This window comes from Arthrobacter sp. JZ12, from assembly GCF_035189165.1.
Taxonomy (GTDB): domain Bacteria; phylum Actinomycetota; class Actinomycetes; order Actinomycetales; family Micrococcaceae; genus Arthrobacter_D.
In genome coordinates this window covers 282,361-396,656 of record NZ_CP045246.1, presented here as the reverse complement: position 1 = coordinate 396,656, position 114,296 = coordinate 282,361, and the positions used below count along the sequence as shown (strand labels likewise).

Here is a 114,296-nt window from a genome sequence, read left to right as displayed (position 1 = left end):
GATGGACCCGCCGGTGGCAGCCGCCGATGAGTTCATCGCGAAGTAGATGCCCCGGTCAATCGAAAGGGCGGCGACCAGCGCCATGATGGCCACGAATGACTCCATCAGCATTCCGCCGTAACCGATGAAACGGGTCTGGCGTTCCTTCTCGATCATCTTCGGGGTAGTTCCCGAGGAGATCAGGGCGTGGAAACCGGAGAGCGCACCGCAGGCGATGGTGACGAACAGGAACGGGAAGAGTGTTCCCGGAACCACCGGACCGTCGGCACGTCCAGCGAACTCGCTGAAGGCGGGCACGTTGATCTCAGGGCGGACGATGATGATCGCGACCGCCAGCATGACGATGGTGCCGATCTTCATGAAGGTCGAGAGGTAGTCACGAGGGGCAAGGAGCAGCCACACGGGCAGAACCGCGGCGATGAAGCCGTAGACGATGATGCCCCAGGCGATGGTCACGCGATCGAGGGTGAAGAGTGCGACGCCCCACTCGGTCTCCGCGATCCAGCCGCCGGCAATGATGGCGAGCATGAGGAGTGCGAACCCGATCAGGGACACCTCGGTGACCTTGCCGGGGCGGAGAAAGCGCAGGTACACGCCCATGAAGAGCGCGATGGGAATGGTCATCGAGACGGAGAAGACGCCCCATGGGCTTTCTCCGAGGGCGTTGACCACCACGAGAGCGAGGATGGCCACGATGATGATCATGATCGTCAGGGTGGCGATGAGCGCTGCGGTTCCACCGATGACACCCAGTTCCTCGCGCGCCATCTGGCCGAGGGAGCGGCCGCCACGGCGCATGGAGAAGAACATGACGAGGTAATCCTGCACGGCCCCGGCCAGGATGACGCCGATGATGATCCAGATGGTTCCGGGCAGGTAGCCCATCTGCGCGGCGAGGACGGGCCCGACCAGAGGCCCGGCGCCGGCGATGGCAGCAAAATGGTGGCCGTAGAGGACCCTGCGGTCGGTTGCCGCGTAGTCCTTGCCGTCGGCCTTGTACTCGGCAGGGGTTGCCCGCCGGTCATTCGGCTGAAGGAGCTTGCGCTCGATGTACTTGGAGTAGAAGCGGTAGGCGATGAAGTACGTGCAGACAGCTGCGAAGACGAACCACATCGCGTTCACGGTCTCGCCGCGCACAATGGCGAGCATTGTCCAGCTGACGCCTCCGAGCAGCGCAATGCCTACCCAGACGGCAATCTTCAACGGCGTCCAGCCGCGGCTTTCCTGCTCGGGGTCAACCGCGGTGGGCGGCAGGTTTGGATCCTGGACGAGGACGTCGGCGTCCCCATCACCTCGGGCACGACCGGCGTCCGCACGCCCCCGCCCCTCGTATTTCTCACTCATGATGCTCCTTGGAATTGAGTGGATTAACTCATCGAAGGTAGCAATCAAATGAGTGCCAGGTCACACGAAATCGCGGCCCTCGAAGTCGGGAAGCGCCCAGCGGCTCCTCCCCTGAGATGAGTGGCGCCGTGCGGGGTACGGTGCCGCCGCGTCAGTGGGTCGGATCGTCCCGGCCGTCGCGGGAATTGGACCCTTCGCTGACACTGGAGTGCGACTCGGTTCGCGGGTCCGCACCCTCATCGGCAGTGTCCCGGTCGCTGCTGCGGACGCCGTCGTTCACCTGGTCAGCGACGTTCTCAGCCCAGCTTTCAGCCGCGCGCTCCAGCCCGGACTTGTCGTCTCCTTGCTGGGACTTTGCGTCAGGTTCGCCTTCAGCCCTGTGCTTTGCCATGATTCCTCCTTGCACTTGCAGTGGAATTCAGCTTGACACACCTGCAGGGATATACAAAGCAGCCTTATTGTCCCGTTACAAAGGAAGCGGCCTCAGCTTCCCATTCGCAGAAGCACCTTCCCTTTGTGCTGCCCGGAATCGAAGTACTCGTGCGCCTGCGCCACCTCATCCAGCGGGAAAACCCGGTCCACCGGCATCGAAAGCGAACCGTCCGCGACGAGCGGCCAGACGTGTTCCCGTACTGCGGCCATGATGGCCGACTTCTCTTCCACAGGCCGCGAGCGCAGGGTGGTTCCTGTGACGGAGGCGCGCTTGGTAAGGAGCTTGCCGAGATCCAGTTCCGCTTTCGCCCCGCCCTGCAGCCCGATGACCACAAGGCGGCCACCGACGGCCAACGCATCAACGTTCTGTCCAAGGTACTTGGCGCCGACGACGTCGAGAATCACGTCCGCGCCGCGCCCCCCGGTCGCTTCACGGACCTCGCGGACGAAGTCCTGCTCCCGGTAATTGATGCCCGCCTCGGCTCCGAGGGAACGCGCGTAGTCGAGTTTCGCGTCCGATCCCGCTGTGACAACCGTCCGCGCGCCGAGGGCGCGCGCGAACTGTATTGCCATTGTCCCGATGCCACCGGAAGCGCCGTGGATCAGCACGGTCTCCCCGCTGCGGAGACCGGCGGTCATGGCCAGGTTCGAATAAACGGTGGCCGCCACCTCCGGTAACGCCGCTGCCGCAAGGAGGTCCACGCCGTCGGGAGCGGGCAGCACCTGCCCCGCCGGGACAGCCACCTGCTCGGCGTAGCCGCCACCCGCAAGCAGTGCGTCGACGGCGTCTCCCACCTTGAATGCCGATTCGCCTGCGTCGGCGACACGGCCGGACACTTCAAGTCCCGGATATTCGGGGGCTCCGGGAGGCGGCGGGTACACACCACGTCGCTGTTGCACGTCGGCCCGGTTGAGCCCGGCAGCGACCACGTCGATCAGGACCTCCCCCTCGCCGGGACGGGGCGGTTCGACATCGGCGACCTGAAGCACGTCCGGTCCGCCGGGCTCTTTCAGCACTACGGCTTTCATGGCGTCCTTTCCGCGGATGAATCGGGATTGGAGGGTTCCACAGGGAGTTTTGTGCAGCCTGCTCCGCATGAAACACTATTCCCTTGAGGAAGGTTGTCCGAGCGGCCGAAGGAGCTGGTCTTGAAAACCAGTGGACGGTAACCCCGTCTCAAGGGTTCGAATCCCTTACCTTCCGCACCTGAGCAGAGCTCACGAAGGCACCCCGTTCCGTCAGGGCGGGGTGCCTTGTCGTTAAGTCGGCACCGGAGGGAGAGCGCATCCGATAGGCTCCGAAAATGCCCTCAACAAGAACAAGGCTGTTCCTGTCTGCTGCAGCGGTGGCCCTGGCCGCCATGGTGAGCGGCTGCAGTACGGGGAACGACGACGACACACCCCGCCCTGCCTCAGCCTCCGAAAGCGCTTCGGCCGGAAGCGCAACGGAAGGGTTGTCGGCCGGCGACCTGGAGACGGGTACCTGCATCACCGATTCCGGCACGGCTGCCGACCCCGCCGTCGAGGTTCTCCCCTGCGCGGAGGCACATGGTTTCGAAGTCTTCGCCACCACGGAACTTCCTGCCGGAGAGTATCCGGGGACGGGCGAAGCAGACGCCCAGGCACAGGAGTTCTGCCGCGAGGAATTCACTGCCTTCGTAGGGGTGGATTACGACCAGTCCGAACTGGACCTGCAGTACTTCTACCCCGTCGAGAAGAACTGGAACAACGACGGCGGCCGCTCCGTCGCCTGCCTTGCAGGACTTGCGGGAGGGGAGCTGTCCACCGGAACCCTGCGCGGCTCAGAACGCTAACCCGACAGCCTCCATTCCTCCGTTTTCCACGACGTCACCGCCTGTTCATCCGGACCTGTTTGGCTGTCTCCGACCAATTTGTCACCGGCAGTAGCTAGCGTCACTCCCGTGACCTGTTCCGCCGAAGCTCGATGCCAGAGCTAACATCACTCGCGGCCGCAATCCGGCCAAAGCCAAGGAGATACAGGACGAATGAGGAATTCGTGGAGGGGTGCGCTGTGCTCAGCGCTGTCGGTGGGGCTGCTTGCCTCGCCGATCGCGTCGCTGCCCGCCGGCGCAGAGGAAACAGTCGAAACAGCGGCGGGTACCGGCGTCATAATCAATGAGGCCTATGTCAACGGGGGCAGTGCCAGCGCTCCCTTCAACCGCAAGTTCGTGGAACTGCACAACACCACGGATGCACCGATCAGTTTGGACGGCTGGTCCGTGCAGTACCGGGCCGCGGGTACAACAACCAAGCCCACCGGTATTGCCACGCTCAGCGGCACTATTCCGGCCGACGGCTACTTCCTCATCGAGGGTTCCGGCAACGGTGGCGCCGGCGCCGTTGGCGCCGCGCTGCCCACACCGGACGTGCGCAGCGGGCTGAACTTCAGCGGCTCCGCGGGAACCATCGTCCTGTCCAATCAGGCAACGGCGCTTGACCCGCTCGCGACCGGCTCAGTAATTGGCGCTCCGGGAGTTGTCGATCTCCTCGGGTACGGCTCGTCCAACACCTTTGAGACCATCACCGAGGAAGGCCCTGGAGGAACGGCCAACCAGCGGTCCATGAACCGCGCCGACGGCGCGGACACGGACAACAACCGGAATGACTTCTCACTGCCCGCAACAGTAACGCCCACCAACTCCGCGGGCGAGCAGGGTGCCGGCGACCCGGAGCCCGAGCCGGAGCCGGTACCCGAAGCCCCCGCTCCGGGTACCGTCCTTCCGATCGACCAGATCCAGGGAACCGGCGAGGCCACCCCCTACAACGGACAGACCGTCACCACCCGCGGCGTAGTCACCGCTGCCTACCCCACCGGCGGCTTTAACGGCTACTACATCCAGACTCCGGGAACCGGCGGCGACCTCGCAGCCGACCACGTGGCATCGGACGGAATCTTCATCTACTCCCGAGCTACTGTTGCCGAGGTCGCAGTAGGCGATTTCGTCGAGGTAACCGGAACCGCCGGAGAGTACTACGGGCTTTCCCAGATCACCGTGGAAGCCGGCGGCATGACCAAGCTGTCCGAGCCGGCAGAGGCCGTCAAGGCTGCGACCACCGCTTACCCGGCGGACAACGCCGGCCGCGAAGCACTGGAGGGCATGCTGCTGCATCCCACCGGTGAGTTCACTGTCACCGACAACTACCAGCTCAACCAGTACGGCGAGATCGCGCTGGCTGTTGGCGACAAGCCGCTGGTCCAACCCACGGAGATCGCGCCTCCCGGAACCCCCAAGAACGCTGCCGTGGCTGCCGAGAACGCGGCCCGCGCTGTCAAGCTCGACGACGGCGCCACCACCAACTTCATGACTGACGCCAACAAGGACCAGCCACTGCCCTACATCACCCCGGAGCAGCCGGTACGCGTGACCTCCTCGGCCACGTTCCTTGACCCGGTGATCCTCGACTTCCGCAACAGCTCCTGGAAGTTCCAGCCGCTGACGGCGCTCACCGCCGCCAACGCCGGTGAAGTGCAGCCGGTTGCCTTCGAGGGCAACCGTCCGGAGTCACCGGAGGAAGTGGGCGGCAACGTCAAGATCGCGTCCTTCAACGTGCTCAACTACTTCATCACCACCGGCGACCAGCTCACCGGTTGCACCTACTACACCGACCGCGACGGCAACCCGATCACCGTGCGTAGCGGCTGTGATGCACGTGGTGCTGCCAACGCCGAGAACCTGGAACGCCAGGAAGCCAAGATCGTCGAGGCGATCAACGGACTGGACGCGGACGTTGTGTCGCTGGAGGAAATCGAGAACTCGGCCAAGTTCGGCAAGGATCGCGACGAGGCCCTTGCAACGCTGACCGCGGCCCTGAACGAGACTGCCCCCGGCGTCTGGGACTACGTCCGCTCCCCTGCCGTGCTTCCGGCACTCGAGAACGAGGACGTCATCCGCACCGCCTTCATCTACAAGAGGGCCGTCGTGGAAACGGTAGGCGAGTCTGTCATCCTCGATGACAACATCGCTTTCTCCAATGCCCGGAAGCCGCTCGCCCAGACCTTCAACGTTCTCGGCGGAGACGACACCACCAAATTCCTCGTGATCGCCAACCACTTCAAGTCCAAAGGCTCAGGATCGGGTGAAAATGCAGATCAGGGCGACGGCCAGGGTGCTTCCAACCCCGATCGTGTGGAGCAGGCCACCGCGTTGGTCGCATTTGCAGACCGGCTGAAGGTCGAAGAAGGCACCGATAAGGTCTTCCTCGCCGGCGACTTCAACTCGTACTCGGCTGAAGATCCCATGCAGGTCTTCTACGAAGCCGGCTACATCAACCAGGGCACCAAGACCGACGGTTACTCCTACGTCTTCTCCGGCCTGGTCGGGTCACTCGATCACATCCTCGCTTCCCCGGCCGCCGACGCCACCGTCTCCGGCGTCGACATCTGGAACATCAACGCCGTGGAGTCCGTGGCGCTTGAGTACAGCCGTTACAACTACAACGCAACCAACCTGTACTCACCCGACCAGTTCCGTGCCAGCGACCATGACCCGGTCATCGTCGGCCTGAACCTCACCCCGGCAGCTGAGGGTGCCGACTGCGTTGCGCCCACCAAGCCGAAGCGCGGCCCCGGACAGGATCATCCGAACAGCTACGGGCAGCAGATGTCCGAGTACCGCAAGTGCCTCGCCGAGGCAGGCCAGGGCTAACCAGTGCTAACCAGGGCTACCGCCCAGTAGAAACACACAGAGAAGCGCTCCTTCACCATCCGGCGGAGGAGCGCTTCTCCCGTTGGGGGTCGCTTGCGTCGTCTCGTCTCGTCTCGTCTCGTCTCGTCTCAGGCGAGGATCGCGAGCGCGATATCGTCGGCGTCACGAAGGGTCCGACCCCCCGCGTCCAGCGAGGCGCCTGCCTCCGCGGCAATCGCCGTGCCCCACTGCACCGACGTCAACTGCAGCCCCAGGACGTAGATGTCATCCTGCACCAGGCCGTTGGTGCCGATCGCCCGATACGGTGGGCGGGTCACATCCAGCCCGGCAGACACCTCGGGGACGCCATCCTTCGACATGGTGGTTTTCGCCCGGACCAGCCCGTCCTCGATGAGTCTCCGCAGCAGGACCGAGCGGTTCTCAGCCACACGGTTCGCCGGCATCATCGCCTCCACGAGCACGCCGGCGTCGTACTTTCCGCCTGTCACCCAAGGCGAGGAGAGCGTGAAGCGGCCCTGCTCGAAATCCAGCTCGAAGCGGGGCGCCGGGCCGGCGAACTGCACGACACCGGCCCGCGCCAAGGCAGCCAGCTGTTCGATGCGCAGAGCGGGCGGACCGCTGGCAAGCCCCTCGACCAGCGGCTCAAACCACCCACGAAGTTCGGAGGCCCACGACTCCTGGGTCAGACCTCCATCAGCCACGATCTGCTTCAACACGGACCGTCCGGCGTTCATAGCTCCGATCGCCATCTTGAGGGGATCATCCTCCCCGCGGTCGGAACCGGCGGCGTCGTCCTCCAGGTAGGCCTGAACCGCCTGGTTGTACTCCTCCGGAGAGGCAAACCGGTGACGCCCGAACGGACGGGCCAGTGCCTCCAGGTCAAGGCGCTGGTCCGCCGGCACGGTGCGATCGAGCAGTTTCTCAAGCTCGGCCTGCCAGACCGGGTTCTCGGCGTCAAGGGCGAGCTGAAGTGCCTCGAGGAAGGACTTCGGAAGGCCGTCGGTTCGCGCCAGGGTGCTGTAGTAGGCCCAGACTGCGTCGCGGTGCAGCAGGGGCCACAGGTCGTGATCGAACCCCGGCAGGATGCCGCGGGCTGCAAAACTCCCCGCGCGCTCGGGAGTGCAGTAACGCAGGCGGATGCCGCGCGGAACGTAAGTGTCGAGCTTCGCCTTCGCCCGGTAGGGGGTGCCACGACGTGAGGCGGCGATTATGCGCGGCTCCTGCCCCGAGGGCCGGTAGGTCAAAGCACGGCCGGCATGTTCACCGCTCGGCAGGAATTTGCCGCCTCTGCCTTCGGTGAGGTGGGTGACGACGTCGAAGAAGTTCAGTCCCAGCCCGCGCACCAGAACTGGTTTCCGCGCAGGGAGGCTGTTCCAGTCGACGTCGGCCGGCACATTCGGCGGCCAGTACTGAAGCCCGAGGCGCGCGGCGCCGTCGCGCAGGAGTTCCTGCTCGCGGTTGAGCTGGGCGGGAAGATGGCCCAGTGCGAGCACGACGGCGTCACTGGCCACCGGCGTCCCCTCGCTGAGCTCAATCCGGTAGCCGGGAAACCGCGCCTCGATGTGCTGGGCTTCGGCGGCGTGCACGACGACGTCGAAACCGTCGTCCAGTTGCTCCATGATGACGCCGAAGATCCACTGGAGGTAACGGCCGTACAGCGCCCTGCTGGGAAAGTCAGTCCTGCTCAGACCCGCGAGTTCCCGCGCGTCCTGCCCACTGAGCCGGGCATCGGGCCCTTTCCGCATTCGGAGGCGCCAGTCCTCGAAGGAGACGGGCACGATCGAAGGCGCACGGGCGCCGGAAGCCTCGCCCACCGGTACAACGGTGGGGAACAGCGCCGGCGTATTCATGAGGAAGGAACGGGACTGATCGGTCCGCCAGACATGCCCCGGGCCGGGTTCATAGGGGTCAATGAGATCGACCCGAACCCGTGGCCGTTCCGAAGCCGGCAGCGACCGCCAGTTGGAGACCAGCCGTTCCAGGACGGACGTTCCGCGCGGGCCGGCGCCGATGATGGCTACCCGCACGTCCCGTTCTACGTTCATCCGTCTAGGTTATCGGTCCCGACGTGCCCGCCCGTCCGCCCGTCAGGCGCCCACGTACGCCGCCAGGTGCTGGCCGGTCAGTGTGCCCAGCTCGGCCACGAGTTGTGCTGGAGTTCCCTCGAACACCACCCTGCCGCCGTCGTGACCGGCACCGGGACCAAGGTCGATGATCCAGTCAGCGTGGGCCATGACGGCCTGGTGGTGCTCGATCACAAGGACAGACTTGCCGGAGTCCACCAGGCGGTCGAGCAGCCCCAGTAGCTGCTCCACATCAGCGAGGTGGAGGCCTGTGGTCGGCTCGTCGAGTACGTAGATGTCGCCCTTCTCACCCATCTGGGTGGCCAGCTTGAGGCGTTGCCGCTCGCCGCCGGAGAGGGTGGTGAGCGGCTGCCCCAGGCTGAGGTAGCCAAGTCCGACGTCGGTCATCCTCGCCAGGATTTTGTGGGCCGCGGGAGTGCGGGCTTCCGCGCTGTCGAAGAACTCCATCGCTTCAGCGACCGGCATCGCGAGCACCTCCGCGATGTTGCGCCCACCCAGCGTGTACTCGAGGACCGACGCCTGGAACCGCTTGCCCTCGCAGTCCTCGCACGTCGTTTCCATGGTGGCCATGACCCCGAGGTCGGTATAGATCACGCCGGCGCCGTTGCAGGTGGGGCAGGCGCCCTCGGAGTTGGAACTGAAGAGCGCCGGCTTGACGTTGTTGGCCTTGGCGAAGGATTTGCGGATGGGCTCCAGGAGCCCCGTATAGGTAGCAGGGTTGCTGCGGCGGGAGCCCCGGATGGCACCCTGGTCGATGACCACCACCTCATCACGCTTGGCAACCGAACCATGGGTCAGCGAACTCTTGCCCGATCCCGCTACGCCGGTAATCACGCAGAGCACGCCGAGCGGGATATCCACATCCACGTTCCTGAGGTTGTGTGTCGACGCGCCGCGGACTTCGAGCGCACCCCCGGAAGAGCGGAGGGTGTCCTTGAGCTTCGCCCGGTCGTCGAGGTGGCGGCCGGTGATGGTGTCGCTGTTGCGCAAGCCCTCAACCGTGCCCTCATAACAAACAGTTCCACCTGCGGTGCCGGCTCCCGGTCCCAGGTCGACAACGTGGTCGGCGATCGCGATGGTTTCAGGCTTGTGCTCGACAACCAGGACGGTGTTGCCCTTGTCCCGAAGCTTCAGCAGCAGGGTGTTCATACGTTCGATGTCATGCGGATGAAGGCCGATGGTTGGCTCATCGAAGACATAGGTGACGTCGGTCAGCGAGGACCCAAGGTGCCGGATCATCTTGGTGCGCTGCGCCTCGCCGCCGGAAAGCGTGCCCGCCGGCCGGTCGAGCGACAGGTACCCCAGTCCGATGCCGGCGAAGGAGTCCAGCAGGTGCTGCAGACCCTTGAGGAGCGGCGCGACGGAGGGCTCGTCGAGTGCCCGCACCCATTCGGCGAGGTCAGTGATCTGCATCCGGCAGAGCTCAGCGATGTTCTTGCCGTTGATCTTCGAGGACAGGGCTTCTTTCGTCAGGCGCGTTCCGTCACAGTCGGGGCAGGTCTGGAAGGTCACCGCGCGTTCCACGAACCTGCGCACGTGCGGCTGCATCGCGTCCGGGTCCCTGGACAGCATGGACTTCTGGATCTTGGGGATAATTCCCTCGAAGGTCAGGTTGACGCCCTCGACCTTGATCTTGGTCGGTTCGGCGAAAAGCATCGTGTCGAGCTGCTTGGCGGTGAACTTCGCGATGGGCTTGTCCATCGGCAGCCCCATCCCCTCGAAAAGCCTGCCGTACCAGCCGTCCATGGAGTAGCCGGGTACGGTCAGCGCGCCGTCGGCAAGGCTCTTGGTGTCGTCGTAAAGGGCGGTGCGGTCGATGTCGCTGACGTGGCCCATGCCCTCGCAGCGCGGGCACATTCCACCGAGATAGGTGACCTGGCTGACAACGTTTTTCTCGACCCGTCCGCCCTTGTCCGTAGACATCACGCCGCTGGCTTTTCGGGTGGGCACGTTGAAGGAGTACGCCGTGGGCGGGCCGACGTAGGGCGAACCGAGCCGGCTGAAGAGGATGCGCAGCATTGCGTTTGCGTCGGTCGCCGTCCCGACGGTGGACCGGGGGTTGGCGCCCATCCGCTCCTGGTCCACAATGATCGCCGTCGTCAGCCCTTCGAGTAGGTCGACGTCCGGCCGGGCGAGGCTGGGCATGAAGCCCTGGACGAAGGCGCTGTAGGTTTCATTAATCATCCGCTGCGACTCGGCCGCGATCGTCGCGAACACCAGGGAGCTTTTGCCGGAACCGGAGACTCCAGTGAAGACCGTGAGGCGCCGCTTGGGCAGCTCCACGCTGACGTCCTTCAGGTTGTTCTCCCGCGCCCCCTGCACACGGATGACGTCGTGGCTGTCGGCCCGGTGCTCCTCTTCGGACTCCAGGTCTGCCCTCGTGGCGGTGCTCATGATGCCTCCGGCTGGGTGAAGAGATCGCCGGATAGGGCCGGCGCGGACGGCACTATTCAACCAGTTGCGGACGCACCGACGGCAGACCCAAAAGGATGATTCGGCAGGGGCGATTGCGTGAGCTTTCCGGGCCGGTTGCCTAAGATAACGGCATGACTTCAACCTCCCAGTCCGATCCAGCGCTCGACGACGAATTCCTCTGGCTTGAGGACATCTACGGCGACAAACCGCTTGAGTGGGTGCGCAGCGAAAATGCAGTGACCGAGGATGCACTGATCAACGACGCTTTCCTCGCCTCGGAGCAGCGCTTGCTGGAGGTTCTGGACGCCACCGACCGCATCCCCATGGTGGGCAAGCGCGGCGAGTACTACTACAACTTCTGGCGAGACGGGGAACACCCGAAGGGTCTCTGGCGCCGCACCACCTGGGACAGCTACCTGACTGACTCACCGGACTGGGACATCCTGCTCGACGTCGATGAACTCGCTGAGGCGGAAGGCCAGGACTGGGTCTGGGGCGGCGCGCAGTTCCTTCGCCCCGCGGAGGGTGAACCGTACCGGCGGGCGCTGATCGCGCTTTCTCCTGACGGCGGCGACGCGCAGCGCTACCGTGAGTACGACGTCGTTGACCGCGCCTTTGTTGAGGGCGGATTCGACATTCCGGTCGCCAAGAGCCGCATCAGCTGGGCGGGTCCCGACGCCCTGCACGTCGCAACGGATTTCGGGCCCGGAAGCATGACCACCAGTTCCTATCCGCGGACGGTCCGCACGCTCCGGCGCGGACAGCCGTTGGAATCCGCGGAACTGTCCTTCGAGATTCCGGAAAACTCGATGATGGCCGTGGTGGTCCGTGACCAGACGCCGGGGTTTGAACGCGACATCGCCGCTCACATCGTCGACTTCTACTCGAGCAGGACGTACCTGCGCCGTAACGGGAAGTGGGTCCACATCGACGTTCCCGATGACGTCAATGTGTCCCTGCACCGTGAGTGGCTGGTGTTGCGCCCCCGGACCGACTACGAGCTCGACGGCGAAACGTACCGCGCCGGCTCCCTGCAGGCGGTCCTTCTCGAGGACTTCCTCTCCGGCAACCGCAAGCTGACCACCGTCTTTGAGCCGGATGCCCAGAGCGCACTGCAGTCCTGGAGCTGGACGCGGGACTTCCTCCTCCTGAACCTGCTGCGGGACGTGTCCTCCGAGATCCGGGTCCTCCGCCCGGCTAAAGGCTGGTCTTCCGAAATCCTCGATGCCTGCCCTCCGCTGCACGCAGTGGATGCCTACGCCGTGGACGACGAAGACGACGACGCCGGCAACGACTACTGGCTCGTTGCCACCGGCTTCCTTACCCCCACCACCGTGGTGCGCGGCACCATAGGCGGGCAGCACCGGGAAGTGAAGGCCTCGCCGTCGTACTTCGACGAGGCTGCCTTCGCAGTCGAGCAGCACTTCGTGGAGTCCAAGGACGGCACCTGCGTGCCCTATTTCCAGGTGGCGTCGAAGGACCTGGTGCTCGACGGCGGCAATCCCACCCTGCTCTCGGGCTATGGCGGCTTTGAGCACGCGATGACTCCGGCCTACAGCGGTGTGATCGGACGCGGGTGGCTGGAACGCCGGACTGAAGACGGACGCCATGGCGTGTACGTGCTGGCGAATATCCGTGGGGGCGGAGAGTACGGCCCGGCCTGGCACCAGGCGGCGCTGCATGCCAACCGGCATCGCGCCTACGAGGATTTCGCAGCCATCGCACAGGACCTGGTTGACCGGGGCGTGACGCGGCCGGAACTGCTTGGCTGTACCGGCCGCAGCAATGGGGGCCTGCTCGTGGGCAACATGCTCACCCACTACCCACACTTGTTCGGGGCGATCTCCTGCGGTGTCCCGCTGCTGGACATGAAGCGCTACACAAAGCTTTCGGCGGGTTACTCCTGGATTGCGGAGTACGGCGACCCCGACAAGCCTGAGCAGTGGGAGTACGTGCAAACCTTTTCGCCGTACCACCGTCTTCGCGAGGATGTCGAGTACCCCAAGACACTGATCTGGACGGCTACGAGCGACGACCGGGTTGGCCCCGTGCAGGCACGCAAGATGGCAGCCCGGATGAAATCGCTCGGCATTCGCGATGTTTGGTTTCATGAAGCCCTGGAGGGCGGGCACGCCGGTGCGTCGGACAACCGCCAGGCGGCACGGATGCACGCAATGTCCTACGAGTTCGTGTGGAAGGTTCTCACCGGGCAGCTCTAGTCCGTCCGGTTGCTCCTAACCGACAGGAGCCCGGGAGCGGATCGGCATTTTGCTCTTGCCCGTGGGTCTGGGTAGTCTTGGGTGGCTAGTAATAGCTGATGGAGACGTGCCAGAGCGGCCGAATGGGCTTCACTGCTAATGAAGTGTGGGTCTAAAGCCCACCGGGGGTTCAAATCCCCCCGTCTCCGCGTTTACGCCAAGGACGCCCCGGATTGAGTACTCGATGCCGGGGCGTCCTTGTTTGTTTCAGGGTGGTTCAGCGGGTCACCTGCAGCAAGCCTTCAGTGGGTCAGGCCTTGAGCGCCAGGACGAACGGAAGTACCTGCTGGGCTCCAGCCTGACGGAGGGAACGCCCGGCAACTGTCAGGCTCCAGCGACTATCTGCCAGATCGTCCACAAGCAGCACCGGCCCTGGGTTGGCCTGGAACCACGACTTACCCTCGCCGGGCACCTCGAACCTGTCCCAGACCGCGGCGAGCCGGAAGGCGCTGTTGCCGCCCGAACCTCCAGCGGGCCACCCGTGCGGAAGCTGGAGGGCTCCGAGGTACGGAATACGCCCGATGCCGGCAAGCCCCTCCGCGAGGGACCTGATCAGTTGCGGCCGACGACGTGACGGCATACTGACCACAGCAACCGGCCGCTGTTCCCAGGACCATTCGGCAAGTACCCGTACGCAAGCCTGTGCCGTCAGGGCGTCGATCGGACCGTCCGGAGACTGCTCTGCGAGCAACTCCCGCACCTTGTTCCCCCACCCGAGGTCAGTCATGCGTGCAAGGGCACGGCCGGGTGAGAGCTGTTGGTCTGCCGGGATGCGGCCCTTGACGGGCACTCCCAGGGTGTCCATGCCGGAGGGCCACTGCCCCCGCGGCTCCACCTCGACGCCCACCCGTCCCAGCGCCGTGCCTGCACTTTCCGATGCGTCATGGGAGAGGTCATCCGAGTACCAGGGACCGGCGCAGTTATCGCAACGGCCGCAGGGAGCAGCGGCAGGGTCGTCGAGCGCGGCTGCGAGAAACTCCATCCGGCAGGATCGCGTGTTCTCATAGTCCAGCATCGCGTTCTGTTCGTGCACCCGCGCCTGGGAGATGCGGCTGTAACGCTCATGGTCGTACCGCCAGGGCTTGCCGGTAGCCTGCCAGCCCCCGGTCACCTTCCGCACTGCGCCGTCCACGTCCAGCACTTTCAGCAGAAGTTCAAGCGGCGAGCGCCTCACGTCCACGCGCGTTTCCAGGGCCGGTGTGGACAGGACGGATCCTCCCTCCAGCTCCTGCAGGATGCGCTGCGCCTTGTCTTCGGCCGGCATGGACGCGGTGGCGAAGTACTCCCAGATGTCGCGGTCCTCACTGCCGGGCAGAAGCAGCACGTCTGCGTTGGGAGTCCCTCTGCCTGCACGCCCCACCTGCTGGTAGTAGGCGACGGGCGACGACGGCGCCCCCAAGTGCACAACAAACCCGAGGTCCGGCTTGTCGAAGCCCATGCCCAGTGCGCTGGTTGCCACCAGCGCCTTCACCTCGTTGTTCTTGAGAGCTAGCTCCGCCGCCTCGCGGTCAGCGGGATCGGTGCGTCCGGTGTAGGAAAGTACGGTGTGGCCGTTTTCGCGCAGGAGCCGCGCTGTGTCTTCGGCTGCGGAGACGGTGAGGGTGTAGATGATTCCGCTGCCCGGAAGCTCGTTCAGGTGCGTGAGCAGCCACGCCAGGCGCGAGCGGGGGCTGGGAAGACGCAGGACGCCGAGCCTGAGGGACTTGCGGGCGAGTTCACCGCGCAGCGTGTAGACGGAGGTTCCATCCGAACCAAGCTGGTCTTCCACATCCTTGACCACGCGGGCGTTGGCGGTTGCCGTAGTTGCCAACACCGGCACGCCGGCCGGGAGCGTGGTGATGAGGTCCCGGAGCCGGCGATAATCAGGCCGGAAGTCGTGCCCCCAATCGGAGATGCAGTGGGCTTCGTCAATCACCAGCAACCCGGTTCGGGCAATGAGGTCCGGCAGCTGGTTCTCGCGGAAGGCAGGATTGTTGAGACGTTCAGGAGACACCAGCAGCACGTCCACTTGGTTGGCATCGAGGCGGGAAACGATGTCCTGCCACTCGGTCTGGTTCGCCGAGTTGATGGCGGCCGCACTGACGCCGGCCCGTTCAGCAGCTGCGACCTGGTCCCGCATGAGTGCGAGCAACGGGGAGACAATAAGAGTGGGTCCGGATCCGGCCGAGCGCAGCAGCAGGCTGGCTACGAAGTACACCGCCGACTTCCCCCAGCCGGTTCGCTGCACCACCAGTGCACGGCGACCTCCCTGAACCAGCGCCTCGATCGCCTCGAACTGGCCCTCGTGGAACATTGCGTCATCGCGTCCCACCAGTGCCCGGAGGACGGCAAGCGCCTGGTCATGGAGGGTGGTTGTGTCTGCCATGCGCCCCAGTATTGCAGTCGGCACGGACAGCGTCGGCGGGTGCTGACGCTATGTGGACAACCGCCGTCGTTCATTACTCCCCGCTCCGCTGGGCACTGTATCCAAACGGATAGACTTTCGAGCGTGAACTCAACCATCGACCTGTCTGCATCGTTCAAGGCTTATGACGTTAGGGGAATCGTCGGAGAAACCATCACCTTTGAGACTGTGCGGGCGGTCGGTGCCGCATTTGTAGATGTCCTGGAGCTGGGCGGACAGACCGTCCTGGTTGGCGGCGACATGCGCCCGTCCTCGCCGGAGTTCAGCGAGGCGTTCGCGCAGGGAGCTACTGCCAGGGGCGCGGACGTCGTATTCCTCGGGTCAATTTCCACGGACGAGCTGTACTACGCGAGCGGCCACCTGAATGCCGCCGGCGTCACCTTCACGGCCAGCCACAATCCGGCGCAGTACAACGGCATGAAGATGTCCCGTCCGGGCGCCGTTCCTGTTTCCTCCGAGTCGGGGCTCGCCGAGATTCGGGAGCGTGCGGAGAAGTACCTTGCGGAAGGCGATATTCCTGCGGTCGCCGCTTTGGGCAGCACCTCGTCCCGTGACGTCCTGAGGGACTATGCGGCGTACCTCCGGGAGCTCGTTGACCTTTCCGACATCCGGCCCCTCAAGGTAGTGGTCGACGCCGGCAACGGCATGGCGGGCCTGACCACGCCCGCTGTTCTGGGCGATCAGTACCTCGCCGCCCTGCCTCTGGAGATCGTGCCGCTCTACTTCGAACTCGACGGTACGTTCCCCAACCACCCGGCGAACCCGCTTGAGCCGGAGAACCTTCGCGACCTTCAGCGCGCCGTCGTGAGCAACGGCGCGGATATCGGCCTGGCCTTCGACGGGGATGCCGACCGCTGCTTCGTTATCGATGAGAAGGGCGAGCCGGTATCGCCCAGCGCAATCACCGCGATGGTTGCCCGCCGTGAGATCCGCCGCGCCAAGGCTGCCGGTGAGAGCGAGCCTGTGATCATCCACAACCTGATCACCTCCCGGGCTGTGCCCGAACTGGTCCGCGCCGAAGGCGGACGCCCGGTACGCACCCGGGTGGGCCATTCCTTCATTAAGGCCGTCATGGCCGAAGAGGGCGCTGTCTTCGGCGGCGAGCACTCTGCCCACTACTACTTCCGGGAATTCTGGAATGCCGACACGGGCATGCTCGCGGCAATGCACGTCCTCGCCGCGCTCGGCGAGCAGGACGCGCCGCTCTCGGAACTCGGCCGTGAGTATGAGCCCTACTTCTCTTCCGGCGAGCTCAACACCCGGCTTGAGGACGTCACGGCGGCCACCGCTCGTGTCAGGAAGGAATTCGAGAACGACGGCGTCACGGTAGACGAGGTCGACGGCCTCACCTTCACCGCTGAAGACGGTTCCTGGTGGTTCAACCTTCGCGCGTCCAACACCGAACCATTCCTTCGCCTCAATGCGGAGGCAGTGAACCCGGACACCCTGGAAAACCTCACCACCGCAGTGCTTGGGCAGATCCGCCAATAACAATCGCCCAGTAAAGAAGTGTGGCCGGCCTCCTAGGAGACCGGCCACACTTCTTGGTGCTGTACTAGCTCTCGGTGTTACTGGGCAGACACAGCAAACCGCTTCTTCAGGCTCTGCAGCTCATCCGAGAGTTCCTTGGGCAGGGACTCGCCGAACTGGCTGTACCACTCTTCGATGCCTTCGAGCTCGGCAGCCCATTCTGCGGAGTCAACACAAACCGCCTGCTCCACATCCGCAGGAGTGAGGTCGAGTCCGGTCAGGTCCAGCGAGTCCGAAGCCGGCACATACCCAATCGGAGTTTCCACCGCCTCAGCCTTGCCCTCGATGCGCTCAATGATCCACTTCAGGACGCGCGAGTTGTCACCGAAGCCGGGCCAGGCGAAGCCGCCGTCAGCCGTGCGGCGGAACCAGTTGACCAGGAAGATCTTGGGCAGCCTGGCCTGGTTGGCCTTGCCGCTCAGCTTCAGCCAGTGCTGGAGGTAGTCGCCGGCGTCGTAGCCGATGAAGGGAAGCATCGCCATCGGATCCCGGCGCACGCGTCCCACGGCACCGGCAGCGGCAGCGGTGGTCTCCGACGAGAGCGTCGACCCCATGAAAATGCCGTTCGTCCAGTCACGGGACTGGGCAACGAGCGGAACCGTGGTCTTGCGGCGTCCGCCGAAGAGGATCGCGGAGAGTTCCACGCCTTCGGGGTCGTTGAACTCGTCGGCGAGCATGTCAATCTGGTCGATCGGGGTGCAGAACCGCGCGTTGGGATGTGCGGCCGTCGTGCCCGACGCAGGAGTCCAGTCCTTGCCCTGCCAGTCGATCAGGTGGGCCGGCGTTTCCTCGGTCATGCCCTCCCACCAGACCCCGCCGTCGTCGGTCAGCGCAACGTTGGTGAAGATCGAATTGCCCTTTGCGATGGCGCGCATGGCGTTCGGGTTGGTCTGCCAGCCCGTGCCCGGGGCGACCCCGAAGAGTCCGGCTTCCGGGTTCACCGCGCGCAGTTCGCCCTCCTCGCCGAAACGCATCCAGGTGATGTCGTCACCGAGAGTTTCGACCTTCCAGCCGTCGATGGTGGGATCCAGCAGCGCCAGGTTGGTCTTTCCGCAGGCAGAGGGGAAAGCAGCCGAGACGTAGTAGGTCTGGTTCTCAGGGGAGGTCAGCTTGAGGATCAGCATGTGTTCAGCCAGCCAGCCCTCGTCGCGAGCCATGACCGACGCGATTCGCAGCGCGTAGCACTTCTTGCCCAGCAGGGCGTTTCCGCCGTAGCCGGAACCGAAGGACCAGATGGAACGCTCCTCGGGGAAGTGCACGATCCACTTCTGGTCGTTGCACGGCCAGGCTACGTCCTGCTGTCCGGGCTCCAGGGGCGCTCCCACGGAGTGCAGCGCCGGCACGAACTCGGCGTTCAGTTCGGTGAGGCGGTCCAGGACGGCGGTACCGATAGTGGCCATGATGCGCATCGAGGTGACAACGTAGGCGCTGTCGGTGATTTCGACACCGAACTTGGGGCTCTTCGCGTCGAGGTGTCCCATCACGAACGGGATGACGTACATGGTGCGGCCACGCATGGAGCCGTCGAACAGCCCGCGCAGCTTGTCCTTCATCACGTCCGGATCCATCCAGTTGTTGGTGAATCCTGCGTCGCGTTCGTCACGGGAGCAGATGAAGGTCTGTTCCTCGACCCGGGCGACGTCGGCCGGATCGGAGAAGGCAGCGAACGAATTGGGGAAGAGCTCAGGGTTGAGCCGCGTGAAGGTGCCCGCCTGAACCAGCTCGTCACTGAGCCGAACGTTCTCCTCTTCCGACCCATCGACCCAATACACCCGGTCCGGCTTCGTCAGCGCGGCAGTTTCCTCAACCCACGCCAGCAGTGCCTGGTGGGTTGTGGGTGCAGCAGTTCCTGCACTGTTGTCAGTCGCTCGTTCAGCAAGCAGCGGCTGTCGCGCGGAATCGCCCATTTCTCGTCCCTTCGTTGGGTGGCAGGTGTGTATCGATGCTAGGGGCGATGACGGGACCAATCCCGGCAGAGTAAGCTGCAACCTGAACGTCGCGCTCAGCACATTCCGCGCATTTCCGCGGTTTTTACGGACGAATGTGATGTCTCGGTGTGACAAAGGTCACATAGACCGGTCTATACTACTTTCCAGTAGAAATCAGCATAAAAGGCCCGATTAGCATTCGGTTACGAATGGCTGTACAGTTATCTACGGCCAAACGGCCAAAGAAAATGCGTGCGTAGCTCAACGGATAGAGCATCTGACTACGGATCAGAAGGTTGGGGGTTCGAATCCCTTCGCGCGCACCACGTCGAAACGCCCCGGGAAACCGGGGCGTTTCTGTTTTTCCCGATGCGTTCCAGACGTAGGGCGCACCCGCCGGACATTGCTTGCCCACTGCCCGGCAGAATGAAAGGCTCAGCAGCATGAGCCCCGAGCAGAGCCCTGACGTCATTGTGATTGGTGCAGGAGCGGTAGGAGAGAATGCCGCCGCCCGAGTAGTACGTGGCGGACTATCGGCCGTCGTCGTGGAATCGGAACTGGTGGGCGGCGAGTGCTCCTACTGGGCCTGCATGCCGTCCAAGGCCCTGCTCAGACCGGGAATCGCCCTGAATGGAGCGCGATCGGTGGCAGGAGCGCGCGAGGCCGTGACAGGCGGGCTCGATCCGCAGCAGGTTCTGGCACGGCGGGACAGCTTTACCTCCAACTGGGATGACTCGTCGCAGGTTGAGTGGGTGGACAGCACCGGCATTACCCTGCTTCGCGGCCGTGCCCGCCTCACCGGCGAGCGTCAGGTGGAGGTCCGGAACGACGACGGCGCCACCCCCCTGACGGCGCGCCACGCCGTCATACTGGCCACCGGCTCCACGCCGAGCGTGCCGCCCATTGACGGGCTGCGGGACACACCCTTCTGGGGCACGCGGGAAGCCACCTCGGCCAAGGAAGTTCCCGGCAGCCTCACCGTCCTCGGCGGCGGCGTGGCAGGCGTCGAGCTGGCACAGGCGTACGCCCGCCTCGGTTCAGAAGTCACGCTGGTGGCCCGCAGCGGACTGCTCGGCAACTACCCACAGCAGGCAGCGCAACTGGTCCAGCGCGGCCTGGAGCGCGACGGCGTCACCCTGCACCTGGACACCGGTACGGAAGCAGTCCAGTACGACGGCGGCCACTTCCGGGTCTCTCTTGCCGGCGGTTCCGTGGTGGAATCCGAACGGCTGCTGGTCTCCACCGGGCGGCATCCGGCCCTGGCAGGCCTGGGACTTGAGGACCTGGGCCTGGATCCGCGCGGGCTTGAGTCGGACGAGTCAGGGCAGGTGGGCGGACATCCATGGCTCTACGCGGTCGGAGACGCCGCCGGCAAGGTTCTGCTGACCCATCAGGGCAAGTATGAGGCGCGCATGACCGGCGACGCGGTCGTCGCCCGCGCCAACGGCACCCTGAACGGCAATCCGGACAGGTGGAGCGCCTTCGCTTCCACGGCTGATACATACGCCGTGCCGCAGGTGGTCTTCACTGATCCGGAGATCGCCATGGCCGGGCGCACCGTCGAAACGGCGCGCAAGGACGGGCTCAATGTCAGTGAGACGTCCCTGGAGCTGGCAGTAGCCGGATCTTCGCTGCACGCGGACAACTATGAGGGCTGGGCCCAGATGGTGGTGGACGAGGATCGGAAGGTCCTGGTCGGCGTAACCTTCGCCGGGCCCGATGTAGCCGAACTGCTGCACGCAGCGACCATCGCCATCGCCGGCGAAGTTCCGCTGGAACGCCTTTGGCATGCCGTACCGGCCTACCCGACGATCAGCGAGGTTTGGCTGCGCCTGCTCGAGAAGTACGGGCTCTAGGCGCGCCGAACCACGAAGTGGGTCACGGCAGCGTCGCGCCCGTCCAGCTCCGCCCACGGCGAGGCGTGCTCAAATACCGTCAGCCCCGACGTCGGATAGTGGGTCGCAAGGTCCACGACGGCGTCCTCGTCCGAGTCGACGGATGCCAGGCGCATGGCGAGGTTCTGGATCCCCGGCAGGTGGGAAATGACGAGGACACTGCGTGCCGTTTCCGGCACGTGGTTGAGTACGGTGAGCATCTCTGTGGCCGTGGCGGCGTAGAGTCTGCCTTCCAGCCGCGGAGTAGGCGCCTTCTCCCCCAGTTCCTTGCAGACCCAGGTGCAGGTCTGCCGCGCGCGCAGGGCGGTTGACGTGAGAATGAGGTCGGGAACGGCGTCGTGCTCCACCATCCAAGTGCCGATCAGCGGCGCGTCCCGGTGACCGCGGGCGCTCAGCGGGCGCTCGTGGTCGGGCACATCGCCATGCCAGTCGGACTTGGCATGCCGCATGAGCATGAGTCGCTTCAGATGGTGGGTGGACATTGTCCTACCCTACTTCGTGCTGCGACGGGCGCCGGGAGTCCCTAGATGGAGTACTCAGGCGCAGCCCAGACAACAACCTCGGGGTGCTCATAAAAGCGGTAACCCTGGCCGCGGACGGTGCGAACCGTGTTGGCCAGACGTCCCAGCTTGGAGCGCAGCCTGCGGATGTGGACGTCGATGGTCCGCTCGTTCGGGACCTCGTCCGCATTGCGCCAGAGGCCGCTCAGCAGCTCCTCGCGGCAGACCGTGCGCGAAGCATTCTCCACCAGGTAGTTCAGCAGCTCGAACTCCTTGAAAGTGAGGTTGAGGATATCGCCGTCGAGATGAACTTCCCGGCGGGAGAGATCGATCAGGACACCCGTGGGGCGCGGAGCCGGCGGCGGCGTTGGCTGCTGCTCGGCACGGGGGCGGCGGTTGACCGTGGGATCACCGAGCGCCTGGCGCACAACGTCAATGTCGGTTCCGACTGCATCTGCCGGCGCAAGCGCGACGGCGGCATGGCTTTGGGCACCCGGAACCAGTGTGCGCACATAGGAACGGACGTCCTGCGCCAGGCGGGACAGCGTGGTTCCGTGGCTTGCAGCCGTGTCCTCATCCAGCGCTACGTAGAGTACAAACCCGCGGGCTGTGGTGTCGCCGGTGACCGGCTGCGGTCCCGGTACATCGTTGGCAGCAACCACGGGGACTGGAGCTGTGATCGGGGCTGCGGCCTCCGGTGAGGGTACCGGCTTCAACTGCCCGTATGCGGGCGGGAAGGCGGCAGCAGGCTGGCCGTAGGGAGGGATCCCCGGCCGCTGGGCGTATGCCTGGCGCTGAACACTGGCACGGTTCTGCGCGTTGCGGAGGGAGATGTGGACGTATCCGGAAGAAACGGTCATGGTAAACAACCTCGTGGTGAATCGCCGTCATCACGGCTCGAATGCAGGGGTGTGCCCGGTCGAGATGAGCTTTGTGGAGCCCGCCTTTGGGCTAGGAGATGCGTAAGGGTTAGGGGTATGCCGTTACGCGCACATTCGACAGCAGCGGGATCCCGGCATGGACTCGAAGTCCAGCGAATAGGCTGCGGCTGCAGATGCTGCTGAGTTGGTGTTCACAATTCGAAAAATTACACGTAACAATCTGCTACGCACAAGTAACAATGGTAGGGCGTCCACATTCTGGACATCACGGTCGAAAGACAAAGGAACGACGACGGCTGTCAGTACCCGTTACCTCCGAGACTTTCTGCCCGTTCTGCGCCGCTTCATGGACATTTCGTCGGGTAACACGACCGATTGGAAAATCAAGACCGGGCTAACTGACCAAATATTGGACAGGGACGTCCCTAGCCGACAACCCCGTACAACCGGTCTCCGGCGTCGCCCAGGCCAGGCACGATGTACGCGTTCTCATTCAGCTTCTCGTCAATCGAAGCCAGAACGATGGTCACGTTCGTTCCCTCCAGCTCCTGCTTCAGGACCTCAAGACCTTCCGGCGCGGCAAGCAGACAGATGCAGGTGACATCTGCTGCGCCACGGCGGAACAGGAACTTGATCGCTTCACGCAGCGTGCCGCCGGTGGCAAGCATCGGGTCGAGGACAAAGACCTGTCGTCCGGTCAGGTCGTCCGGCAGTCGCTCCGCGTACGTGATGGCCTCGAGAGTCTCCTCGTTGCGGGCCATGCCAAGGAAGCCGACCTCAGCAGTGGGAACCAGCCGGGTCATGCCCTCCAGCATGCCCAGACCTGCCCGCAGGATGGGAACAACCAGCGGGGTGGGCTTCACCAGACCCGTCCCCACAGTGGAGGTCACGGGAGTTTCAATCTGCACCGGTTCTACGCGCACCTCCCGCGTGGCCTCATAGGCCAGCAGCGTCACGAGCTCCTCCGTCAGAAGCCGGAAGACCGGCGACGGCGTGTTCCTGTCTCGAAGGACCGTGAGCTTGTGGGAAACCAGGGGATGGTCGACAACCAGAACGCGCATTGCTCAAAAGTATCATTGGCCCATGTCCGCCTCCCCCGCCACAGAGCGCGACCACGCCGCCTGGATGCAGCTAGCCCTGCAGGGGGCCGAGCGCGCACTTGAGACGGGCGATGTTCCGATCGGCGCCGTCGTCGTCGGTGCTGACGGGACCGTACTGGGTACCGGGTGGAACGAACGCGAGGCTACGGGCGATCCCACGGCGCACGCTGAGATCCTGGCCATCCGCCGGGCGGCAGCCGTGCGCGGCCAATGGCGACTGGAAGGGTGCACACTCGTGGTCACCCTGGAACCCTGCGCCATGTGCGCCGGCGCCAGTGTGCTGGCGCGGATCCCTCGCGTGGTGTTCGGCGCCTGGGATGAAAAGGCCGGAGCCGCCGGGTCGGTATTCGACGTCCTCCGGGAGCGCAGGTTGAATCACTGGACCGAGGTGTTTCCGGGCGTGCGGGAAGATGAGAGTGCAGCACTGCTAAGGGAGTTCTTCGCTATCCGCCGCTCCTGACGTAGGGTGAATGGTAAGCGTGCTTATCAACTCCGGCTCGACAGCCAGCTCGACAATCAGGGAGAGCTCAGTCCAGTGAAGCGACCGATTCAGTACAAGCGACCGAATGGCACCGAGGGCGACGTCGTCGTTATCACGGGCGCAAGCAGCGGCATCGGGCGGGACACTGCGCTGGCTTTCGCCCGCCAAGGGGCGCGGCTCGCCCTGGCCTCACGAAGTGCCGAGAACCTGCAACCGGTACTGGAGGAATGCATCCGGTTAGGCGCCCAAGCCATTGCCCGCGCGACCGATGTCCGGGACGAACAGCAAGTGGCGGCCCTCATGGCAGCGGCGGCCGGGACATTTGGTCACATCGACATCTGCGTCATCAACGCCTCCGTCTACAGCTATGGAACCTTCGAGGCCACCCCCTCGGAGGTGTTCCGGTCGATCATCGAGACGAATCTCCTGGGCGCTGCCAATACGGCGCGCCAAGCCCTTCCCCATTTGAGGCGCCAGGGGTCAGGAACGCTCATCTTCATAGGATCCGTGTACTCCAGGATTACCTCGCCGTACGTATCGCCGTACGTCGCGAGCAAATTCGGCCTTTACGGGATGGTGCGTGTGCTCCGGCAGGAACTGCGGCGGGACCGCGGCATCCGGATCTGCCTGGTACTGCCGGCCACCATCGATACCCCTATCTACCAGCACGCGGCGAACTACACCGGCCGGAACGTTCATCCGCTTCCCCCCGTGGTGCACCCGGACCGCGTGGTGGACGCGATCATTGCCAACGCCCGGAATCCCCGCGCGACAACGGTCGTCGGGGTGGTGCAGCGCACCTTCATCCCGTTTCATGCCCTGCTGCCGGGTCTCTACGACCGCCTCGTCGGCCCCCTGATGAGGATCGCGGCAATCCGCCGCGGCAGGGCGGCCCCGACCACCGGCACCGTGCTCAGTCCTGCGCCTCACGCAGGCCCGGTCACCGGCGGTTGGGGGAAACTCGGACGTCCCGACCAGAGTCCTCCCCCGGATCTGGACGACCAACCGAACCCCGGCCCGGGAAACCAACAGGATCAGGAATCAACCGGATAAGGAGCAATACGTGGAATCGAAGCAGGACGGAATGAAGGAACTGATCAAGATCGTGAAGGACGCAGACATAGCGATCCTCACCACGGTCAACACCCAGGGTCAGCTGGTGAGCCGACCGTTGGCCGTCCAGAAAGCGGAGTTCGACGGCGACCTGTGGTTCTTCACCGAGGATCCTTCCCCCAAGGCTGACGAGATTCGGGCGAACCCGCAGGTCAACGTCTCCATCAGCAGCGACAAGGGTTACCTGTCCATCGCCGGAACTGCCACCCTCACCAAGGACCGGGCAAAGATCGACGAGCTGTGGAGTCCGTCCGTGAAGCCCTGGTTCGACGGCAAGGACGACCCATCCATCGCGCTCATCAAGGTCGACGCCGACACCGCCGAGTACTGGTCGCTCGACAAGCCGCGCATCGTCAAGGGCTTCGAGATCGCCAAGGGCATGGTCACCGGCGAGCGCCCTGACATGGGGAAAAACGAGGTAATCGACCTCTAGCCGAGCCCATTTTTGGGTGGAGAGCACCTCAGCCGGTAAAGTATCAGCGTTGGTGACGTGTCCGAGCGGCCGAAGGTGCAACACTCGAAATGTTGTTTGGTGTAACAGCCAACGTGGGTTCAAATCCCACCGTCACCGCCAACGGAAGGCCCCTGCATCCCCGAATCTTCGTGGGGCGGGGGCCTTCGTCTTGCCGCGATGCGGCTTGCGTCGATGAATCAGTAAGAGCGTTGTAGATATGGCATTGCGTGCACTGGCCGTCGGCCGGAAACATGAGTCGTGGGTGGCCGAGGGCATCGCCCGGTATGAGAAGCGGCTCAAGAAGCCGTTCGACCTTTCCTGGCAGCTCATTCCGCATTCCTCCCGAGAAGGCGACGCCGCGCGAGACGAGGAGTCCGCACGGCTGCTTGAACGGCTCGGAGGCAAGAACGCACACGACTACGTCATCCTCCTTGATGAGCGGGGTAAGGCCATTGACTCCCCCTCGCTTGCGGCCCGTCTCCAGCAGCCTCTCAACAACTCCCGGAACGTGACGTTGATCATCGGTGGTGCCTACGGGGTGAACCGGGACGTCCACCAGCGTGCCGACTTCGTGTGGTCGCTCTCGCCGCTGGTGTTTCCTCACCAGCTTGTCCGCCTGATCCTCGCTGAACAGCTGTATCGGTCTCAGGAAATCACAGGGCGGCGTTCCTATCATCACGAGTAAAACGAGCAGCGAGCCAAGCGGCCGTCTGCAGCGAATACAGTAGGAACGCGGCAAATTTTCTACGAGAAGTAGAAACATAAGCGGAAGGAGACGGACAGTGCCCGGCACCCACGCACGTATGCTGCGCTCCACCGCTACTGCCGCCGTCGTCTTCTTCCTCGCAGCCGGAGCGCACCTGGCCGGGGGCGCAGCCCTTCCCGGACTCCACATCCTTGCCGCGCTGGCAGTTTCCACCCTGCTGGCCGTCACCGTGCTCGCACGGAAGAAGCTCTCGCTGGCCGCTGTGCTGGGCATCCTCGGACTGGGCCAACTGGTGCTTCACGAGGCCTTTACAACTCTGACGACGACGGCGGCAGCATGCGTTCCGACCTCACGCGGCCACTTCGGCCCGCAACAGGTGCACTGCCAACCGGTCGGTCTGATGGAGCACGCACACGCTTTCTCACTCTTCGACAGTCCGATGATGCTGGCAGCGCACGCGGCCGCCGTCGTCGTTACCGCACTGATGCTCCACTACGGCGAGACGGCGATCGAACTGGCGCTGCAGTGGTTCCGCCCGCTCGCCGCGCTGCCCCGGATCCTGCCGACGATTCCTGTGGCCGACCTGCCACCGGTGCCGGAGGTGCCGACCCGGCGCTACAGCGCTCCCCTTCTGGCTGTCAGTCCGCTGCGCGGGCCACCCCTCCTCTCCTCTCACTGATACCCGGCCCTGTGCCACGCGTTCCGACGCATCTTCCCTATTTCGCTTGTCATCGCTGGTTAGCGCTAGCTATCCGATGAAAGCACCTTTGAGAGGTAACACAATGAAGACTTCAATCCGCCGTACCCTGACCGCTGCCGCCGCAACCGCAGGCCTGATGGGCCTCGGACTCAGCGGCGCCGCAGCCCACGTGACCGTCAAGTCCGATACGACTGCCGCGGGCGCCTTTGCCCTGCTGACGGTGTCGTTCTCGCACGCCTGTGAAGGTTCACCCACAGACCAGATTGTGATCTCGCTGCCGGAGCAGATCGTCGATGCCAAGCCCGAGGTCGTCCCCGGCTGGAAGGTGGAGAAGGTCGTCGAGACGCTCGACGAGCCGCTCACCCTGGATAACGGCTCAAGCGTGACCGAGCGCATCGGCCAGATTGTCTACACGCCGGAGACTCCGTTGGAAGACGGCTACCTCCAGCAGTTCAACCTGTCCGTCCAGTTGCCTAACGCAGAGGGAGAGACGATTGCCTTCCCGACGCTGCAGAGCTGTGTGGAAGGCGAAACCGATTGGGCGCAGATTCCCGAGGAGGGCCAGGACCCGCACAGCCTGGAAGCACCGGCTCCGACTGTCACCCTGACCGGCGCTGAGGAGCACGGCGGAGAAGGCCATGCCGAGGAAGAAGGAGCTGAGGGCGAGGGCGTGTCCGCTGAGACGGCAAGCCTGGAAACGGCCTCCGCCAGCAACGAGTCCTCCGCCTCCGCCACGGCCGGGTACGTGGGACTCGGTGCCGGCCTGCTGGGCCTTCTCGCCGGCGTCAGCGCCCTGGTGCGGACCCGGAAGGTGAAGGCGTAGGTCCTCACCCGTAAGAAACCGGAAAAAGCCGGAAAAAAACTACGTAAGGAACGGTATTCCCTGCGTCAATCAGGTCACGCTCAGTGAGCCTGATTGACGCAGGGGTACTTGCCTATCAGGGTGGGAATCATGACCACCCGTGTTACCCGCTCCCGCGTGCTCTGCGCCGCCGTCGTCCTTGGAACGCTCACCCTGACAGGGTGCTTCGCCAACGAACCGGCGGAGGATCAGCCCTCACCCGCCGCGTCGGCTACTTCCGCCCCGGCCACCGCCGAAGCGGAGCCCACCGAGGACGCATCGGAATCGCCGTCGACGGAACCTACTGAATCCGCAGAGTCCGGCGAACCCTCACCGTCGCCGTCGCCCTCGGCTCCAGCCGGATCAGACGAGGCCACCACCGAACCCGCCGCGGAGAGCGGGATCTGCACCGCCGACATGCTCAGTGCCGTGCTTGAAACCGAGATGGGCGGAGGCGCAGCCGGCAGCGTTTACCGGCAACTCATCTTCACCAACACCTCGGGCTCCGAGTGTGAGATCACCGGCTACCCGGGCGTTTCCTACGTCGATGCCGCAGGAAACCAGGTCGGCGCGCCGGCCGACCGCGAGCCGGGAGATTCCGCTCCGGTGGTGCTGGGCGCCGGCGAGTCTGCGATTGCCCCGGTCAAGCAGACCAATGCCGAGAACTACGGTGCCGACTGCCAGCTCACGGATACCGTGGGACTGCGCGTGTATCCGCCGAACGACACCGGTTCCCTGGTAGTCGACCAGACCGGCACCGCCTGTGCTTCGGAGAGCATCGTCCTCATGACGGTGGCTCCCACCAGGCCGCTCGCGCCATAGCTCACGCCGTAGCTCGCGCCATGCGCCGCCTGCGGCGTCCGCGCGCTATTCCCCAACCTTGGCTCCATCGCGGCTGACGGAATGTCGGAGTCGTAGGAGATGATTGAGCGATGACATCGGTGCTGGAGAAGTTCACGCCCGCCACCCGCCAGTGGTTTGAGGGCGCCTTCTCCGCACCCACGTCAGCTCAGGAAGGTGCGTGGAACGCAGTCTCTGCCGGGTCGCACGCCCTGGTGGTCGCCCCCACCGGGTCAGGCAAAACCCTCGCTGCATTCCTCTGGGCACTGGACAGCTTCATCGCGCGGCCTGTGGAGGGGAAGCGGTCCACCCGCGTCCTGTACATATCGCCGCTGAAGGCCCTCGGCGTGGACGTGGAGCGCAACCTGCGGGCGCCGCTGATCGGCATCACCCAGACCGCCAAGCGGCTGGACCTGCCGGCGCCGTCGATCACCGTGGGCGTGCGATCCGGTGATACTCCCCAGGCCGAGCGCCGCGCGCTGCTCACCCGCCCACCGGACATCCTGATCACCACCCCCGAGTCGCTGTTCCTCATGCTCACTTCCCGTGCGCGGGAGACGCTGCTGGACGTGGACACAGTGATTGTGGATGAGGTTCACGCCGTTGCCGGCACCAAGCGCGGTGCGCACCTTGCGGTCTCCCTTGCCCGTCTGGATGCGCTGCTGGGAAAACCGGCCCAGCGGATCGGTCTCTCGGCAACGGTTGAGCCCCGGGAAACCGTGGCTCGCTTCCTTGCCGGCGACGCCCCCGTGGACATCGTCGCCCCGCCGTCGAAGAAGTCCTGGGACCTCACCGTCACCGTTCCTGTGGAGGACATGACGGAGCTCGGCGGCGCTCCTTCCACCGACGACGACGGCCCCTCCGTGCAGCCGAGCATCTGGCCGCACGTCGAGGAGAAAATTGTCGACCTCATCGAGACCAAGCGGTCCACCATCGTCTTTGCCAACTCCCGGCGTTTGGCCGAGCGCCTTACCGCGCGGCTGAACGAGATTCACGCCGAGCGGCAGGAGGCCGCGGACTTCTGGGGCTCCCCTGACGGACAGCCTGCTCCGCCGTCCAGCGAGCCGAAACGCACCCCAGCCGAGGTCATGGCGCAGGCAGGACAGACCGAGGGAGCCGAGCCGCTGCTGGCGCGGGCCCACCACGGTTCGGTTTCCAAGGACCAGCGAGCCCTGATCGAGGACGATCTGAAGTCCGGGCGCCTCAAGTGCGTTGTCGCGACGTCGTCACTGGAACTGGGCATCGACATGGGAGCCGTGGATTTGGTGATCCAGGTCGAGTCTCCACAGTCGGTGGCCAGCGGCCTGCAGCGAGTGGGCCGTGCGGGGCATCAAGTGGGCGAAGTTTCCGAAGGTGTCCTGTTCCCCAAGCACCGCGGCGACCTCGTGAACACTGCCGTAACGGTCGAGCGCATGCTTGCCGGGCAGATCGAGCCGCTCTACATACCCACCAACCCGCTGGACATCCTTGCCCAGCAGACCGTCGCAGCCGCCGCCCTCGGAACCATCGATGTGGAGGAGTGGTTCGACGTCGTCCGCAAGTCCGCACCGTTCGCCACCCTCCCCCGCTCCGCCTACGAGGCCACGCTGGACCTGCTCGCGGGGCGCTACCCGTCCGATGAATTCGCCGAATTGCGTCCGCGCATCATCTGGGACCGCGTGGAAGGGACCATCACCGGCAGGCCCGGCGCCCAGCGGCTCGCGGTCACCTCGGGCGGCACCATCCCGGATCGCGGGCTGTTCGGGGTCTACCTGGTGGGCTCTGAGGATGCAGGATCCCGCGGCGGCCGCCGGGTCGGTGAGCTCGACGAGGAGATGGTCTACGAGTCCCGCGTGGGCGACGTCTTCGCCCTGGGCGCCACCAGCTGGCGTATCGAGGACATCACCCACGACCGCGTGCTGGTCTCTCCGGCTTTCGGGCAGCCCGGCAAGCTCCCGTTCTGGAAGGGCGATTCCCTCGGCCGTCCCGTGGAGCTTGGCCGCGCGCTTGGCCGCTTCGTGCGTGAGCTCTCCAACGCAACAGACGACGACGCCGCTTCCCGTTGCCGCGCCAGCGGACTGGACGAGTGGGCAGCTGGAAACCTGCTCGCGTATCTCCGCGAGCAGCAGCAGGCCACCGAGGTGGTTCCCAGCGACCGCGTGCTGGTGGTTGAGCGGTTCCATGACGAGCTGGGCGACTGGCGGGTGGTCCTGCACAGCCCCTTCGGCATGCCGGTCCACGCGCCATGGGCACTGGCTGTCGGAGCCCGGCTGGAGCAGCGCTACGGCATGGACGGCTCTGCGATGGCCTCTGACGACGGCATTGTTCTGCGCGTGCCGCTGATGGAGGACGAGCCGCCCGGAGCCGAGCTGTTCCTGTTCGATCCGGAGGAACTGGACGGGATTGTCACGGCGCAGGTTGGCGGCTCGGCGCTCTTCGCCTCCCGCTTCCGTGAATGCGCGGCCCGGGCGCTGCTGCTGCCCCGGCAGAATCCTTCCAAACGGAGTCCCCTGTGGCAGCAGCGGCAGCGCTCCGCTCAACTGTTGGACGTCGCGCGGAAGTTCCCCACGTTCCCGATCATCCTGGAGACCGTCCGCGAGTGCCTCCAGGACGTCTACGACCTGCCCGCGCTCAAGGACATCGCCGGGCGGATCGACCGCCGGGAACTGCGCATCGTGGAAACCACCACTCCACAGCCGTCGCCGTTCGCCCGCACCATGCTCTTCGGCTACGTCGCGTCCTTCCTCTACGAGGGCGACTCGCCGTTGGCCGAGCGCCGCGCCGCCGCCCTGTCCCTCGATCCCACCCTCCTCAACGAGCTCCTAGGCCGGGCCGAACTGCGGGAACTGCTCGACGCCGGCGTCATTGCCGACACGGAGCGGGAACTCCAGCGGCTCGCCCCGGATCGCAAGGCACGCGGGTTTGAAGGTGTCGCTGACCTGCTGAGGCTCCTCGGTCCACTCACGCCTGCCGAGATCGCTGAACGGTCCGAGGAGCCGGACAGCACTCCCGAGTTCGTGGACGCGCTCGTGAAGGCGAACCGTGCCCTGCGCGTCAACGTGGCCGGCGAGGAACGCATCGCCGCGGTTGAGGACGCCGCACGGCTGCGGGACGCCTTGGGCGTGCCCCTGCCGATGGGCGTTCCCCTGGCCTTCATCGAACCTGTCCCTGACCCGTTGGGCGATCTGGTCGGCCGCTACGCCCGCACCCACGGCCCCTTCACTGCCGCGGAAGCCGCGGCGAGGCTGGGACTGGGCGTCGCCGTCGTCGGTACCGCGCTTGAGCGGCTTGCAGTGGACGGCCGTGTGGTGGAAGGCGAGTTCCGGCCGGCCGAGGGCGCGCCCGCGGGTCCGCCCGGGTTGAGTGAGTGGTGCGACGCCGAGGTGCTGCGGAGGCTCCGGCGTCGTTCGCTGGCAGCGCTGCGGCACGAGGTTGAGCCTGTGGACCCTGCCGCATACGGCCGGTTCCTTCCCTCGTGGCAGCATGTCGGGTCCGGACTCCGCGGGCTCGACGGCGTTGCCACGGTTATTGACCAACTGTCCGGAGTACCGATCCCGGCTTCGGCGTGGGAGCCGCTGATCCTTCGCTCGCGCGTCGCCAACTACTCACCGGCCATGCTCGATGAGCTCGCAGCCACCGGCGAGGTGGTGTGGTCCGGAGCGGGAGCACTGCCCGGCAACGACGGCTGGATCGCGCTGCATCTTGCCGAGAACGCTCCGCTTACCCTCCGCCCGGATCCGGAATTCGAGCCGAGCACCCTTCAGCAGGAGCTCCTGGAACTCCTGGCTGGCGGGGGTGCCTTTTTCTTCCGTCAGCTTGTGCAGGGCCTGACCAACAATGAGCAGCCTGCCGATGCGGCTGTGACCGCGGCGTTGTGGGAACTGGTGTGGGCAGGCCGGATCGGCAATGACACGTTCACTCCCGTACGGGCGTTGCTGTCCGGCGGCAAGACCGCGCACAAGCAGCGCACTCCCACCCCACGTGCACGAACAGCCCGCCTGGGCAGGCTCGGCCGGACGCCCTCGCTGACCGGCAGTAGCCTGCGCAGCGCCGGCCTGGGTGCAGCGAACGACGGCGGCGCATCCGGCTACCAGCGAAGCACACCTCCGCAGGTTGCCGGCCGGTGGTCGCTGCTTCCCACCGTCGAACCCGACACCACCGTCCAGGCCCACGCCACCGCTGAACTGCTGATGGACCGCTATGGGGTGCTCACCCGCGGATCGGTGGGAAGCGAAGGCATCCCCGGCGGATTCGGCCTCATGTATAAGGTGCTGTCGCGGCTGGAGGAAATGGGCAGGTGCCGTCGGGGGTACTTCATCGAGCACCTGGGCGCCGCCCAGTTCGCGGTTCCCGCCACCGTGGACCGGTTGCGCTCCTTCAGCAGCGAGGCGCGGACGGAACCTGCCGCAGGGAAGAAGCCCACCGCCGTCGCGCTTGCCGCCACCGATCCCGCCAACCCCTTCGGCGCCGCCCTGAGCTGGCCCCAGCACGACGGCGGCCACCGCCCCGGGCGCAAGGCCGGCGCACTCGTGGTGCTCGTCGACGGGGTGCTCGCGCTCTATGTAGAGCGCGGTGGGAAGACCATGCTGACCTACTCGGAGGATCCGGAAGTGCTCACCGCGGCGGCCGAAGCGCTGGTGGCAGCGATCCGCCAAGGCGCGGCCGACAAGATGGCGGTAGAGAAGGTCAACGGAGAGTCGGCCCTCGACTCCCCCGCGGGCCAGGCCCTGGCGGCCGCCGGGTTCTACAGCACGCCGCGGGGGCTGAGGATCCGTGCCTAAGGGAGATAGAATCCGTGCCTGAGGGAGATACAGTCTGGCGCGCAGCCCGCGACCTCGATAAGGCCCTGAACGGCAAACGCCTCACCCGCTGCGACATCCGCGTGCCGCGCTTCGCCACCGTGGACTTCACGGGTCGCACCATCCGTAACGTGGCGGCCCGCGGCAAGCACCTCCTGATCCGGGTCGAGGACGAATGGACCATCCACTCGCACCTCAAGATGGAGGGGCTCTGGCACGTCTACGCGCGCGGGGCCAAGTGGCGGCGCCCGGCGTTCAAGGCCCGCTGCATCCTGGAAACGGACACGCACACCGTGGTCGGATTCGAACTCGGTTTCCTCCGCGTCATCCTGCAGAACCAGGAGGAAGACGCCGTCGGCTACCTCGGCCCGGACCTGCTGGGGCCGGACTGGGACGCCGAGGAGGCCCTGCGGCGGCTCCGCTCCGACCCCGCCCGGCCGATCGGGCTCGCGCTCCTTGACCAGCGGAACCTCGCGGGAATCGGTAACGTATACCGTTGCGAACTGTGCTTCCTCGCCGGCGAGCATCCGCTCACTCCGGTGGGTGAGGTGAAAAACCTGCCGCGCATGGTGGAACTGGCGCACCGGCTGCTCGAGGTCAACAAGGACCGCTCGACGCGGGTGACCACAGGTTCCCTGCTCCGTGACCCGCTCTGGGTGTACGGGCGGACCGACCGCGGCTGCCTGCGCTGCGGCACCCGGGTTGTACGCAGCGAGCTCGGTGACAACGAGCTCGAACAGCGGGTGCTGTATCACTGTCCGCACTGCCAGCCTGCTGCGACCGCCAGTTCGCGGCCACTGAACGATGACCGCTAACCGATGACCACTAACCCGTGACCACCAACGATGACCGCTAACCAAGGGAGACAATGACCTGGCTCAGCACGCTTCCCGGCTTTGCTGTGTCGGCGTTGGTACTTCTGGGACCGGGCATGCTTTGGGGCGCACTCCTCGGGCTGCGGCGGCTGACCCTCCTTGCCCTGGCCGGACCCTTGAGCGTGACCGCCGCCGTCGTCGCCGCGGAGCTTGCATCGCTCGCGGGGGTGCGCTGGTCCCTCATTCCACTCGTCAGCGTCACGCTGGCTGTCGGGCTTGTGCTGTGGTTGATGAGACGCAGCTACGCAGGGAGCCTCCCTGAGAGGATCCGCACGGATCCGGGCCGGCCGCTGGGCCGCAGCCTGACCGCGTGGGCCGTTGCCGCCGTGCCGGTCGGCCTGATCACCCTGTGGATCTTCGGCCACCCGGAGAATATCGCCCAATCCCACGACAATATTTTCCACCTCAACGCCGTCCGCTACATCGCTGAGACGGGCAACGCATCCTCGCTCGACCTTGGCTACCTGGGAACGCGTGCACCGGTCTTCTATCCCGCCGGCTGGCATGCTCTCGTTTCGTTGGTTCTGGTGACGTCCGGCCTGTCGGTTCCGGCCGCTATCAACGTGGTGAACCTGTCGATCGTTCTGGGGATCTGGAGTGTCGGCTGCCTCTTCCTCGTCACCCGCGTAACCGGCGAGCGCCGTTCAGCCCTGCTCGGCGCCGCCGTCCTGTCGGGCGCGTACAGCAGCTTTCCATACCTCCTGTACGAGTTCGGGGTGGTCTTCCCGTTCCTGCTCTCGATCGCCCTCCTTCCCGCTGTGCTCGGGTTGGTAGTGCAGCTGCTGCGGGTCGGCGCGCCCCTGCGAACGATGACGGCGGCCAACCTCCTGCTGCTCGCCGGCGTTGCCCCCGGGTTGGCCTTTGCCCATCCCGCGTCCCTGGTGGGTGCCCTTGGCCTGAGCCTGCCGATGGTTCTTGCCGCCGCCTACCGTCGACTGCGCCGCGGCAGCATGCCCGCATGGCGCACCCTTGTTCCCACCGCAGCCTTCCTTTTGGTCCTCGGCTCAGCGTGGATGCTGCTTCGACCCTCACGGGGTGGCTCCGACAATTGGGACGAGCTCGGCAACGTGCAGCTCGCGCTCCATGAGGTGCTGACACAGGCTCCGCTGTATCGACCGCCGGCGTACCTGGCCGCCGCGCTCACGCTGATTGGAGCGGTGGCGCTGATTTATCGGCGTCGACACCTGTGGGCACTGTTCCTGTACTGCCTCGGGGCGATGCTCTTCGTGATCGGCAACTGGAAGGAGGCTCCCGACCTCCGGTGGATCGTTGCAGGCGTCTGGTACAACGACTTCTTCCGCATCAGCGCCATGCTGCCCGTCTCCGGCGTAATCCTCGCATCCGTCGGTGCGGTAGCCCTCGTCGACGTACTCCGTCCCGCCGTGCGGCGTTACCTTGCGAGCGGGAGCGGAATCGCAAGCGGGCGCGGTAGACGAATGTCCGCGGCCGCCGTCGTCGTAGTCCTGGCCGGCCTGGCTCTGGCGCCGCTGGGCGCCGTGCAGCGGGGAGTGGCGGAAGCTGCTGCAAAGTACCAGTTCACCGAGGATTCGCAGTTGCTGACCGCGGATGAACTCGCACTGATCCGGCGCCTGCCGGAGACGGTGGAGCCCGGCGCGGCAATAGTGGGCGTACCCCTAACCGGCGCTTCCCTTTCCTACAGCTATGCAGGCATACCCGGCGTGATCCTGTACGGGGAGGTTCCCCCGACGGACGCAGGCAAGGTTCTCTTCAACTCGCTCGATGAGCTGACCAGCAACCCCGAGGTATGCCCGGCGGTTGAGCAGACGGGCGCACGGTACGTGCTGGATTTCGGTACCCGCTCGGTGCATCCCGGCGAGCGGGTGGTGGAACCCGGCCTCCAGGACCTTACGCCTGAGAACGGCTTCGAGCTGGTGGACAGCGAGGGGGCAGCGGAGCTGTACCGAATCACGGGCTGCTAGCATCCCGCTACCCTTGATGGGTGATGCAATCCCCGCTCCCGGTCCGTAACGGCGTCAACGCCACGCGCCTGAGGCTTCCCGAAGAGGGCCCGTGGAGCACGGCGCTGGAGTACATCCTGGACCGGTGGAACCACGTGGATCCCGAGGGAATTGCCGAGCGCTTCGACCGGGGCGAAGTGGTGGCCCTTGGTGGTAAGAGGCTCACCCGGCACACCCCGCTCGGAGAGCACACCTTCGTCTGGTACTACCGGGAACTTCCGGTGGAGAAGCGCATTCCCGTCGAGCTCAGCATCCTGCACCAGGACGAGAACCTGCTGGTGGTGGACAAGCCCCACTTCCTGCCCACAACCCCCGGCGGAATGTACGTGGCCGAGTCTGCACTGGTGCGCCTGCGGGTACAGCTGGAGCTTCCGGATCTCATCCCCATGCACCGGCTGGACCGCATGACAGCCGGAATCCTCATGTTTTCAACCAACCCTGCAACCCGCGGCGCCTACCAGCTCCTGTTCGAGAACCGTCGCATCCGCAAGGAATACGAGGCCGCCGCGCCGGTGGATCCTTCGCTCCAGCTGGACGTTCACCCGCGCACGGTTACCAGCCGCATCATCAAGTCCCGCGACTACCTCCTGGCACAGGAGGTCCCCGGTGAGCCGAACGCGGAGACCCGCGTGCAGCTCGTCGGAGAGCACGACGGCGTAGGGCGCTACCGTCTGCACCCCCACACCGGAAAGACGCACCAACTGCGCCTGCACATGGCCGGACTGGGCCTCGGCATCCTCAACGATCTGTTCTACCCGGTTCTCCAACCGCAGCAGGAGGATGACTACTCCAAGCCGTTGCAGCTGTTGGCCCGGCACATCGAGTTCGAGGACCCGCTCAGCGGTCGCCCAACCTCGTTCACCAGCAAGCTGGAGCTTTCCGCCCTGACCCGGGGCCTTGGAGAAACCTCCTGACGCCAACTCACAGGACTGCCTTCGCCTGTAGATTTGGATAGGTGGACCTGTCAACCCTCGCCGAGTGGTCTGTGATGATCCATCCGGTCACGTTGCTGGTGGTCATCGCCGACGTTTTCGCTCCGGTCATGCCTTCGGAGTTCCTCGTCATCGCGTCGGGTTCGCTCGCGTCCGACGGTTCAGTGCTTCTTCCAATCGCCCTGCTGACCGCTACGACCGGCAGCCTGCTCGGCGACCTTGCGCTGTACCTGCTCTTCCGCAAGAAACTCACGCACTGGCTCGACCGCTTCCGCTGGGGTCGGGCGGTTCATCGCGGTATCCGCAGCGCGGTGGAGAAAGCCGGGAAATCTCCCACTTATGCAGGCCTGGTAGCGCTTCGCTTCCTCCCCGGCGGCCGGACTGCGGGAATCGCTGCTGCGGGGATTGCCGAACTGCCGTTTCGTCCGTTCCTTGGCTTGGCCGCGGTGGGTGGGCTGCTCTGGTCGTGCTGGCTTGTGGGGCTAGGTTACGTTTCGGATGCAACTACCGGTTTCCCCATGTGGGCCAGCGCACTTCTGGGAATGGCTGTGGGTACTCTGGTGGGACTGATTATCGCTGCATTCGTCGCGCTCAAGCAGCGCCGGGAGGTACGGAAGACCTATGAGCATGCCGAGCCCGTCCAACCCTCGACTGCCGCAGACACCGCAGCGACCTCCACGATCCGCGAGTCCGGCGCCTCGAACATCGCCCGCTCCGACACCGAACTCCCCGACGTCGACCAACCAGAACAGCGTCCTTGAACGCCTGAAAGCCGCGCGGGCAAAAGAGGCGGCTCCGAAGGGGCCGGCGCCGGAAGAGCCGACGACGGTGGCATCCGTGCAACCGGAGGCCGCATCCGCACATCCTCCGGCGGTACCGGCGGGCGAGCCGGACCGGGAGCCTGAGACCGGCCTACCCGCCAGCCCCTCACCCGATCCGGACCAGCGTGCTGAGAAGCTAATCCACCAGCGGGCGAAGAAGCTGCGGGCAACGGCCGCCAGCGCCTCAAGCACCGCAGCAGCGTGGGCCGTGAAATCAGGCAAACAGACTGCGGGCTGGACGGCCTCCGCGGGCAAAAGCGCAGCGAGGAACGTCCGGACCTGGCCGATCGACCACGTCCGGCGAGCGCTCGTCACAGTGGTGGTGCTCGGTACGCTCGCGGCAATCGTGTGGTTGACGGGCCTCTTCGGAGGACCGGAGATCTGGAACGCCGAGGTGCTTGCGCCGGACGCAAGCGTAGTGGCTCCGAACCGGCTTTCGCTGTTGCTGTGGGCTGTCATCGGGCTGGGCCTGCTGGCCTATGTGGTACACCAGTGGTTACCGCATCAGGGTGACAGCCCGCGTCATCGCCGTGTCGGTTGGGCGGTGATCACTGCGGCGGTCCTGACCCTTGCTCTCGCGCTTGCAACCAGGGCCGGACTGGATGTCCTGCATCTGGCTCTGCTCTGCATCCTGCTTGTGGTGCTGCTGGTAACCATCTTCTGGCTGAACCGCTGGCCGGCCGCCACTCGACTGGATGCCGCGATGGTGGATGTCCCGCTTGGGCTGTTCCTGGGATGGACCGGTTACACCGCGTTCTCCTCAGCCGCCGCCGTGCTGACCCGAAACGGTTTCACCTGGGTGCTGGATGACGCGGTGATCTGGGCCCTGATCGGGCTCGGCATCCTTGTCCTGGCGGGCAGCATTGTGTGCTCCACTGACCGAGGGCGGGTTTCAGTGGCCCTTGCCCTCTCGTGGGGGTTGGGCTGGACCATCGTTGAGCGCATTACCGGACAACCGGCCTCGGTGCTCGTCGCGGCGGCCGCCGCGCTGGCTGCCTTCCTGATCCTCATCACGGCAGGTTCGCGGCGGCATCATGTGGACCACTCCTACCGGCGGGCGCTCCGCCGGCGGCAGACTGCCAATCTGCCGCCGATCGAGCTCACCGACGATGACGACGACTATTACGACGAGGACGAGGACGGGCGCAACCTCCGCTGAGCGCCCAGGTTTAGACGGTCACGGCAATCTTGCCGCGCGTGTGACCCTCCATGTTCGCTTTGAAGGCCTCCGCTGCGCGTTCGAGCGGATAGGTTTCGGCCAGCACGGGCTTGACCTTGCCCGCCTCGATCAGGTCGGCGAGCGTGGACAGATCGTCCGGGTTGGGACGCACGAAAACGTACCGGCCTCCGTGGTCCTTGGCTGCCTGATCGGCAATGGACACAACCCGTCCGGGAGTGGTCAGAAGGGGAAGGCTGGCTGACCAGTCGTCGCCTCCGACGAAGTCGACGACGGCGTCCACGCCTTCGGGCGCCAGCTCGCGAACGCGGTCGGCAACTCCCTCGCCGTAAGCCACCGGTTCGGCGCCTAGTTCAAGGAGAAACCCGTGGTTTCCTGTCGATGCCGTTGCGATGACGCGCGCGCCCCGGGAGCGGGCGATCTGTATGCCGAAGGTACCAACGCCGCCTGCGCCGTTGTGAATCAGCACAGTGTCGCCGTTACCGACGTCGAGCGCGTCCAGGGACTGCAGCGCGGTGAGGCCGGTCAGCGGAACGGTTGCCGCTTCCGCCCAGGAGAGGTTTGCGGGCTTGCGCGCCAGGGCACGGACCGGCGCGGACACCTTCTCAGCGAAAGTTCCCTGCCCGACGGTGTCCATGCGGACGTAACCCATCACTTCGTCGCCCGCGAAGAACTCGGTGACCGCAGGCCCGGGCTGGATGACGACGCCGGCCACGTCCCATCCGGGAACCACGGGGAAGTGCGCGGTCAACGCACCGTCCAGGTATCCGGCCATGACCTTCCAGTCAACCGGGTTGACGGACGCTGCCTTGACCTCGATCAGAACGGTGTCGGGACCGACCTTCGGGTCAGGCTGCTCGCCGTACTCAAGAACGCCCGGCTCACCGTATTGGGAGTAGAACACTGCCTTCACTGCTGTTTCCTTTCATTGACTGCGGCTTCCTCCGAAAGGCAACTAAGGCATACCCGTCGACATTCCTTGCTGCGGGAGATTGGGCCGAGGGCGAATGGATCAGTGGGCAGATTGGAGCCATTGATCGAAGGTCTGGCTGCCGTGCTCGGCGCCGGGGCGGGCGAGAAGTGTGCCGTCCCGCATTGCCTGCCCGAATTCGCCGGGGATGGCTGCCTCTACAACGATGCCCTTTTTGCCCGTCGCCTTCGCCCACCGCCGGGACAGGTCCGCCATCCGCTCCTCCTGGGGGCCGGCGAGATCGGGGACGCGGCCTGCAGGTCCTGCTTCCGCCAAGTCCACAAGCCGCGAGGCAACTTCGCGGGCTGCAATCGGCTGGGACCGCATCGCCGGAACCAGTGACAACGGTCCGACTTTCATCCGCTGGTGAATCTGGCCGGCGAACTCGTGGAACTGGGTAGCCCGCAGGATTGTCCAGGGCATGCTTCCTTCAGAAACCAACCGCTCCTGCTCCAGCTTGCCCGCGTAGTAGCCGAAAGGTGCCCCATCGATACCGGCGATAGAGAGCAGCACGTAGTGGCCCACACCGGCCGCTTGGCCGGCGGCGAGGAGGTTACGGGCAGTTGCTGTGAAGAATGCCTTCGCTTTCGACGCGATTGTGGTCGAGACGGATGTGACATCGACGATGGCCTCCACTCCGGTCAGGTCGACCGTGCCTGCCGCGGTGAGGTCAACCCCTTTCGATCGGCTGAGGACATCCACCTCGTGCCCCCGGGCCCGCGCGAGTTCAACGACATGACGGCCAACAACCCCGGTGCCTCCGGCGACAGCTATTCTCATGCTGCCCAGCCTAGGTCAGTTACTCGACTGGACAGTGAAACGCAGGGAGAAGTGGTTCAGGGTCCCGGGAAGATGTCCGCCACGGTCCAACCGCTCAGAGGATTCGAGTTGCAGGGACAGCCCCTCGAGGAGATGGGAGAGAAACGCGCTGGTGAGCATCAGCACCAGATGCCTGCCCGGACAGGCCGCGGGCCCTTCGCTGAAGGGTATGAGCGCCCAGTCGCCGTCGTCGTCGTTCAGCCAGCGGTCCGGGAAGTAGGCATGCGGGTGGGGCACGCGCTGTTCATCGCGGTGGAAATAGGGCTCATAGATCAGAACGCCGCACCGGTCCGGCAGGGTTCCCGCTGCGAACCTCACGGAACCTGTGGTCTGGCGCAGCACCAGGGGCGTGGTGGGCCACAGCCGTAGTGACTCCAGCACGCACGCTCGCAACAGCGGCAGGTAGGAGCGCTCCGACGATTTCTCCGTGATCTCCTGCCGGGCCCGGGAGAGCACGTTCGGGTGCCCCGTCACGGCCGCAAGGGTCCGGAACGTGGCCATGCCCGCCGGATCGAAGGCGAACAGCCACTGCGGAATCTGCTCCACCGGAGCCGAGGTGTCCGGGGAGGGAACACCGGACATTTGAGCGGCGAGGCTGCCAGTCGGCGCCTTGCGCAGGCGGTGCTCGACGGCGCCCAGGAACTGCGCCCTCAACCGGCGTTTACGGGGTTTCAGGAAAGCCCAGTTCGCGTTGGAACGGAGCTGTTGCAACATCTCGATCAGGGCGATGTCGTCAGCTGCGGGATCCCCGAAGACGATCCGCCGCACCAGCCGGTTCCAGGCCCGGTCGAAGGACTCCCAGTCCAGGGTCCCGGACCTGAGGACGGTCCTCTTCAGGTTCTCCGCTTCCTGTTGGACGGCGGGCAGGAAGGATTCGGCGAGGCGGTGAACCGGGCTCGCACTGTCCAGCACCTGGTCCTGCAGGGCTCGGCGAACCTCCCGTTCTCGGCCGCTGGAGATCAGTGAATTCCGCGGCTGGAAGTGCGACAGTGCGGCCTTCTTCTCACTGCTGGCCGGGCTGAAGGGGTTCGGAGTTTCCGCGAGCACGCGGTGCACGTGGGCAGGATCGAGCACCACTGCCTGCGGACGAAAAGGCTGTCGAAGGAGGACCGGTCCTGTGGGGTAACGTTCCGCGAGCTGGCGCAGGGTGGCAACAGCGCGCTCGTCCAGGCGGAGCTTCTCCGCCAGGGCCACAACCCGGGGGCGTCGAATGATCGGGCCTTTGGCAATTGTCGGGAACAGGACGCGAGCCACAACGGCGGCGGTGTCCCGGATGGACAGCTGGGGCAGGGAACTCATACATCCACTGTTGTCTGACACGGGGTGTTGCGGCAACAGCCCGCCTGCCGGATGCGAGGATCTGAGAGTGCCTAGAGGATCGCTGAGATGCCCGTGACCGCCCTGCCCACGATGAGTGTATTGATCTCAAAGGATCCCTCATATGTGTAAATGGCTTCGGCGTCGGCGAAGATTTTTGCCATCCGGTAGTCGGTAATGATGCCGTTGCCGCCGAAGATTGACCTGCCCAGGGCGACTGTTTCCCTCATCAGGGACGATGTGTAGGACTTGGCCAGGGCAGCCTGGGCCATGTCGGCCCTCCCGCCTGTCTGCTGCAGCTGGGCAACCCGGGCCATCAATCCCAGGCTCGCCGTGGTGTTGCCGAGCATACGGGTGAGCTGTTCCTGCACGAGCTGAAAGCTCGCCAGCGGTCGACCGAACTGGTGACGTTCCACAGCGTAGGAGCGGGCGGCGTCGAACGCGGCAAGCTGCTGCCCCACCGCCTGCCAGCCCACCAGGATCCGGGAACCGCGCAGCAGGTGCTTGGTGTCGTCGAAGCTGTTGATGCCGGCGAAGCGGTCCGCCTCGGGCACCCGGACATCTTCCAGGAGGACATCAGCGTTCTGGACGGTGCGCAGCGCGATCTTGTTCTCGATGGGCGTGCGGGTGACCCCGGGCAGCCGTGCGTCGAGGATGAATCCGCGCACTGCGCCGTCGGACGTGTCGCGCGCCCACAGGAGCATGTAGTCGCAGAACGTTCCGTTGCCGATCCAGCGCTTGGCGCCGTTGAGGATCCAGGTGTCGCCCTCGCGGGTGGCGGTCGTGGCCATGCCGCCTGCCACGTCGGAACCGTGCAGGGGTTCGGTCAGGGCGAAGGCGCCGGTAATTTTCAGCTCCATTGCGTCCTTCAGCAGCCGCGCCTTCTGGTCGTCGGTGCCGAACTCGTGGAGCGCTTCGACGAAGAGGTCGTGATGCACCATGAAGAACGTGGCGAGCGAGGTGTCCGCGCGGGTGAGTTCGGCAATGACCATTCCGCTGAACAGGTGGCTGTAGCCCTGCTGCACCGGCGTGCTGAGGTTCAGCGCCGCGAGTTTGGGAAGCACCTCGAGGGGAAACTCCGCGCGGTTCCACCAGTCGACGGCATGCGGGTGGACTTCCTTGGCCAGGAAATCGCGGACGTCCTGCAGTTTGGCCTGTTCGGCGGCGCTGAGCAGTGCCTCGAAGCCGTAGAAGTCTGCAGGCGGAAGGGCGCTCTCCATTGAGCCGTCCTTTCAGGAGATGTCGTGAGGTGTTGGAAGTCCTATTTCGGAGCCATACGGATGGCGCCGTCCAGCCGGATCGTCTCGCCGTTCAGCATCTGGTTCTCAACGATGTGCGCCACCAGCGCTGCGTACTCGGACGCTTTGCCCAGACGTGACGGATGCGGGACCTGCTTGCCGAGCGAGTCCTGGGCTTCCTGCGGCAGGCCCGCCATCATGGGTGTTTCGAAGATGCCAGGGGCGATGGTCACCACCCGGATGAATGATCGAGCAAGCTCACGGGCGATGGGCAGGGTCATTGCTGCGACGGCGCCCTTCGAAGCGGAGTAGGCGGGCTGGCCGATCTGCCCATCGAACGCGGCCACGGACGCGGTGTTGATGATGACTCCACGCTCCGACGTTCCGGTTTCCGTCTGCACCGGCTCCGTGCCCGCCATCGCCTCAGCCGCCAAGCGCAATACGTTGAACGTGCCTACAAGGTTGATGTTCACGACGCGCGTGAACTGTTCGAGCGGCAGTACGCCGTCGCGGCCGAGTACCTTTCCGGGGGTCGCGATTCCTGCACAGTTCACAACGATGCGCAGTGACCCCATTCCGGATGCAGCGTCCACCGCGGCCTGGACCTGCTCCTCGTTGGTGACGTCCGCCGGGCAGAACAGGGCACGTTCACCGAGCGCGGCTGCAGCTGACTCCCCGTCCGACTGGGGCAGATCCAGGATCACCACAGACGCGCCGTCGTCGTACAGCCGCTGCGCGGTCGCGCGGCCAAGCCCGGACGCTCCCCCGGTCACCAGTGCCACCGTTCCTGCGGTTTCCAATGTTGTCTCCTTCGTGCCGTCGGTCAGCAGAGCATTATCGCCACCTGTGAGCCTACTGTGATGCGGGCCACCTGGGCATTCCGGAACGCGGCGCCTGCGCAGAATGCTCAAATCCCGAGCAGGCCGGGCCGGTTAGGGTGGCGGTATGCACGCAGGCAACCTCACCCCGGCAGGAAAGCGGGCCGCTGCCGCAGCGGAATCGGTGACAGCGGCGTTCGGTCGCAGACTCCTCGGCCTGCCCGGAACCCACCTCGGCGCTGTCCGTCTGCCGCACCCTACCCGCGGGCCCTGGCACTACTGGTGGCAGGCGCATTACCTGGACTGCCTGCTGGACGCAGCGGAGCGGGAAAGCGCTAATCACGACGGCGCCACACACCGCCTGCGCGCGCGCCGCCTCCTGCGCACCATCCGACTCCGCAACGGCGGACGCTGGACGAACAACTACTACGACGACATGACCTGGCTTGCTCTGGCATCCCTGCGCTCGGCCGACATCGCAGGAACGCACCCGCTGACCAGGCTGGCTCCCGTGCTGGCCTCGGCCCACACTTCGGACCTGGGCGGCGGCCTGTTCTGGAACACCGAACGGAACTTCAAGAACACGCCCGCCACAGCACCGGCAGCGCTCTACTTCGCCCGCATTGGACGCCGGGATGAAGCCGCACACCTTGTGGAATGGCTGTTCTCCCGGCTTATTGACGAGCCAACCGGTCTTCTACTTGACGGCATCCGCCTCCCCGGCGAGCGCCTGGTTCCCGACATCTACACCTACAACCAGGGCCCCGTACTCGGTGCGCTGCTGGCACTCGGCGACCGGCGGAGCCTGCTGCGCGCTGCCGGACTGGTGTTCGACATCTCCCAGCACCTGCTGCTGCCCTCCGGCGCGCTTCGCACGCATGGAACCGGCGACGGCGGCCTCTTCACCGGCATCCTCGCCCGCTACCTTGCGCTCGCTGCCGAATCGCCCACACTTCCCGAGCCAACCCGGATCCTTGCCGGGGACATGATTACGACGACGGCGGACGCCCTCTGGGAGGGGCGCCGGGAGCGGGAGGCGGTGCGCCGTCGTCGTACTGTGCTGGTGTTTCCGGACGCACCCGGCGAGCGGGCAACGGACGGTGCCGTGGATCTGTCCACCCAGCTGCAGGCTTGGATGGTTCTCGAAGCGGCGTATCGGGTGGAGGATCGGGTCAGCTCAGGACCGGCACCCGTTGCCGGGTGAAGGACGCGAGCAGCAGGCCGGCGGCGGCTGAGCCAAGTGTTGCAACGGCGAGGTCGCCCATGGTGTCGGGGTAGGTGACATAGATATCGCTGTCTACCCAGGCGTTGCCGGCGAACTCGCCGAACTCCCACAGGACGCTGAGGGCCACTCCGAGCAGTACCACCTGAAGCACCACGCTGACACGCGGATGGCGGGTCAGCTGGGGTTCGGGAAGCAGTCCGATGTGGGCGGCGAGGACGTAGGCCATGCCCGCAATCGGTCCCGTGCAGACGCAATGCACCAGCAGGTCCCACCAAGAGATGACGTCGTACAGGTTCAGGACGCTGCTCCAGCAGGCAAAGAGCAGGGCGAGGCCGTAAGCGGCGTCGAAAATCGGATGGGCGCGGGCGTAGCGCGACAGCGTGAGACCGCCGAGGGCGAGGAAGAACACCGCCACGTCCACGGGCCCCCACCAAAGGGTCATGGCCAGGGTGCTCAGTACGGCAACAGCGCGAACGGTGTCTGCTGCATACTCCGCGGGGGTCACCGGCCGGCGGATGAGGTCGGCGATCATGGAACCAGCCTATTCACGGGTTGGAATCTGTTCCTCTAACTTGGTAGCCCAAAGAAACCAACTGCTGGCGCATTAGACACGCCTCCTTCAACTTTCGTTCATCCCGCCGGGAAAGAGTCGACTCTGCCCCTCCTCTCAGGGGAATCAGTCAACAGAAAGTTCAATGTCGTGCGTTCCTTCCCGCCCTCACAACGAACCCGAATAACCCGGCCGCTAGGCCTGACTGCCGGCGCCCTTGCCCTTGCAGCCACCGCGTCCATGGTTGGTCCCGCGGCCACAGCCGCTCCCCGCCCAACCCTGCAGCCCGACCCAACGCTCACCACCGCGCCGCTGCAGATCACCGAGATCACGCCCGACACCTCGAACATGGGCGGCGCCGATGCCTACGAGTTCATCGAGGTGTACAACGCGTCTTCCGAGCCGGTTGATTTCAGCGACTACACCCTGCGCTACCTCTACCCCCGCCCGGACCTGACGAACTCGAATGCCGTGGACTGGCCGTCCAAGCAGCGCGACGTCTCCATCGCTCCCGGCGGCACGCTGGTCTTCTGGATCAAGAACGGGCGTAACGACGTACTGACCGATGCTGACTTCAACGCCAAGTTCGGTTCCTCCCTCGTGATGGGCGAGAACCTCGTCGAAGTTTTCGTCGGAGGTATGGCTAACGGCTCACCGCGCGGGCTGGAGATCACCACGAACACAGGCATCAGCCTGAACCGCGCCTACTACAACCTTGACGGGGCGGACAACACATCCCCCGACCAGGGCATTCAGTACGCGGTCAACCCTGACGACGTGACACGGCAGACTCTGACCGGAACTGCCGCAGCTACTCCCGGCAAGGTCGCCACTGACCAGGTTCCCGCAGGGCTCATGGTGCTCCCTGTTGACTCGGTTGCACCTTCGGTTATCGACGCAACCGGGCAGACTGTTAACCCCGCTGCCGACTTCTCCTTTGTAGCGGAAGCCACCGACGACCAGCAGGTTCGCACCGTAACGCTGCACCTCCGCAGCAACCTTGACACCGAGTTCACAACCCACAACGTCAAGGCCGGGCAGGACGACCGCTACGAGCACCTGCTCGATGTCTTCGATCCGATGGACAAGCTCTGGTACGAGTACTATTTCTCGGTCTCCGACGGAACCAACACAGTCGAAACCGAGGTTCGCCGCATCAACGTCGAAGGTGCTGATACCGTACCGGATGAGGACAGCTGGGCCGCGTCAGCCTACCGCGGCACAGTCGAGGTCGTCCAAGCCGCTGAAGCTGACCAACAGAGCCTCGACGGCACGGTCTTCCATGACAAGAACAGGAACTCCACCCAGGACGCTGGCGAGCCCGGCCTGCCGGGAGTGACTGTTTCGAACGGCCGTGAGGTGGTCAGCACCGACGGCCAAGGCCGCTACGAACTGCCCGCATTCGACAACATGACCGTCTTCGTTACCCAGCCCCGCGGTTACCAGGTGCCGGTCGACGAGGACAACGTTGCACAGTTCTTCTACAACCACCTGACCGAAGGCTCTCCAAAGCTGAAGTACGGCGGCATCGCCCCGACCGGCCCACTGCCGGATAAGGTGAACTTCCCCCTGGAAAAGAGCGACCTCACCCAGTCCCCTGAGCAGCACTGCGTACTGGGTGCCGACGTGCAGACTTACAACCAGCAGGAAGTTAGATTCGCACGCAACGGTGTCTTCGCCGACCTCGCCGCTCGTACCGACTACGCCGGCTGCGGCGCCCTGTTCCTCGGCGATGTAGTGGGCAACAATCTGTCCCTCTTCTCGCAGACGCGGAATCTCACGTCGATGCTCAACGGCCCGGCCCGCTTCCTGCCGGGCAACCACGACCTCGACTTCGACTCCCGCGACGGCGAGCACGAATTCGACAGCTTCCGTGCCCAGTTCGGCCCGGAATACTACTCCTACGACGCCGGCAAGACCCACGTGGTCGCGCTGAGTAACATCGTGTACCCCGGCCCGTCAGGCAACAACTATGACTCCGGCCTCCACGAACGCCAGCTGGAGTGGCTGCGGCAGGACATCGCCTCCGTGCCCAAGAACCACGTTATTGTCCTTGCCTCCCACAGCCCCCTGCTCGAGTTCTACTACAGCGACACCCACGAAACGAACCCGCTGAAAGAGATCTACAAGATCCTCGAAGGCCGTGAAGTGGTCTCCGTCGCCGGCCACACCCACATGTCTGAGAACCTGCGCAAGGGCGACCTCATGGCCGGCTGGCTCGACGACGTCGGAGAGAAAGGCCTGCCCTTCACCCACCTGACTGTTCCTGCCGTTTCCGGCCAGTGGTACAACGGCCGCGTGCTCGAGGAGGGATACCCCACCGCCGTGCAGCGCGATGGCACTCCTCCTGGCGTCCTGACTTTGGACATCAAGAACACGGAAGTTCGTGAGCGTTTCACCGCCACCGGCGATGACGGTTCCGATCAAATGGCCCTAGGCATCAACTCACCCACCTACCGTGCCTGGTTCGATGAGTACAAGGAGCTGGCGGGCAGGGCGCCGGCCCCCGAGAACCCGAATGCTGTGAAGCAGGGCGAGCTCGCTGAAACCTGGCTGACCACCAACTTCTGGATGGGTGCAACCGGCTCCACTGTGGAAGTGTCCATCGACGGCGGTCCGGCCGCGGCAGCTACCCGTACACAATCAATGACGGCCGGCGACGTACCCCTGATCGGCGCCCAGTACACCGATCCAGTAGCCACGCTGGAACAGTTGGTACACGGCGGCGGCGTCCACGACCGCACCTCCCACCTGTGGCGCCTGGAACTGGCCACGGGCCTGGCCATCGGCGAGCACACCGCCGAAGTGACCGCAACCGACGTTCACGGCCAGGCATTTACCGAGACGATCACCTTCGAGGTCACCGAATAACCCTCAATAAAGGGACATTGGGTGGTTGCGCCGTCGCGTAACCACCCAATGTCGTATCAAGATCAATCGCTAGCAGCCCTGCCGGACGACGGATGCCTCCGTCTCGGTGATGTGCACAAGGGCCGAGGTCACGTTATTGTCGTCATTTTTCTCGGTAAGGACGCGGTTGGGATCGGCCTCTGCCTCAAGGCAGAAGTTCCCTGGCAGTTCCAGACCCTCGAGCTCGATGTATTGACCCTCGAGGTACCAGTTGTAGGAGTCCACCCATCCTTCGGTCATACCCTGGGTGAGCTCGGTGATGTCGAATTCCTCGTCTTCGCCACAGTAGTAGTCCTCGTCGCTGTATCTGGAGGATGTGTCTCGCAGGCTGCCGTCATCACGCAAGCACCATCCTTCCTTGCGCGAACCCCGCCACTCGTCACTATCTTCGGGCCGCATCCGGTAGCGCTGAAACTCCTGCAGGTGGAAGTGGTCGTGCCTGTCGACGGTTTCGTATCGCATGATGGCGTCGGTTTCCACCGACCTGAAATCGCCATTTGCTTGCAGGATGTCTTGAGAGACCAACAAATCCCGCTCCTCCGTACTGGACCGGGTACCGGTTACCTGCATCGGTCCGTCGCCGTCGTTCAGGACATCGGCAGTGAAGCGAAGCACTTTCTCGCCGCGGTCATAACCGATGTGAATCGACTGCAACGGCAGCATCACCAGGTCAGGCAGGAGGTCACCTTCAGCAGCCGAAGCTGTCGACGACGTTTCGACGGCGGTCGGCGGGCTGGTTTGCGCTGGGTTCGATGGAGCATCGCCCTGCGCAGAACAGGAGGAAACTGTGACCGCAAGGACCGCCGCGGCGCAGAAACGCCAGTGACAGGTTGACGAAGCTATTGCGCGCCGCAGCGAGGCCCTTCGGAAGCCGGAGAAAGGTAGTTCAGTTCCGGTGAGCTTTGGTTGCATTGCTCTGCGTACCATCGACGTTGTCCTGTTCTACTACGTGCGCGCTGCGTGCGCGGGTTTGCGGTGCGCCTCGTAAGTGGGGATTCGGTGCGCACCGTGGGAGGGCCGCCAACTTGTTGGGAGCCGCCTCTCTACTGCCCGGTGCCGCGGGCCGGGCGGAATCGCTGCAGTCCTTGTTGCCTTTTTACTTTCGTGGGCGGGGTTGCCGACGTAGATCGAGTGGTCCGGCACGTCCTCGCCCTTCATCAGGAAGGCATCCGCCTCGAGGACAACATCGTTGCCCATGTTGACCCCGTAGTTGACGAAGGACTCAACGCTCAGGGAGCAGCGGTCGCCCAGCACGATGTAGTCCGACTTGAAAGTTCCGTCTTCGAGGGAGTGGCCTTGGATGGCAGTCCCTTCGTTGAAGGCGCAGTCGTCCCCGATGGTCACAAGAGTTTTCTCCGGGATGTTGACTCCGGCATCGTAGAGCCTCTTTCCTACTGTCACGCCGAGCATCCTCCAGATGGGCGCTTTGAACGGCGTCCCGTTGAAGGGCGGCGTTGCCAGCAGCTTCCACAGTCGCTCGTGGCGCCAGAAGTATGGGTCGTAGATGGAGCAGTACTGCGGCGTAAGGTGTCGGAACGCCATGACTGACCTTTCCACCAGCACGGAAAGCAGGACGCGGAACACCAGGAATGCCAACATCATCAGGGCGATCGCGAGGGCGCCAAGAACTCCGTGGAGCGAGACAGCGACCGAAGCCAGCAGGGTGCCGACGAACAAGAGGAACCAGCGTACGGACAGGAAGAGGATCATGCTGACGATGTTGTGCCGGTTTTTCGCGGGCAGAAGCCTGTTCTTCGCTTCCTCGATTTTCAGCTCGTCGAACTGGGCATCGCGCAGGACCCCCCGGGGGATCTCGAAGGGCGGTGAGCCCAACAGCCCTACCCCCGTGCGGACGGGCCCATCGATGGGGATCATCACTTTCGTGGCCAAGAGGCAGTTCTCACCCACGTGCGCCCCGATTGGGAAGGTGAGGTCGTTGCCGAGGAAGTTCCGCGGAGCGATTCTGACCCGTGTCAGCCGGAAAGAGGTGCTGGAGAAATCGGCGTTCATGAGGTTCAGGCCGTCGGACACCATGGTCCCCGTTCCCACCGAGGACAGGAAGGGCGATTCATGGGCCACCTCAGGGCCGAAGTTTGAACCGGTTTGCTCCACTCTGCCCAGGTCGTAGCCGAGGGCCGAGAGATAGTGCACGATGTAGGAACTGTCACCGAAGACGTCCTTATACAACTTCACATTCGAGAACCTTGCCAGCGTGCGCTGGAACGAGTAATGCACGCCGTACAGCGGATAGACGGTGTCCGGTTTCAGGATGATGTTCAACAGCCGTGGAACGGTCAGGACGATAATCAGACCGGTGATGAACCCGCCGATGAATAGTGCGAGGGTCACCAACATGGTGTCCAGGAAGAATCCGAGGTTGTCCAGCCTCAGATGGCCCACTTTCAGGTATTCCGGCAGCAGGGCAGCCAAACCGAGCAGCATGACCGGGAAAACCAGCAGAAGGCGGTTCACCAGTTGCAGGATGCTGTAGATAACCCTTCTGCGGGTACTGCAATTGGTCGGATCCACCCGGCGGTAATTCGTGCTGGTAGGGGCCGCCGGAGAGCCGTGCCAAATCTGCCCGTTCGGCACCGACTGTGAAGTCTGCAGCGAAGAGGCATGCCCTAACTGGGCGTCGTCGCCCATGGAAGTCCCGATGTCCAGTGTCGTCTTCTCGGAGATCAGCACATTCCGGCCCAGGGTTACGGGTCCCATTTCGATGATTCCGGAGCGGGCGCGGCAGCAGAGGAAAAAGGAGTTCTTATGGATGACGGTACCGTCTCCCACGGTGAACAGGTCGGTGCACACCGGGACCATGCGCGAGAAGATCACTGCGCCCTTGCCGATCTTCGCCCCGAGCATCCGCAAGTACAGCACGTAGAGAGGGGAGCCGGCGAACATCACCATAGGGTTGGCCTGGACAAGGATCTTGACTGCCCAGAACCGGACGTAGGCCAGACTCCAAATCTGGATCTGCCCGGATTTCCACCGTCCGATCAGGATCCACTTCAACAGGACCGGCACCAGCGAGAAAACAACGAATGAGAGGGCTCCGAAGCCGATGGCACGGACCCACATCTGAACCAGGTCGCTGCCCCCCGAGACCCACTGGTAGCCCAGAACCAGCAGCAGCGAGCCCCACGTGATGTACCCCAGAAAGATCAGCAACTGAAGCGCCCCGCAGGTGACGTACTGTGCCGTGCTGGCAGGCCTCCCTGCCGGGACGGCCGCCGTGGCCGGGCCTCCTTCGTCATCGGCCTCCGGCTGGCTCGCGCCCAGCAGGAGTGCTAGTTGCTGAACCGACGGATTAAGGTAGATGTCCTTCATTGCGGGCGGAACGAGTTCCTTGTGCGCCCGCACCCGGGCGCAAAAATGCGCCATCAGCAGTGAGTTTGCGCCGAGGTCATTGAAGAAGTGCGCGTCGGTGGAAACACGCTCCAGGCGAAGGACCGCGGCAAGTTCCGCTGCCAGCAGTTCCTCCACCGGTGTCGCCGGAGCCGTGTAGCTACCGGTACCGGCCAGACTGAGCCTGTTCGCCGGCCGCGGTAGACGCTTCCGGTCGGCCTTGTCGCTGGCCATCATCGGAATGGCGGTGAGCTGTTCGAAGTAGGCCGGGACCATGTAACCGGGCAGCCGGACCCTCAGCATTTTGTAGATATCATGCGGATCGAGATCCGCGGTGTCCTGGCGCAGCGTGTAGTAGGCGGCCAGCTCCACAAATCCCGGCTCGGGTTCATAGGTCGACACGACGGCCTGAGCGATGCCCGGAACCTGCAGAAGAACGGATTCAATTTCCGTCAGCTCAATCCGGTAGCCGCGGATCTTCACCTGGGTGTCAATGCGGCCGAAATATTCGATCTCTCCGTCGTTATTGATTCTCCCCAAGTCACCGGTGCGGTAGATCCGGCCGGACGGATTGTTGGCGAGCTGCAGGAAATCCGGGATGAACGCCCGTTCAGTCAGGTCCTGCCGGTTGATGTACCCTCGGGCCAGGCCGACCCCGGCCAACCCGATCTCACCGGTCTCCCCGATCGGTAAGGCCCGGTTCTCATCAGGGTCCAGAATTACGGCCGAATAAGTGGGCAGGGGTACCCCAAGCGTTACCGGCCGGTCCGGGTCGGCGACAGCCACGGTCGCGGTGACGGTCGCTTCCGTGGGTCCGTAAACATTCAGGAACCGCCGGCCCGGCCGGTGCCAGCGGGTGATTAGATCGCGGGGGCAGGCCTCTCCGGAAACCAGCAGGAACCGCAGGCTGGGCAGGTCCTCATCGATGGTGGCCAGCAGAGTCGGCACACAGCACAGTGCGGTAATGCGCCGTTCCTGCAGATAGTCGGCCAGTTCGGCACCCAGAAGACTGGAGCCGCCGGGCTTGGGAACCAAGGTAGCCCCCACCATCCAAGGCACCCATATCTCCTCTACGGAGAAATCGAAGGCGATGGTCATACCCTGATAAACGCGGTCCTTTGGTGTGTAGCCGTAAACCTCAGCGGCAACGCGGACAAAGTTGCAGATACTGGCATGATCAATCCCGACCCCCTTGGGCCGCCCGGTTGAGCCGGAGGTGTAGATGATGTACGCCAGCTCGTCTTCTACACCGCCCTCAGGCAGGGCAGCAAGGCGCGACGAATCCTCGGCCGCGATGTGTGTGCGCACATGGTCCAGGCACACTACGGGGGCAGCAACTTCAGGCAGCAGATCCTTCAGGTGCGTGAGGGACAAAACCAGGGCAGCGTCAGCGTCCTCGACTATGTACTTCAGCCGGTCCGCCGGAAAACCGGGATCAAGGGGGACGTATGCTGCATGGATCTTCAGCACGGCCAGCATTCCAATATAGGCCTGCCATGGCTGATCGAACAGGAGTGCGATCCGGTCCCCGGGCCGGGCGCCGCACACCAGCAGGTGCCGGGCGAGCTGGTTCGCCCGCCCGTCGAGCTCGTCATAACTGAGGGCGGTGTCCCCCGCATCAACAGCCAGCTGGCCTCTCCGGCCTTGGCTCCGCAGGCTGTCACAGCGGGCCTCGAACAGGTGATGGAGCCGCTCACCCACCCGCCAGCGAACAGCGTGGTCCATGCCCTCGGCCGTAAGGACGGGCCCGGCCCCGGCCGCTCCGAAGGACCCGGCACCATGCAGCAGGACTGGACCGTTCATTTCGGAATCAGTTGTAGACCTACTGTTCATGTCTGCCCTCTTCCTTGCGAGCCCGACCAGAAGGGAGGTGACGGTTTGCATCGACCTCTCTGATAACCCCTTAGTGTCCTCCTTGGACCTTGCGTTTTTCTACACCTCCCGCGGTCCGGCCGCCGCATCAAGGCCTAGAATCGTCCCTATCCGCACCCGAACTGCGTGCACCTAGGAGTCATCGTGAAGGATTTTGCCGGTCTGGCCGCCAAGCTAACTGCCGAAGAAGCCGAGGAGATCCGGTCCGCCGGTCCTGACGCGATCCTGTCGGAAGAGTCATTGAGGGCACTGGATCGGGCCGCTGAAGGCCCCGCGATGGGACACGGCTACTACGTCTCCTCCGGAACGGCAGACGAAAATGGAAGCCCGCAGTTCGTGCTGCACCCAGACGCTGCGCGGGCGATCTTCGCCTAGTACCTTAGGAGCCTGGGGGGACCATCCACCGTTAGGATCGGGGCATGCCGTCCGTCTCAGTGGTGATCCCCTGCAAGGACGACGCCGGCCCCCTCGCCCGCTGCCTCGAAACCCTCGCTGCGCAGACGCTTGCCCCGCTTGAGATCATCGTGGTGGACAACAACTCCTCCGATAACAGCGCGGAGGTCGCCGCCCGCTTCGGCGCCCGCGTAATCCCCGAACCGACACCCGGCATCGCCGCCGCGGCCTCAACGGGATATGACGCGGCGCTCGGCGACCTCATCGCGCGCTGTGACGCGGACACCCTCGCACCGGCCGACTGGCTCGAGAGAATCGTTGATCGTTTCGCCGCTGAACCGGAACTCGCAGTCCTGACGGGCCCGGGCGCCTTTTACGACACCACACCGTTGCGTGCACGCCTCGCCGCCGTGGCCTACATGATGGGCTATTTTCTCTTGATGGGCCTGGCGATGGGGCACTGGCCGCCCTTCGGCTCCAATTGCGCCTTCCGGCGCACGGACTGGCTGTCGGCCCGGGAGCGCGTGCACCGACTGGATCCGGACGTGCACGACGACGTCGACCTCGGTTTCGCGCTTAGGCCCACCCAGCGGACGGTGCTCGACTGGTCACTGGAGGTGGGGATTTCGGCGCGCGCTCTCGCGGGCGGGCGGAAGGGGTGGCTCCGCTTCACGCGCGCAGTACACACCCTGGCGCTGCACTGGCGCGGCACACCGCCGTGGGAGCGCTGGCGCTGGACGCTCAGCGAGATCCGCGAGGGCCGCCGTCGTCGTAGTTGTTAAGTCTCGCTGCGCAGCGCGGAAGATTCATCATTGGGTGAATACATCGAAAGATGTACTATCGACTTCATGGGAACCACCATCGACACAGTGCCTGCGACTTCCTCGGAGGTCCTGTCGCGGTTCGGCTATGCGTTGTCCGACCCGACCCGCGCACGAATTCTGCTGGCTTTGACCGAAGCACCCGCTTATCCGAGCGATCTAGCGGAGAAGATCGGCGTCAGCAGGCAGAGCCTGTCGAATCATCTGGCGTGTCTTCGGGGCTGCGGTCTGGTGGTGTCTGTGCCGGAAGGACGGCGAGCCCGCTATGAGCTCGCCGATGCCCAGTTGGGGCATGCGCTGAGTGATTTGCTCAGCGTTGTTTTGGCGGTCGATCCGGCCTGCTGCCGTGCCAGTTCCGGGGACGGATGCTGCTGATGGCAACCTCAAGCGTGAACCTGTCCGCCCCGCTTCCTGCTACCCGACGCGCCGTTCTGTCTCGCAGGATCCGATTCTTCGTGGCTGCGACGATCACCTACAACATCATCGAAGCGGTGGTCGCCCTCTCGGCCGGCACACTTGCCTCTTCAAGCGCCCTGATCGGATTTGGGCTCGATTCGCTTATCGAAGTCTCCTCTGCTGTCTCCGTCGCCTGGCAGTTCGCGGGTCAAGATCCGGAGGCCAGGGAGAAGACGGCGCTTCGGTTCATCGCCTTCTCGTTCTTCGCGCTGGCCGCGTTCGTTGCAGTTGACGCGGTGCGGGCGCTGCTCGGTGGTAGCGAAGCGCAAACATCTATAGTCGGGATTGTGCTGGCCGCGGTCAGTCTGCTCGTCATGCCTTTCCTGTCCTGGGCGCAGCGGCGGGCCGGCCGCGAGCTCGGTTCCCGTTCGGCGGTGGCCGATTCCAAGCAAACCCTGTTGTGCACCTATCTCTCCGGCGTGCTTCTCATCGGGCTGCTCCTGAATGCGACCCTGGGCTGGGCCTGGGCGGACCCGATCGCGGCCCTTGTGATTGCCGCCGTTGCAGTCAAGGAAGGATTTGACGCCTGGCGCGGCGACAGCTGCTGCGCACCGAACATCCATGCCGGCGACGGTGTGTCCCGTGCCGACGACGCAGTCCGCGCGGCGGCGGACAGCAGCTGCTCCTGCTGCAAAGAGCAGTTCCCTAAAAGCGGCTAGCCCGGGAACCGTGCCGGGTACAGGAGCGGCAGCTGGAGCGTCAGCCACGGACTGAACGCCCAGGGCGTGGCGGCGACAGCCGCGGTGAGCTGCTCCGGATCGGCCCACTGCCACTCCATGACCTCGTCATCCCGCGGTACCACCGGCGATGCGGCGACGGCGGTGTAGACGGGGCAGATTTCGTTCTCGACGACGCCGGAGGCGTCCACCGCGCGGTACCTGAAATCCGGCAGCCGGAGTTCAATCCCCGTCAGCTGAAGTCCCAGCTCACGCTCGGCCCGGCGCACCACGGCGTCCTCGGTTGCCTCGCCCGGTCCGGGATGCCCACAGAAGGAGTTCGTCCACACGCCCGGCCAGGTGAGTTTGGTCAGCGCCCGACGGGTGACCAGGATCCGCCCGTCGCCGTCGAACACGTGTGTGGAAAAGGCCAGGTGAAGCGGCGTGGAGGTGGTGTGAACCGTTGCCTTGTCCTGCGTTCCGATGGGAGTGCCATCCGGATCGGCGAGCACAACGAACTCCCCAGTGCGGTTCATTTCCCTCCAAAGGATTGCGCATGTTTACTTTAGATATGGACAAGGAGACCACACTGGTTGGCTCAATCGACAGCCGGCCCGTGGACCTTGTCCTGACATCCTTCTTTGCCCGCTCCAAGTCGCGCGCGGAAGCGATGCACCCCGACTACCTTGCCATGTGGGAACACCTTGAGGCGTGCACGGTGGGCGGGAAGCGCTTCCGGCCGCGGCTGGTAATGACCATCTACGGCCTCCTGGGCGGGACGGATACGACGACGGCGGCCACCGTGGCTGCCGCGTTCGAACTCCTGCACACCGCACTGATCGTGCACGACGACGTGGTGGACCGCGACTTCACCCGTCGCGGAGTGCCCAATGTGTCCGGCGCATACCGGAAGCTGGCCGCCGACAAAGGCGCCGCGGATCGGGCGGAACACACCGGCCTGTCCGTGGGCGTCATCGCCGGCGACCTGGCCCTCTCCCACTCGTACCGGCTGATGGGCGAGATCGACGTCGACCTTTCCACCCGGCAGAAGCTCGGTGACCTGCTGGATGAAGCGGTCTTCGCCTCCGCAGGCGGCGAGCTGCTCGACGTACTGGCACCCCTTGATCCCACACCGCAATCGGTTGACGAAGTGCTGGACATGGCCCGCCTCAAGACCGCCGTGTACTCCTTTGAGGCGCCGCTCCAGGCCGGCGCCGTCCTCGCCGGGGCGGACACCAGGCTGGTCGACGCGCTGGGAGCCTTCGGGCGCTGCATCGGCATCGCCTACCAGATCGCCGATGACCTTATCGGAGTCTTCGGCGACGAAACCCGGACGGGCAAGATCGGCTGGGGGGACCTGCGGGAAGGAAAGCGGACCGCACTCATTTCCCACGCGGCCACGCAGCCGCAATGGACGCGCATCGCCGAACTCCTGGCCAATCCCGACCTCAACGCGGCGGGTGCAGCCGAAGCGCGCACGCTTCTCATCGAGTCCGGCGCCCGCGACCGCGCCATGCAGCTGGCCGCGGAGTTCACTGAGCAGGCACTGCAGCAGCTGACGAGCGCTTTCGTTCCGCAGGAGCTGCGTGACGGACTGACTCCTCTGTCCGACGTCGTGACCGAACGGGTCCGCGTATGAACCGCGACCGGGACGCTCTGGCCGACTACACCGACGCCGCCATGAAGTCCTCAGCCGTGGTGCTGCATGCGTACTCCACGTCGTTCGGGCTCGCGTCCCGACTGTTCGAGGCCAGCGTGCGCCGGCAGGTTGAGTCGGTGTACGCCCTGGTGCGGGTCGCCGACGAGATCGTAGACGGTGTTTCCTCCGCTGCGGGACTGGACGCCGAAGAAACGCGCCGGCAGCTCGATGAGTTCGAACGTGAGACCGAGCGTGCACTTGCAATCGGCTACAGCGCCAACCTGGTTGTTCACGCCTTCGCTGACACTGCACGGCGGACCGGGATCGGCACCGAACTGACCCAACCCTTCTTCGCGTCGATGCGCGCCGACCTGGACCGCGTGGAACACACGCCGGAGTCTTTCGAGGAATACGTCTACGGCTCGGCCGAAGTGGTGGGACTCATGTGTCTCAAGTGCTTCTTGCACGGTCGGGACGTGACTCCGGACGAGCGCGCCCGGCTGGAACGCGGCGCCCGCCACCTCGGTGCCGCTTTCCAGAAGGTCAACTTCCTGCGCGATCTTGCCGAAGACTTCGAATCCCTTGGCCGAAGCTACTTTCCGGACGTCTCTCCCGCCAATTTCGACGAGGAGCACAAGCTGCTGTTGCTGAAGGACATCGATCATGACCTGGACGAGTCGCGCCGCGTGCTGCGCGGGTTGCCGCCGTCCAGCCGCCGCGCCGTTGCCCTCGCGCAGGAGCTGTTCGCGGAACTGGCTGACCGTATTAGAGATACTCCCGCCGCGGAGTTGATGACCACCCGGATCAGCGTCCCCAACACGGTGAAGATGCGCATTGCCCTCGCGGTCCTGGCGGGCAAGCGCGGTATGTCCGCGGCCGAGGACCGTGAAACCGGAGCGGAGGCACGGTGAGGGTTCCCACGCCACCCGGCCGCGCCGTCGTCGTCATTGGCGGCGGCATCAGCGGTCTCGCCACGGCGGCGCTGCTGGCAGCCGAGGGCCACCAGGTCACCGTGCTGGAGAAGCAGGACACGGTGGGCGGGCGCGCCCACTCGTGGAGCGCTGACGGATTCCGGTTCGACGCCGGCCCCTCCTGGTACCTGATGCCCGAGGTGATCGACCACTTCTTTCGGCTGCTCGGAACCTCAGCCGATGAACAACTGGACCTGGTGAAGCTGGACCCGGGCTACCGCGTCCTGTCCGAGGGCTTCCCGGAACCTGTGGACGTGCCGGCGGAGCGGCGCAAGGTCGTGGAACTCTTCGAGCGCATTGAACCGGGCGCGGGCGCAAAGCTGGAGTGTTACCTCGACTCCGCCGCCGAGACCTACACCATGGCCACCCGGCGGTTCCTGTACTCCACGTTCGAATCCTTCGGGCCGCTGCTGCGCCCGGATATCCTGAGCCGCCTCCCCCGCCTGGCCCGACTGTTGCTCGAACCCCTGCACAGTTACGCCCGCCGGTACGTCTCCGACCCTCGGCTGCAGCAGGTCCTGGAGTATCCGGCGGTGTTCCTCGGGACCTCCCCGTTCACCGCACCGAGCATGTACCACCTCATGAGCCACCTGGACCTCGACGACGGCGTGCTCTACCCGATGGGCGGATTCACCCGCCTGGTCGAGGCAATCGAAACCCTGGCCCGGAACGCGGGCGTCACCGTCACCACCGGCGCTGAAGTTCTCGAGATCAAAACGGCCCGTACTGTGTCGCGGTGGCGCCCGGCTGCCGTACGCGGCGTGCGCTACCGCGACGCCGACGGAACCGAGCAGGACATCGCAGCCGACGTCGTTGTTTCCGCCGCCGATCTCCACCACACGGAAACCCGACTGCTGCCGCGCCACCTCCAGACCTACCCGCAGCGGTACTGGTCGCGGAGTACTGCCGGACCCAGCGCGCTGCTGCTCTATTTGGGCGTCCGCGGCTCCCTGCCGGAGCTGAGGCACCACACGCTCCTTTTCACTCGGGAGTGGGAGGAGAACTTCAAGGCGATCTTCGGGCCGAGCACTTCCGTCCCCGATCCCGCGTCGCTGTACATCTGCAAGCCGAGCGCCACCGACCCCTCCGTGGCGCCGGCCGGCCACGAGAACGTGTTCGTCCTGGTCCCCATCCCTGCAGACCCCGGCCTGGGCGGCAGCGGAGGTGAGCGGCTGGAGCAGCTGGCCGACGCCGTCGTACGCCAGATCAGCGAGTGGACGGGCGTTGATGACCTGGCCGACCGCATCGTCTTCCGCCGCAGCTACGGCCCGGCCGACTTCGAGCGCGACTACCACTCCTGGAACGGCACCTCGCTGGGCCCGGCACATACGCTGCGCCAGAGCGCATTCTTCCGCGCCGGCAATGCCAGCCGCAAGGTGCAGGGCCTCTACTACGCGGGCGGTTCCACCATCCCTGGAATCGGGATCCCGATGTGCCTGATCAGCGCCGAACTGATCGTTAAGCGGCTGCGACGCGACGTCAGCACGGGCCCCCTGCCGGTGCCGCTGCACCCCGGCAGGATCTCCGAGAGCCTTGAATCCTGATGGGTGCGGCCTACCTGATCTTCCTGCTGGCTTCCCTTGGCTGCATGGTGCTGCTGGATGCGCGGCTGCGGCTGTTTTTCTGGCACGACGCCGGCCGGGCGGCTGCCGTGCTGGTCACCGGTGTGCTGTTCTTCCTTGCCTGGGACCTGGCGGGCATTGGGCTCGGCGTCTTTTACCGCGGCCAGACGGACCTGATGCTTGGAATTACGCTCGCGCCGGAACTCCCGCTCGAGGAAGTGGTGTTCCTGACCTTCCTTTGCTACCTCGTGATGAACCTGTTCCTGATGGCCCGGCGGGTTGTTGAGGACGTACAGCGGCGGCGCTCCGCGACGGAACACAACCAGCACCACTCCGACGCGACGGAAAACAACCTGGAGGGGCGGTCATGACGTACTGGGCCCTGAACGCGGTGTTCCTGCTGCCGGCGCTCGCCGTCGGCGGAGCCGCGGCCTTTGCATTGAAGGAACGACGGCGCGCGGTAGCGCTGGCCGCTGCGGGGGCCGCCGCCGTCGTCGTGCTGGTACTGACCGCGGTGTTCGACAACCTGATGATTGCAGCGGGCCTCTTCACGTATGCGCCCGAGCTGATCTCGGGTCTGTCGGTGGGGCTCGCTCCACTGGAGGACTTCGCGTATCCGGTGGCGGCGGTCCTGCTGCTTCCCGCCCTCTGGATCCTGCTCGGCGAGCGCACGCGAAAGCGCCGGCCATGAGGGTGCTGAGGACGCTCCTCATCTCGAGCCGCCCGCTGTCCTGGGTGAACACCGCTTTTCCTTTCGCCGCCTCGTATCTGCTGGCGTCGGGCGGGATCGATCTGGCCTGGGTGATTGGCACGGTGTACTTCCTGATCCCCTACAACCTGGCGATGTACGGGATCAACGATGTCTTCGACTACGAATCCGACCTGCACAACCCGCGCAAGGGTGGCGTCGAGGGCGCTGTGCTCGACCGCACGATGCACCGCACCACCCTTCGTGCGGCTGTTGCCACGAACGTCCCCTTTCTGGCCGCGCTGATCCTGCTGGGCGGGCCGCTGTCCTGGTTTGTGCTCGCGATCAGCGTCTTCGCGGTGGTGGCCTACAGCGCTCCGGGGCTTCGCTTCAAGGAACGGCCGTTCCTGGATTCCGTCACCTCCAGCACGCACTTCGTGAGTCCGGCGGTGTACGGGCTGGTGCTGGCGCAGGCGGAATTCACGCCCGGGCTCTGGGCGCTACTGGGTTCGTTCTTCCTCTGGGGTGTAGCGAGCCAGGCATTCGGTGCCGTGCAGGACGTCGGAGCGGACCGGGCCGGAGGCATTGCGTCGGTAGCCACGGTCACCGGTGCCCGCAGCACGGTGCGGTTTGCGATTGCCGCCTATCTTTTCGGCGGCGGGCTGATGCTTCTCACCCCCTGGCCGGGTCCGCTGGCTTCCCTGCTGGCCCTGCCGTACGTGGTGAATATCCTTCCGTTCGCTTCCGTTACCGACGACGACGCCGAACTCGCCCACCGCGGTTGGGAACGCTTCCTGTGGCTGAACTACGTGACCGGATTCTTCGTCACGATGTTGCTCATCTGGTACGCCACCGTCCGCTGACGGGGGATGTAGCAATTAGGAAACGCTTCTCTGACGTAATGTTTGTCAACGCACTAAGGATCGCCTTACCTTAGTCGAGTGACTCTTACAGCCCCCACGACCGGAACCGCGTCGGATGGCCTTGATGTTTCAGGGATGAGCATCTCCTACGGCCGGCAGCGCACCGTGCATGACGTGTCATTCGCTCTCCGTCCGGGCACGGTCACCGCCCTGATCGGGCCCAATGGAAGTGGGAAGTCCACGCTTCTGCGCACCATCGCACGGCTGCACCAAGCCGATGCGGGGAGCGTCACGACGAGCGACGGTGAAGATCTCACCGCCCTCTCGCCGAAGCAGTTCGCCCGCAGGATTACGCTCCTGGCCCAGAGCCGCCCGGTACCGGCGGGCATCACGGTCCGCGAGGTCGTCGAGTTCGGACGCCACCCCCACCGAAGCCGGTGGAGCGGCAACGACGCACGTGGAGCCGCCATCGTGGCCCACGCCATGGAACTGACCCGCACTGCCGAGCTGTCCGACCGCCCGGTGTCAGCGCTTTCGGGCGGGCAACTGCAGCGGGTATGGCTGGCGAGCTGCCTTGCACAGGACACCGGAATCCTGTTGCTCGACGAGCCCACCACCTATCTGGACCTGCGCTACCAGGTGGAGATCCTCGACGTTGTGCGGGACCTGGCAGCCCACCACGGGGTGACAGTCGGCGTCGTCCTCCACGATCTGGACCAGGCGGCGGCGATAGCCGACCACGTGGTGCTCCTCGAAAGCGGTGCCATCCGCGCCCAGGGCACGCCCGTCGACGTGATGACCGCAGAGAACCTGTCGTCCGCATACGGCGTCCGTGTGGATGTCACCGTCACCGGAGGAACAGTCCACACCCGCGCCATCGGGCGGCACAACGCCGTCGGCCATGCATCCGAGCCGGTACTGCAGGCTTCCTGACCTTCGTTCCCCGCCCTTCGCTTTCCCGTCCTTCGCTTTCCCGTCCCTTTGTTCGTTCCCCTCCGGCGCCGTCCGCGCCGCACCACAGAAAAGAAACCCATGAAACAGTCCAAGATTCTTGCTGCCCTGGCGGCGGTCTCCATGCTCGCGTTGTCCGCCTGCGGAACCACCGAAGAAGCCATCGGCAGCAGCGAGGAAACCACCGCCGCGTCCGGTGAGTCCATCACCGTCACCGATGGACGGGGCAAGGAAGTGGTGCTCGACGGGCCGGCGGAGCGCGTTGCCGGCACCGAGTGGAACGTCGTCGAGAACGTGGTGTCGCTGGGCGTCATGCCCGTAGGTGCAGCAGACATCGAGGGGTACAACACCTGGGTCAGCTCGGCACCGCTCGATGAGACGGTCACCGACATCGGTGTCCGCGGTGAACCGAGCATCGACACGCTGGTCTCCCTCGAACCGGACGTTGTACTGGTAACCGACCAGCTCGTCGAAGGCGCAATCGAGCAGATCGAGAAGACGGTCCCCGTGATCGTGGTTCCGGGCGGGGACTCCTCCGACAACATCGGGCAAATGTTCGAGAACCTCGACCTGATCGCCAAGGTCACCGGCACCGAGGACAAGGCCGCCGAGCTCAGGGAGAACTTCGAGTCCAAGCTCGAAGAGGGACGCGCCGCGATCGAGGAGGCCGGTCTCGCCGGGACCCCGGTAGCCTTCTCCGACGCCTACGTGGACGCCGGCAGCGTGTCCGTCCGCCCCTTCGCCGAGGGTTCGCTGGTCTCGGACGTACTCACCGGGCTGGGATTCGAGAACGCTTGGGAGCTTGAGGGTGATCCGGTGTACGGCCTTGCCCAGACCGACGTCGAAGGCCTCACCGCCCTGCCCGAGGACACCCTCTTCTGGTACCTCACCAACGACTCCTTCGGAGACGCCTACCAGGACGAGCTGAAGGACAACGACATCTGGAAGTCGCTGCCCTTCGTCGAGGCCGGCAATGTGCACCGCTTCCCGGACTCCATCTGGATGTTCGGTGGACCGACCTCCATGGAGCAGATTGTGGATGCGGCTGTTGAAGCCGCTACCGCTGCTGAACCCACGAAGTAGACCGATGACGACGCCGGACACCCTGCCTCGCGCCCGCTCCGCCGCAAACCAGGCAGCTGACGCGAGGCCGGGTGTCCGGCTTGCGGTCTTTGACCTACTGCTGGCCGCCGCAACCGCAATCCTTGCCCTAGTGCACGTCACGCAGGGCACCTCCACGGTCAACGCCACGGACATTCTTGGCCTGCTGTTGGGCAACGACGACGCCGAGACCGCCGCCATTGTCGGCGCGAGCCGGGTGCCGCGCCTGGTAGCCGGCGTGCTGGTCGGCGTCGCGCTCGGCGTGGCCGGTGCCATGATGCAGTCCGTCTCGAGGAACGCGCTGGCCTCCCCGGACACCCTTGCCGTCAACGCCGGCGCGCACCTGGCCATTGTGGCCGTCGCAGCGGTCGGACTGCAGGTTCCACTGCTCGGCGCGGTGGGGGTCTCCTTCCTCGGGGCATCGCGGCCGCGGCCATTGTGCTTGCCCTGTCAGGTACCGGACAGTCGGGAAGCGTCCGCCTGGTGCTGGCCGGATCGGCGATCGCGCTCGCCTTCAACGCGCTTACCCAGACCCTTCTCATTCTTTTCTCGCAGGAAACGCGCGGCCTCTTCGCCTGGGGCGCCGGGTCGCTCGGCCAGAGCGGCATGGACAAGATCGTGCTGCTGGCCCCGCTGATCGGTCTAGTCCTGGCCGTACTGCTGGTGAAGTCCCGCTCGCTCGACCTGCTGACCCTGGGTGACGACCAGGCTCGCATGCTCGGCATCAACGTTCGCCAGACCCAGTTGTTGGCACTGGTGCTTGCCGTGCTGCTCTCCGCTGCTGCCGTCACCATCTCCGGACCGATCGGTTTTGTGGGGCTCGCAGCCCCGGCCATCGTGCGGCTCGCGGCCGCGAAGATCCCGGGCCTGCACCGGCACGTTGCCCTCATTCTCACTTCAGCCCTGATGGGCATTTTCCTGGTCCTCGGCGCCGACGTACTGCTGCGAGCCATGGTTGGTGCGCAGTCAGCCGTCGAGGTTCCCACCGGCGTGGTCACCACAATCTTCGGCGCGATCTTCCTGGTGATTTTGGCCCACCGCATGCGCACCTCCGGTCCCACCCGCGAGGCACGGTCCGCCTCGCTGCGCGCAGTGCGGGCGGGCACCGGCGTCGTTGTTGTCGGCGTGCTGGCCGTGCTGCTGGTCGGTGCGGCCATCGCAGGAATCCTCCTTGGCGACACCAAGCTGCTCCTCGGCGACGTGGCGAACTGGCTCTCCGGGCAGGCAGGCCCCGTGGTCTCCAGCGTCCTGGACGCCCGATTCCCGCGGGTGGGTGCGGCCCTGCTGGCAGGGGCGTCGCTGGCGCTGGCCGGAACCGCGATCCAGGCCGTGAGCCGCAACCCGCTCGCCGAACCATCGATCATCGGGGTGTCCGGAGGTGCGGGAATCGGCGCGATTGTTGTCATCACCTTCGTCCCGCTGGCCGGGTTCTGGATGACCGCAGGAGCGGCGGGAATCGGCGCGGCGGTTACTGCCGCCGTCGTTTTCGGCCTGGCTCTTCGGGGCGGTCTGCAGACTGACCGGTTTGTCCTGGTGGGAATCGGCGTCTCCGCCGCGGCCATGGCGGCAATCACCCTGCTCATCGTCCTGACCGACCCGTGGAACGAGGTGAAGGCGCTGACCTGGCTGTCGGGGTCCACCTACGGTCGCTCCATGGAGCACCTAATCCCCATGACGGTGGCGCTGCTGCTGACCGTGCCGGTGATCTGGTCGTTTCACCGAACTCAGGATCTGCTCTCGCTCGACGAAGACACCCCGCGCCTGCTCGGCATAGCGGTACCGCGGTCCCGGCTGATCCTGCTGGTGTGCGCGGTCCTGTTGACGGGTTCGGCCGTGGCCGGGATCGGTGTGGTCGGGTTCGTTGGCCTGGTGGCGCCGCATGCCGCACGGGCGCTCGTCGGCTCGCGGCACCGGTTGGCCATCCCAGCATCCATTCTGCTCGGGGCCCTGCTGGTCTGCGCCGGTGACCTCATCGGACGGACCGCGATCGCTCCGGCCCAGCTGCCGGCCGGTCTGCTGACTGCGCTGCTCGGGGCCCCGTACTTCGTGTGGCTGCTGTTCCGTAGTCGGCTCAGCCGCTGATCCTCATGCCCCTTGGCAGGGCTACCCCCTGCCTTTAGCCGGGCGGATCCTGCCCGGGCGGATCCTGGCCCACCAGGCCGTCGATCGACTCGCGGATGAGATCGGCGTGGCCGTTGTGGCGTGCGTACTCCTCAATCATGTTCAGCAGGATGTAGCGCAGGCTCGGCAATTCGACCTCCGGCCCGGGAGCCGTGCCCTGCCGGTCCAGTCCGCCCTCCAGCAGCGCCTCGGCGAACCGCCCGCGGGCACGCACAACAGCGTGCTGCCACTGGTGGTACAGCTGATCCGGCTGATCCTCATCCGCAGTGCGCCAGTCCCAATCCCGGTCCGCGTCCCAGTCCACCTCGTTCCAGGGCGGCAGTTGCGCCTGGCCGTCCAGCCACTCGGTGGACATGTCGTCCTCGAAGCGCGCGAGGTGCTTCAACATGCCGCCGATGCTCATAGACGACGGCGCCAGCCGCGCCCGCAGGCCTGCCTCGTCCAGTCCTGCTGTCTTCCACGCGAAGGTCGCCCGCTGCCGCTCAAGGAAGCCGAGCAGCATCGCCGGTTCCGGCCCGGCGAGGGGCGGCTCGGTGTCGATGGGCTGGACATTGATGGGCTGAACTGAGTTGGGCTGGATTGATTCGGGCATTAGCGCCTCCTCGCATACGGACCCCACCCACTATTCTCCGGTGCTCCTTCCGCGGCAACCCCTTCCACATCAGGTTTACCTAGGCTCTTTGATGTGTCTATCGTGGAGATATCCAAGGGGAGGAGCACTTATGAATGCAGACCGCATCCGACAGTCCGGGGTGACCCTGTCCTTTCTGCTCTGCATCATCGGCTCGGCAATCGGATCCGGCGCTGCCGGCGGCACACCCATAACCGAAGCAGCTGGTGGGGCACTCAGTTCTGACGCCACCCTGTTGGCGCCGGCCGGTCCTGCCTTCGGCATCTGGAGCATCATCTACGCGGGCCTGGGCGCGTACACCGTCTTCCAATGGCTCCCCTCCCAGAAATCATCACACCGGCAGCGACGTCTCGGCTGGTGGGTGGCCGCGTCGATGCTTCTCAACGCGGCCTGGATCCTGTCCATTCAGGCGGATCTACTCGTCTGGAGCGTCCCGGTGATCGCGGTGTTGCTGGCAGTGCTGGCCGTGCTTTTCCTCCGATACACGTCGCTGAAGTCCTCCTCCCGAATCGACGCCGTGATCACGGACGGCAAGCTCGGCCTCTACCTCGGCTGGGTATGCGTGGCAGTCTGCGCAAACATCACCGCGGCCCTCGTTGCCGCCGGGTTCACCGGTTTCGGCCTGCCTGCCGGGTTCTGGGCCGTGGCCGTCCTCGCAGTGGTCGCCGTAGTCGGCAGCCTGCTCGCGCTACACGGAAACGGCAGGCTGGCGGTCGCGGCTGCTATCGCCTGGGGCCTGGCATGGATTGTTGTTGGCCGCACCGCGGGCGCGCCGGAATCGACGACGGCGGCTGTCGCAGCAGGCGCTGCAGCCGCCGTCGTAGTTCTGACGACGGCGGCGGTGAGAGTGCGACGCTTGTCCCGCCCGGCGGTGACGCATCAGTCAGCGACGCCGTAAACACCGTTAGATCCGCCACAAACCGGCTCGTTATTTTGAATCACTCAGAATAAGAAATTAGGGTTGAGGCATAGCACCGGGGCTCCCCAAACTGCTTCATACAGTCCGATGACTCCGGCTTCGCCATCCTGTCAGCGAGCGCGACCTTCGATGATCTCTGCGTGCAGTCCCGAAGGGCTCTCAACGCCTCCTCCGGCAGTGTCGCCGCACCTCCGGCAGTGTCGCCGTAACAACGCATCCCGAGGCCACCTCTGCGCGGGCTTGCGCTGTCCAAAACCCATCTGAGAACGCATGAACAAGGAGATAAATATGACGCTTCTCGCATCACGTCCCAACGGATCCAGTCTGCACCCAACCCCTTCCCCTGCTGATGTTGCCGGCGGCACCTATGTCACCACCCGCTCACAGCGCCCCTCGACCGCCGGCAGCTACGTCAGGACCGAACAGAGCGGGACCGTCACTGCCCAGGCCGTCCGCGGCCGGTACGTCTCGCTCGGCCGGGTGCCGCAGAACCAGCGCGAAGGCCGCTACACGGACCGCGGCTGACCCCGTGACCGCTATGAGGGGCTTTGGCATGCGCGCGAGCTCCTCATAGCTGGTGTCCTACCGGCCCCTCTGATCGTCGAGATTGAGCAGCCGCAAGGTTGGCTCTCCGAGCCGGCAGCCTCGGCCTGAGAATCAGGGCTTCCGCTTTTGCGGGTAGGGAGTTTCGTGCCGGGCCAGCATATCGACGAAGGACTCGATCCGTTTTTTCCGGCCCACCTCCGTCTTGAGCTGGCTCAGCCGGAAGAGCAGCGCGTACCGGTTCTGGGAGGTCAGGACATCGAACATCGCCTGGGCGTCCGGATTCGCCGCAATCGCTGCGGCCAGATCATCCGGCACGACGGCGGTGGCCGGCCCGGCATAGGCACGCTCCCACCGCCCGTCAGCCTTCGCCAGCTCGACGGCGGCCCGTCCGGCGTCGTGCATCTTCCCCTCCTCCTCCAAACGCGCAATGTGCCCGACGTTGCGCAATGACCAGATGCTGCGCGGTCCACGGGGCGTGAAACGCTGGAAGCTGCTCTCGGCGTCGCGCTTGCGGGTCTGACCGTCGATCCAGCCGAAGCACAGCGCTTCATCGAGGGCCTGGGCGTAGGTCAGTGTGGTGACCGTGCCGCCCTTTTTGTGGAGGACAAGCCAGACTCCCGGAGAACCGGAGTGGTTCTCCTCAAGCCACGTCCGCCATTGCGATGCACCGGGCAGCAGGAGTTCGGGCAGGTCAGCAGCCATGGCTTGAGGATACTGCTGCCCTCTCCCGTTCCGGCCTGCGAGGTGGAGCGAGCCGCTTCTCACGAGTTCGGCCAATGGCTGAAGCACCGCGAGTCAGGTCCGAACCTCGCCCGTTCTGCTATAAAACAGAAGGTATGAACGTGCGCACACCAGACCCGAACCCCGGCTGGCTCAACGAGGACGATTTGTACGAGGCCCGGCGACGGCTCCCGATGGTGTACGTGGAGGCGATTCCGGTCCGCTGCGATTCGCTGGGCTACGTCACCGAGGTGGGGTTGCTGCTGCAGGGCAACGAGCAGGGGGAGATGGTCCGCTCGTTCGTCTCCGGCCGGGTGATGTACCGGGAAACAATCCGTGCCGCGCTCCTGCGCCACCTCGAAAAGGATCTCGGGCCGTTCGCGCTTCCGCAGCTGCCGCCATGCCCGGTCCCCTTCACTGTGGCCGAGTACTTCCCTTCCCCCTCCGAAACCGGCCTCACTGACGACCGGCAGCACGCCGTCGCACTGGCCTACCTCATTCCCGTCACCGGAGAATGCAACCCTCGCCAAGACGCGCTCGAGCTCACCTGGTTGACCCCGGAAGAGGCCCTCAGCCCGACGGTGAGCTCCGAGTTCTCCGGCGGACGCGACAGTCTGCTCCGCCAGGCCCTCGCCTACGCGGGCTGGGGCCGCTGAAGCGATACCGTTGCTTATGGGCCGGAACTTGGCCGCAGTGAGGTAGGAATTCTTCGATGATCGACAGCGACGTAGACGCTCGCGTACAACCGCTCGCCGCCGAGGCGCTCAGCGCGGGTCGCCGGCTGCTCCTTCCGGGTGGCGAGCGCACCGCCGAAGTGGTGGACACCGCCGTCGAACACGATGATTTCGGCGTTCCCGCGGTGGTTGTCGTGACGCTGGAGTCGGGTGAAACGCTCAGGATAGCCACTGGATCCACCGTGCAGGTTGAGCCGGCCGAGGAGATGCCGCTCATCACCGCCGATGAAGGATCGCCGGAAGCACTGGTCGCGCACGTCGCTGCCATCCATCCGGAGAGTCCACGCGTTCAGGAACTGGCCGAGCGGCTGACGCGGGGCGTCAATTTCAAATCGGGCAGCAACCTGCAGGACATACGCGACCTCGCGCTTACCCTGTACGTCGATCTCTCTGACCCGGCCAGCGCACTGCGGGTCTGCGACCTGCTGACCGACCAGCCCTTCGACGGGAACTTTGGGCGCTGGAACCTGATCGAGGCGTGCCTTGCACTGGCGGCCCACTTGACCAGCGAGAGCGATCCTTCCCGCGCGGCGGCCTATTCAGCTGCGCTGCGAACAGCCGACGACGCCGAGACGGACCCGCTGAAGGCCAAGCTCGCCGCCGCTGTCCGGCAACGCCAGCTCAATGAACCGAACCTGTACGACCGGGAGATCGCCCGCGCATCTGATGATCCCGCCGTCGAGAAGGACTGGCGCGGACTGCGGTTGAGCGTCCTGCTGTACCTGCGCGCACACGGCGGTTCTGAGACCCTCAGCCCGGAGGCCCTGGACCGGCGGATCGGGCACGAACTCCTCGCCATCCGGGCCCTCGGCGTCCGCCTTTCCACCTCTGGTTAGGCCGGTTCCGCGGGAGTAAAGTGTCGCGCATGAGCGACTCGGCAGATTCCCTCACGCAGTCCAGCAGTCTCACACAGTCCAGCACCCTCAAGCACCCCGCCCAGTCTCCGCCCCCCGATCCAGCGAATGCGGCCGATCCGTTGAGTGTCCACGTCAACGCGGACGCCCGGCAGGTCTGGACCATGCTTCGTGAACCACGGCTGGTTGCCCAGTGGCACGGTTGGGAGGCCGAGGGCCTGGGCGACGAGATCCACTCCATCTACTTCGCCGCCTCAGTAAAGGAAGGTGCCGATCACACCTCCCTGACGGTCGACGGCGGTGACACCTTCCGGATCCAGCCGGTAACGGATGGAACGGTGGTCACCATTGAACGCGCCGATTCCGACACCGACGTGACGGAGGGCTGGGTCACGTTCCTCCAGCAGCTGCGCTTCGCCCTTGAGCGGCACCCCTCCGGCACGCGGCGCACCGCCTTCTTCTCAGCGCCCAATGCGGGCGAGACCATCATCGAAAAGCTGAACGCGGAACAGCTGCAGCAGCCGGGCGATTCCTATTCCCTCAGCCTGCCGAACGGACACGAGCTGACCGGATCGGTGTGGTTCCGGAGCGAGAAGCAGTTGGGCCTGACGGTCTCGCAGTATGCCGACCACGGCGAAGGGCTGGTCATCCTCGCCGACCAGCCGTCGTCGAGCATGGCCATTGTCTCCACCTACGGACTGGGAGCGAATGCCCGCCGCGAAGCCTTCTCCGCGTGGGACGCGTTCCGGCAGCAGCACTATCCTTCGTCCGATCCGTTGGTGGCCTTGGACGCCGACGCGGGCTAGGCCCGCGACCTGCGCGGGTCCCCAACCAGAAGCGACACCGCCACGCCCACGACGACGCCGATCAGGGTTTCCACGAGCCGGTCGAGAAGGAGCATCCCGGTGTCAGCGGCCGGCGCGGCGAGTTCGCTCATGAGCAGCGCGAGTGGAGTGATGAACAGCATCGCGAGCGCGTAGTGCCGGATCACGAACATCTCCGTCGCGAACTGCAGGACGATCAGCACCAGGACCAGCTGCCAGGGGGCCAGGTCGGGGACAAGCAGGACGGCGGTGATTCCGACGCCGCCGATCGTCCCCAGGAGCCGGTGCCCGGCCCGGTGCAGCCGGCCCATCCGGGTAGCGGCCGCAAGCGGAACGATTGCCGACAGGATGGCCCAGTAGTTGTGGCCGAGGTTCAACGAGGTGGCGATAGCGCCACTTGCGCCGGCGGCGATCGCGTACCGGCCCGCGTTGCCGGCCATGACCTGCCCCGACGGCGGAACCAGGCGGCGCCGTCCCGGCCAGGGCGAGCGCCAGCGCGGGTTCAGCCAGCCGGCGGCACCGATCGCGATCGACAGCAACACGCTCACCAGGGCCGCAAGGAGCGCCTCAGCCACCGGTGCGGTACTCGGAATGGACGCCGTTCCGGCGAACGCGAAGACGTGGAAGAAGGCACCCGGCGGCCGCAGCATCAGCCGGTCCGCGGCATACGAAGTCAGCGCCCCCATGACAACTGAACCGGCCACCACACCCCACGGGCCGGCGTCGTACCGGTTGACCAGCAACCCGGCAGCGATCGCCGCGAGAAGGACGCAGCCCGCCGCAACCTGGTGCTGGAGGCGTATGCCGTGCGAGTCGCCGCGACCATGGATGCCGGTGAATGCCCCGAAGACAGCGAAAACGGCCAGATCGATCCGGTCAATGAGCAGGAGCGTCACCAGCGGAACGGCCACTCCGAGGGCCATGCGTAGGGCTGGAAGGTGGTCGTTCTGCGCGGGCCCGACACGGAAGAATCCTGTCAGAGCGTTCACGCGTCCACCTTTCCCGTATCCGCCGTGGCCGTAATGCCGCATTCCACAGTAGCGTCCGGGGATCTCACCGAATGCTGAGAAGATGGGTTGGTGCCACAATCAGATTTTTCGTTCTCCGTCGGGAAGCGCCTCAGCGAGACCACAGCCGCAGGCGCCGGGCTGCATGGCCGGACGGGAACCATCACCACTCCGCACGGGAGAATCCAGACGCCGGCGTTTATCGCCGTCGGAACCAAGGCCACCGTCAAGGCGGTGCTTCCGGAGTCGATGAAGGAGGCAGGCGCACAGGCGCTCCTGGCGAACGCCTACCACCTTTACCTGCAGCCCGGCGCGGACGTGCTCGACGAAGCCGGCGGGCTCGGGAAGTTCATGAACTGGAACGGACCCACGTTCACGGACTCAGGTGGCTTCCAGGTGATGAGCCTCGGCTCCGGCTTCAAGAAGGTCATCACCATGGACTCCGCGGCAGCCGCCGAGCACGCCGGCGATGACGACCGGGTGGCCGTCGGCAAGGAGCGCCTGGCGCACATTGACGACGACGGCGTGTGGTTCGTCTCGCACCTCAACGGTGACCGGCATCGGTTCACCCCAGAGATCTCGATGCAGGTGCAGCATCAGCTCGGCGCCGACATCATGTTTGCGTTTGACGAGCTCACCACGCTGATGAACTCGCGCGGGTACCAGGAGGAGTCGCTGGAGCGCACCCGGCTGTGGGCGGAACGGTGCATCGTGGAGCACGAGCGGTTGACCATCGAGCGGGCTGACAAGCCGTACCAGGCGCTGTTCGGGGTCATCCAGGGCGCGCAGTACGAGGACCTGCGGCGGAAGGCATCGCGCGATCTCGGGTTGATGAACTTCGACGGCTTCGGCGTTGGAGGTGCGCTGGAGAAGGAGAACCTGGGGACCATCCTCGGCTGGTGCGCCGAAGAACTTCCCGAGGACAAGCCGCGCCACCTGCTCGGCATCTCGGAGCCGGACGATCTGTTCACGGGCATCGAGAACGGGGCTGACACCTTTGACTGCGTCTCCCCCACCCGCGTTGCCCGGAACTCGGCGTTCTACACGCCCGACGGTCGGTGGAACCTCTCGAACGCCCGCTTCAAGCGCGACTTCACGCCGCTGATGGAGGGCTGCGACTGCTACACCTGCACGCACTACACCCGGGCGTACATCCACCATCTGTTCAAGGCTAAGGAGATGGTGTCGGCGACGCTCATCTCGATCCACAACGAGCGGTTCGTGATCCGGATGGTCGACGACGCCCGCGCCGCCATCGAGGACGGGACGTACTTCGACCTCAAGGCCGAGGTCCTGGGGCGTTACTACGCGGCGTCGCGGTAGCTCTCGGGGCGCCGCCGAGCGCGCGGCGTCACACCCCACTCTCCTCGGCCCTAGCGCCAAACCCGCGGATCCGTTGCAAACTGCAGACGAGGCGGCATCGACGCAGCTTCAGCGGCGGCTCTCCAACGGATTCGCTGGTTCGCAGCGCCACACGCGTCCTCGGCATCCCGGTCGGTGCTCGAGGCGCCGCACCCTCAAAAGCGCCGTTTTGGGGCAGGGTCGTGGGGACATCCCCACGACCCTGCAGATGACCGGCGTTTTTGCCCCGCACGGGACACGTAGCGGCACTTCTCCACATAGCGAGGACGGCTGTCCCGGAAACGTGCCTATCCATCCAAGGTTGATGGCATGACAAACACGTACCTGTGGCTAAATTCGTCGGAGCGCTGCTGGCGCACCTCCGAGTTGGAGGAGATGGGGCTTAGCCGCCGGGCTGTCTCAGAACTCATCAGACGAAAAGTTCTTGTCCGTCTCCAAGTCAATGGCTATGTAGCGGCGAAGTACTGGCATTCTCTGAACGATGCGGACAAGGCACGGTGCAAACTCCTAGCGCACGCCCATGCCAGCCGATCCCAGGCTGCAAGTGCGTATAGCCACACTTCGGCCGCTAGAGTTCACGGCCTGAGTCTGTGGAATGTCGATGCCAAAATACACATCACGCAATCTGCCTCAGGGTCATCACGCGAACATAGCCAGGACGTGGCCCGACATAAGGCGCCCTTGCTCCCTTCAGATCTAGACATGGTTGACGGGCTCCGCGTCACATCCCTAGCCCGCACGGTCGTGGACTGCGCCCGTTTGTTGACCTACCGGCAAGGGCTGATTGTGGCCGACCATGCACTCCGGCTCGGCGCCCAACCGACCGAGCTACAGGAAATACTGGCGCGCCAAAGGGGCTACAAGGGCGTTCATATTGCACGCTCGGCTATAGACCATGCCAGCCCTCTGTCCGAATCCCCTGGCGAAACCCTCACTGCTCACATCCTCTCCGAAATGCCAATCCCCCAGCCTCAACAGCAACTAGTTGTGCAGACCAGGTTGGGCGAGCACAGGATCGACTTCGCGTGGAAGGAGCAGAAGCTTGCCCTCGAATTCGACGGGAAGACCAAGTACTTCGATTATGTTCCGACATCCGACGCCCTCTTCCAGGAACGCCGGCGTGAAAAGGCCCTTATGGAAGAGGGCTGGGTTTTCATCAGGCTGGAGTGGGCCGACCTCTTCAAGGATTCAACCCGCGGACGCATCCTGAGAGCGTGGTGGGACCGTACCAGAAGCGCCGCTTAGTAGCAGGAACGTGGGGGTTTCCCCACGATCCTGCTCAGCAACGGCGCTTTTAGAGGAGTGGCCGCGCGGGTCAGGCGGCGTAGCTCGGCTCGCGGCGCTTCACCCAGCGGATCGCCGCCGTCGTCACCGGCAGGAGGAGCACTTCCACCAGGGTCTTGTACACGAAGCCGAAGAAGAGGTAGTTGAGGAACGTCGGGAAGTCCGAGATGCCGATGACGGACGCGGCAATGGCGCAGAAGATCAACGTGTCGGCGAACTCGCCCACGCCGGTCGATGCGAGAAGCCTCGCCACGACGCTACGCTCCCCGAAACGCTCCTTCATACGCACCAGAACCCATGAGTTCAGAGTCTGCCCCACCAGGAACCCCAGCAGCGAAGCGAGGACAATCAGCGGAACCGGCCCCAGCGCCAACTCCAGCGCTTCCTGCTTGGCCAGGCCAAAGTCGTCATTGAAACCGGGCAGCGCGATGATCACGGCATAAGCCAGCGACGCGAACGCCGACAGCAGGAAGGTCACAAGAATTCCCAGACGCGCGGCACGGAATCCGTACACCTCGCTGATCACATCGCCCAGAATGTACGCCAAGGGGAAGAGGAAGAACCCGCCGTCGGTGATGATGCTGAAATCTCCGATGACCGGTCCGATCACCACGCCCTTGGACGCACCGATGTTGGACAGGATTACGACGACGGCCAGCACCGCCAGCATGATCGAGAAGTGGGCACTCCCCGTACTCGCGTAACGGGCCTGGGCATGGTTCTGCAACTGGGTCATTGGTTCTCATTCATTGAAGTGGTTCGCGCAGCTCAATGGAGCCCGCTGTATTAGCACTGTTGTCCGGCTGCCCCCAGACCCAATGATTGTTCCATGAGCTTGGCGGGGCCCCTTTTGAACGTGTTCACATTCGCACTGTATGCTTTCTTGAACATGTTCAGGAAAGGGCCCCATTGACCGTCCACACCGCGAAGAGCGAGGCAACCCGGGCCTTGCTCGTCGAAACCGCCCTTCGGCTTTTCCGCGAGCAGGGATACGACAAAACAACCATGCGCGCCATTGCGTCAGCGGCTGGAGTCTCAACGGGCAACGCGTACTACTACTTCAGTTCAAAGGACGATCTGGTCCAGGAACTCTACCTCTCCCTGCAGGACGAACACCGAAGCGCTTCCCTGCCGCTGCTACGGGAGGGCCAGAATCTCGGGGAACACCTGCGGGCCATCCTGCACTGCGGCATTGACGTTATGGCTCCGTACCATGAGTTCGGTTCCAACTTCATCAGCGTGGCCATCCAGCCCGCCTCCGATGCGAACCCCTTCAGCAGGGACTCGGCAGTGGCGCGCGCGAAGTCCATCGCGCTCTTCAACCACGCCGTAACTACCGCTCGGCCCCAGCCTCCCATGGCTATCCGGGCGGACCTTCCGGAACTCCTCTGGCTGGTCTACATGGGTGTCACCCTCTTCTGGGTTTACGACAAGTCGCCCGGCCAACAGCGCACGCGGCGCCTCATCGACAATGCGGCACCGCTCATCGCCAAACTCGTGATCCTCTCGCGCCTGCCCGTGGTCCGGAAAATCGTCGATGACGTGGTCCAGCTCATCAAGAACGCCAAGCGCTGACCGTTCTTGCCTTTGCAGGAGTGGCGGAGTTGGATTTCATGTGACTGACGCCCGGTAGCTAACCTGCGTTGGCGGAAGCCGCGCGGCGTCGGGCACACTTGACCAATGGCTACGAACGCACCAGCAATCACCCTGACCATCGCCGGCTCCGAAGCGACCGGTGGCGCCGGGGCACAGGTGGACCTGAAGACCTTCCAGGAGCTGGACACCTACGGCATCGCAGCGCTCACGTGCATCGTCTCGTTCGACCCGAAGGACAGCTGGAACCACCGCTTTGTCCCCGTTGATGCGCAGGTCATCGCAGACCAGCTTGAGGCAATCCAGTCCTGCTACGAGATCGGCACCGTCAAGATCGGCATGCTCGGCACACCGCAGACCATCGACACTGTCGCGGGTGCGCTGAAGTCCCAGGAGTGGAACAACGTGGTGCTCGATCCGGTTTTGATCTGCAAGGGCCAGGAGCCGGGCGCCGCGCTGGACACAGACCAGGCCCTCAAGGCGAACATCCTCCCGCTTGCCACTTTCGTTACCCCTAACCACTTCGAGGCGGAGTCCCTCTCGGGGATCGAGATCCAGTCTGTGGAGGACCTGAAGGAAGCGGCACGACGCATTCATGAGGTGAGCGGCGCCGTCGTACTTGCAAAGGGTGGAGTGCGGCTGGAAGGCGACGACGCGGTGGACGTGTTCTACGACGGCGAGACTCTCGAGGTTCTGAGCGAGCCCAAGGTGGGCGACGTTGCAGTCAGCGGCGCGGGATGCACGCTCGCCGCGGCCGTTGCGGCCGAGCTCGCCAAGGGAGCCACTCCCCTGGAAGCTGCCCGCACCGCCAAGGCGTTCGTGACCGAGGGCATCCGAAACAGGGTGTCCTCAAATGCCCCGTTCGACGCCGTCTGGCAGGGCGGCGCGTTGGGCGCCGCCTCCGCGGGCTAACTTCCGCGGGCTAACTACCGCGGGCTGGCTACAGCAGGCTAGACAGCGCGGGCACGATTGCCGCGGGCTGGGCACAGAGGGTTATTCGTTCCGCGGCTCCGTCCGGTCGGCAAGCCGTGCACGGTAGGCGGCGACGGCGGCACGGTTGCCGCAACCCGACTCGCAGAAACGCCTGGACCGGTTCTTGGACAGGTCGATGAGGACGTTTTGGCAGTCTTCCGCTGCGCATCTCCCCAGGCGGCCCAGTTCTTTGCTGCGAACAAGGTCCACGAAAGCCATCGCGGCCTCGACCGCCATGCGCGCCGACAGGGGCGCTTCTCGGGGGATCGCGTGGATGTGGTAGTCCCAGTGGTCGTGGCGCACCAACTGCGGGAGCGCGTGGAACTCGCGCAGCAGGGCGTTCACCACCTCAACGACGTCATCCTCGTTGCGGTCCCAAAGCGCCCGCAGCCGAGGGCGAAGGGCGCGAACGGCCTCCAGTTCGGCTTCATCGAGCTGAACGTTTCCGGTCCAGTTCCATTCCCGGACAAAAGCGTCAAGCGCCTCGATGTCAGGAAGCTGCTCGTCAATTTCGGTGTTCACCAGCGCGACGACTCCCCGGAGCGCCTCCTCCGTGTCATTGGCAAAAAGCATGAGGACTCCTGTCGGTCTCGCTCCACCCTAGCGCGGGTGCGCACCTACCGTGCACTAGATCACGACGGCGGCCGCCGGCTCACGGGAATAGCCCGTAGCGGCAGCGGAGTTGCAAAAAGCATGCATATCGAGATCTGGTCCGACGTGAAATGCCCGTGGTGCTTTGTGGGCAAGCGCCGCTTCGAAAAGGCACTGGCTGCCTTCCCCCACCGTGACAGCGTGGAGGTCACCTGGAAGAGCTTCCAGCTGGACCCAGGTCTTCCCGAGCACTACGAGGGCACCGAGCAGCAGTACCTCTCGGAGCGGAAGGGAATTGCGCCCGAGCAGGTCCGCCAGATGTGGAACCAGCTCACCAGCTCCGCAGCGGACACCGGCATCGAGTTCGACTTCGATTCCGTGGTGGTCGGCAACAGCTTCCCAGCACACCGGTTCCTCCACCTCGCCAAGTCCCTCGGCCTGGGGAACGAGGCGAAGGAAACCATCCTGTCCGCCCACTTTGAGCAGGGACTTGACACGTCCGACGTCGAAATCCTGGTGTCGCTGGGCGCGAAGCTCGGCATTGACGAAGAAGCCGTGCGCGAGACGATGGCCGGCGACCGTTTCGCCGATGACGTCCGGCGGGACATCAGCGAGGCGCAGACGCTCGGGGTCAGCGGCGTACCGTTCTTCGTGATTGACCGGAAGTACGGCATTTCGGGGGCGCAGCCCGTCGAGCTTTTCCGTCAGGCCCTGGATCAGGCATGGCAGGAATCCCACCCGCTCATTCCCGTGTCCACCACCGCCGACGGCGAAACCTGCGGCCCGGACGGCTGCTGACGCTGGCGTGAGAGCTGGCAGCTAACCGGTGGACCAAGTTAAGCGGTGGGCGTGGCCGTCGGGCTTGCCGTGGGCGTCGCGGTGGAGGGAAGTTCGCAGACCAGCGGCCCCGGTTCGGCGTTGACCTTGTCGGCTGCGACCAGGGATTCAAACTCCGAACCGAGGACTACGTCCACCGTGGCGTCCGGACGTTCGTCCTCCAGATATACCGAGTTCGGGATCAGCCGCTGCAGCGTGAACGCCTGGGCGTAACCGTCAGGACCGGATACGACGACGGCGGTCATGTTGGTGCTGCCGATCGTCCGGTTGCCGATCAACTCAACCGCAAACCCCCGCTCTTCGAGAGCGGTGGCGGCGTTGTCAGCCAGCCCGGCGATGCTGGTGCTGTTTAGCACGTTGACGGTGACTGACTTCGGGTCCACCGGCTCGAAGGGGCCGGCTGGACACGCATCCGGAACGATAGGCGCCGGCAACTCTCCCGCCTCCAGCTTGATGTCACCGCGGGCCAGCGCAAGCGCGAAATAGACCGCAGCCGCCAGCACAGCGACCAGAAGCACGAGCACGATGCCGTGCCGGAGCCTTCTCATGTAGGCGTGCGGGCGCTCTACGTTGCCGTCGTCGGCGAAGACCTGCTCAAGATCGTTCTCGGTAACTATGCGGTGTCCGTGCCATTCGATCGGGTTCTTCTTGGAACGAATGGGTTTGTGGCCGGATCTCTTAGCCATCGATCACCAGCACCCGCGCGTGCAGAATGGTGCGCTGGTGCAGCGCTGTGCGCACCGCCCGGTGGAGGCCGTCCTCGAGGTACAGGGTGTCCTTCCACTGCACTACGTGCGGGAAGAGGTCGCCGAAGAAGGTGGAGTCTTCTGCCAGCAGCGCCTCGAGGTCGAGGGTGGTCTTGGTGGTGACGAGTTCGTCGAGCCGCACCTGGCGCGGAGGTACATTTGCCCAGTCTTTGGGGGTCACGTACCCATGGTCGGGATATGGCCGTCCGTCACTCACTGCTTTGAAGATCACCAATACAGCCTAGGCAAGATGAGCCGGCAATGGAATGTGACCCAATGCCGGCTCATCTTGTCGTCGCTAAACAGTTACTATGTGACGCTGCCCGGATCGTCTGCTCAGGCGGCGTCGATCGGGATGGTCCGGGTTGCCAGCACAGCCCCGGTGATCCAGTCCTCCCACTGCACCTTCATGAAGTAGCGGCCCGGCTTCTCCGGCAGGAGCAGCATGTCGAACCGTTCGGCAGCGCCGTAGGCAAGGCGGCTGGTGGTCAACGGATAACCGGCATCCCGGCAGCTCGGCGAGGGCATCCCCGGCTCAGAGGTGTCGCGGAACGGGCGGCCGTCGTGGGAGATGAGTTCCATGATCGGCATCTCCGCGCCGCCCGCGTCAGTGAAGAACACCTGGGTGGGCAGGTAGTTGGCGTTCACCGTCCTGAGCAGCGTGGGCTTCTTCGCTCCCCCCACCACGTTGGCCCGAAGCCGGGACAGGGACCAGACGCGCTCACGTCCCGTCGGGCGCCGGGCGATCTCACCGCCCAGGACGTAGAAGTGGCGCGGCTCGAAGCGGTTCATCCCCACGTCCTCGCCTGACAGCCCGTCCGCATGGTTCATCTCGTGCCAGCGGGGATCCAGCGAGTACGGCGCGAACAGCGCCTCGGTTTCGATGTCGTACTCGGGGCCGTCCACAAAGGCCCGTCGCGCACCCGGGCTCACTGGATAGTCGGGATGCACTACCGGATCCACCACGAGGGGCCCGAACATGCCCATCTGCACATGCAGTGGAGTATTAACATGGCAGTGATAGAAGTACGTCCCGGCTGAACCGTAGTTCGGGTCCCCGGGACGGCCCGCCTCCGGTTGCATCTGGTAGGTGTACTGTCCGTCGACTTCGAAGGAAGTGTGCCCCACGCCGTCGTTCCGTGGGTCCGGCTCCATCCCATGCCAGTGGATGGTGTGCGGTCCCCTGCTGGGATGGACCGTGGCGTGGAAGATCTTCCCTTCCTGGACGCGGAGGGTCGGTCCCGGGAAGCCACGCTCGAAGCGGTCATCCTCGAAGCTCCACATCTCAAATTCGGCACCGTCCGGCATGCGGAGGTCCTCGTGGTGGAAGTCGAAATCCACGGAGACCGCGGCAGGCTGCAGGAACTCGGTGACCGGGTTCGCCGCCTCGAGCTGGTCCGAGCTGAAGTCCACCTGGCTCTCGAAGCGGTGGTGCAGATGGGGCTCGCTTCCCTCGCCGGCAGCTGGTGAAGGGGCGGGCGAGGGCACAGCCGTGGCCGTGGCCGTAGCTGTCGCTGTTGTGCCGGTGTTGGATGTCGCCGTTCCGTTTGCGGGCGGCGCGGTCGTGGTGGGCGGCGCGGTCGTGGAGGGGGGCGCGGTCGTGGTGGGCGCCGTCGTCGGAGTTGCCGATCGGGTGGCTCGACGCGCCCGCCTTGACTGCCTCCGCTCGGTGCGTCTGCGGCTGAAGATACTCACTGTGTGGCTCCTGGGTTAGGACCCTTGAGGGTCCAGTGTGCAACGAGTCCGCCGGGGTAAAGCCCGCCGGCAGCGGTTTGGGACGGTTCCGCATGGCAGTGCATCGGATAGACCCAGTCGGTGGTGCGGGCAAACCAGACGGGATCGATCGCATCCGGCGGTCGCTTGATCGGGATGATGCAGTCCTTGCGCTGCATGGCTTCAAGCTCCACCACGTCCTCCCATTGCTGGACAACCACGTGGCCCTTGGCGTCTACGAATCCGTCGTGGCGTGGCCAGTCGACGTTGTCGCGCCGCACTGTCCAGATGTGGTTCCCGTGGAAATGCATCTGATGCCAGACGATGCCTGGATTGACCAGCCGCACCAGTTGTCCGCCGCGCAGGGTCCCTGCCTCCGTCCCCTCGCCGAACTGGCGCACGTCCACCTGGCGCGGATAGCCGGAAATGAGGGTTTCCTCCTCGGAAGCGAGGTTGAGGTCCTCGTTGAAGGTGATCGCGAGGGATTCAAACCCGCTTCGCCCGTTGAGGGTGAAGTATCGCGGAACAGCCCGTGTCTGCGTCGGATTGACCGTCTGCCCTGACGCTTCCATCGAGGCCCAGCGCGGTTCGATCGCGTGGCAGATCCATACCCACTGGCGCTCAAACGTGGCGCCGTCCTCGGCGATGTCCCATTGATGCTCCGGGTCCATCACCACCAGCACGCCGAACAGGCCCAGGACGCGTTCAACCGGCGCGTTGGTGGGGTCCGCGAAGATGTAGGTGCCAGGTGGCGGGCACGGGAATTCAAGGGTCGCCACAGAGTCCGGGGCTATCGCGCCCGTGGTGAGGTCGGCGCCGTCGGGCCCGGCTTCAAACACGGTAAGCGTGTGCGGCTTGTTCAGCCGGTTCTGGACGCGAAGGCAAACCGTGCTGCCCAGCTCGGCAATAACTGTCCGCTGCGGGAAGTAGCTTGCCCAGTAGTTCCGGCGAATCAGGTACTGGCCCGGGTTAGCCGGGTCCGGGCCCACCGGCGTCGGCGTTCCGCGCGGCGGCAGGGGTGCCCCGATCGGGTAGCTGCGGCTGGGCACCACCTCGTTGTCTTTCGTTATGACGGTGGGTTCCATGCAGAGGCTGGGGTTCTCGTCGTCAATGTCGGTGGGTCGACTGCCGAAGCCGCGGTGGTACACAAGGGTGTCGTCCACCATCTTGAGGTAGCCCTCGTTGATGTAGACGTCCAGCACACCCGGCAGCGGCGCCAGCGCCAGCGGAACCGGCGTGCGCGCCACCCGCGCCCGGGGCACGGCCGGCTGCACCAGGGGCAGCGCGGCGAATCCCAGGCCGGCTGCTGCTCCCAGCTTGAGCAGGTCACCTCTGGCAAGTATTTCCGGGGGCAGTTGCTCAGCCATGATGTCCCTCCAGGGAACCAGGTCGAAGGGAGATACGGGGAAGGGCGAGCACCAGCGGCGCAGACTCGCCCCAGGGATCGGTGAACCGAGCGGAAATAGTGGTGGCCCCGATAGGCATCAGGTAGCTGATCCAGACGCTGCGGGTGGAATCCGGCGTCAGCAGGATCTTGGACACCTCGGCGCTCCGGTTGGTCACCGTTGTCTCACCCAGTGACAGCCGCAGCTGCCCCGGCGCGAACAGGACGTTGCGCGATGAGGTGTTTCGGACGGCCAACTGCACGGCCAGGTGTTCGCCCCAGGTGTGGTTGAAAGGTTGTGCCCCCGCCCCCGGCGGGGCTGCCCCATGGGTGGAGTGTGCGCTTGGTGTGCCTGCCAGCCGGGCCTGCCGCTCTGCCGCGGCGATACGGACGGAACCGAACGACGTCGGAACCTCCTCCGTGCCCCCTGCGGCGGAGACGATGCTCCAGCCTGCTGCGGTCCCAAGTGCACCGGTGCCGATAAGAATGCCAAATACTCTTCGCGTCAGTCCGGTGGGACGGTCGGCTGCCTCCCCAGGCAACAGGTCAGCCGCATCCTGCTCGGCTATCGCGATTTCAGAAATCGCCATTGCGTGCCTCAATGAATCGTGCGTGGATGCTGCAGGACACCAGTCTTATTTCAAGACCTTGGAGAAACCCTGCGGGTGTCATCGATTTCTTCGGCGCCTTCTGCGAAGCCGATACTGAAACCATGACTCCTCCCGTGCGCATGGGCCTGCTTCTCGACGTCGATGGTCCTGTTGCCAGTCCCGTCACCCGAACGGTCCGGCCCGACATCATCGCTGCATTGCTTGCGCTCGCCGCCGCCGGCTGGCCGGTCATCTTCAACACCGGACGCTCAGACGCCTTCATCCGGGAGGAGGTCATGGAGCCAATGCTCGCTGCGGGCATCCCGGAGGGCGTCGCTTTCCACGCTGTCTGCGAGAAGGGCGCCACCTGGTTCAGTTTCACGGCGTCCGGACCGACCGAACTGCAGGTTGATGGGACGCTGGCCCTGCCGGTGGAGTTCGGCAATGAGATCCGCCGTCTTGTGGAGGAGGAGTACGCCGACCACATGTTCTTCGACGAGACCAAGCGGGCAATGGTGTCGATTGAGCAGCGCGTCGACGTCGACAATGCCGACTACCTGGACCGTCAGGGCCCGTTCGACCGGGCAGCCATGGAGATCATGCAGCGCTTCGACATGGGCGTATGCAGGCTTTCCCACCACCTCCCGGACAGCGACGACAGCGTCGACTACCGGGTGGACCCCACAATCATCTCCACCGACATCGAGTCGGTCCGTGTGGGCAAGGATCTCGGTGCCGAGCGTGCACTGCAGCTCATTGCCGGGGACATTCCGGACACCTGGCGGACCGTCGGCGACTCGCGTACCGACTACGCGATGGCCGATTACCTCCACGAGCACGGCTACAGCGTGGCCCACCTCGATGTCCGCCCCGCCGACGGCGTGCCGGAGAAGCCCTACCCGGTACTAACCGAGGGCGACCTGATCCACGACGACGCGGGCGCCGCCTTCCTGCTACGCTGCGCCGACACCCTGGCGGCCGCATACTGACTCCGCCGGCCGCATACTGAAGGGATGCAGTCCCTGCTGTCCCGCCTCCGCATCGAGCTCAAGAACACCTTCACCGGCACGGGCGGAACGCCCCCAGCCTGGACGGAGGAACTGGCGGAGGGGAACGACGTCGGCTACTTCGCGCCGGGATCCGCCGTCTGGTCCGTGCACAGTTCCATGACGCCCACGGTGGGAGGCATCCGCGCCCTGCTGCTGCAGGCCCTCCACCCGGGCGCGATGGCCGGTGTCTACGCGCACTCGAACTTCCGGGAAGATCCGCTGGGCAGGCTGGCCAACACCATCCGCTGGATCTTCACGGTCACCTATGGGTCGACCGACGCCGCCAGGGGCGCGTCGGATTGGGTGCGGAAGCTGCACCAGAAGGTGACCGGCACGTATACGGGAGCCGACGGCGTCGAGCATCCCTACAGCGCCAACGACCCACTCCTGCTCCGCTGGGTGCATCTGGCCTTCACCGACTCATTCCTCGCCGCGCACCAGCGCTACGGTCTCCGGTTCCCGGGCGGGCCGGACGAGTACGTGCGGCAGTGGGCGGTCGCCGGCGGGCTGATGGGCGTGGAGGACCCCCCGCGCAGTGTCGCGGAACTGCGTGCCCAGTTGGCCGCGTACGACGACGAACTCACCTCAAACGAACAGGTTCAGGACGCGCTTGCGTACATTCGCCGGCCTCCCCTGCCGCGGTCCCAGCGGCTTGGGTACAGGGTGCTGTTCGCCGGAGCGGTGGCTACGCTCACGCCGCGGCAACGCGAGCTGCTCGGCCTGTCGGTGCCACGGATCGGGAAACTGGACCTGCCCGTGAAGCCCGCCGTGCTGCTGGTTCTGGGCGTCATCAAGCTCGGACTCGGGCGGCAGGGACCCAGCGAAGCAGCCGCGCTTCGCCGGATCCGCCGCGTGCAGAGTCAGCAGTAGCTAATTTGCTAGCCCGCTTGGATTAGGCCGGCTGGGTTAGCCCGCCTGGGGTTTCCGGTCCGGAAGCGCCAGCCTGAAGACCTTCGCCCAGGCCGATCCAACCTGCTTCAGCAGCGGACCGGTGGTGTACGGAAGCCCGTACCGGGCACAGATCTCGCGGACCTTCGGGGCGATCTCGTGGTACCGGTTGGACGGCAGGTCGGGAAACAGGTGGTGTTCGATCTGGTGCGAGAGGTTGCCCGACATCAGGTGCATGAACTTCGAACCGGAAATGTTGGCCGAGCCGATCATCTGCCGTACGTACCAGTCACCGCGGGTCTCGCCGTCGACCATTTCCTCCGTGAAGGTTTCCGTGCCGTTGGGGAAGTGTCCGCAGAAGATGACGGCGTGCGCCCACACGTTGCGGACCGCGTTGGCGGTCAGCGTTCCGGTGAGCGCGCGTCGGCCCGAACCGGTCACCATGGCCACGACGGGCGTTGCGACATAGTCCTTGCCGAACTGCTTCAGCGCCTTGCGACCAAGCGCCTGGAGATCCTTCCGGAGTGCATCCTTGGACTTCAGGCCCTCCTTGTACTCGGGGAGCTCGAGGTCATAAAGCGCGATCCCCCATTCGAAGACCGGCGCAAGCAGGGCGTTGTACAGCGGGTTGCCGAGGTTGAACGGCTTCCACGGCTGGTCCTCGTCCATGCGGAGCAGGTTGTATCCGACGTCCCGGTCCTTGCCCACAACGTTGGTCCACCGGTGGTGCAGGTCATTGTGGGTGTGCTGCCACGAACGCGCGGGCGTCACGAAATCCCACTCCCAGGTTGTGGAGTGGATGTCCGGATCGCGCATCCAATCCCACTGTCCATGCAGGATGTTGTGGCCCAACTCCATGTTCTCGAGGATCTTCGCGATGCTCAGCATGCCCGTTCCCGCGACCCAGGCTGCCCTGTTCCTGCCGAACAGAAGTGCGGCACGTCCGCCGAACTCGAGCACCCGCTGTGCCTTGATGACCCGGCGGATGTACGCAGCGTCCTGCTTACCACGGCGCGCCAGGACCTCATCCCGGATGGCGTCCAGTTCGCGCCCCAGCTCCGCCACCTGCTCGTCGGACAGGTGCGAGGCTGCCGGCGGACGCACCAGCGGGTGACCGCTCTCGGCGAGCGCTCCCGGCCGTCGTCGAACCGGCGCCTTTTCAATAGCAGTACCTGGATCTGCCAGGGCGGTGCCCTGGTCTGCGAGGTTCGTCATGCGCTTCCTCCTGAACTTCTCTGACTCTGAATTTTTGGTTTCTTAGAATTCGAGGTTTACGGGTCCGGCCGCGGCCGAGACACAGGTCTGGATCAGTTGCCCGGGCTCCCCATGTACTTCGTTGGTGCGCAGGTCACGGACTTGCCCGGCACGCAGCGGAATGAGGCAGCTGTGGCAGATGCCCATCCGGCATCCGCTCGGCATCAGCAACCCCTCATCTTCCCCGACCTCAAGGAGCGGGGTGTTCCCGTCCGCCTCGACCTCGCGGTCCGAAACTTCAAAGGTGACCAGGCCGCCGTCGTTCCCGTTGTCCGTGGCCAGCTTGGTGCTGAAGCGCTCGATGGTCAGCGTGCCGGGAGAAGATTTCGCCTGGCGGGTCCACAGCGATTCGGCGTCCTCCAGGAATTTCTCGGGGCCACAGGCGTAGGCCGCCCGCAGGCGCCAGTCCGGGCACAGCCGGTCCAGCGCGGAGGTGACGGAGAAGTCCAGGCGGCCGTGCTCGGCAGTGAACCAGAGCTTCATCCGGAACGAGCGGAACTGGTCGGCGAGCTCGCGGAGCTCCTCGACGAAGAGGCTGGTCTTGGCGCTGCGGGCCGAGTGGATGAGGACAACGTCCGCGTCGGGGCGGCGGGGAACCAGCGTGCGGATCATGGACATCACCGGCGTGATGCCGCTGCCGGCCGTGAGCATCAGGAGGGGACGCGGGCGCTCGGGGAGCACGAAAGTGCCTTCCGGCGGTGCCAGGAACAGGACATCGCCGGGCTTGGTCTCCCGGACGAGCACCCGGGACACCGCCCCCATGTCGGTCACGGTGATTGCCGGATCCTGCCCGGCCGCAGTGCTGAGGGAGTAGGAGCGCCAGTGGCGCACACCATCCAGTTCGACGCCGATCCGCGCCCATTGCCCCGCGAGGTGCGCCTTCCAGCCCCGCCCGGGGCGGAAGTGGATGGTGACTGAGTCAGCTGTTTCCGACACAACCTTGGTGACGATTCCACGCAGCTGCCGGGAGGAGAACACCGGATTGAACAACGAGAGGAAGTCCTCAGGCGCCAACGGTGTTGTCAGGGCTGACAGCGCGCGTGTCAGCTTTGGTCGTCGCAGGGTCATCCCTGATGGTCCAATCTCAACTCCTTGCCCCGGAAGAACCGGGCACGAGCTGTGGGGGTTAGAACGGCTTGCCGCGCAAGGGGTGGAACTTCCGACGGGTGAACTTTTGAGCTCACGCTACCTGACACAGAATCCATACAAGCAATATTTTACTCAGTATGCTTATGTTTCCACCAGCGCGGGCAGCAACAGCCCTGATATAGCGAAGCACCCCGGACGGTGAGACCGGGGTGCTTCGCGAAAAGAGCGGAGGATGGGGGATTTGAACCCCCGAGGGCTGTTAACCCAACACGCGTTCCAGGCGTGCGCCATAGGCCGCTAGGCGAATCCTCCTTGCGTGGAGCAGATACCAGAATACCCGGACAAGCCGGATGTGCCGAATCGGCCGCGAAACGGCCCCGCCTCGCTGTTGAACCAGCCCTGCCTCGCGGTTCCTGTAGACTATTACGCGGCCCCTCATGTGGTGTCATCCTGTTGAACTCCCCCAGGACCGGAAGGTAGCAAGGGTAGGCGGGCTCTGGCAGGTGCATGAGGGGTCTTTACGTTTCGCTGAACATGCTGGTTTGCAGCAGGATCCGTGCAGCAGGAGGAAACCAGTGAGCGCCGGCCGCTTCGCACCGAGCCCAACGGGCGAACTGCACATGGGGAATCTCCGAACCGCCATCCTCGCCTGGCTGTTCGCTCGCTCCACCGGTCGGCGGTTCCTGTTGCGCGTCGAGGATCTCGACCGGGTCCGCGCCGGCGCTGAAGCCGCCCAGCTCGAGGAGCTTGCCGCCGTCGGGCTTTCCTGGGACGGGGAGGTCACCCGGCAAAGCGAACGCCGTGCCCTCTACGACGACGCCGTGTCCCGGCTGCGGGCCGATGGCCGCCTCTTTGAGTGCTTCTGCACGCGCCGCGACATCGCCGAAGCAGCATCAGCCCCGCATGTCCTTCCCGGCCACTATCCCGGCACGTGCCGCAACCTGTCCCCTGCCGAGCGGGAGGCCGCGCGCCTGTCGCGGCCGGCGGCGCTGCGCCTGCGTGCCGACGTCGACCGTTATGAGATCCGTGATGTCCTGCACGGTCCCTACACCGGCGCGGTGGACGACTTCGTGGTGGTCCGCAATGACGGGGTGCCGGCCTACAACCTGGCCGTGGTGGTCGATGATGCGGCGCAGCGTGTCGACCAGGTGGTGCGAGGGGATGACCTGCTGAGCTCGGCGCCACGGCAGGCCTGGCTCGCATCCCTGCTCGGACTGCCGCCGGTCGAGTACGCGCACGTGCCGCTGGCGCTGAATCCGGAGGGAAAGCGGCTGGCCAAACGGGACGGCGCAGTCACCCTCGAGCAGCTCACCGCGTTGGGGTGGAAACCGGCGGAAATCCGGGCAATAATCCTGCGTTCGCTGCGGCTGCCGGAGGCCTCGCTGGAGGCTGCGCTGGACGCATTTGATCCGGGCGCCCTGCCGCGTGAACCATGGGTTGTGGATGCCTCCCACCTCTCCTCCACCGATGCCGTGACCGTCCGACCCAACCGATAGAGTTCTTCTGTGAGCACAGCCCTTTACCGCCGGTACCGTCCGGAGACCTTCTCCGACGTCATCGGCCAGGAGCACGTCACCGAACCCCTGATGACGGCCATCTCCAAGAACCGGGTGAATCACGCCTATCTTTTCTCCGGCCCTCGCGGCTGCGGCAAGACCACCTCCGCCCGTATCCTGGCCCGCTGCCTGAACTGTGCCCAGGGCCCCACCCCAATTCCCTGCGGTGTCTGCGACAGCTGCGTTGAGCTGGCCCGCAACGGTTCGGGAAGCCTTGATGTCATCGAGATCGACGCCGCGTCCCACGGCGGTGTCGACGACGCACGCGACCTCCGCGAGCGAGCCACCTTTGCCCCGGTACGCGACCGCTTTAAGATCTTCATCATCGACGAGGCCCACATGGTCACCAGCGCGGGGTTCAACGCGCTGCTGAAGATCGTCGAAGAGCCGCCGGAACACATCAAGTTCATCTTCGCCACCACGGAACCGGACAAGGTGATCGGCACCATCCGGTCCCGCACCCACCACTATCCGTTCCGCCTGGTTCCACCCGAGCCGCTGATGGCCTACCTGGAACTGCTCTGCAACCAGGAGAACATCGCAGTTGCACCGGGCGTACTGTCGCTGGTGGTCCGGGCCGGCGGAGGGTCGGTCCGTGACTCGCTGTCGGTGCTGGACCAGCTCATGGCCGGTGCCGGCCCCTCGGGCCTGGACTACGAGCTTGCCGTCTCGTTGCTGGGCTACACCCACGCCTCACTGCTCGACGACGTCGTGGACGCTATTGCGGCGGATGACTCCGCCACTGTCTTTGGCGCAGTGGACCGCGTAATCCAGACCGGACATGACCCTCGACGCTTCGTCGAAGACCTCCTCGAACGCTTCCGCGACCTGATCATTGTCAATGCCGTTCCCGATGCTGCAGCGTCGATACTGCGCGGTGTGCCCGAGGACCAGTTGAACCGTATGCGCACGCAGGCCCAGCAGCTGGGGCGTGCGGAGCTTTCCCGCGCCGCTGACATCACCAATACAGCGCTGACCGAGATGACGGGTGCCACGTCGCCCCGCCTGCACCTTGAGCTGCTGTGCGCCCGTATTCTGCTGCCGGCTGCGGATCAGTCCGAGCAGGGCACCCTCGCACGCGTTGACCGGATCGAACGTCGACTCAGCTACGCGAGCGGATTGGATGCTGTCGCTCCTGCACCGGTCCCGGCCGTTGCACCGGCACCGGTCCCTCCAGCACAGCCGGCCCGGCATCATCAAGAGGAAGAACCGGCGCCGGCGGAGAAGCTGCAACGCGCCGCGGAACCGGCCCAGGAGCCAGGGGCGGCGGACTGGGGCGGCGGTTGGAGCCTGCCGGCAGAGAAGCCTGCTGCGCAGCAGCGTCCCGACCAGGGTGCCCAGCGCCCGGGCGAGAACGCGCAGCGTCCAGAGCAGAACGCCCAGCGTCCCGGCGAAAACGCCCAGCGTCCCGACGAGAACGCCCAGCGTCGCGGCCAGACCCAGCGTCCTGGCCAGGGCTTCCCGGGCCAAGAGCCGCAATCCCACCAGCAGGGTCCGTCGCAATCGGAGCCCTCCCGTCCCTCGCAGGACCCGGCAGCCCCTCGCCAGGCGGAACAGCCGCAGTCCCGTCCCGTGCCGCCGCAGGGAAATACCGCTAAACCCGTCGAACCTGCTGCCCCGCAGGGAACGGGACAGATCGAAATGATCCGGCGGGCCTGGCCGGAAGTCATGGACGAACTGGCCCGGATCAAGCGCAGCACCTGGCTCAACGTCAATACCGATGCGAAGCCGCGGTCGTTCAATGGGAACCAGTTGACGCTCGCCTTCGCCTCGCAAGGCAACGCCCTCGGCTTCCAGCGCGGCCAGCACATGGACAACCTGAAGCAGGCAATCAATAAGGTCCTGGGGCTCACCTGCAGCATCGAGGCAATCCACGACGGCGCTGCGGCAGCGGGTGAACCCGACCCAAAAGTACCTACTAGCCGGCCCAACCCGGCAGACGGCACAGGATCCACCCGTCCCGGTCCAGCCGCCGTCAGCCCAGCTTCTGCAGCTGCTTTGCCTGCTCCAGCATCGGCGGATGCCCACGCCGTGTCGACCCCTTCCGCTGCAGCATCCATCGATGAGGCATGGGGCCTGCCGCGCCAATCAGCTGCGGTCCAAGGCGGCCCGGCACAGGCACTCGCCCAACCGATGACCTCCGCACCAGCCCAGCCGGCACAGGCACCAGCCCAGCCGGCAACCCCTGCACCGGCTCAGCCGGCGACACCGCGGCCCGCTCAACCGGTGACGCACCGACCGGCTCAACCCGCCGCAACTGAATGGACTCCCGCGGGCGCCGTCGAACCGCCGTACGACCCAGAGGATCCAGGGCCCGAGGAGCCTCCGTACGAGGATGAGCCTCCAGCCCGGCCCAGCCGCTACCAGCAGCTGCTGGACGAGGCCGCTCGGGCAGAGGCAGCCCGGCCCAAGCCGACGCCCGGCCCCGTAGACTTGAATCTCGTCGAGGACATCCCCAGTGCCGACGACGAGACGATCGAGGAGTCCGGGCTCGTGGGCCGTCAGGCCATCGAACGAATCCTCAATGGTCGGCTCATCGAGGAACGCAGCCTCGATTCGTAGGTGCGGCCGTTCCCCGTTTGGCTCCGCAGAGTCCAGCACCACCAACAGCTAAGGCATACCCGTGTACGAAGGCGCAGTTCAGGAGCTCATCGACGAGCTGGGACGACTACCCGGCGTCGGCCCCAAATCGGCGCAGCGCATCGCTTTTCACATCCTCGAAGCCGACTCCGAGGATATGAAGCGGCTTGTCAACGCGATCGTAACCGTGAAGGAACGGGTCAAGTTCTGCACCATCTGTGGAAATGTCGCCGAACAGGAAACGTGCGGGATCTGCCGCGACCCCCGGCGGGACCCCTCGGCCATCTGCGTGGTCGAGGAGTCCAAGGACGTCATCGCCGTCGAACGGACACGCTCCTTCCGCGGCCGCTACCACGTGCTGGGCGGGTCCATCAATCCGATCGCGGGCATTGGACCGGACCAGCTGCGCATCCGCGAACTCCTGAACCGCCTCTCGGACGAGCAGATCCAGGAGATCATCATCGCCACCGACCCCAACCTCGAGGGTGAAGCGACCGCCACCTACCTGGTCCGCATGCTGAAGACGATCGGCATCAAGGTAACGCGGCTCGCATCCGGCCTCCCGGTGGGCGGAGACCTCGAATACGCGGACGAAATTACCCTGGGCCGCGCGTTCGAGGGCCGCCGCACCGTCTCCTGAGCCGAAGGCGCGCCCTACTTCTTGTCGTCGCCGGTCATGCGCTGGCTCAGGTAGACCGGGATCATCGAGGCAACGATCAGCACCGCGGCGATCACGTTGACTACAGGAGCCTGGTTTGGTCGAGCCATGTTGTTGAAGATCCAGACGGGCAGTGTTTCTGTTCCGGGCGGAGCGGTGAAGGTGGTCACCACGATCTCGTCGAAGCTCAGTGCGAAGGCCAGCAGTCCGCCGGCCACGAAGGCCGACCGGAACCCCGGAAGAGTCACCGTGAAGAACGTCTTGATGACGTTGGCACCCATATCCATGGCGGCCTCTTCCAGTCCCCGGTTCATCCGCCCCAACCGTGCCTGCACATTGTTGAAGACCATGACGATGCAGAACGTCGCATGGCCCACGATCACCGAGAACAGGCCCAGTCCGATTCCAAGAGGTTCCAGCACCGTCTTGAAGGTGTTGTTCAGTGCGACGCCGGTGACGATGCCGGGCAGCGCGATGGGCAGCACCACCAGAAGATTGACGGTGTTCTTCCCGAAAAAGTCATACCGGGAAAGCGCAAACGCGATCATGGTCCCGAGAAGCAGGGCAATCACCGTGGCGACCGCCGCCACGCGCAGGGATGTCCACAGTGCTTCCCTGACGCCGTCGTTCTCGAAGGCCGCCTCCCACCACCGGGTAGTGAAGTCGGTGATGGGGAACGCTCCCGAGGTGGTGGCGTTGAACGAATTGAGGATGACCAGCAGCAGCGGCAGGTAGATGGCGGCCATCACCAACCCGGCGAAGATCCGCAGGGTGAGTTTGGACGTGGGGGAAAGTCGCATCGGAGGCTCCTAGAGCTGCTTGAGGGCGCCGGACTTGCGGGCCAGGAAGAGGTAAAGAACGACGACGACAATCGGGACGGTGCCGAAGGCCGCGGCCAACGGCGGGTTCAGGTTGATGTTCGAGGCGATCACAGTGCCGATCACCTGAATCTTCCCGCCGACGAACTGGGCAGCGATGTAGTCACCCAGGCTCAGGGAGAAGGTGAAGATGGACCCGGCAATGAACGCCGGCTTCAGCAGCGGGATCGCTACCGTCCGGACCGTAGCCCACGGCCTGGCACCGAGATCCGAGGACGCGTCGAAGAGGTTGTCGGGAATCTGGCGGAACGCGGAGTACACAGGAACCGCCATGTACGGGAACCACAGGTAGGCCAGCGTGATGACAAGTGCCATGGTCCCGTAACCCGGACCGGTCATGCCTAGCGGTGCCAGCAGCCAATCGAGCGGCCCGCCGGTCATGAAGGTGATCCGCCATGAGAAAACCTTCACCAGGTACCCGGCCCAGAGCGGCAGCGTGATCCCGATGGCGAAAATGGCCCGCGTCCGCGGGGATGCGACTTTGGCCATGAACAGGCCGAGCGGCAACGCGAGCACCGCACAGAGCACGGTCACCGCCAGCGCGATCCCGATGGTCCGCAACGCCGTCAGCTGATAGGCCGGCACGGTGAGGATCTCGACGAAGTTTTCCAGCGTGAAGCCGGGAACCACCTTCGACGTGAACGTGTCCGTGGTCCAGAAGGCCGTAATGAACAGCAGGATCAGTGACCCGATGTACAGCACGCCGAGCCAGGCCAGCGGTAGCGCCAAAAGTGCGGTTAACCGCAGTTTCGGCCGGGCGTGAAGCAGCCGGGAGACCCTGTCGCCGGTCCCGCTGCGGGAGGTATCAGACGCCGGAGCGCTTGTGGGCGCCGCCTCGGGCTCAATAGTTGGTACTGCCATGGCGTTCCGGCGGTCCCCCGCCGTTCCTCCTTCGAGGTGTCTGCTGCTGAAAGTGGAAGTTACGCGGCCGGAGGTGGCCGGCGTCGTACTTGTTTTGCCGCCCCGTCAGGGGCACGACGGCGGCGACCCACCGCCGTCGTGCCCCTCACGAAGGGCTGTGTGGAGGGGCCTGCTAGCCCTTCACCTCGGTCCAGGCCTTGGTCCACTCCTGGTAGTTGGTGCAGGTGACGTCGGTGCGGCCGTCAACGCACTGCTCCACAGGGGTAGTCCACATCCAGACCTGCTTGTAGTAGTCCTCGTCCGTGGCGTGGAACGTGGCGCAGTGCTCCTCGTTCTCCTTCGATCCCTCGCAGGCAAGGGCGTTGGCCGGCGCCATGCCGAAGTTCTGCGCGATCTGGGCGTTGACCTCGGCAGAGGAAGCCCAATCCATCCACTTGTAGGCGCAGTTGGGGTTCTTCGACTTCGCGGAGATCATCCAGGTGTCGGACCAGCCGGTTGCCCCTTCCTTCGGAAGTACGGACTCCACCTTGCCGCCGTCGCCCTGTGCAATATTGACGATCACCTGCCAGCCGGTTCCCAGCGAGGCGGTGCCTGAGGAAATTGAAGAGACGGCCTTCAGTGCGTCGTTCCAGTACTCACCCGCGATCTTGTTCTGGCCCTTCAACAGTTCCACTGCCGCCGCCAGCTGATCCTTGTCCAGCGCATAGGGGTTGGTGATCCCGAGCTCCGGCTGGGTCGCCATGAGGTAGACGGCCGCGTCGGCGATGAAGATCGGGGAGTCGTAGGCCATGATTTCACCGGCGTACTCGCTGTTCGGGTCCCAGGTCGCTTCCCAGGAGTCCGGCGCTTCGGGGACTGCCTCGGTGTTGTACATCAGCACGTTCGCGCCGCGGCCGATCGGAACACCGTAGCTCTTGCCGTTGAGTGTGTCGTAGATCTGCCCCTTCAGGCCCTCCACGATGTTGCCGAAGTTGGGGATCAGGTCCGTGTTGATCGGAGCAACGTCGCCGCCGGCGATCAGGCGGAGCGATGCGTCACCGGAAGCGGATACGAGGTCGTATTCGCCCGTTCGCATGAGCTGGACCATCTCGTCGCTGGTGGCACCGACCTTCCGGTTAACGGTGCAACCGGTTTCCTCCTCGAACTGGGTGACCCAGTCGGCGTCCGGGTTGGTGGAGCCGTCCTCGACGAAGCCGGCCCACGCGACGATGTTGACCTCACCTTCGGACTCCCCCACTTCGGTCGCGGCCGGGATGTCGGGAACCTGGATGCCGCCGTTGCCGCCGCCGGAGGTTGCCGGGGCAGAACCGCCGCAGCCGGCCAGGACAAGCGAGAGCGAGGCAAGCGCTGCGAGCGGCAGGACCTTTGTGGTCTTCATGGGGTGCCTTCCTTCGAGGTGATGCTGGTGATTGGTTGGTGTGGGTAGTGGATTTGAAGTTCAGACGGTGTAGTTGAATCGGGACGGCCACTGCAGGCGCACGCGATCGCCCCTCTGGGCACCGGCGGACGAGGAGTCGTTCGGTTCCTGGGCGATCAGTCGCTGCCCTTCCGGTGTGCGGGCCACATAGCGGGTGTCCGGTCCGGTGTAGATGACCTCCTCAATGACGGCTTCGACGCTGGAGACACCGCTGCTGTTCACCGGGTCATCGAGTCGGCGCACCTTAATCCGCTCGGGCCGGACGCTCAGCAAGGCATCAGAACCGATCACGAGCTGCGCCAGTTCACCTTCAATGAGGTTGGTGTTGCCCAGGAAGGACGCCACGAACCTGCTTCCGGGCCGCTCGTACAGGTCCTCGGGTGTGCCCACCTGCTCGACCACGCCCTCGTTGAAGACGGCGACCCGGTCGGACAGCGTGAGCGCTTCCTCCTGGTCATGGGTTACAAAGACGAAGGTGATGCCCACGGTGCGTTGAATCTGCTTCAGCTCGACCTGCATCTGCTCCCTCAGTTGCTTGTCCAGGGCTCCGAGCGGTTCATCGAGCAGCAGCACCTGGGGACGTAGGACGAGAGCGCGGGCGAGCGCAACCCGCTGCCGCTGCCCACCGGAGAGCTGTGAGGGAAGCCGGTCCGCGACATGGGGCAACCGGATCATCTCCAGCGCCTCTCCGACCAGGCGACGGCGTTCAGTGCGTCCTGTTCTGCGCAGTTTGAGGCCGTACTCGACGTTCTGGGCCACGCTCAGGTGAGGAAAGAGCGCATAGTCCTGGAAGACGGTGTTGACGTCCCGCTCGAACGGGGCCTTGTGGGTCACCTCCACCCCCGCGAGGTCAATACGGCCAGAACTGGGAAGTTCAAAGCCCGCGATCATGCGGAGAACAGTGGTCTTTCCGGATCCGGACGGACCCAGCAATGAGAAGAACTCCCCTTTGGCGATGTCGAGATCCAGGCCTTTGACGGCGGTGAAGTCCCCAAACGTCTTGACGACGTTCGTGAGGGAGATAGCGGGTGTGCCCGCGGTGTCCGCCTTCTTCGACGAGGCGGCAGCGGACGTGAATGTTGCTGACACGGGCGTGATCCTTTCGAGCTGCGTGTGATGTGGACTACATCGCTCGAGTTAACATATGAAACCAGATGATAAATGTAAAGTGGGTCACAGCAGGCTAATTGCTGCCAGGACTTCTCGGTCGAGGTGCGGGTTCTCGACCTGGCCAAGCACTCACGCTGTTCTGGAAGGATGGGGGCATGCCGAACGACTCGTCGCCGAGGCAGCGCCTGCTCGCTGCGGTCTTCGCTCCCCTGAATGAGAGCGGAAAAGCTCAACGCGTTGAGGATCGGATCGTCGAGGGCATCACCGCAGGCGTACTGGCCGACGGCGACCGCCTCCCCAGCGAGGCCGAACTCGCCGCATCCATGGGGGTCGCTACCGTCACTGCCCGAGAAGCACTCGTCGGGCTTCGGTCGCGGGGTCTGGTATCCACCCGTAGGGGACGGGAAGGCGGAACGTTCATCACGGTGCCGGTGGGGCAGCGCGGCCAGTTGGTGCGCGACCGCCTGCGCTCCATGAGCCGCGTTGAGCTGCGCGACCTTGCCATCCACTACCAGGCAATCGCCGCCACCGCGGCAGAACTTGCCGCCGACTTTGCCGGAACGGAAGACGTCGATGCGCTGCGCGGCATTCTTCGCGGCTCCCGGCACTCCGGCCTGAGCGGCGCCGTCGTCGGCGAGTTCCTCCTCGAGCTGGCGGCGCTGAGCCAGTCCGCAACGCTGACGCGCGAATTCGTCCGCCTGTACAAGGCCTTCGGCCCTCTCCTGTCCCTGCTCCATGAAGACGGCCAGTTCGACGCCGAGATGATACAAATGTGCGAGCGGATCGCCGATGCTGTGGCAGCGGCTGACCCTCCTGCCGCCCGTGAAGCTGTAAAGACGCAGGTTCAAGCCGGGCTGGCAGCCCTGATAGACGAACACTCCCGGCTGGCCGACCGATCCGGTACCGCCACGCCACCCAACGCCCAGAAGAGGACCGGGTGAGCTCAATGACTGAATGGCACCTTGAGGCCGAAGCAGACCCTCACGCCGAAGTGAGCAGGTTCTTCCAGGAAATACTGAGGGAAGTATCGTCCTGGACTCCTGTCTTGAGCGGCCTCTTTCGTGACCCTGCCCAGCCGCCCACCACGAAGGCGATGAACCTCGCGGCAAAACCCCTGGCGGAGGGAATCATCGCCGGCCGGTGTTGGCCGGTAGTCGGTGCCGGTTTTGTGGCTGCAGAATCAGTCCTGGCAGACGCCACCCGCCACATGGCTTGGTGGCAGGGCAGCTCGATGGAGCGCCTGACGCTGCTGGCGGTTGCCGCCACATCCGACGCCTATACCAGACGGGAATGGTTCACCCGGCCGATGAAGAGCGGACGACCCCACGTCACCGGCCCCTACGTGGACTTCCTGTGCACCGACGAATACACCATGACCATGACGGTTCCGGTCGTAGCCGCAGACAGGCGGGTTGGTGTGGCAGGTGCAGATGTTTTCGTGGAGTCGCTGGAACCGCTGTTGCTCCCGGCACTGGAAAGGATTCATCCGTCCGCCGCCCTCGTCAATCACTCTGGACGGGTCATCATTTCGTCCGACGCACAGGTTGCAGCCGGAACCCTCCTCGCTCCCGGCGCTGTGGATGAAACCGCCGACGTCAGCGTCCTCGCCCTCCAACGGCCAGGGCTGCTTGCAGCAGCCCGCACGGTTGAACCCCGGGGAACGCGGTATGCAGGTCAGCGGCTCGCAGTGCTGACCTGCGGCGAGCTGCCGCTGGCCGTCGTGCATCCGGCCGAAGCATCCTAGCTCCACCGGGCTCAGGCGATGCGCGTCCCCTGGGTCAGCCGCCGGGCGGGCGTCTGGAGCTCCCGCTTCCCCGCCCAGAGCACCGCGGCCGCCAACGCGCGGTCACCTCGCCCGGCGGCGCCTCGAAGTCGATGTTGCGGACGGCAGCGACGGAGCCAAAACTTCGTCGTATGCCAGTGGCAATGATCCCCCCATACCCATTGGACATAAGGTGACACTAACAATCACCTGAACAATTCGACGCACAATTGGGTCAGCCGAACCCAAACCGTTAAACTGTCTGGTGCGGCGAGCAGCCGCGCAGTGATTCCACTGTTGTTCCACTGTCCCGCCTTCGGCGCCCTCCACCCCGTCAGGCACCGATTCAAGTTTCAGCGAGCGTGCGCATGGCCCTTATTGTTCAGAAGTTCGGTGGCTCCTCCGTGTCCGACGCCGAGGGCATCAAGCGCGTCGCCAAGCGCGTGGTAGAGACCCAGGCGGCCGGCAACCAGGTTGTCGTGGTCGTTTCCGCGATGGGCGACAGCACGGATGAACTCCTCGACCTGGCGGCGCAGGTAACCAGCTTGTCGAATCCCCGCGAGATGGACATGCTGCTCAGCGCCGGCGAGCGAATCTCCATGGCGCTGCTAGCCATGGCCATCCACGAAGCCGGCTCCAGCGCCCAGTCCTTCACCGGCAGCCAGGCCGGCATGATCACTGACGCGATCCACGGCAAGGCACGCATCATCGATGTGTCGCCTTACCGGATCAAGACCTCGATCGAGAAGGGCGACATCGCGATCGTCGCCGGTTTCCAGGGCATGAGCCGGGACAGCAACGACATCACCACGCTGGGCCGCGGCGGCTCGGATACGACGGCGGTCGCGCTGGCCGCTGCGCTCAAGGCCGATGTCTGCGAGATCTACACAGACGTCGACGGCGTCTACACGGCCGACCCTCGCGTGGTCCCCTCCGCCAAGAAGATTTCGACCATCTCAAGCGAGGAGATGCTGGAGATGGCCGCTTCCGGCGCCAAGATCCTGCACCTGCGGTGCGTGGAGTATGCGCGCCGGTTCGGCGTGCCGCTCCACGTCCGCTCGTCCTTCAGCCAGCTCGAGGGAACCTGGGTGCTGCCCAACCCCGACGACACCATCAAGATTCAAGAGGGAGAACCCTTGGAACAGCCAATCATCTCCGGTGTAGCCCATGACCGTTCCGAAGCGAAGGTCACGGTTGTCGGCGTGCCGGACATCCCCGGCAAGGCAGCGGAACTTTTCGGGATCGTTGCCGGTGCGCACTCCAACATCGACATGATCGTCCAGAACGTCTCCACGCACGGATCCGGACACACCGACATCTCCTTCACCCTCCCGATCGTGGAGGGCGCCGAGGCCCTCGCAGCGCTGAAGGCAGCCCAGGAAAGCGTGGGCTACGACAGCCTGGAGTACGACGAGCAGATTGGCAAGCTGTCATTGATCGGCGCCGGCATGCGGTCCAACCCGGGTGTCTCCTACAAGTTCTTCCGGGCGCTTTCCGACGCAGGCGTGAACATCGACATGATCTCCACCTCGGAGATCCGCATCTCCGTGGTCACCAGCGCAGACCTGCTGGACACTGCTGTGCGCGCGGTGCACGCAGCATTCGACCTCGACGGCGACGCCGTTGCAACGGTCTACGCCGGCACCGGCCGCTGACTGAGGCCAGCGGCTCCCAACCCTCGCGTTGATCCGGCAGGACACGCCCCTTATGGATCGCCATAAGGGGCGTGTCCTGCCAATTCACGGAGGTTACTGGTCCTCTGTGTGGAGTACCGGGTTCCTGAAGTAGTCCGCGTACTTCTGGACAGGCTCAGTCCGCCGGACAGGTTCACGGTCAGGATGACGCCGGACGGCGTAATGGTGCCCTTCCGAGTCAACCTCCACCTCAAATTCGGCCAGCTCCTCTTCAGAAGCGGTTTCGAACTCGTCATGTCGATGCACGACCGGCTGGTCCGGGTCGTCGCGTTCGGCGGGTCCGAGGAAAATTGCTGCCGGGTTCCTGAACCGGCGGTGCGGGGTTCTCTCAGCCATGGGTATCGCCTTCTTCCTGGCGGCTGTGGAAGTACCCACATTTTAGGTCAGCGGGACGGAAAAAGAGCCTCCCGAAGCAGGAAATGCCCCCGCTCCGAGATCCGGAGTGGGGGCATCGCCCTGACTGCTGTCCAGCTGTTGCGCGGCGCTCCTACTTGCCGTTGCCCGGAGCGGGAGCTCCGCTCGGACCGCTGGGCAGTTTGTCCGCTTCGTTGGCCTCCGGGGCAGCTGTGACGGTGCTCTCGCCGGCAGCGTTCACGACTACCGAAACGAAGGTGACCGACGTGGAGCCCTCGTAGGTTACGCGACCCACGTAGGAGCCGGGCTCGAGACCGGTCCAGCTGAGAGTCACTTCACCGTCGGAACCGTTGGCCAGTACCAGGGGGTTCGGCGAGAGACTCGCGTTACCTTCGTCTGCGCCGAGGATGGCTGCGTCGAAGGTTGCTGCCGTCGCACGGCCTTCCGGGCTGGAGTAGAGGTTCACGATTGCGGTATAGGTGCCGGAAACCGGGTTCTCCAGGTTCAGCGTCTCGCTGGCCGATGCCGTTGCCACCTGGTACAGCTCCCCGTTCGGGTCGAACACGAAGAGGTCGAAGTCCGCCGCGTCATCTGACGAGAGGACCGACATCTTTGCGAACGGCGTATTGGCAGGAACCTCCACCCGGCTGACGAAGTTTGAGGGGTTGTTCTGGACCGCTACAGGCCCGGGCACCAGCGAGAGTTCTTCGCTGTTGGCCCTTGACAGGCCCTCCAGGGTGAGGTTCACCGGCGCGTTGGTGCCGGACGTCACGGGGATGACTCCGCTTCCGTCAGGTCCCTCCGAAGTGAACGAAACCTCGGAAGGGGCCACTACTGACTGCGGCCGGACCGCGACAGGAGAGGCAACCGTCTTGCCCTGTCCCTCCCACACCAGCGAGCCCTTGGCGAATGCACCCAGCGGTGCGGTCGCGTTCTCGAAGGTCACCTGAAACGTGCGGGTCTCGCCGGCTGAGCTGAAATTCAGCACCGAAGGCGTCACGGTCACGTTGATGCCCGGTACGTTGGCAGTGGCCGTGTAAAGCCCGGGAGTCAGTGCGGTCACCGTACGGGTGACTGTCACCTTGCCCGTCAGGTTGCCCACCGCGTAGGACGGTACGTTCATGTCCTTGGCGTCGATACCGTCGACGTTGGCAACGTCCGCGAAGCCCGTACCTTCCACGAACTGCAGGTACTCACGTACGCCGGCGTCGTAGATCAGGCCGGGGCTCAGGACGCTTGCCGGGTCAACCTGGCCGGCGCCGGTTGCGAAGACGTCTCCGTCTACACCGCCTTCCGCATTCTTCACGGGGTCCGCAGTGGTCATCATTGCCGACTTGACCGCAGCGGGTGACCATGAGGGGTTCTTCGACAGGATGAGCGCGCCCACGCCTGCGATGTGCGGTGAGGCCATCGAAGTTCCGGAGAGGAAACCGAAATCGTCGCCGCCGGTGCCGATCGGTGACACGCCCGCCAGAACCGCTACGCCGGGAGCCGCGATGTCCGGCTTCAGGAGGTCGGAATCAGTGGCGAGCAACGGACCGCGCGACGAGAAGCCTGCGATCTGCGGAACCGGAGGAAGCGGTAGGCCGGTGGTGTCCTCGGCAACGAGCGACACCTGGATGTCGGGGTTGGCTGCGACCTTCTCCTTGAGCGCGAGGGCTTCGGGAGCGTTGACGTGCACGGTGGGCACGGAGTGCTTGTCCGTGTCCGTGGAAGAATCCACGAGGTTCACCAGGATCATGCCCACGCCGCCGGCACGGGCAACCTCTGCGGACTTTGCAACTCGGTCATACACACCACGGTCACAGACAACCACCTTGCCGGCGACGAGGGCAGGGTCCAGCGAGTTCGGTCCGCACAGGTCGGGGTCCACTCCGCCGGCAGCAGCAGCGTCCGCGCTCAGGACAACCGGGCTGTCCGGGACCTCTGCGTTCATGATGCTCGCACCGCGGAACTTGCTTCCGTCGGAGAACTCGGCGGTTCCCTGGAGTGCGTGGCTGAAGGTGCTCGCTGCGACGGTGGTCAGCCAGGGAGCGCCGTGGTTGACGGTGCTGGCGGTGGGACCGGAGTTGCCTGCGGACGTAGCTACGAAGATGCCTGCCGATGCCGCCGACAGGAATGCGAGCGAAACCGGGTCGGTGGTGGTGGTGGTGCTGCCCGAAATGGAGTAATTCAGCACGTCGACGCCGTCGAGGACTGCCTGGTTGATGGCAGCTACTGCGGCGGAGGAGTAGCAGCCCCCTGTGTTGGGATCATCGTCTGCCCAGCAGGTCTTGTAGATGGACAGCTTGGCGGCGGGAGCTACACCCGAGGACTTGCCGAAGTCGCGGCCGTCTACGGTCTGCGTCACCTTGCTGTTGCCCGCGGCGGTGCTCGCGGTGTGCGTTCCGTGGCTGTCCACGTCGACCGGGGACAGGAGTTCCTCGGGGGCGCGGTTAGCCTCGGGCACGAATTCGATGAAGTCCTCGGCAAAGTACTGCGCGGCAAGGACCTTGGAGTTGCACTCCTCGCCCGTGAACCCCTCGCCTGCCTGGCATTCACCGATGAAGGTCGACCCGTCGGCCTTGAGCATGGCGATCTTGCCGTCCCCGGTCAGGTACGGCTCTCCGACTCGAGGCTTGGCCTTCCCCTTGAGCGGCTTGACTTCCTTGCCCGCGAAGAACGGATTGTCCGGCGTGTAGCCGGTGTCGATGACGCCGACCACCGTGCCTGCGCCGGCGTTCTTTTCCCCGCCGAACTGGGTTTTCCACGCTCCCTTGCTGCCGGTCAGCTTGAGGAAGTCCATGCTCGAGTAGTCGTCCGGCGCGTTCTCGACGTCCGGGGCAACCAGTCGGACGTTCGGGTCCTTGGCGAGTTCAACCGCCTGTTCCGACGTGAGCGTGGCACTGAAACCGTTGAGCGCCGCGGTGTAGGTGCGGTTGATCTCCACGCCTTCCTCTGCCGCGACGGCCTGCTGCTTCTGCTCCAGGTGCTTCTTGTACTTGGGGAAGTCCTTCTTGGCGTTGAGCTTCTCGCCCTTTTCGGGCTTGGTGGCCGCGATACCGGGAACGCCGCCCTCATAGGTGGCCGCGGGCTCCTCATTGAGCACCACGATGTAACGGCCTCCGGGGTAGTCCCTGGGATCGACTTTCTTCACCGGCTGGATCTGCTGGGTAGCAGGCAATCCGCCGGGTGCTGCAGCGGCAGGCACTGCCGTCATGGAGCCGAGGATCAGCGGAAGGCCGACGGCGAGAGCTGTAGCTCTGCGCAGGCCCACCCGCGGGCTCCTGTGTTTGGGGTCTTTCACGCGAGGTTACCTTTCATCGAAAAAGCGACCGGTCATCACGCCGGACTGAAAGCAGCTACGGCTGTGAGGGGCTTGTGCCTTGTATCACAGCGTCAACGCCATCCATAGGCTACCCCGAGTAGGGTTCGAAAACCGCTGTCCTGAGCAGAAGCTGCCCATAAACAGTGCTTTAGCTCAAAGTCGCGTTTTCAGAACGCTCGTCTCTTCACATGGGCTGCCTCCAGTGGTAAGACCTCGTTGCTTCAGGCCATCAGGAGATAATGGACAGATGCCTCCCATTGTCGTCCTTTCTCCGCAGGAGTGGGAGCCTCGCGCCCTTGCCCATGCGGAGCGGGTGCGCGCCTACACCGAGCCCTACCTCCGCCGTCGGGCTGAACAGCGCAGGCACCCGGTGGAGGACTTCCTCTTCACCTACTACACCCAGAAGCCGGCCCAGCTCCTGCGCTGGCATCCAGGCGCGCACACGGTCCTTACCGGACCCGGCGCCGTCGAACGCGCGGACTGGAAGTTCTACCGTGCACTGTCCGCCGCGGAGCGGCGGGAGCTGGGCATTGCCGACGACGACGGCGCGGTCACACTCGATCTCGACACGTTCCTTCGGGTGCGGCGCGAGGCGGTGGATTTCGCACGCATCGTCCTTTCCGGTACTGCAGCCCGCCCCGCCCAGTACGGCTGCTTCGGCCTGCATGAGTGGGCAATGGCGTACCGGCCGGAGGAGAATTCCATCCGGCACGAGTACCTGAACCTCCGGCTGGGCGCGGGCGGAACGGACGAGGTGGTGGAAGCCAACCGGATCCGCTGCAGCCACTTCGACGCGTTCCGGTTCTATGCTCCGCAGGCTGTGTCCCTCAACGAACTGCAACCGACCAGGGAAACCCAGCGGGACCTCGAGCAACCCGGGTGCCTGCACGCCAACATGGATTTGTACAAGTGGGCATACAAGCTCACTCCCGCCCTGCCTAGCGAACTGGTGGTGGACTGCTTCGAACTCTCCTGGCGCATCCGGGCCGTGGACATGCGGGCCTCGCCGTACGACCTAGCAGAGTGGGGCTACCCGCCCATCCGGATCGAAACCCCGTCAGGCAGGGCCGATTATGTGCGGATACAACGGGCATTCTCGGCTGAATCCCAGCAAATGCGTGCAGAGTTAATGAAGTATCTGGAGGAACTAGAGGTGGGTTGCGAAGAAGCAACCGGGAGGTTTTCATGACATCCGTGGGCTGCGCCGCAAAAGGTGCCCTGGCCGGCGTCGTACTGGCGTTAGCCCTCACGGGCTGCGGTGCGTCCGGCAACGCGGGTGCGGAGCTGACCGGCGCCCCGCCGAGCGTGCAGTCCTCCACCCCACAGCCGTCCGATTCCCCCACAGATCCGGAGAGCATCGTGCCGCCAGAAACACCGAAGCCGAGCCCCTCGTTCCCCACGGATCCCGACGCGGCCGGCACCGCGAACCTGACCATCAGCATCAGACTGTCTCCAGAATCCCAACCAAAGGAATACGTCCTGGAGTGCTCCCGCGACGGCGTCGGTTCGTCAACAACCATGCCCAACGCGGAGGCTGCATGTGAGGTCGTGCGGCGACTGGGCGCGTCCTTCTTCAACGCAAAGCCCGACCCAAACAAGATGTGCACGCAGCAGTATGGCGGTCCGCAGACCGCAACCATCACGGGCACCGTCGACGGCCAACGTGTCCACGCCTACTTCTCCGCGACGGACGGCTGCGAAATTGCCCGCTGGAATGCCCTGCAGGCAGTGCTTGGATCTGCAGGCGCCACCTGACCCCGCGGCTCGTCCCATCCCTGTCTCCTAAGGTGCTCCGGGGCGCAAAGCATCCCTAGGGCGCGAGACGCGGATCGAAGGCCGACGCAGCCTCCCTGAGGAGCCGGGCGACGGTGTCCACCACCACGCTGGGCCGGCGCCGCGCATCAAACCGGCGCAACACGGTGCGGCGCGTCCCCAGCCCGGGCACATCCAGGACGTCGACGCCTGCCTGCACCACGCCGGTCAGCGCCAATGAAGGAACGATTGCGATTCCCTCGCCCGCGGCGACCAGGGCGAGGGCCGTCAGCGTTTCCTGGTACTGATGCACGGTCTCGATCGGTGTCGCCGTGGCTTGGCGCAGCCGGCCAAGTACCGCCGCATTGGCAGAAGACGGTTCAACGTCGAGCCACGGGAGTGGCAGGCGGCCGAAGTCAAGGTTCTCAGTGCTGAGCAGGACGCCCTCAGGAGCGACCAGTTTCCACGGCTCATCGAGCAACGGTTCATCCATCATTCCTGAGGGAAGGGCCCGTTGGTCGGCGGACAGGGAATCAAGCTCCACGACCACTGCGTCCAGCTGGCGTTGGCGCAGCAACCGCGTCAGGACCGGCAAGTCGTCCTCCACCATTTGAACCTGCAGTTGAGGGTACTGCTCACGCCATTCCGGAAGCCGCGGGATCACAACCGTGCGCAGGAAACTGGTGAAGCCCCCCACGCGGACAACGCCGGCGACTTTTGCACTCCCTTCGACCCGGGCGCGGGCAACATCCAGGGCCCGTTCAATCTCTTCACCCGCCTCGGCTACAGCGACGCCGGCAGGCGTGAGCACCGAGCCCTTGGGCGTTCGAACCACAAGGGTGTGCCCAATCTCGTCCTCCAGCTTGCCGAGCTGCTGAGACACTGCGGATGGTGTGATTTTCAGCTCATCAGCAGCTGCCAGAACGCCTCCGTTGCGGGCCACGGCCAGAAGAACGCGCAAACGGCGCGGATCGATTTCCATGTTAAGCATTTCTAAATGATCTCTTCAGCTAGATGCAATTGCTCTAAACGGAATTGCTCGCTCATACTTCTGCTGGGAGTCGCGAGCTGGTGGCTCGAAAGGGGTTTGAAAGGGACGTCATGGAACTGTTGTGGGAGGCTTCGGGATGGGCAGGTGCTGTTGCAATCCTCAGCGCCTATCTCGCCGTGTCCATGGGCTGGATGAAGGCAGGAAGAATCTTCCAGACCGCCAACCTGCTGGGAGCATGCGCGTTCATCATCAACGGCTCATTCCACGGGGCGTGGCCATCGGTTGCCACCAACATCGCCTGGTTTCTCATCTCCGCGATCGCGCTCTACCGGATGCGCATAGAGGCAGGGTCTCCCGCTGCTACGGAGCTGCCTGAGGCGTCCTTCCCGGGTGTCTCCGACTCGACCGGCCAGCTGGCAGTAATCGAGCATTCCTTGACCCCCGGCCTGGGACGAGCAGAGGAGCTGGCACAGGCCTAGCGCTTCAGGCCTAGCGCGTCAGGCCTAGAGCGTCGCACCGCCGGAGCCTTCCTGCGCCTGCAAACCGGCGCCCTGCACTTCGTTCGGGCTGTCCCTGCCGGCCCGGTAGAATGGTAAGGCAAGCTCGCGGAGCGCTGGTCCAGGCAGTCCCTACCCAAGCGTGAGACGGCACCCGTCGGGCAACCGCATTTAACCCCCACTCACCGCAGTGTTTACACTTCACAGGAGTTACCGGATGCCCCGGATCGTCGTTGACGTCATGCCCAAACCTGAAATCCTCGATCCGCAGGGTAAGGCCATCGCCGGCGCCCTTCCCCGCCTTGGCTTCACCGGCTTCGCGGAAGTCCGCCAGGGCAAGCGGTTTGAGCTGACCGTTGAGGGCGAGGTCACTGAAGAGGTGCTCGACCACGCCCGCCACGCGGCCACCACGCTGCTTTCCAACCCCGTCATCGAGGACGTGACCCGTGTTGAGGTCATCGAGGACGCCAAGTGACTGTCGAAGTTCCGCTGATCGGCCATTCCGCTGCTGAGACTGTCGACTCCAGCCTCTCCGGCGTGCGGGTCGGCGTAGTCACGTTTCCCGGCACGCTCGATGACCGCGACGCACTCCGCGCGGTCCGTATTGCAGGCGGCACGGGTGTTCAGCTCTGGCACGGCGACCACGACCTGAAGGACGTCGACGCCGTCATCATCCCCGGTGGTTTCTCCTACGGCGATTACCTGCGCGCCGGAGCCATCTCGCGCTTCGCGCCCCTCATGGAGCAGATCACCGATGCTGCTTCCGGCGGATCCCTGCCGGTGCTGGGTATCTGCAACGGCTTCCAGGTGCTGACCGAGGCGCACCTACTGCCCGGTTCCATGGTCAAGAACAACCACCTGCACTTCCTGTGCAAGGACCAGCGCCTCAAGGTGGAGAACACCTCAACGGTGTGGACCTCCTCGTACGGCGAAGACAGTGAAATCGTGGTTCCGCTGAAGAACCAGGACGGCCAGTTCGTCGCGGACGAACGCACGCTCGACGAGCTTGAGGGTGAGGGCCGGGTTGTCTTCCGTTACGTCGGTGGCAACCCGAACGGTTCGCGCCGCGACATCGCCGGCATCACCAACCAGCACGGCAACGTCGTTGGCCTCATGCCCCACCCGGAACACGCGGTAGAGCCCGGCTTCGGTCCCGACTCGTCCGCTTTCGGTGACGTCGAGGTCCGCGGTGGCGTGGACGGGCTCGGCATCTTCACCTCGGTACTGCAGAAACTGGTGAACAAGTGACCACAGAGACAACTTCCAAGAAGTTCAACATCGACACGGTTGAGCACGCCGAGCAGACTCCGGAGCAGCAGCTGCCGTGGGCAGAGTTGGGCCTGAAGGAGAACGAGTACGAGCGCGTGGTCGAGATCCTCGGCCGCCGCCCCACCGCTGCCGAGCTCGCCATGTACTCCGTGATGTGGAGCGAGCACTGCTCGTACAAGTCCTCCAAGGTGCACCTGCGCCAGTTCGGCGACAAGGTCACCGACGAGATGAAGGAGCACCTGCTCGTCGGCATCGGCGAGAACGCCGGCGTCGTCGATATCGGCGACGGCTGGGCGGTGACCTTCAAGGTCGAGTCCCACAACCACCCGTCCTTCGTCGAGCCCTACCAGGGCGCGGCCACCGGCGTCGGCGGTATTGTCCGCGACATCATCTCCATGGGTGCCCGCCCGGTCGCTGTGATGGACCCGCTGCGCTTCGGCGCAATTGACCACCCGGACACCCCGCGCCTCGTGCACGGAATCGTCTCCGGCATCGGCGGCTACGGCAACTCCCTCGGCCTGCCAAACATCGGCGGCGAGGTTGTCTTCGACTCCGTGTACCAGGGCAACCCGCTGGTGAACGCCCTTGCGGTCGGCGTCCTGCGCCACGAGGACATCCGCCTCGCCAACGCATCCGGCGTCGGGAACAAGGTGGTCCTGTTCGGTGCGCGCACCGGTGGCGACGGCATCGGCGGCGCGTCGGTGCTGGCCTCGGAATCCTTCGATGACGCGAAGCCTTCAAAACGCCCCGCGGTCCAGGTCGGCGATCCCTTCGCCGAGAAGGTTCTCATCGAGTGCTGCCTGGAGCTGTTCAAGAACAAGATCGTCGAGGGTATCCAGGACCTCGGTGCCGCCGGAATTTCCTGCGCCACTTCGGAATTGGCATCCAACGGCGACGGCGGCATGCACGTCGAGCTCACCAACGTCCTGCTGCGTGATCCTTCCCTGACGCCGGGCGAGATCCTGATGTCCGAGTCGCAGGAACGCATGATGGCCGTGGTCAGCCCCGAGAACGCTGCCGCGTTCGAGGCGATCATGGACAAGTGGAACGTCGAGTACTCCTGGCTGGGTGAGGTCACCGACACCGGCCGCCTCATCATCGAGTGGGACGGCGAGAAGATCGTCGACGTCGATCCCCGCACCGTTGCCCACGAGGGCCCGGTCTACGAGCGTCCGTACTCCCGCCCCGAGTGGCTGGACGGCGTGCAGGCTGACTCCTTCAACGGGGAACGCCCGGCGAACGGCGAGCAGCTCAAGGCTGCCGTCCTGGAGCTGATGGCCTCGCCGAACATGTGCTCGAAGGATTGGATCACCAACCAGTACGACCGCTACGTCCAGGGCAACACTGCGCTGGCCATGCCCGACGACGCCGGCGTCGTCCGCGTCGACGAGGAGACCGGCCTCGGCGTGGCCCTGTCCACTGACGCGAACGGCCGCTACTCCTACCTCAACCCGTACGACGGCGCACGCCTGGCCCTTGCTGAGGCTTACCGCAACGTCGCAACCTCCGGAGCCAAGCCGATGGCGGTCACCGACTGCCTCAACTTCGGCTCGCCCGAGGACCCCGAGGTCATGTGGCAGTTCGCCGAATCGGTGCGCGGCCTTGCCGACGCCTGCCAGGAGCTCGGCGTTCCCGTCACCGGCGGCAACGTTTCGCTGTACAACCAGACCGGCGGCGTGGCCATCCACCCGACGCCTGTTGTCGGTGTTCTCGGCGTGTTCGACGACGTGGCCCGCCGTACGCCGTCGGGCTGGCGCGAGGACGGGCAGGCCATTTACCTGCTGGGTACCACCCGCGACGAGCTGGATGGCTCCGAATGGGCCAACCTGCGCGGCCACCTGGGCGGTCAGCCGCCCGCGCTGGATTTGGACGCGGAGAAGACTCTTGCGGCGATCCTCGTGAATGCCTCGCGTGACGGCATGATCGATGCAGCACACGACCTCTCCGAGGGCGGCCTGGCAGCTGCGCTGGCCGAGGCGTCCCTGCGGTTCGGCGTTGGAGCCCGGATCGGTATCGACGAACTGTGCGAGCGTGACGGCATTGACCCGTTCACAGCACTGTTCTCCGAGTCCCAGGCCCGGGCGATCGTGGCTGTGCCTCGCTCGGAGGAAGTCCGGTTCAACGACATGTGCGCTGCACGGAACTTCCCGCGGCTGCGGATCGGCGTCGTCGACGCCGAGAACCAGGCGCTGGATGTGCAGAGCCACTTCTCGCTCCCGCTGTCCGAGCTGAAGGAGGCCCACGAGGCCACCCTCCCGAAGCACTTCGGGTAATTGCTTCCCAGAACCCCGGGCACCGGCGCAATTGCGCCGGTGCCCGGGGCATTTAAGCACGAGTGTCCACAGGTGCTGAGATTTGGCAGGACAGACGCATCATTAGGCCAGATCGTTACGTGGACAACCCGGTGGGCAACCGGCCGAACCGTTAGGGTTGATCCATGACCTTCCCGCTGTTCAGTGCGCTTTTCGCCATGATTGCGGGTTTGTTGCACGTCTACATTTTTGTGCTTGAAAGCGTCCGTTGGAGGCATCCGTCAACCTGGCGCAAGTTCGGGATCACATCTCAGGAGCACGCCGACATCCTCCGTCCTATGGCCTTCAACCAGGGGTTCTACAACCTCTTCCTCGCCGCGGGCGTGATCGTTGGACTTTCGCTTTCGGGCACACTTGTGGGTTACGGCATGGTGGTGATGGCCCTTGCGGTCATGGTGCTTGCCGCAGTCGTTCTGGTCTTCACCAACCGCGCCCTCTGGGCAGGAGCCCTGCTGCAGGGACTTCCGCCGTTGGTGGCCCTGGTGACCGCACCGCTGCTGACGCAGGCCTGATTACGACGACGGCCGCTTTGGCCCGTGGCTCCCGCCGGCCAATCTGTGTGCCGCCGCAAGGTACCGTCGGGTGACCAATTCCTGGCAGGAACGGGCAACGGGAGCACCTGCACGGTACAGCCAGCCGCCGTGGCGGCTGTAGGCACGGAGGTCGAAGAAGACCACACCCTCCGAATCCATCTCCGCCACAAAGCTTTCCTCTCCCGATTCCGGGTGACCCGGCAGGGTGGCATAGGCGAACCCGGCACGGACAACGCCGTCGTCGTGCCTGGCGGGAGTTCCTGAAAGTTCATCAATCCAGACCACTTCGCACGGAGCGTTCAGGCGCAGGTTTCCTATTCCGAAGCCGACGGTCACGGTTCCGCCCACCGCTGCTTGCGGAGCTGCAATCACACGAAGGCCTGCGAGCCGGTGAAGTTCGAAGGAGAGGATACCTTGGGCCAGTGACTGGAAGGCGGACTCCCCGGCTCCCACCCGGATGCGATGGTGCAGCGGACGGAAACCGATGGGCCAGGCACCGATCCGGGTCCACCCGATGGCTGTATGAGTGATCTCAGGCATCGCTGGCCAGCTTCTGCGTCTCCCGGTTATAGCTTCCCTGCGCGAGCCGGCTCCAGCCAAGGGACTCCCGGTCCTTCCGCGGCAAGCCGGCCACGACGAGGTCATAGGAGTCCTCCACCATGTCGCGCAGCATGGAGTCCGGGAGGCTGCCCGTGCAGTCCACGCCGTTCCAGTGCGTCTTGTTGAGGTGCCAGGCACCGGTGATCTCCGGATGCGCAGCGCGCAGTTGCTCAGCGAGGTCCGGCTCGCATTTGAGGCTGACGGAGAGCGACTGTGCCTTCAGGTTGGACAACGCGAACATCCTGGCGGTTCCGCCCGGAGCACGCACCTTGAAGACGGAAGCTTCCGGCCCGAATGGAAAGTCCTCGAAGGCGCCTGGAAAGGACAGGCACACATCACGTAGCTGGGCTGCATCCACGATGGAAGCGTACCGCCAAGCGGTGACACACTATAGGGACCACAATTCAAGGAGCGGGCATGGGAGACCTCGGACGGCAGGCACGGAAGGTTGCAGACGGGGCAGAGGAAGCAGCGGAATCCAAGCCCTTCATCATCGCTGCACGCGTCGGCTACGTTGCGGCAGGCCTGCTCCACATCCTGATCGGGATCATTGCCGTACGTGTCGCGGCAGGCGGGTCGGGCAGCGCTGACCAGGACGGAGCCATAGCCTCACTGGCCGGCACACCCGGAGGCGGCATCCTGCTGTGGGTCTGCTCCATCGGATGCTTCGCGCTGGCGCTCTTCCTCCTCAGCGAGGCACTCTTCGAGGGTAGGCACCGGGACAGGAAGGAGCAGCTGAAGCAGCGCCTGAAGAACGCCGGGAAGGCTGTTGTCTACGCAGCCATCGGTGTAACGTTCACCCGTTATGCACTGGGGTCGGCGAGCGACAGCAGCTCGTCCGCCCAATCCACCAGCGCAGCCCTGATGACAAATCCGGCCGGGACCGCCCTCCTGCTGGCCATCGGAGGGGGCATAGTGGCGGTTGGCGGCTACTTCATCTATAGCGGTGTAACCCAAAGGTTCGAGGAGCACCTGGCGGGTGAACCATCCGGCTCCGTAGGGCAGGCAATCACAACGCTGGGCACGGTCGGGTACATCGCCAAAGGGATTGCACTCGGTGTCCTGGGCATCCTCGTGGTCATCGCGACGGTAACCAATAACCCGGAGGAATCCACCGGGCTGGACGGTGCGCTGAAGACACTCCAGGAGCAGCCGTTCGGCGTCTGGATTCTGGGCGCGGTGGCTGTTGGGCTCGTTGCGTACGGCCTCTTCATGGTGGTCCGGGCACGCTATCAGCGCATGTGAAGGTCCGGCCCGCACCCCACTAAAGCATCAACCGAGGGGCCTCGATCGCCGGGCAGGTGTTCATGACAACCTCGAGTCCGGCGTCCTTTGCGCGTTGGGCAGCGGCTTCGTCGATGACCCCCAACTGCAGCCACACAGCTTTCGCTCCAACAGCGATGGCATCGTCCACTACTGCACCCACCCGTTGGCTGTTGACGAAGCAGTCCACCACGTCGATCTCACCAGGGACGTCCGCGAGACGCTTGTAGCCGGTGCGCCCATACACATCGTCGCCCTTCAGACTCACCGGAACCACGTCCATGCCCAGTCGGTCGATGAGGAAGCGCGAAACGCCCATCGCTGCACGAAGCGGGTTGTTGGACAGGCCGACAACGGCCCACCGCCCCGGTGTGGTCAGGAGACGCTTGATGGTTTCGGGGTCGTTGCGGTGCGGCATGCTGGCTCCCTTGTGCTTGTACAAAACTGTGCGGATGCAAACCAGTCGAATGCAGGACTAGGCGGGCTCCAAGACGCCTCGGAACGTCCTCCGATAGGCTGCCGGGCTGGTGCCGAGCGAGCGCTGGAAGTGATGGCGCAGCAGCACGGCCTGCCCGAATCCAGTCTCGCGGGCAATGGCTTCGATACTGAGATCAGTCTCCTCCAGCAGTGATTGCGCCCGAAGGACACGCTGCGCAGTCAGCCAGGCGGCCGGCGTCGTACCCGTCTCCGCCTTGAAGCGCCGGGCGAAGGTGCGCTCCGACATGTGTGCGCGCGCGGCCAGCGCCCTGACCGAGTGTTCCTCCTCCAGGTGGGCGTCCATCCAGACCAGCACGTGCTCGAGGGTGTCGCACTGTCCCACCGGGATGGGCCGATCGATGTACTGCGCCTGGCCGCCTGCCCGATGCGGTGGGACCACCATGGACCGGGCAATGC

102 protein-coding genes, 5 tRNA genes, 1 other RNA gene and 1 pseudogene (2 of these 109 only partly in view) are annotated in these 114,296 nt (G+C 65.0%); 66 read left to right on the top strand and 43 right to left on the bottom strand.

What is annotated here, in order from left to right; all coding sequences use genetic code 11:
- The 3 genes from GC088_RS01980 to GC088_RS01970 form a co-directional block, all read right to left on the bottom strand.
- On the bottom strand, window positions 1-1,344 hold the 5' portion of the coding sequence (locus GC088_RS01980; RefSeq protein ID WP_323960245.1) for a carbon starvation CstA family protein. It extends 954 nt beyond the left edge of the window; the window shows 1,344 of its 2,298 coding nt (coding positions 1-1,344); it begins with the start codon at window positions 1,342-1,344; the stop codon falls past the left edge of the window.
- A gap of 151 nt (window positions 1,345-1,495) precedes the next feature.
- Entirely contained in the window at window positions 1,496-1,735 is a 240-nt protein-coding gene (locus tag GC088_RS01975; RefSeq protein WP_323960244.1) for a hypothetical protein, read from the bottom strand.
- 92 nt (window positions 1,736-1,827) lie between these two features.
- Window positions 1,828-2,805 (bottom strand): NAD(P)H-quinone oxidoreductase, encoded by a 978-nt coding sequence (locus GC088_RS01970; protein WP_323960243.1) that lies wholly within the window; start codon window positions 2,803-2,805, stop codon window positions 1,828-1,830.
- 87 nt (window positions 2,806-2,892) lie between these two features.
- On the opposite strand from GC088_RS01970, the gene GC088_RS01965 reads away from it, so the two are divergent.
- The 3 genes from GC088_RS01965 (at window position 2,893) to GC088_RS01955 (ending at window position 6,443) form a co-directional block, all read left to right on the top strand.
- A tRNA-Ser gene (locus GC088_RS01965) sits at window positions 2,893-2,980 on the top strand.
- A gap of 100 nt (window positions 2,981-3,080) precedes the next feature.
- Entirely contained in the window at window positions 3,081-3,590 is a 510-nt protein-coding gene (locus GC088_RS01960; protein WP_323960242.1) for a septum formation family protein, read from the top strand.
- 192 nt (window positions 3,591-3,782) lie between these two features.
- Window positions 3,783-6,443 carry an ExeM/NucH family extracellular endonuclease gene (locus GC088_RS01955; protein WP_323960241.1) on the top strand — a complete coding sequence of 887 codons (2,661 nt, stop codon included), beginning with the start codon at window positions 3,783-3,785 and terminating at the stop codon, window positions 6,441-6,443.
- A gap of 128 nt (window positions 6,444-6,571) precedes the next feature.
- Here the strand turns inward: GC088_RS01955 and GC088_RS01950 are convergent, their stop codons facing one another.
- Window positions 6,572-8,488 (bottom strand): FAD/NAD(P)-binding protein, encoded by a 1,917-nt coding sequence (locus GC088_RS01950; RefSeq protein ID WP_323960240.1) that lies wholly within the window; start codon window positions 8,486-8,488, stop codon window positions 6,572-6,574.
- A 42-nt stretch (window positions 8,489-8,530) separates the two neighbouring features.
- Complete coding sequence (locus GC088_RS01945; RefSeq protein WP_323960239.1) at window positions 8,531-10,921, bottom strand: ATP-binding cassette domain-containing protein; 2,391 nt, start codon at window positions 10,919-10,921, stop codon at window positions 8,531-8,533.
- A 152-nt stretch (window positions 10,922-11,073) separates the two neighbouring features.
- Between GC088_RS01945 and GC088_RS01940 the strand changes: the two genes are divergently transcribed.
- On the top strand, window positions 11,074-13,161 hold the full coding sequence (locus tag GC088_RS01940; protein ID WP_323960238.1) for a prolyl oligopeptidase family serine peptidase: 2,088 nt from the start codon (window positions 11,074-11,076) through the stop codon (window positions 13,159-13,161).
- A 100-nt stretch (window positions 13,162-13,261) separates the two neighbouring features.
- Window positions 13,262-13,349 (top strand) — tRNA-Ser (locus tag GC088_RS01935).
- Between the two features lie 101 nt (window positions 13,350-13,450).
- Here the strand turns inward: GC088_RS01935 and GC088_RS01930 are convergent.
- On the bottom strand, window positions 13,451-15,565 hold the full coding sequence (locus GC088_RS01930; protein WP_323960237.1) for a RecQ family ATP-dependent DNA helicase: 2,115 nt from the start codon (window positions 15,563-15,565) through the stop codon (window positions 13,451-13,453).
- 123 nt (window positions 15,566-15,688) lie between these two features.
- On the opposite strand from GC088_RS01930, the gene GC088_RS01925 reads away from it, so the two are divergent.
- Window positions 15,689-17,095, top strand: coding sequence for a phosphomannomutase/phosphoglucomutase (locus GC088_RS01925; RefSeq protein ID WP_323960236.1), 1,407 nt, complete (start codon window positions 15,689-15,691; stop codon window positions 17,093-17,095).
- A gap of 77 nt (window positions 17,096-17,172) precedes the next feature.
- Here GC088_RS01925 and GC088_RS01920 read toward each other — a convergent pair whose 3' ends face one another.
- The gene (locus GC088_RS01920; RefSeq protein ID WP_323960235.1) at window positions 17,173-19,041 is read right to left on the bottom strand and encodes a phosphoenolpyruvate carboxykinase (GTP); all 1,869 of its coding nucleotides are present in this window, start codon (window positions 19,039-19,041) and stop codon (window positions 17,173-17,175) included.
- Between the two features lie 271 nt (window positions 19,042-19,312).
- Between GC088_RS01920 and GC088_RS01915 the strand changes: the two genes are divergently transcribed.
- Together GC088_RS01915 and GC088_RS01910 are read left to right on the top strand one after the other, a co-directional pair.
- Window positions 19,313-19,388 (top strand) — tRNA-Arg (locus GC088_RS01915).
- Between the two features lie 117 nt (window positions 19,389-19,505).
- Window positions 19,506-20,918, top strand: coding sequence for a dihydrolipoyl dehydrogenase family protein (locus tag GC088_RS01910; RefSeq protein ID WP_323960234.1), 1,413 nt, complete (start codon window positions 19,506-19,508; stop codon window positions 20,916-20,918).
- Here GC088_RS01910 and GC088_RS01905 read toward each other — a convergent pair.
- From GC088_RS01905 to upp, 3 genes are all read right to left on the bottom strand, one after another.
- The gene (locus tag GC088_RS01905) at window positions 20,915-21,439 is read right to left on the bottom strand and encodes a SixA phosphatase family protein (RefSeq protein ID WP_323960233.1); all 525 of its coding nucleotides are present in this window, start codon (window positions 21,437-21,439) and stop codon (window positions 20,915-20,917) included. The genes GC088_RS01910 and GC088_RS01905 overlap by 4 nt on opposite strands.
- Window positions 21,440-21,480: 41 nt before the next feature.
- Window positions 21,481-22,317: a winged helix-turn-helix domain-containing protein gene (locus tag GC088_RS01900; RefSeq protein WP_323960232.1), complete on the bottom strand. Its 837-nt coding sequence runs from the start codon at window positions 22,315-22,317 to the stop codon at window positions 21,481-21,483.
- A 446-nt stretch (window positions 22,318-22,763) separates the two neighbouring features.
- The gene (gene upp, locus GC088_RS01895; RefSeq protein WP_323960231.1) at window positions 22,764-23,399 is read right to left on the bottom strand and encodes a uracil phosphoribosyltransferase; all 636 of its coding nucleotides are present in this window, start codon (window positions 23,397-23,399) and stop codon (window positions 22,764-22,766) included.
- Window positions 23,400-23,421: 22 nt separating this feature from the next.
- Between upp and tadA the strand changes: the two genes are divergently transcribed.
- From tadA to GC088_RS01825, 14 genes are all read left to right on the top strand, one after another.
- The gene (tadA, locus tag GC088_RS01890) at window positions 23,422-23,898 is read left to right on the top strand and encodes a tRNA adenosine(34) deaminase TadA (RefSeq protein WP_323960230.1); all 477 of its coding nucleotides are present in this window, start codon (window positions 23,422-23,424) and stop codon (window positions 23,896-23,898) included.
- A gap of 75 nt (window positions 23,899-23,973) precedes the next feature.
- A complete protein-coding gene (locus GC088_RS01885; protein ID WP_323960229.1) occupies window positions 23,974-24,972 on the top strand; it encodes an SDR family NAD(P)-dependent oxidoreductase in 999 nt (332 codons plus the stop codon).
- Window positions 24,973-24,982: 10 nt separating this feature from the next.
- Complete coding sequence (locus GC088_RS01880; RefSeq protein WP_323960228.1) at window positions 24,983-25,465, top strand: pyridoxamine 5'-phosphate oxidase family protein; 483 nt, start codon at window positions 24,983-24,985, stop codon at window positions 25,463-25,465.
- Window positions 25,466-25,516: 51 nt separating this feature from the next.
- Window positions 25,517-25,606, top strand: a tRNA-Ser gene (locus GC088_RS01875).
- Window positions 25,607-25,703: 97 nt separating this feature from the next.
- Complete coding sequence (locus GC088_RS01870; protein ID WP_323960227.1) at window positions 25,704-26,171, top strand: 23S rRNA (pseudouridine(1915)-N(3))-methyltransferase RlmH; 468 nt, start codon at window positions 25,704-25,706, stop codon at window positions 26,169-26,171.
- Window positions 26,172-26,268: 97 nt separating this feature from the next.
- Entirely contained in the window at window positions 26,269-26,871 is a 603-nt protein-coding gene (locus tag GC088_RS01865) for a hypothetical protein (RefSeq protein ID WP_323960226.1), read from the top strand.
- Window positions 26,872-26,974: 103 nt separating this feature from the next.
- Window positions 26,975-27,715: a YcnI family copper-binding membrane protein gene (locus GC088_RS01860; RefSeq protein WP_323960225.1), complete on the top strand. Its 741-nt coding sequence runs from the start codon at window positions 26,975-26,977 to the stop codon at window positions 27,713-27,715.
- 129 nt (window positions 27,716-27,844) lie between these two features.
- Window positions 27,845-28,555 (top strand): DUF4232 domain-containing protein, encoded by a 711-nt coding sequence (locus tag GC088_RS01855; RefSeq protein WP_323960224.1) that lies wholly within the window; start codon window positions 27,845-27,847, stop codon window positions 28,553-28,555.
- A gap of 110 nt (window positions 28,556-28,665) precedes the next feature.
- Window positions 28,666-33,333 (top strand): ATP-dependent helicase, encoded by a 4,668-nt coding sequence (locus GC088_RS01850; RefSeq protein WP_323960223.1) that lies wholly within the window; start codon window positions 28,666-28,668, stop codon window positions 33,331-33,333.
- A 14-nt stretch (window positions 33,334-33,347) separates the two neighbouring features.
- Window positions 33,348-34,166 (top strand): Fpg/Nei family DNA glycosylase, encoded by an 819-nt coding sequence (locus GC088_RS01845; RefSeq protein WP_323960222.1) that lies wholly within the window; start codon window positions 33,348-33,350, stop codon window positions 34,164-34,166.
- Window positions 34,167-34,219: 53 nt separating this feature from the next.
- Window positions 34,220-36,166 carry a DUF6541 family protein gene (locus tag GC088_RS01840; protein WP_323960221.1) on the top strand — a complete coding sequence of 649 codons (1,947 nt, stop codon included), beginning with the start codon at window positions 34,220-34,222 and terminating at the stop codon, window positions 36,164-36,166.
- Window positions 36,167-36,189: 23 nt separating this feature from the next.
- Complete coding sequence (locus GC088_RS01835; RefSeq protein ID WP_323960220.1) at window positions 36,190-37,119, top strand: RluA family pseudouridine synthase; 930 nt, start codon at window positions 36,190-36,192, stop codon at window positions 37,117-37,119.
- A gap of 41 nt (window positions 37,120-37,160) precedes the next feature.
- Window positions 37,161-37,898, top strand: a complete 738-nt coding sequence (locus tag GC088_RS01830; RefSeq protein WP_323960219.1) for a DedA family protein — start codon at window positions 37,161-37,163, stop codon at window positions 37,896-37,898.
- 67 nt (window positions 37,899-37,965) lie between these two features.
- A complete protein-coding gene (locus tag GC088_RS01825) occupies window positions 37,966-39,117 on the top strand; it encodes a TspO-related membrane protein (protein WP_323960218.1) in 1,152 nt (383 codons plus the stop codon).
- A 10-nt stretch (window positions 39,118-39,127) separates the two neighbouring features.
- Here GC088_RS01825 and GC088_RS01820 read toward each other — a convergent pair whose 3' ends face one another.
- The 5 genes from GC088_RS01820 to GC088_RS01800 form a co-directional block, all read right to left on the bottom strand.
- Window positions 39,128-40,048 (bottom strand): NADP-dependent oxidoreductase, encoded by a 921-nt coding sequence (locus tag GC088_RS01820; protein WP_323960217.1) that lies wholly within the window; start codon window positions 40,046-40,048, stop codon window positions 39,128-39,130.
- A 99-nt stretch (window positions 40,049-40,147) separates the two neighbouring features.
- Complete coding sequence (locus GC088_RS01815) at window positions 40,148-40,885, bottom strand: SDR family oxidoreductase (RefSeq protein WP_323960216.1); 738 nt, start codon at window positions 40,883-40,885, stop codon at window positions 40,148-40,150.
- 15 nt (window positions 40,886-40,900) lie between these two features.
- Complete coding sequence (locus GC088_RS01810) at window positions 40,901-42,223, bottom strand: cytochrome P450 (RefSeq protein WP_323960215.1); 1,323 nt, start codon at window positions 42,221-42,223, stop codon at window positions 40,901-40,903.
- 71 nt (window positions 42,224-42,294) lie between these two features.
- The gene (locus GC088_RS01805; protein ID WP_323960214.1) at window positions 42,295-43,461 is read right to left on the bottom strand and encodes an acyl-CoA dehydrogenase family protein; all 1,167 of its coding nucleotides are present in this window, start codon (window positions 43,459-43,461) and stop codon (window positions 42,295-42,297) included.
- 41 nt (window positions 43,462-43,502) lie between these two features.
- Window positions 43,503-44,279, bottom strand: a complete 777-nt coding sequence (locus tag GC088_RS01800) for a 3-hydroxyacyl-CoA dehydrogenase (RefSeq protein ID WP_323960213.1) — start codon at window positions 44,277-44,279, stop codon at window positions 43,503-43,505.
- Between the two features lie 145 nt (window positions 44,280-44,424).
- Between GC088_RS01800 and GC088_RS01795 the strand changes: the two genes are divergently transcribed.
- Window positions 44,425-45,501 carry a glycoside hydrolase family 76 protein gene (locus GC088_RS01795; protein ID WP_323960212.1) on the top strand — a complete coding sequence of 359 codons (1,077 nt, stop codon included), beginning with the start codon at window positions 44,425-44,427 and terminating at the stop codon, window positions 45,499-45,501.
- Here GC088_RS01795 and GC088_RS01790 read toward each other — a convergent pair.
- Window positions 45,470-46,054 carry a DUF2238 domain-containing protein gene (locus GC088_RS01790; RefSeq protein ID WP_323960211.1) on the bottom strand — a complete coding sequence of 195 codons (585 nt, stop codon included), beginning with the start codon at window positions 46,052-46,054 and terminating at the stop codon, window positions 45,470-45,472. The genes GC088_RS01795 and GC088_RS01790 overlap by 32 nt on opposite strands.
- Before the next feature lie 168 nt (window positions 46,055-46,222).
- Here GC088_RS01790 and GC088_RS01785 point away from each other — a divergent pair, with 168 nt between their 5' ends.
- Window positions 46,223-48,943: a calcineurin-like phosphoesterase C-terminal domain-containing protein gene (locus GC088_RS01785; RefSeq protein ID WP_323960210.1), complete on the top strand. Its 2,721-nt coding sequence runs from the start codon at window positions 46,223-46,225 to the stop codon at window positions 48,941-48,943.
- Window positions 48,944-49,012: 69 nt separating this feature from the next.
- Here the strand turns inward: GC088_RS01785 and GC088_RS01780 are convergent, their stop codons facing one another.
- The gene (locus GC088_RS01780) at window positions 49,013-49,909 is read right to left on the bottom strand and encodes a lysyl oxidase family protein (protein WP_323960209.1); all 897 of its coding nucleotides are present in this window, start codon (window positions 49,907-49,909) and stop codon (window positions 49,013-49,015) included.
- A gap of 18 nt (window positions 49,910-49,927) precedes the next feature.
- Window positions 49,928-54,130, bottom strand: a complete 4,203-nt coding sequence (locus GC088_RS01775; RefSeq protein ID WP_323960208.1) for a Pls/PosA family non-ribosomal peptide synthetase — start codon at window positions 54,128-54,130, stop codon at window positions 49,928-49,930.
- A gap of 213 nt (window positions 54,131-54,343) precedes the next feature.
- Here GC088_RS01775 and GC088_RS01770 point away from each other — a divergent pair, with 213 nt between their 5' ends.
- The 4 genes from GC088_RS01770 to GC088_RS01755 all read left to right on the top strand — a co-directional run bounded on the left by GC088_RS01770 (window position 54,344) and on the right by GC088_RS01755 (window position 56,528).
- Window positions 54,344-54,574: a hypothetical protein gene (locus tag GC088_RS01770; RefSeq protein ID WP_323960207.1), complete on the top strand. Its 231-nt coding sequence runs from the start codon at window positions 54,344-54,346 to the stop codon at window positions 54,572-54,574.
- Window positions 54,575-54,618: 44 nt separating this feature from the next.
- Window positions 54,619-55,374: a glycosyltransferase family 2 protein gene (locus GC088_RS01765; RefSeq protein ID WP_323960206.1), complete on the top strand. Its 756-nt coding sequence runs from the start codon at window positions 54,619-54,621 to the stop codon at window positions 55,372-55,374.
- 66 nt (window positions 55,375-55,440) lie between these two features.
- Window positions 55,441-55,788, top strand: coding sequence for an ArsR/SmtB family transcription factor (locus GC088_RS01760; protein ID WP_323961875.1), 348 nt, complete (start codon window positions 55,441-55,443; stop codon window positions 55,786-55,788).
- Window positions 55,788-56,528, top strand: a complete 741-nt coding sequence (locus tag GC088_RS01755; protein WP_323960205.1) for a cation efflux transmembrane domain-containing protein — start codon at window positions 55,788-55,790, stop codon at window positions 56,526-56,528. Before GC088_RS01760 ends, GC088_RS01755 begins: the two co-directional genes overlap by 1 nt.
- On the opposite strand, the gene idi is transcribed toward GC088_RS01755, so the two are convergent.
- The gene (idi, locus tag GC088_RS01750) at window positions 56,525-57,061 is read right to left on the bottom strand and encodes an isopentenyl-diphosphate Delta-isomerase (protein WP_323960204.1); all 537 of its coding nucleotides are present in this window, start codon (window positions 57,059-57,061) and stop codon (window positions 56,525-56,527) included. The genes GC088_RS01755 and idi overlap by 4 nt on opposite strands.
- A 20-nt stretch (window positions 57,062-57,081) precedes the next feature.
- Between idi and GC088_RS01745 the strand changes: the two genes are divergently transcribed.
- The 10 genes and pseudogenes from GC088_RS01745 to GC088_RS15435 all read left to right on the top strand — a co-directional run bounded on the left by GC088_RS01745 (window position 57,082) and on the right by GC088_RS15435 (window position 66,382).
- The gene (locus GC088_RS01745; RefSeq protein ID WP_323960203.1) at window positions 57,082-58,164 is read left to right on the top strand and encodes a polyprenyl synthetase family protein; all 1,083 of its coding nucleotides are present in this window, start codon (window positions 57,082-57,084) and stop codon (window positions 58,162-58,164) included.
- A complete protein-coding gene (locus GC088_RS01740) occupies window positions 58,161-59,075 on the top strand; it encodes a phytoene/squalene synthase family protein (RefSeq protein ID WP_323960202.1) in 915 nt (304 codons plus the stop codon). Before GC088_RS01745 ends, GC088_RS01740 begins: the two co-directional genes overlap by 4 nt.
- Window positions 59,072-60,679, top strand: a complete 1,608-nt coding sequence (gene crtI / locus GC088_RS01735; protein WP_323960201.1) for a phytoene desaturase family protein — start codon at window positions 59,072-59,074, stop codon at window positions 60,677-60,679. The genes GC088_RS01740 and crtI overlap by 4 nt, the downstream gene beginning before the upstream one ends.
- Window positions 60,679-61,068: a lycopene cyclase domain-containing protein gene (locus GC088_RS01730; RefSeq protein ID WP_323960200.1), complete on the top strand. Its 390-nt coding sequence runs from the start codon at window positions 60,679-60,681 to the stop codon at window positions 61,066-61,068. Before crtI ends, GC088_RS01730 begins: the two co-directional genes overlap by 1 nt.
- The gene (locus GC088_RS01725) at window positions 61,065-61,388 is read left to right on the top strand and encodes a lycopene cyclase domain-containing protein (protein ID WP_323960199.1); all 324 of its coding nucleotides are present in this window, start codon (window positions 61,065-61,067) and stop codon (window positions 61,386-61,388) included. The genes GC088_RS01730 and GC088_RS01725 overlap by 4 nt, the downstream gene beginning before the upstream one ends.
- The gene (locus GC088_RS01720) at window positions 61,385-62,248 is read left to right on the top strand and encodes a prenyltransferase (RefSeq protein WP_323960198.1); all 864 of its coding nucleotides are present in this window, start codon (window positions 61,385-61,387) and stop codon (window positions 62,246-62,248) included. The genes GC088_RS01725 and GC088_RS01720 overlap by 4 nt, the downstream gene beginning before the upstream one ends.
- 135 nt (window positions 62,249-62,383) lie before the next feature.
- The gene (locus GC088_RS01715) at window positions 62,384-63,181 is read left to right on the top strand and encodes an ABC transporter ATP-binding protein (protein ID WP_323960197.1); all 798 of its coding nucleotides are present in this window, start codon (window positions 62,384-62,386) and stop codon (window positions 63,179-63,181) included.
- Between the two features lie 99 nt (window positions 63,182-63,280).
- Window positions 63,281-64,282: an ABC transporter substrate-binding protein gene (locus tag GC088_RS01710; protein ID WP_323960196.1), complete on the top strand. Its 1,002-nt coding sequence runs from the start codon at window positions 63,281-63,283 to the stop codon at window positions 64,280-64,282.
- Window positions 64,173-65,281, top strand: a pseudogene (locus GC088_RS15440) (iron chelate uptake ABC transporter family permease subunit); the annotation flags it as partial. The gene GC088_RS01710 and the pseudogene GC088_RS15440, both read left to right, overlap by 110 nt.
- A gap of 60 nt (window positions 65,282-65,341) precedes the next feature.
- The gene (locus GC088_RS15435; RefSeq protein WP_416377506.1) at window positions 65,342-66,382 is read left to right on the top strand and encodes an iron chelate uptake ABC transporter family permease subunit; all 1,041 of its coding nucleotides are present in this window, start codon (window positions 65,342-65,344) and stop codon (window positions 66,380-66,382) included.
- Between the two features lie 34 nt (window positions 66,383-66,416).
- Here GC088_RS15435 and GC088_RS01695 read toward each other — a convergent pair whose 3' ends face one another.
- The gene (locus tag GC088_RS01695) at window positions 66,417-67,013 is read right to left on the bottom strand and encodes a DinB family protein (protein ID WP_323960194.1); all 597 of its coding nucleotides are present in this window, start codon (window positions 67,011-67,013) and stop codon (window positions 66,417-66,419) included.
- Between the two features lie 130 nt (window positions 67,014-67,143).
- Between GC088_RS01695 and GC088_RS01690 the strand changes: the two genes are divergently transcribed.
- Window positions 67,144-67,950, top strand: coding sequence for a TspO-related membrane protein (locus GC088_RS01690; RefSeq protein WP_323960193.1), 807 nt, complete (start codon window positions 67,144-67,146; stop codon window positions 67,948-67,950).
- 309 nt (window positions 67,951-68,259) lie between these two features.
- The gene (locus tag GC088_RS01685) at window positions 68,260-68,496 is read left to right on the top strand and encodes a hypothetical protein (protein ID WP_323960192.1); all 237 of its coding nucleotides are present in this window, start codon (window positions 68,260-68,262) and stop codon (window positions 68,494-68,496) included.
- A gap of 132 nt (window positions 68,497-68,628) precedes the next feature.
- Here GC088_RS01685 and GC088_RS01680 read toward each other — a convergent pair whose 3' ends face one another.
- Window positions 68,629-69,219, bottom strand: coding sequence for a YdeI/OmpD-associated family protein (locus GC088_RS01680; protein ID WP_323960191.1), 591 nt, complete (start codon window positions 69,217-69,219; stop codon window positions 68,629-68,631).
- 134 nt (window positions 69,220-69,353) lie between these two features.
- On the opposite strand from GC088_RS01680, the gene GC088_RS01675 reads away from it, so the two are divergent.
- The 3 genes from GC088_RS01675 to GC088_RS01665 are packed head-to-tail and all read left to right on the top strand — an operon-like array spanning window position 69,354 to window position 71,631.
- Window positions 69,354-69,893, top strand: coding sequence for an NUDIX hydrolase family protein (locus tag GC088_RS01675; RefSeq protein ID WP_323960190.1), 540 nt, complete (start codon window positions 69,354-69,356; stop codon window positions 69,891-69,893).
- Between the two features lie 56 nt (window positions 69,894-69,949).
- A complete protein-coding gene (locus GC088_RS01670) occupies window positions 69,950-70,807 on the top strand; it encodes a DUF6707 family protein (RefSeq protein ID WP_323960189.1) in 858 nt (285 codons plus the stop codon).
- Between the two features lie 29 nt (window positions 70,808-70,836).
- Window positions 70,837-71,631, top strand: a complete 795-nt coding sequence (locus GC088_RS01665; protein WP_323960187.1) for an SRPBCC domain-containing protein — start codon at window positions 70,837-70,839, stop codon at window positions 71,629-71,631.
- On the opposite strand, the gene GC088_RS01660 is transcribed toward GC088_RS01665, so the two are convergent.
- Window positions 71,628-72,638 (bottom strand): FUSC family protein, encoded by a 1,011-nt coding sequence (locus GC088_RS01660; RefSeq protein WP_323960186.1) that lies wholly within the window; start codon window positions 72,636-72,638, stop codon window positions 71,628-71,630. The genes GC088_RS01665 and GC088_RS01660 overlap by 4 nt on opposite strands.
- A gap of 87 nt (window positions 72,639-72,725) precedes the next feature.
- Here GC088_RS01660 and tgt point away from each other — a divergent pair, with 87 nt between their 5' ends.
- Both tgt and GC088_RS01650 read left to right on the top strand, forming a co-directional pair.
- Window positions 72,726-73,979: a tRNA guanosine(34) transglycosylase Tgt gene (gene tgt, locus GC088_RS01655; RefSeq protein ID WP_416377485.1), complete on the top strand. Its 1,254-nt coding sequence runs from the start codon at window positions 72,726-72,728 to the stop codon at window positions 73,977-73,979.
- A 741-nt stretch (window positions 73,980-74,720) separates the two neighbouring features.
- Window positions 74,721-75,263, top strand: a complete 543-nt coding sequence (locus GC088_RS01650; protein ID WP_323960184.1) for a putative endonuclease domain-containing protein — start codon at window positions 74,721-74,723, stop codon at window positions 75,261-75,263.
- 70 nt (window positions 75,264-75,333) lie between these two features.
- On the opposite strand, the gene GC088_RS01645 is transcribed toward GC088_RS01650, so the two are convergent.
- Window positions 75,334-76,038: a queuosine precursor transporter gene (locus GC088_RS01645; protein WP_323960182.1), complete on the bottom strand. Its 705-nt coding sequence runs from the start codon at window positions 76,036-76,038 to the stop codon at window positions 75,334-75,336.
- 173 nt (window positions 76,039-76,211) lie between these two features.
- Between GC088_RS01645 and GC088_RS01640 the strand changes: the two genes are divergently transcribed.
- Both GC088_RS01640 and thiD read left to right on the top strand, forming a co-directional pair.
- Window positions 76,212-76,877 carry a TetR/AcrR family transcriptional regulator gene (locus GC088_RS01640; protein WP_323960181.1) on the top strand — a complete coding sequence of 222 codons (666 nt, stop codon included), beginning with the start codon at window positions 76,212-76,214 and terminating at the stop codon, window positions 76,875-76,877.
- Between the two features lie 105 nt (window positions 76,878-76,982).
- Window positions 76,983-77,807, top strand: coding sequence for a bifunctional hydroxymethylpyrimidine kinase/phosphomethylpyrimidine kinase (gene thiD, locus GC088_RS01635; RefSeq protein ID WP_323960180.1), 825 nt, complete (start codon window positions 76,983-76,985; stop codon window positions 77,805-77,807).
- Between the two features lie 81 nt (window positions 77,808-77,888).
- Here thiD and GC088_RS01630 read toward each other — a convergent pair whose 3' ends face one another.
- On the bottom strand, window positions 77,889-78,440 hold the full coding sequence (locus GC088_RS01630; RefSeq protein WP_323960179.1) for a CGNR zinc finger domain-containing protein: 552 nt from the start codon (window positions 78,438-78,440) through the stop codon (window positions 77,889-77,891).
- Between the two features lie 120 nt (window positions 78,441-78,560).
- Here GC088_RS01630 and GC088_RS01625 point away from each other — a divergent pair, with 120 nt between their 5' ends.
- A complete protein-coding gene (locus GC088_RS01625; protein ID WP_323961873.1) occupies window positions 78,561-79,256 on the top strand; it encodes a DsbA family oxidoreductase in 696 nt (231 codons plus the stop codon).
- Window positions 79,257-79,294: 38 nt separating this feature from the next.
- On the opposite strand, the gene GC088_RS01620 is transcribed toward GC088_RS01625, so the two are convergent.
- From GC088_RS01620 to GC088_RS01610, 3 genes are all read right to left on the bottom strand, one after another.
- Window positions 79,295-79,981, bottom strand: a complete 687-nt coding sequence (locus GC088_RS01620; RefSeq protein ID WP_323960178.1) for a LytR C-terminal domain-containing protein — start codon at window positions 79,979-79,981, stop codon at window positions 79,295-79,297.
- Window positions 79,974-80,273, bottom strand: a complete 300-nt coding sequence (locus tag GC088_RS01615) for a type II toxin-antitoxin system VapB family antitoxin (protein WP_323960177.1) — start codon at window positions 80,271-80,273, stop codon at window positions 79,974-79,976. The genes GC088_RS01620 and GC088_RS01615 overlap by 8 nt, the downstream gene beginning before the upstream one ends.
- Before the next feature lie 104 nt (window positions 80,274-80,377).
- A complete protein-coding gene (locus tag GC088_RS01610; RefSeq protein ID WP_323960176.1) occupies window positions 80,378-81,529 on the bottom strand; it encodes a multicopper oxidase domain-containing protein in 1,152 nt (383 codons plus the stop codon).
- Window positions 81,530-81,533: 4 nt separating this feature from the next.
- Between GC088_RS01610 and GC088_RS01605 the strand changes: the two genes are divergently transcribed.
- The gene (locus GC088_RS01605) at window positions 81,534-81,755 is read left to right on the top strand and encodes a hypothetical protein (protein WP_323960175.1); all 222 of its coding nucleotides are present in this window, start codon (window positions 81,534-81,536) and stop codon (window positions 81,753-81,755) included.
- Here the strand turns inward: GC088_RS01605 and GC088_RS01600 are convergent.
- Together GC088_RS01600 and GC088_RS01595 are read right to left on the bottom strand one after the other, a co-directional pair.
- A complete protein-coding gene (locus GC088_RS01600) occupies window positions 81,733-83,121 on the bottom strand; it encodes a multicopper oxidase domain-containing protein (protein WP_323960174.1) in 1,389 nt (462 codons plus the stop codon). The genes GC088_RS01605 and GC088_RS01600 overlap by 23 nt on opposite strands.
- A complete protein-coding gene (locus GC088_RS01595) occupies window positions 83,114-83,728 on the bottom strand; it encodes a DUF4352 domain-containing protein (protein ID WP_323960173.1) in 615 nt (204 codons plus the stop codon). The genes GC088_RS01600 and GC088_RS01595 overlap by 8 nt, the downstream gene beginning before the upstream one ends.
- A 122-nt stretch (window positions 83,729-83,850) precedes the next feature.
- Here GC088_RS01595 and GC088_RS01590 point away from each other — a divergent pair, with 122 nt between their 5' ends.
- Both GC088_RS01590 and GC088_RS01585 read left to right on the top strand, forming a co-directional pair.
- Window positions 83,851-84,717: a hypothetical protein gene (locus tag GC088_RS01590; RefSeq protein ID WP_323960172.1), complete on the top strand. Its 867-nt coding sequence runs from the start codon at window positions 83,851-83,853 to the stop codon at window positions 84,715-84,717.
- Window positions 84,718-84,741: 24 nt separating this feature from the next.
- A complete protein-coding gene (locus GC088_RS01585) occupies window positions 84,742-85,647 on the top strand; it encodes an oxygenase MpaB family protein (protein WP_323960171.1) in 906 nt (301 codons plus the stop codon).
- A gap of 36 nt (window positions 85,648-85,683) precedes the next feature.
- On the opposite strand, the gene GC088_RS01580 is transcribed toward GC088_RS01585, so the two are convergent.
- The 3 genes from GC088_RS01580 to GC088_RS01570 form a co-directional block, all read right to left on the bottom strand.
- A complete protein-coding gene (locus GC088_RS01580; protein WP_323960170.1) occupies window positions 85,684-86,880 on the bottom strand; it encodes a fatty acid desaturase family protein in 1,197 nt (398 codons plus the stop codon).
- A 42-nt stretch (window positions 86,881-86,922) separates the two neighbouring features.
- A complete protein-coding gene (locus GC088_RS01575; RefSeq protein ID WP_323960169.1) occupies window positions 86,923-87,987 on the bottom strand; it encodes a ferredoxin reductase in 1,065 nt (354 codons plus the stop codon).
- 247 nt (window positions 87,988-88,234) lie between these two features.
- A tRNA-Ser gene (locus tag GC088_RS01570) sits at window positions 88,235-88,320 on the bottom strand.
- Between the two features lie 114 nt (window positions 88,321-88,434).
- Between GC088_RS01570 and ffs the strand changes: the two genes are divergently transcribed.
- From ffs to recR, 4 genes are all read left to right on the top strand, one after another.
- An RNA gene (ffs, locus tag GC088_RS01565) (signal recognition particle sRNA small type) lies at window positions 88,435-88,531 on the top strand.
- 97 nt (window positions 88,532-88,628) lie between these two features.
- Window positions 88,629-89,504, top strand: a complete 876-nt coding sequence (gluQRS, locus tag GC088_RS01560) for a tRNA glutamyl-Q(34) synthetase GluQRS (protein WP_416377505.1) — start codon at window positions 88,629-88,631, stop codon at window positions 89,502-89,504.
- A gap of 9 nt (window positions 89,505-89,513) precedes the next feature.
- Window positions 89,514-92,126, top strand: coding sequence for a DNA polymerase III subunit gamma and tau (locus tag GC088_RS01555; RefSeq protein ID WP_323960167.1), 2,613 nt, complete (start codon window positions 89,514-89,516; stop codon window positions 92,124-92,126).
- Window positions 92,127-92,187: 61 nt separating this feature from the next.
- Window positions 92,188-92,784, top strand: coding sequence for a recombination mediator RecR (recR, locus tag GC088_RS01550; RefSeq protein WP_323960166.1), 597 nt, complete (start codon window positions 92,188-92,190; stop codon window positions 92,782-92,784).
- Between the two features lie 14 nt (window positions 92,785-92,798).
- On the opposite strand, the gene GC088_RS01545 is transcribed toward recR, so the two are convergent.
- From GC088_RS01545 to GC088_RS01530, 4 genes are all read right to left on the bottom strand, one after another.
- The gene (locus tag GC088_RS01545) at window positions 92,799-93,602 is read right to left on the bottom strand and encodes an ABC transporter permease (protein WP_323960165.1); all 804 of its coding nucleotides are present in this window, start codon (window positions 93,600-93,602) and stop codon (window positions 92,799-92,801) included.
- Between the two features lie 9 nt (window positions 93,603-93,611).
- On the bottom strand, window positions 93,612-94,541 hold the full coding sequence (locus tag GC088_RS01540; RefSeq protein ID WP_323960164.1) for an ABC transporter permease: 930 nt from the start codon (window positions 94,539-94,541) through the stop codon (window positions 93,612-93,614).
- A gap of 172 nt (window positions 94,542-94,713) precedes the next feature.
- Window positions 94,714-95,919: an ABC transporter substrate-binding protein gene (locus tag GC088_RS01535; protein WP_323960163.1), complete on the bottom strand. Its 1,206-nt coding sequence runs from the start codon at window positions 95,917-95,919 to the stop codon at window positions 94,714-94,716.
- 60 nt (window positions 95,920-95,979) lie between these two features.
- Window positions 95,980-97,047: an ABC transporter ATP-binding protein gene (locus tag GC088_RS01530; protein ID WP_323960162.1), complete on the bottom strand. Its 1,068-nt coding sequence runs from the start codon at window positions 97,045-97,047 to the stop codon at window positions 95,980-95,982.
- A 176-nt stretch (window positions 97,048-97,223) separates the two neighbouring features.
- Between GC088_RS01530 and GC088_RS01525 the strand changes: the two genes are divergently transcribed.
- From GC088_RS01525 to GC088_RS01515, 3 genes are all read left to right on the top strand, one after another.
- Window positions 97,224-98,009, top strand: a complete 786-nt coding sequence (locus GC088_RS01525; protein WP_323960161.1) for a winged helix-turn-helix domain-containing protein — start codon at window positions 97,224-97,226, stop codon at window positions 98,007-98,009.
- 5 nt (window positions 98,010-98,014) lie between these two features.
- Window positions 98,015-98,812, top strand: coding sequence for a cache domain-containing protein (locus GC088_RS01520; RefSeq protein WP_323960160.1), 798 nt, complete (start codon window positions 98,015-98,017; stop codon window positions 98,810-98,812).
- Window positions 98,813-99,198: 386 nt separating this feature from the next.
- On the top strand, window positions 99,199-100,485 hold the full coding sequence (locus GC088_RS01515; protein ID WP_323960159.1) for an aspartate kinase: 1,287 nt from the start codon (window positions 99,199-99,201) through the stop codon (window positions 100,483-100,485).
- Between the two features lie 93 nt (window positions 100,486-100,578).
- On the opposite strand, the gene GC088_RS01510 is transcribed toward GC088_RS01515, so the two are convergent.
- Both GC088_RS01510 and GC088_RS01505 read right to left on the bottom strand, forming a co-directional pair.
- On the bottom strand, window positions 100,579-100,860 hold the full coding sequence (locus tag GC088_RS01510; protein WP_323960158.1) for a hypothetical protein: 282 nt from the start codon (window positions 100,858-100,860) through the stop codon (window positions 100,579-100,581).
- 151 nt (window positions 100,861-101,011) lie between these two features.
- Window positions 101,012-104,077: a S8 family serine peptidase gene (locus GC088_RS01505; protein WP_323961871.1), complete on the bottom strand. Its 3,066-nt coding sequence runs from the start codon at window positions 104,075-104,077 to the stop codon at window positions 101,012-101,014.
- A gap of 355 nt (window positions 104,078-104,432) precedes the next feature.
- Between GC088_RS01505 and GC088_RS01500 the strand changes: the two genes are divergently transcribed.
- The gene (locus GC088_RS01500; protein WP_323960157.1) at window positions 104,433-105,374 is read left to right on the top strand and encodes a 3-methyladenine DNA glycosylase; all 942 of its coding nucleotides are present in this window, start codon (window positions 104,433-104,435) and stop codon (window positions 105,372-105,374) included.
- Window positions 105,371-105,940, top strand: a complete 570-nt coding sequence (locus tag GC088_RS01495) for an SSI family serine proteinase inhibitor (protein WP_323960156.1) — start codon at window positions 105,371-105,373, stop codon at window positions 105,938-105,940. The genes GC088_RS01500 and GC088_RS01495 overlap by 4 nt, the downstream gene beginning before the upstream one ends.
- 55 nt (window positions 105,941-105,995) lie before the next feature.
- On the opposite strand, the gene GC088_RS01490 is transcribed toward GC088_RS01495, so the two are convergent.
- Window positions 105,996-106,919 (bottom strand): LysR family transcriptional regulator, encoded by a 924-nt coding sequence (locus tag GC088_RS01490; RefSeq protein ID WP_323961870.1) that lies wholly within the window; start codon window positions 106,917-106,919, stop codon window positions 105,996-105,998.
- A 119-nt stretch (window positions 106,920-107,038) separates the two neighbouring features.
- Here GC088_RS01490 and GC088_RS01485 point away from each other — a divergent pair, with 119 nt between their 5' ends.
- From GC088_RS01485 to GC088_RS01465, 5 genes are all read left to right on the top strand, one after another.
- Window positions 107,039-107,407: a CBU_0592 family membrane protein gene (locus GC088_RS01485; RefSeq protein ID WP_323960155.1), complete on the top strand. Its 369-nt coding sequence runs from the start codon at window positions 107,039-107,041 to the stop codon at window positions 107,405-107,407.
- A 235-nt stretch (window positions 107,408-107,642) separates the two neighbouring features.
- Window positions 107,643-107,900 (top strand): phosphoribosylformylglycinamidine synthase subunit PurS, encoded by a 258-nt coding sequence (gene purS / locus GC088_RS01480; RefSeq protein ID WP_323960154.1) that lies wholly within the window; start codon window positions 107,643-107,645, stop codon window positions 107,898-107,900.
- Window positions 107,897-108,673: a phosphoribosylformylglycinamidine synthase subunit PurQ gene (gene purQ, locus GC088_RS01475; protein ID WP_416377484.1), complete on the top strand. Its 777-nt coding sequence runs from the start codon at window positions 107,897-107,899 to the stop codon at window positions 108,671-108,673. Before purS ends, purQ begins: the two co-directional genes overlap by 4 nt.
- The gene (gene purL / locus GC088_RS01470) at window positions 108,670-110,967 is read left to right on the top strand and encodes a phosphoribosylformylglycinamidine synthase subunit PurL (protein WP_323960153.1); all 2,298 of its coding nucleotides are present in this window, start codon (window positions 108,670-108,672) and stop codon (window positions 110,965-110,967) included. The genes purQ and purL overlap by 4 nt, the downstream gene beginning before the upstream one ends.
- Window positions 110,968-111,131: 164 nt before the next feature.
- Complete coding sequence (locus tag GC088_RS01465; protein ID WP_323960152.1) at window positions 111,132-111,518, top strand: DUF1304 domain-containing protein; 387 nt, start codon at window positions 111,132-111,134, stop codon at window positions 111,516-111,518.
- Here the strand turns inward: GC088_RS01465 and GC088_RS01460 are convergent, their stop codons facing one another.
- Both GC088_RS01460 and GC088_RS01455 read right to left on the bottom strand, forming a co-directional pair.
- The gene (locus GC088_RS01460; RefSeq protein WP_323960151.1) at window positions 111,519-112,079 is read right to left on the bottom strand and encodes a DUF1990 domain-containing protein; all 561 of its coding nucleotides are present in this window, start codon (window positions 112,077-112,079) and stop codon (window positions 111,519-111,521) included.
- Window positions 112,072-112,497, bottom strand: coding sequence for an MmcQ/YjbR family DNA-binding protein (locus GC088_RS01455; RefSeq protein ID WP_323960150.1), 426 nt, complete (start codon window positions 112,495-112,497; stop codon window positions 112,072-112,074). Before GC088_RS01455 ends, GC088_RS01460 begins: the two co-directional genes overlap by 8 nt.
- Window positions 112,498-112,556: 59 nt before the next feature.
- On the opposite strand from GC088_RS01455, the gene GC088_RS01450 reads away from it, so the two are divergent.
- Complete coding sequence (locus GC088_RS01450) at window positions 112,557-113,384, top strand: DUF1206 domain-containing protein (RefSeq protein WP_323960149.1); 828 nt, start codon at window positions 112,557-112,559, stop codon at window positions 113,382-113,384.
- A gap of 19 nt (window positions 113,385-113,403) precedes the next feature.
- On the opposite strand, the gene GC088_RS01445 is transcribed toward GC088_RS01450, so the two are convergent.
- A complete protein-coding gene (locus tag GC088_RS01445; protein WP_323960148.1) occupies window positions 113,404-113,820 on the bottom strand; it encodes a CoA-binding protein in 417 nt (138 codons plus the stop codon).
- Between the two features lie 57 nt (window positions 113,821-113,877).
- On the bottom strand, window positions 113,878-114,296 hold the 3' end of the coding sequence (locus GC088_RS01440) for a GlxA family transcriptional regulator (RefSeq protein WP_323960147.1). Its footprint extends 547 nt past the window's final position; 419 of the gene's 966 nt are visible here — the last part of the coding sequence; the start codon falls outside the window, past its right edge — the gene reads right to left on this strand; the stop codon is at window positions 113,878-113,880.

Excerpts from the sequence above, each read along its gene's own strand:
- upp (WP_323960231.1), bottom strand. The coding sequence starts at position 23,399 with ATGCGCGTTCTGGTTGTCGACCATCCCCTGGTTTCCCACAAGCTCACG.
- GC088_RS01540 (WP_323960164.1), bottom strand. The coding sequence starts at position 94,541 with ATGGCAGTACCAACTATTGAGCCCGAGGCGGCGCCCACAAGCGCTCCG.
- GC088_RS01970 (WP_323960243.1), bottom strand. The coding sequence starts at position 2,805 with ATGAAAGCCGTAGTGCTGAAAGAGCCCGGCGGACCGGACGTGCTTCAG.
- GC088_RS01725 (WP_323960199.1), top strand. The coding sequence starts at position 61,065 with ATGACGTACTGGGCCCTGAACGCGGTGTTCCTGCTGCCGGCGCTCGCC.
- GC088_RS01520 (WP_323960160.1), top strand. The coding sequence starts at position 98,015 with ATGACTGAATGGCACCTTGAGGCCGAAGCAGACCCTCACGCCGAAGTG.
- GC088_RS01665 (WP_323960187.1), top strand. The coding sequence starts at position 70,837 with ATGAGCGACTCGGCAGATTCCCTCACGCAGTCCAGCAGTCTCACACAG.
- GC088_RS01535 (WP_323960163.1), bottom strand. The coding sequence starts at position 95,919 with ATGAAGACCACAAAGGTCCTGCCGCTCGCAGCGCTTGCCTCGCTCTCG.
- GC088_RS01670 (WP_323960189.1), top strand. The coding sequence starts at position 69,950 with ATGATCGACAGCGACGTAGACGCTCGCGTACAACCGCTCGCCGCCGAG.
- tadA (WP_323960230.1), top strand. The coding sequence starts at position 23,422 with ATGTCCGCCTCCCCCGCCACAGAGCGCGACCACGCCGCCTGGATGCAG.
- GC088_RS01600 (WP_323960174.1), bottom strand. The coding sequence starts at position 83,121 with ATGGCTGAGCAACTGCCCCCGGAAATACTTGCCAGAGGTGACCTGCTC.
- GC088_RS01795 (WP_323960212.1), top strand. The coding sequence starts at position 44,425 with ATGCACGCAGGCAACCTCACCCCGGCAGGAAAGCGGGCCGCTGCCGCA.
- GC088_RS01585 (WP_323960171.1), top strand. The coding sequence starts at position 84,742 with ATGCAGTCCCTGCTGTCCCGCCTCCGCATCGAGCTCAAGAACACCTTC.
- GC088_RS01835 (WP_323960220.1), top strand. The coding sequence starts at position 36,190 with ATGCAATCCCCGCTCCCGGTCCGTAACGGCGTCAACGCCACGCGCCTG.
- GC088_RS01960 (WP_323960242.1), top strand. The coding sequence starts at position 3,081 with ATGCCCTCAACAAGAACAAGGCTGTTCCTGTCTGCTGCAGCGGTGGCC.
- GC088_RS01490 (WP_323961870.1), bottom strand. The coding sequence starts at position 106,919 with ATGGAAATCGATCCGCGCCGTTTGCGCGTTCTTCTGGCCGTGGCCCGC.
- GC088_RS01805 (WP_323960214.1), bottom strand. The coding sequence starts at position 43,461 with ATGGAGAGCGCCCTTCCGCCTGCAGACTTCTACGGCTTCGAGGCACTG.
- GC088_RS01950 (WP_323960240.1), bottom strand. The coding sequence starts at position 8,488 with ATGAACGTAGAACGGGACGTGCGGGTAGCCATCATCGGCGCCGGCCCG.
- thiD (WP_323960180.1), top strand. The coding sequence starts at position 76,983 with ATGGCTACGAACGCACCAGCAATCACCCTGACCATCGCCGGCTCCGAA.
- GC088_RS01765 (WP_323960206.1), top strand. The coding sequence starts at position 54,619 with ATGCCGTCCGTCTCAGTGGTGATCCCCTGCAAGGACGACGCCGGCCCC.
- GC088_RS01485 (WP_323960155.1), top strand. The coding sequence starts at position 107,039 with ATGGAACTGTTGTGGGAGGCTTCGGGATGGGCAGGTGCTGTTGCAATC.
- GC088_RS01510 (WP_323960158.1), bottom strand. The coding sequence starts at position 100,860 with ATGGCTGAGAGAACCCCGCACCGCCGGTTCAGGAACCCGGCAGCAATT.
- GC088_RS15435 (WP_416377506.1), top strand. The coding sequence starts at position 65,342 with ATGCGCACCTCCGGTCCCACCCGCGAGGCACGGTCCGCCTCGCTGCGC.
- GC088_RS01850 (WP_323960223.1), top strand. The coding sequence starts at position 28,666 with ATGACATCGGTGCTGGAGAAGTTCACGCCCGCCACCCGCCAGTGGTTT.
- GC088_RS01720 (WP_323960198.1), top strand. The coding sequence starts at position 61,385 with ATGAGGGTGCTGAGGACGCTCCTCATCTCGAGCCGCCCGCTGTCCTGG.
- GC088_RS01840 (WP_323960221.1), top strand. The coding sequence starts at position 34,220 with ATGACCTGGCTCAGCACGCTTCCCGGCTTTGCTGTGTCGGCGTTGGTA.
- GC088_RS01740 (WP_323960202.1), top strand. The coding sequence starts at position 58,161 with ATGAACCGCGACCGGGACGCTCTGGCCGACTACACCGACGCCGCCATG.
- GC088_RS01910 (WP_323960234.1), top strand. The coding sequence starts at position 19,506 with ATGAGCCCCGAGCAGAGCCCTGACGTCATTGTGATTGGTGCAGGAGCG.
- GC088_RS01465 (WP_323960152.1), top strand. The coding sequence starts at position 111,132 with ATGACCTTCCCGCTGTTCAGTGCGCTTTTCGCCATGATTGCGGGTTTG.
- GC088_RS01445 (WP_323960148.1), bottom strand. The coding sequence starts at position 113,820 with ATGCCGCACCGCAACGACCCCGAAACCATCAAGCGTCTCCTGACCACA.
- GC088_RS01715 (WP_323960197.1), top strand. The coding sequence starts at position 62,384 with ATGAGCATCTCCTACGGCCGGCAGCGCACCGTGCATGACGTGTCATTC.
- GC088_RS01940 (WP_323960238.1), top strand. The coding sequence starts at position 11,074 with ATGACTTCAACCTCCCAGTCCGATCCAGCGCTCGACGACGAATTCCTC.
- GC088_RS01620 (WP_323960178.1), bottom strand. The coding sequence starts at position 79,981 with ATGGCTAAGAGATCCGGCCACAAACCCATTCGTTCCAAGAAGAACCCG.
- GC088_RS01855 (WP_323960224.1), top strand. The coding sequence starts at position 27,845 with ATGACCACCCGTGTTACCCGCTCCCGCGTGCTCTGCGCCGCCGTCGTC.
- GC088_RS01900 (WP_323960232.1), bottom strand. The coding sequence starts at position 22,317 with ATGACCGTTTCTTCCGGATACGTCCACATCTCCCTCCGCAACGCGCAG.
- GC088_RS01575 (WP_323960169.1), bottom strand. The coding sequence starts at position 87,987 with ATGACCCTGCGACGACCAAAGCTGACACGCGCGCTGTCAGCCCTGACA.
- GC088_RS01690 (WP_323960193.1), top strand. The coding sequence starts at position 67,144 with ATGAATGCAGACCGCATCCGACAGTCCGGGGTGACCCTGTCCTTTCTG.
- GC088_RS01810 (WP_323960215.1), bottom strand. The coding sequence starts at position 42,223 with ATGAGTTCCCTGCCCCAGCTGTCCATCCGGGACACCGCCGCCGTTGTG.
- GC088_RS01645 (WP_323960182.1), bottom strand. The coding sequence starts at position 76,038 with ATGACCCAGTTGCAGAACCATGCCCAGGCCCGTTACGCGAGTACGGGG.
- GC088_RS01685 (WP_323960192.1), top strand. The coding sequence starts at position 68,260 with ATGACGCTTCTCGCATCACGTCCCAACGGATCCAGTCTGCACCCAACC.
- GC088_RS01630 (WP_323960179.1), bottom strand. The coding sequence starts at position 78,440 with ATGCTTTTTGCCAATGACACGGAGGAGGCGCTCCGGGGAGTCGTCGCG.
- purS (WP_323960154.1), top strand. The coding sequence starts at position 107,643 with ATGCCCCGGATCGTCGTTGACGTCATGCCCAAACCTGAAATCCTCGAT.
- GC088_RS01870 (WP_323960227.1), top strand. The coding sequence starts at position 25,704 with ATGGCATTGCGTGCACTGGCCGTCGGCCGGAAACATGAGTCGTGGGTG.
- GC088_RS01945 (WP_323960239.1), bottom strand. The coding sequence starts at position 10,921 with ATGAGCACCGCCACGAGGGCAGACCTGGAGTCCGAAGAGGAGCACCGG.
- GC088_RS01495 (WP_323960156.1), top strand. The coding sequence starts at position 105,371 with ATGACATCCGTGGGCTGCGCCGCAAAAGGTGCCCTGGCCGGCGTCGTA.
- GC088_RS01710 (WP_323960196.1), top strand. The coding sequence starts at position 63,281 with ATGAAACAGTCCAAGATTCTTGCTGCCCTGGCGGCGGTCTCCATGCTC.
- GC088_RS01905 (WP_323960233.1), bottom strand. The coding sequence starts at position 21,439 with ATGTCCACCCACCATCTGAAGCGACTCATGCTCATGCGGCATGCCAAG.
- GC088_RS01675 (WP_323960190.1), top strand. The coding sequence starts at position 69,354 with ATGAACGTGCGCACACCAGACCCGAACCCCGGCTGGCTCAACGAGGAC.
- GC088_RS01815 (WP_323960216.1), bottom strand. The coding sequence starts at position 40,885 with ATGAGAATAGCTGTCGCCGGAGGCACCGGGGTTGTTGGCCGTCATGTC.
- GC088_RS01680 (WP_323960191.1), bottom strand. The coding sequence starts at position 69,219 with ATGGCTGCTGACCTGCCCGAACTCCTGCTGCCCGGTGCATCGCAATGG.
- GC088_RS01955 (WP_323960241.1), top strand. The coding sequence starts at position 3,783 with ATGAGGAATTCGTGGAGGGGTGCGCTGTGCTCAGCGCTGTCGGTGGGG.
- GC088_RS01625 (WP_323961873.1), top strand. The coding sequence starts at position 78,561 with ATGCATATCGAGATCTGGTCCGACGTGAAATGCCCGTGGTGCTTTGTG.
- GC088_RS01860 (WP_323960225.1), top strand. The coding sequence starts at position 26,975 with ATGAAGACTTCAATCCGCCGTACCCTGACCGCTGCCGCCGCAACCGCA.
- GC088_RS01745 (WP_323960203.1), top strand. The coding sequence starts at position 57,082 with ATGTTTACTTTAGATATGGACAAGGAGACCACACTGGTTGGCTCAATC.
- idi (WP_323960204.1), bottom strand. The coding sequence starts at position 57,061 with ATGAACCGCACTGGGGAGTTCGTTGTGCTCGCCGATCCGGATGGCACT.
- gluQRS (WP_416377505.1), top strand. The coding sequence starts at position 88,629 with ATGGGGAATCTCCGAACCGCCATCCTCGCCTGGCTGTTCGCTCGCTCC.
- GC088_RS01780 (WP_323960209.1), bottom strand. The coding sequence starts at position 49,909 with ATGGTACGCAGAGCAATGCAACCAAAGCTCACCGGAACTGAACTACCT.
- GC088_RS01505 (WP_323961871.1), bottom strand. The coding sequence starts at position 104,077 with ATGACGGCAGTGCCTGCCGCTGCAGCACCCGGCGGATTGCCTGCTACC.
- GC088_RS01755 (WP_323960205.1), top strand. The coding sequence starts at position 55,788 with ATGGCAACCTCAAGCGTGAACCTGTCCGCCCCGCTTCCTGCTACCCGA.
- GC088_RS01595 (WP_323960173.1), bottom strand. The coding sequence starts at position 83,728 with ATGGCGATTTCTGAAATCGCGATAGCCGAGCAGGATGCGGCTGACCTG.
- GC088_RS01975 (WP_323960244.1), bottom strand. The coding sequence starts at position 1,735 with ATGGCAAAGCACAGGGCTGAAGGCGAACCTGACGCAAAGTCCCAGCAA.
- GC088_RS01730 (WP_323960200.1), top strand. The coding sequence starts at position 60,679 with ATGGGTGCGGCCTACCTGATCTTCCTGCTGGCTTCCCTTGGCTGCATG.
- GC088_RS01500 (WP_323960157.1), top strand. The coding sequence starts at position 104,433 with ATGCCTCCCATTGTCGTCCTTTCTCCGCAGGAGTGGGAGCCTCGCGCC.
- GC088_RS01545 (WP_323960165.1), bottom strand. The coding sequence starts at position 93,602 with ATGCGACTTTCCCCCACGTCCAAACTCACCCTGCGGATCTTCGCCGGG.
- GC088_RS01525 (WP_323960161.1), top strand. The coding sequence starts at position 97,224 with ATGCCGAACGACTCGTCGCCGAGGCAGCGCCTGCTCGCTGCGGTCTTC.
- GC088_RS01590 (WP_323960172.1), top strand. The coding sequence starts at position 83,851 with ATGACTCCTCCCGTGCGCATGGGCCTGCTTCTCGACGTCGATGGTCCT.
- GC088_RS01920 (WP_323960235.1), bottom strand. The coding sequence starts at position 19,041 with ATGGGCGATTCCGCGCGACAGCCGCTGCTTGCTGAACGAGCGACTGAC.
- GC088_RS01790 (WP_323960211.1), bottom strand. The coding sequence starts at position 46,054 with ATGATCGCCGACCTCATCCGCCGGCCGGTGACCCCCGCGGAGTATGCA.
- GC088_RS01515 (WP_323960159.1), top strand. The coding sequence starts at position 99,199 with ATGGCCCTTATTGTTCAGAAGTTCGGTGGCTCCTCCGTGTCCGACGCC.
- GC088_RS01930 (WP_323960237.1), bottom strand. The coding sequence starts at position 15,565 with ATGGCAGACACAACCACCCTCCATGACCAGGCGCTTGCCGTCCTCCGG.
- GC088_RS01460 (WP_323960151.1), bottom strand. The coding sequence starts at position 112,079 with ATGCCTGAGATCACTCATACAGCCATCGGGTGGACCCGGATCGGTGCC.
- GC088_RS01760 (WP_323961875.1), top strand. The coding sequence starts at position 55,441 with ATGGGAACCACCATCGACACAGTGCCTGCGACTTCCTCGGAGGTCCTG.
- GC088_RS01450 (WP_323960149.1), top strand. The coding sequence starts at position 112,557 with ATGGGAGACCTCGGACGGCAGGCACGGAAGGTTGCAGACGGGGCAGAG.
- GC088_RS01695 (WP_323960194.1), bottom strand. The coding sequence starts at position 67,013 with ATGCCCGAATCAATCCAGCCCAACTCAGTTCAGCCCATCAATGTCCAG.
- GC088_RS01650 (WP_323960184.1), top strand. The coding sequence starts at position 74,721 with ATGGTTGACGGGCTCCGCGTCACATCCCTAGCCCGCACGGTCGTGGAC.
- GC088_RS01775 (WP_323960208.1), bottom strand. The coding sequence starts at position 54,130 with ATGAACGGTCCAGTCCTGCTGCATGGTGCCGGGTCCTTCGGAGCGGCC.
- GC088_RS01580 (WP_323960170.1), bottom strand. The coding sequence starts at position 86,880 with ATGACGAACCTCGCAGACCAGGGCACCGCCCTGGCAGATCCAGGTACT.